The organism is Agriterribacter sp. (assembly GCF_035497235.1).
GTDB lineage: Bacteria > Bacteroidota > Bacteroidia > Chitinophagales > Chitinophagaceae > Agriterribacter.
On the sequence record NZ_DATJEB010000052.1, the window covers coordinates 115,344 to 206,399 of the forward strand.

General features: G+C 42.8%; 61 protein-coding genes (1 of these 61 cut by a window edge). 14 read left to right on the forward strand and 47 right to left on the reverse strand.

All coding sequences use genetic code 11. The features are described from left to right. Window positions 1–92, reverse strand: partial view of a phosphoribosylformylglycinamidine synthase subunit PurL gene (gene purL / locus VL121_RS18710; protein WP_325408132.1) — the beginning only. 2,131 nt of this gene lie to the left of the window's left edge; the window shows 92 of its 2,223 coding nt (coding positions 1–92); the start codon lies at window positions 90–92; the stop codon falls past the left edge of the window. 377 nt (window positions 93–469) lie between these two features. Next, window positions 470–922: a DUF2269 family protein gene (locus VL121_RS18715; protein WP_325408133.1), complete on the reverse strand. Its 453-nt coding sequence runs from the start codon at window positions 920–922 to the stop codon at window positions 470–472. Between the two features lie 154 nt (window positions 923–1,076). Here VL121_RS18715 and VL121_RS18720 point away from each other — a divergent pair, with 154 nt between their 5' ends. The 7 genes from VL121_RS18720 (at window position 1,077) to VL121_RS18750 (ending at window position 8,703) form a co-directional block, all read left to right on the forward strand. Further along, window positions 1,077–2,069 (forward strand): hypothetical protein, encoded by a 993-nt coding sequence (locus VL121_RS18720; protein WP_325408134.1) that lies wholly within the window; start codon window positions 1,077–1,079, stop codon window positions 2,067–2,069. Between the two features lie 325 nt (window positions 2,070–2,394). Beyond that, window positions 2,395–2,646, forward strand: a complete 252-nt coding sequence (locus tag VL121_RS18725) for a hypothetical protein (RefSeq protein WP_325408135.1) — start codon at window positions 2,395–2,397, stop codon at window positions 2,644–2,646. Between the two features lie 710 nt (window positions 2,647–3,356). Next, the gene (locus tag VL121_RS18730; protein WP_325408136.1) at window positions 3,357–3,608 is read left to right on the forward strand and encodes a type II toxin-antitoxin system ParD family antitoxin; all 252 of its coding nucleotides are present in this window, start codon (window positions 3,357–3,359) and stop codon (window positions 3,606–3,608) included. After that, window positions 3,601–3,900 (forward strand): type II toxin-antitoxin system RelE/ParE family toxin, encoded by a 300-nt coding sequence (locus VL121_RS18735; RefSeq protein WP_325408137.1) that lies wholly within the window; start codon window positions 3,601–3,603, stop codon window positions 3,898–3,900. The genes VL121_RS18730 and VL121_RS18735 overlap by 8 nt, the downstream gene beginning before the upstream one ends. A 253-nt stretch (window positions 3,901–4,153) precedes the next feature. Next, window positions 4,154–4,765, forward strand: coding sequence for a hypothetical protein (locus VL121_RS18740; RefSeq protein ID WP_325408138.1), 612 nt, complete (start codon window positions 4,154–4,156; stop codon window positions 4,763–4,765). 363 nt (window positions 4,766–5,128) lie between these two features. Further along, on the forward strand, window positions 5,129–6,106 hold the full coding sequence (locus VL121_RS18745) for a diaminopimelate dehydrogenase (protein WP_325408139.1): 978 nt from the start codon (window positions 5,129–5,131) through the stop codon (window positions 6,104–6,106). Between the two features lie 134 nt (window positions 6,107–6,240). Beyond that, window positions 6,241–8,703 carry a TonB-dependent receptor gene (locus tag VL121_RS18750; protein WP_325408140.1) on the forward strand — a complete coding sequence of 821 codons (2,463 nt, stop codon included), beginning with the start codon at window positions 6,241–6,243 and terminating at the stop codon, window positions 8,701–8,703. Between the two features lie 9 nt (window positions 8,704–8,712). Here the strand turns inward: VL121_RS18750 and VL121_RS21805 are convergent, their stop codons facing one another. Then, window positions 8,713–11,013, reverse strand: a complete 2,301-nt coding sequence (locus VL121_RS21805; protein WP_325408141.1) for an NADP-dependent malic enzyme — start codon at window positions 11,011–11,013, stop codon at window positions 8,713–8,715. A gap of 161 nt (window positions 11,014–11,174) precedes the next feature. Between VL121_RS21805 and VL121_RS18760 the strand changes: the two genes are divergently transcribed. From VL121_RS18760 to VL121_RS18775, 4 genes are all read left to right on the forward strand, one after another. Beyond that, on the forward strand, window positions 11,175–11,531 hold the full coding sequence (locus tag VL121_RS18760) for an iron chaperone (RefSeq protein ID WP_325408142.1): 357 nt from the start codon (window positions 11,175–11,177) through the stop codon (window positions 11,529–11,531). A gap of 76 nt (window positions 11,532–11,607) precedes the next feature. Beyond that, entirely contained in the window at window positions 11,608–11,868 is a 261-nt protein-coding gene (locus tag VL121_RS18765; RefSeq protein ID WP_325408143.1) for a hypothetical protein, read from the forward strand. Window positions 11,869–11,968: 100 nt separating this feature from the next. Next, window positions 11,969–14,686: a hypothetical protein gene (locus VL121_RS18770; RefSeq protein ID WP_325408144.1), complete on the forward strand. Its 2,718-nt coding sequence runs from the start codon at window positions 11,969–11,971 to the stop codon at window positions 14,684–14,686. An 80-nt stretch (window positions 14,687–14,766) separates the two neighbouring features. Further along, window positions 14,767–17,136 (forward strand): right-handed parallel beta-helix repeat-containing protein, encoded by a 2,370-nt coding sequence (locus VL121_RS18775; RefSeq protein WP_325408145.1) that lies wholly within the window; start codon window positions 14,767–14,769, stop codon window positions 17,134–17,136. Window positions 17,137–17,251: 115 nt separating this feature from the next. Here the strand turns inward: VL121_RS18775 and VL121_RS18780 are convergent, their stop codons facing one another. From VL121_RS18780 to VL121_RS18840, 13 genes are all read right to left on the reverse strand, one after another. After that, window positions 17,252–18,922, reverse strand: coding sequence for a hypothetical protein (locus VL121_RS18780; protein WP_325408146.1), 1,671 nt, complete (start codon window positions 18,920–18,922; stop codon window positions 17,252–17,254). 48 nt (window positions 18,923–18,970) lie between these two features. Beyond that, the gene (locus VL121_RS18785; RefSeq protein WP_325408147.1) at window positions 18,971–19,720 is read right to left on the reverse strand and encodes a RagB/SusD family nutrient uptake outer membrane protein; all 750 of its coding nucleotides are present in this window, start codon (window positions 19,718–19,720) and stop codon (window positions 18,971–18,973) included. 74 nt (window positions 19,721–19,794) lie between these two features. Next, entirely contained in the window at window positions 19,795–22,134 is a 2,340-nt protein-coding gene (locus VL121_RS18790; protein WP_325408148.1) for a hypothetical protein, read from the reverse strand. Between the two features lie 75 nt (window positions 22,135–22,209). After that, window positions 22,210–23,040 (reverse strand): phytanoyl-CoA dioxygenase family protein, encoded by an 831-nt coding sequence (locus VL121_RS18795; RefSeq protein WP_325408149.1) that lies wholly within the window; start codon window positions 23,038–23,040, stop codon window positions 22,210–22,212. A 20-nt stretch (window positions 23,041–23,060) separates the two neighbouring features. After that, on the reverse strand, window positions 23,061–24,659 hold the full coding sequence (locus VL121_RS18800) for a RagB/SusD family nutrient uptake outer membrane protein (RefSeq protein WP_325408150.1): 1,599 nt from the start codon (window positions 24,657–24,659) through the stop codon (window positions 23,061–23,063). A gap of 33 nt (window positions 24,660–24,692) precedes the next feature. Continuing rightward, window positions 24,693–27,734: a SusC/RagA family TonB-linked outer membrane protein gene (locus tag VL121_RS18805; protein ID WP_325408151.1), complete on the reverse strand. Its 3,042-nt coding sequence runs from the start codon at window positions 27,732–27,734 to the stop codon at window positions 24,693–24,695. A 268-nt stretch (window positions 27,735–28,002) separates the two neighbouring features. Continuing rightward, the gene (locus VL121_RS18810; RefSeq protein ID WP_325408152.1) at window positions 28,003–29,643 is read right to left on the reverse strand and encodes a beta-N-acetylhexosaminidase family protein; all 1,641 of its coding nucleotides are present in this window, start codon (window positions 29,641–29,643) and stop codon (window positions 28,003–28,005) included. A 156-nt stretch (window positions 29,644–29,799) separates the two neighbouring features. After that, window positions 29,800–30,630, reverse strand: a complete 831-nt coding sequence (locus tag VL121_RS18815; RefSeq protein WP_325408153.1) for a class I fructose-bisphosphate aldolase — start codon at window positions 30,628–30,630, stop codon at window positions 29,800–29,802. A 69-nt stretch (window positions 30,631–30,699) separates the two neighbouring features. Then, window positions 30,700–32,145: an F-BAR domain-containing protein gene (locus VL121_RS18820; RefSeq protein WP_325408154.1), complete on the reverse strand. Its 1,446-nt coding sequence runs from the start codon at window positions 32,143–32,145 to the stop codon at window positions 30,700–30,702. Window positions 32,146–32,194: 49 nt separating this feature from the next. Then, window positions 32,195–33,583 (reverse strand): aspartate aminotransferase family protein, encoded by a 1,389-nt coding sequence (locus VL121_RS18825; protein ID WP_325408155.1) that lies wholly within the window; start codon window positions 33,581–33,583, stop codon window positions 32,195–32,197. 32 nt (window positions 33,584–33,615) lie between these two features. Continuing rightward, window positions 33,616–34,788, reverse strand: coding sequence for a carbohydrate kinase family protein (locus VL121_RS18830; protein WP_325408156.1), 1,173 nt, complete (start codon window positions 34,786–34,788; stop codon window positions 33,616–33,618). A 9-nt stretch (window positions 34,789–34,797) separates the two neighbouring features. Then, window positions 34,798–36,141 (reverse strand): hypothetical protein, encoded by a 1,344-nt coding sequence (locus tag VL121_RS18835; RefSeq protein ID WP_325408157.1) that lies wholly within the window; start codon window positions 36,139–36,141, stop codon window positions 34,798–34,800. Window positions 36,142–36,183: 42 nt separating this feature from the next. Next, on the reverse strand, window positions 36,184–37,569 hold the full coding sequence (locus tag VL121_RS18840; RefSeq protein WP_325408158.1) for a sugar porter family MFS transporter: 1,386 nt from the start codon (window positions 37,567–37,569) through the stop codon (window positions 36,184–36,186). Window positions 37,570–37,780: 211 nt separating this feature from the next. Here VL121_RS18840 and VL121_RS18845 point away from each other — a divergent pair, with 211 nt between their 5' ends. After that, window positions 37,781–38,656: an AraC family transcriptional regulator gene (locus VL121_RS18845; RefSeq protein ID WP_325408159.1), complete on the forward strand. Its 876-nt coding sequence runs from the start codon at window positions 37,781–37,783 to the stop codon at window positions 38,654–38,656. A gap of 63 nt (window positions 38,657–38,719) precedes the next feature. Here VL121_RS18845 and VL121_RS18850 read toward each other — a convergent pair whose 3' ends face one another. The 18 genes from VL121_RS18850 to VL121_RS18935 form a co-directional block, all read right to left on the reverse strand. Next, window positions 38,720–39,580, reverse strand: coding sequence for an AraC family transcriptional regulator (locus VL121_RS18850; RefSeq protein WP_325408160.1), 861 nt, complete (start codon window positions 39,578–39,580; stop codon window positions 38,720–38,722). 150 nt (window positions 39,581–39,730) lie between these two features. Then, window positions 39,731–40,684 carry a C-terminal binding protein gene (locus VL121_RS18855; protein WP_325408161.1) on the reverse strand — a complete coding sequence of 318 codons (954 nt, stop codon included), beginning with the start codon at window positions 40,682–40,684 and terminating at the stop codon, window positions 39,731–39,733. A gap of 64 nt (window positions 40,685–40,748) precedes the next feature. Then, window positions 40,749–41,792 carry an L-rhamnose/proton symporter RhaT gene (locus tag VL121_RS18860; protein WP_325408162.1) on the reverse strand — a complete coding sequence of 348 codons (1,044 nt, stop codon included), beginning with the start codon at window positions 41,790–41,792 and terminating at the stop codon, window positions 40,749–40,751. Window positions 41,793–41,831: 39 nt separating this feature from the next. Continuing rightward, window positions 41,832–42,632, reverse strand: a complete 801-nt coding sequence (locus VL121_RS18865; RefSeq protein WP_325408163.1) for an SDR family NAD(P)-dependent oxidoreductase — start codon at window positions 42,630–42,632, stop codon at window positions 41,832–41,834. A 79-nt stretch (window positions 42,633–42,711) separates the two neighbouring features. Further along, window positions 42,712–45,117 carry a thiamine pyrophosphate-dependent enzyme gene (locus VL121_RS18870; RefSeq protein WP_325408164.1) on the reverse strand — a complete coding sequence of 802 codons (2,406 nt, stop codon included), beginning with the start codon at window positions 45,115–45,117 and terminating at the stop codon, window positions 42,712–42,714. Between the two features lie 63 nt (window positions 45,118–45,180). Continuing rightward, complete coding sequence (locus tag VL121_RS18875) at window positions 45,181–45,978, reverse strand: MBL fold metallo-hydrolase (RefSeq protein WP_325408165.1); 798 nt, start codon at window positions 45,976–45,978, stop codon at window positions 45,181–45,183. A gap of 12 nt (window positions 45,979–45,990) precedes the next feature. Further along, window positions 45,991–47,121, reverse strand: coding sequence for a hypothetical protein (locus VL121_RS18880; protein ID WP_325408166.1), 1,131 nt, complete (start codon window positions 47,119–47,121; stop codon window positions 45,991–45,993). A gap of 23 nt (window positions 47,122–47,144) precedes the next feature. Next, the gene (locus tag VL121_RS18885; protein ID WP_325408167.1) at window positions 47,145–47,966 is read right to left on the reverse strand and encodes an SDR family NAD(P)-dependent oxidoreductase; all 822 of its coding nucleotides are present in this window, start codon (window positions 47,964–47,966) and stop codon (window positions 47,145–47,147) included. A 12-nt stretch (window positions 47,967–47,978) separates the two neighbouring features. Continuing rightward, a complete protein-coding gene (locus tag VL121_RS18890; RefSeq protein ID WP_325408168.1) occupies window positions 47,979–48,911 on the reverse strand; it encodes an aldose epimerase family protein in 933 nt (310 codons plus the stop codon). A 52-nt stretch (window positions 48,912–48,963) separates the two neighbouring features. After that, window positions 48,964–51,168: a glycoside hydrolase family 36 protein gene (locus VL121_RS18895; protein WP_325408169.1), complete on the reverse strand. Its 2,205-nt coding sequence runs from the start codon at window positions 51,166–51,168 to the stop codon at window positions 48,964–48,966. A 35-nt stretch (window positions 51,169–51,203) separates the two neighbouring features. Continuing rightward, window positions 51,204–53,297 (reverse strand): hypothetical protein, encoded by a 2,094-nt coding sequence (locus tag VL121_RS18900; RefSeq protein ID WP_325408170.1) that lies wholly within the window; start codon window positions 53,295–53,297, stop codon window positions 51,204–51,206. 82 nt (window positions 53,298–53,379) lie between these two features. Then, window positions 53,380–55,326: a beta-L-arabinofuranosidase domain-containing protein gene (locus tag VL121_RS18905; protein ID WP_325408171.1), complete on the reverse strand. Its 1,947-nt coding sequence runs from the start codon at window positions 55,324–55,326 to the stop codon at window positions 53,380–53,382. Between the two features lie 106 nt (window positions 55,327–55,432). Further along, window positions 55,433–56,848 (reverse strand): FAD-binding oxidoreductase, encoded by a 1,416-nt coding sequence (locus tag VL121_RS18910; protein ID WP_325408172.1) that lies wholly within the window; start codon window positions 56,846–56,848, stop codon window positions 55,433–55,435. 27 nt (window positions 56,849–56,875) lie between these two features. Next, complete coding sequence (locus VL121_RS18915) at window positions 56,876–59,911, reverse strand: glycoside hydrolase family 2 protein (protein WP_325408173.1); 3,036 nt, start codon at window positions 59,909–59,911, stop codon at window positions 56,876–56,878. A gap of 28 nt (window positions 59,912–59,939) precedes the next feature. After that, window positions 59,940–62,060, reverse strand: a complete 2,121-nt coding sequence (locus VL121_RS18920) for a hypothetical protein (protein WP_325408174.1) — start codon at window positions 62,058–62,060, stop codon at window positions 59,940–59,942. A 67-nt stretch (window positions 62,061–62,127) separates the two neighbouring features. Then, window positions 62,128–65,154, reverse strand: a complete 3,027-nt coding sequence (locus VL121_RS18925) for a glycoside hydrolase family 2 protein (RefSeq protein ID WP_325408175.1) — start codon at window positions 65,152–65,154, stop codon at window positions 62,128–62,130. A 141-nt stretch (window positions 65,155–65,295) separates the two neighbouring features. Further along, on the reverse strand, window positions 65,296–66,831 hold the full coding sequence (locus VL121_RS18930) for a RagB/SusD family nutrient uptake outer membrane protein (RefSeq protein WP_325408176.1): 1,536 nt from the start codon (window positions 66,829–66,831) through the stop codon (window positions 65,296–65,298). Window positions 66,832–66,844: 13 nt separating this feature from the next. Next, on the reverse strand, window positions 66,845–69,958 hold the full coding sequence (locus tag VL121_RS18935; RefSeq protein ID WP_325408177.1) for a SusC/RagA family TonB-linked outer membrane protein: 3,114 nt from the start codon (window positions 69,956–69,958) through the stop codon (window positions 66,845–66,847). A 435-nt stretch (window positions 69,959–70,393) separates the two neighbouring features. Between VL121_RS18935 and VL121_RS18940 the strand changes: the two genes are divergently transcribed. Together VL121_RS18940 and VL121_RS18945 are read left to right on the forward strand one after the other, a co-directional pair. Further along, window positions 70,394–71,161, forward strand: a complete 768-nt coding sequence (locus tag VL121_RS18940) for a helix-turn-helix domain-containing protein (protein ID WP_325408178.1) — start codon at window positions 70,394–70,396, stop codon at window positions 71,159–71,161. A 76-nt stretch (window positions 71,162–71,237) separates the two neighbouring features. Then, the gene (locus tag VL121_RS18945) at window positions 71,238–71,660 is read left to right on the forward strand and encodes a VOC family protein (RefSeq protein WP_325408179.1); all 423 of its coding nucleotides are present in this window, start codon (window positions 71,238–71,240) and stop codon (window positions 71,658–71,660) included. Between the two features lie 75 nt (window positions 71,661–71,735). Here VL121_RS18945 and VL121_RS18950 read toward each other — a convergent pair whose 3' ends face one another. The 13 genes from VL121_RS18950 to VL121_RS19010 all read right to left on the reverse strand — a co-directional run bounded on the left by VL121_RS18950 (window position 71,736) and on the right by VL121_RS19010 (window position 90,784). Next, complete coding sequence (locus VL121_RS18950; protein WP_325408180.1) at window positions 71,736–72,794, reverse strand: Gfo/Idh/MocA family protein; 1,059 nt, start codon at window positions 72,792–72,794, stop codon at window positions 71,736–71,738. Between the two features lie 15 nt (window positions 72,795–72,809). Then, entirely contained in the window at window positions 72,810–73,862 is a 1,053-nt protein-coding gene (locus VL121_RS18955; protein ID WP_325408181.1) for an L-rhamnose/proton symporter RhaT, read from the reverse strand. A gap of 58 nt (window positions 73,863–73,920) precedes the next feature. Then, window positions 73,921–74,766 carry an amidohydrolase family protein gene (locus tag VL121_RS18960; protein WP_325408182.1) on the reverse strand — a complete coding sequence of 282 codons (846 nt, stop codon included), beginning with the start codon at window positions 74,764–74,766 and terminating at the stop codon, window positions 73,921–73,923. 66 nt (window positions 74,767–74,832) lie between these two features. Beyond that, complete coding sequence (locus tag VL121_RS18965; RefSeq protein WP_325408183.1) at window positions 74,833–76,011, reverse strand: ABC transporter substrate-binding protein; 1,179 nt, start codon at window positions 76,009–76,011, stop codon at window positions 74,833–74,835. 3 nt (window positions 76,012–76,014) lie between these two features. Next, window positions 76,015–76,452, reverse strand: a complete 438-nt coding sequence (locus VL121_RS18970) for a MaoC family dehydratase (RefSeq protein WP_325408184.1) — start codon at window positions 76,450–76,452, stop codon at window positions 76,015–76,017. Window positions 76,453–76,561: 109 nt separating this feature from the next. Next, entirely contained in the window at window positions 76,562–78,247 is a 1,686-nt protein-coding gene (locus VL121_RS18975; protein WP_325408185.1) for an alpha-L-fucosidase, read from the reverse strand. 9 nt (window positions 78,248–78,256) lie between these two features. Continuing rightward, complete coding sequence (locus VL121_RS18980) at window positions 78,257–78,763, reverse strand: MaoC family dehydratase (RefSeq protein WP_325408186.1); 507 nt, start codon at window positions 78,761–78,763, stop codon at window positions 78,257–78,259. Window positions 78,764–78,781: 18 nt separating this feature from the next. Further along, complete coding sequence (locus VL121_RS18985; protein ID WP_325408187.1) at window positions 78,782–81,013, reverse strand: DUF5703 domain-containing protein; 2,232 nt, start codon at window positions 81,011–81,013, stop codon at window positions 78,782–78,784. A 198-nt stretch (window positions 81,014–81,211) separates the two neighbouring features. Then, window positions 81,212–82,357 carry a CaiB/BaiF CoA transferase family protein gene (locus tag VL121_RS18990; protein ID WP_325408188.1) on the reverse strand — a complete coding sequence of 382 codons (1,146 nt, stop codon included), beginning with the start codon at window positions 82,355–82,357 and terminating at the stop codon, window positions 81,212–81,214. Beyond that, window positions 82,354–83,496, reverse strand: coding sequence for a CaiB/BaiF CoA transferase family protein (locus VL121_RS18995; protein ID WP_325408189.1), 1,143 nt, complete (start codon window positions 83,494–83,496; stop codon window positions 82,354–82,356). Before VL121_RS18995 ends, VL121_RS18990 begins: the two co-directional genes overlap by 4 nt. A 52-nt stretch (window positions 83,497–83,548) precedes the next feature. After that, window positions 83,549–85,936: a glycosyl hydrolase family 95 catalytic domain-containing protein gene (locus VL121_RS19000; RefSeq protein ID WP_325408190.1), complete on the reverse strand. Its 2,388-nt coding sequence runs from the start codon at window positions 85,934–85,936 to the stop codon at window positions 83,549–83,551. A gap of 199 nt (window positions 85,937–86,135) precedes the next feature. Next, window positions 86,136–87,635: a RagB/SusD family nutrient uptake outer membrane protein gene (locus tag VL121_RS19005; protein WP_325408191.1), complete on the reverse strand. Its 1,500-nt coding sequence runs from the start codon at window positions 87,633–87,635 to the stop codon at window positions 86,136–86,138. A gap of 20 nt (window positions 87,636–87,655) precedes the next feature. Continuing rightward, entirely contained in the window at window positions 87,656–90,784 is a 3,129-nt protein-coding gene (locus VL121_RS19010) for a SusC/RagA family TonB-linked outer membrane protein (RefSeq protein ID WP_325408192.1), read from the reverse strand. Window positions 90,785–91,056 lie beyond the last annotated feature (272 nt).

Here is a 91,056-nt window from a genome sequence, read left to right on the forward strand (position 1 = left end):
AAGTTGGGAGTGCGGCCCAGTATCTTTTTGATCATCTCAAATTCTTCCGGTCGCAGCCCCAGTTTTTCGGCTGTTTCAACTGTTATTTCCATATATAGTTATATATCAAAGTAAAGGAAGCGGCGAAATTACGAAATGGCAGCGGGATTTATGACCGGGATTGCGGGATGTTGGTATAACCGGGATAAATGTGGAGAAGAAGGGAGTTTTTTGGGACGGGCTGGGGTGCTTATGGGCATTGGGCGAGGGTGTTTATCAAACCAGCGTTGAGAGAAGGCAAGTCGCGCCGGGGTCTTCATCAAAAGCCGGTGCGGGGAGCCATGAAGCCCTGGCGCTGCAAAAAGTTAAGCAAGAGGAGGTTCTGTAAGCAAAAATTTAATAATTCTTCAATTCACCGGGGTCTCACACTTCACACAATTGCTCAGGCTGTGAAGACCCCGCTGGGAAGAAACTGCACGTAAAATCCGCTTTAAAATGGCTTCAACACCATCAGCACAATAATGATCAGGAAGATCAGATTCTCGATCCGTTCAAAAAAGAACAACCTCCCGGCCAATACATCATATTCCTCCGGGATTTTATCGTCATTATGGCTTTTCAATAATATTTTAATGGGCTTCGATCTTGGTGATAAAATAACCGGTCCGAATGCCAGTGCAATGATGAAGAGCACCAAACTGGTGACATACCATCCCATTTGAAATAAATACGGACGAATTGCGCCCATCGTTACACCCGAAAGGAGCAGCAGTGTTCCGCCAACCATCACGAAATGGTGTAACCGGTTCCGGATGAGGTAAGCATGTTTTAACTCTGCCATTGTTTTTGCCTTTGTCACAATATAAATCATAACAAAGCCCGGCCCCATACCCAAAATGGCAGAAAAAACATGGATCAACAAAAGAAAATTATAAAACGTCATGATCTAAACTTACAGCTTTGCAATATTACCCGGCTTTACAAACATATCCTAATGATGGCAAGGCCTGTAATACAGTAAATATTTTTTTGCTAATTTATTACAGATTTAGATCAACAAACGGTATGAAGGGAGATAATGTGATACTTTTGCCATTATGCCATTCCGGTTTTACAATCCTTTCGAAAATTTACATCTTAACGACAGCACCTGCTTTCTTACAGGCGTGGATATTATACACCCAGACGAAAATATTACCGTTTTCCCTGCCTGGATACTTGACCGCTTTCTGCTGAGAGATCAAAAATTTAAAATGATAGATCAGGTAACTTCTGTTTTGTACGGAGATCTGAAGTTGCCATGTTCCGCCAAAGTAGCCAAGGCTTTCAACGACCTGGAATTTAAAATCCAGGAAGCTTTTAATAACGGCTATGATGGGGTACAGTCCATATCGTCTGAAAACCTGTTTTTATGGATGGGTAAAATAGTATATGGTGTTTTGTATCATGATTTGCTTCTTGAAAAGACAAGACTGCAAAAGCAGGATAAAGTATTCCGGCTTTCATCCCGTTTAAAAGAACGGTTTGGTTTGTTTCACCTGATGCTCCAGTCCCTGGTATCGCCTGTTACATTTAAAGCGCTAAAGCCCTGGAGTATTTCTATTGTGAAATTGAAGTATTCAAAGGATATTTTTAATTACCGTGATGATCCTGTCAAATTGATCTTCTCTCTTGGCATGAATGGATTTGGACTTACAGCCTGTCTTCAGGATAGCGGATTAGTAAAGCAAACCCAACAGGATATGCTGGATAAGATAAACGGCGCGGTTTTGCATCCTATTCAATTTGAGGAATTAAATGCAAGGTTCTTTTATTCCAGTTATCTTTTGCATTACCAAACAAAATATAATATTGAAACCCATGATACAGGCGTTTCCATTGAAGCACTACCGGCAACGGCCGATGCCGGTAAAACCCTGTTTGGTGAATGGGATGATAATATGTTCGCGCAGGTTTTGGCAGGTCACTGGGAACCCTGGGGCCTTACAAAAAAAGATATTATTACATTTCCCAATGATCCTATCAGCTTCCTGGAAAATAATTATACGCATACGTTCATAGCCCCGGGTTCAATCAATCTGCCGTACTAAAAAGAGGGTATATTATGCCGAACGAAGTCTCTCACCCGCGCTGGTCGTAGCAAAAGTAATATGCATTGGCTGACCAGTAAAAAGACTGCACAACTTATTTCATATAGCGGGAGGTCTGGCTATTCACAAAGCAGCGCTGTCAAACATAGACCAGTGCTGGGTAATGGCTAAACAGTTGTTTTGTAAAGTGAACAATGTTTTTAGGTGTATAGTAGTTCTTCTTCCTCAAAAAAATAATATTATTAAATTTAGAGTAGATCATTAAATCATTCTTGATGAAAAAAATAGCTTTGCTGATTTTTTTATTTGCAGTAATGCTGTGCTCATGTATTTGAAAAAAAAGCCACAAACAACTGAAAATGGTTTGCCGTTATTCAACTATCTTTTTAACGAAGCATATGACATTACTAATCCTATGGACACAGTAATTGAAGGAAAGAAATTTAAATATGGATATATAAAGAAAAGTTACAAAGATCGGGTGCCGATAAGAACTGAAAGAATAACTTTCGAATATGTGATTACCGGAGAGATAAAAAAAAGTAAATATTATCAATCATTTGATTCAAGTCTGTAGCCCCATATGTAATCAGAATATTCAACGTTTATTGTCGCAATATGATTTGCTTCAAGTTTTCGGTATTGTATCAATGATATTTTCCGGCCATGGTTCGTGTCTCACGAATCACTACCAGCAACGACAAACAAAAAACCAAAGAGTTTCGTAAATTGAGTGAGTTATAAATTACCTAGAAGAACGCCGGAAGTCCTATAATCCGTATTGGCAGCGGCGGGCGTAATGAAACGGGATTTTAAGGCGTTTTACTTTTTCTTTTTCAGTGCAGCAGCACGGATCCGGATCTGAAATTCCGGTTCGTGAGACACGAACCGGGGTGGAAGATTCCCCCAAGCAGGCGCAAGCGTCTCGCTTGTGCTTCGACAAAATCTCATAGATTCACTCCTACATCGGAATGACAAGCAGAAGTAACTATGATGAACTGTAGTACTAATGCCGGGCATTACACCACTGCCTGTCATGCCGACCTAAGGAGGCATCTGCCTGACCACTTCTTTGGCACCATCTGTGCGAAGCCTCCCCAAACTTCGTACATCGTATATTCTTCCGGCTATTCACAAAGCAAAGCAATGTTACTAAACCTGTACCAGCACGGATAGTAAATAATGGAATTAAAACCATATCATAATAAACAACCGGCATTTTCAGGAATTTCTCCCATTATTTTAAAAGTTACCAAAATTTGGTAACTTTACAGGAAAATAAAAGCTATGGGACGAAACACTTCTGTATCATTGGGAGATTACTTTGAAGATTTTGTTGACACCAGGATTTCAGAAGGACGTTACAAAAATGCAAGTGAAGTAATACGTGCAGGGTTACGCCTTTTGGAAGAAGAAGAAAACAGGGTAACCGCATTGAAAAACGCGATCCGGGAAGGAATTGCCAGTGGAATCGCAAAAAAATTCAATTCAAAAAAACATTTAGAAACTTTAAAAGCCAATAAACGAAATAATGGCTAAATATTTTCTAAGTAATAAAGCTGTTGAAGACCTCACGAAAATTTGGGATTACACCTATGAAATATGGTCAGAAAGTCAGGCAGACAAATACTATGAATTTCTGATTGAGACCTGTAAAGACATTTCTAAAAATCCAACTATTGGAAAATACTATCCAGAAATAGCAAATGAAATCTTGGGATTCCGGGCTGGTAACCACATTATATTTTACCTTAATACAAAACCAAAAGAAATTGAAATTTTAAGGATTCACCACGGAAGAATGGACCTGAAAAACAAAATTGATGAATAAAAATACTCACCGTGGTTCGTGTTTACGAGCCACTACTCATTCTTCACCCCCACTCGCGCTGGTCTATAGCAAAAGCAATGCGCATTGGCTAACCAGTGGCGCTACTTAAAGTTCTATCACAAAATAATCCGGTTATAGGTTATCCGGACCGGTGAGACAGGAGCCCGGGCATAAACCAAGCAGAATTTTCTATCCAATTATTTGAAGTTATACACTTGTAACCTAATATTGCGTTTAACCTAAAACCCCTTTTATGAAAAAAGCCATTTTCTTTATAGCGCTTATTATCTATGTACACAGTGCGTCTTCGCAAAGCTTTCTGCATGGCGCCGGAATAGGTTTTTTAGTTTCCGATCCTTCGTCTCCTTATGTAAAAACAAAAGTATTTGCCACGCTTCATTATTATCCCCAGGTAGCCTTTGTAGAAACTGAAGCCTTCTCCGTTTCAGCCGGCGTTCCCCTAACCGTTGGATTAACCGGAACATACAATGCCAGCTTTTCAAGCAGAGGCGACTCTTATGAAGAAAATACATTGTTAGGACTGATTCAGATTCCTTTAATGGTAAATTTTAATGGGGGTGCAGGTTCTTCTAAACAAAATGAGCAAAGATTTGGTTATTTTATAGGCGGCGGCTTTGGCTACCACTCAACAGGAATAGACGAGTTACTTATGACAGACGCACTCGGCAATGAAATAGGCACAAAAAAATATTATGCAAAAGGATTTGGCCCGGCGGCTAATGCGGGCATTCGTTTTGCCGTAGGCTCCCATCAAAAAAATATTGAAGTACGTTTTTCTTACATGAAAGGACTTAAGGAATTCAAACCTTCCATGTTTGGCTTAAATGCCGCATTTAATTTCTAAAAGAACTTAATTTATATGTATCTCCCCCCGGGGAGGCCGTGTCAAAAGGTCCGGTGTAGAAGATATGCCACAAAGGCTCAAACCTGCCTGCCGGCAGAGACGCAAAGTCCATATCTGCAGGATTTGTTTTCTTCGTGTTTTCGTGCCTGCCCGTCCGGTTCAGGCGGGCCTTCGCGGCAAAATATTACTTTTAAAACAACCCCCTATTATACATTTCACAATCTACCTGTCCACAGGCAAAACAAAAAAATCTTTTGGTCTCCTTTTTTTATTGGGCTTAATTTGCGGTTTTGCAGGCAGCTATGGAAAATAGCTCTATAGCAAATAAACAAATACATAACAATAAAAGGGAGGATAAACAGCTTGAATACTATACTAAGCATTGGGATCGTTGGCTATGGCAACCTGGGAAAAGGTGTTGAAATGGCTATTAAGCAAAATCCGGACATGGAGCTGGTGGCTATTTTTACAAGAAGATTACCTGCTGCATTAAGCAGCACGTCAAAAATAGTGGCTATTGATCAGATAGAAGATTACAAGGGCAAAATTGACGTAATGATCCTTTGCGGGGGATCTTTAAAAGACCTGCCGGAGCAGGTGACAATGGTTTCAGCAATGTTTAATACCGTTGATAGCTTTGATACACATGCAAAAATACCGGCGTATTTTAAACAGGTTGATGAATCGGCAAGCGCTAATAAAACATTGAGCCTTATATCTACCGGCTGGGATCCGGGATTGTTTTCACTGGCAAGGCTGCTCGGGCAAAGTATTTTACCGCAAGGGGAAGATTATACTTTCTGGGGTAAGGGTTTGAGCCAGGGTCATTCCGATGCGGTAAGACGCGTTCCCGGTGTTAAAAACGGCGTTCAATATACTATACCTATAGAAACGGCAATGGAAAAAGTGCGCTCGGGTGAAAACCCCCAACTTTCCACATCCGAAAAACATCAGCGGGTTTGTTATGTTGTTGCACAGGAGGATGCCGATTTGTATAAAATAGAAAATACCATCAAAAAGATGCCTCATTATTTTGATGCGTATCAAACCACGGTTCATTTTATAACCGAAGCCGAACTTAAAGCCAACCATTCCAGTATGCCGCATGGAGGTATTGTATTCCGTTCCGGCATTACCGGAAACGGATCAAAACAAAGAATTGAATTTAGCCTGACCTTAGAAAGCAATCCCGAATTTACCGCCAGCGTTTTAGTGGCGTACGCAAGGGCGGTGGGAAAAATGGCAAAAGAAGGCCAAACAGGCGCCCGAACCGTGCTTGACATTCCTTTGGGATATTTGTCTTCAAAGTCGCCTGAAGCGCTTCGCGAATCTTTATTATAATTACACCTGATACCTAATACCTGATACCCACCCACAGGTAAGTGCCGGATGGGGTACACCAAAGATTTGATTAATTTTATGCTTTGCAACAACATGCTTAAACCTGCTTTATATTGACCAGCCATTTAACTGCCATGATTAAAAGAAGAACCATCGCTCCTTTTGTGCGGATACCCTCACCCTGTATTATACATAGCTTTTCCTTTTTTCTTTTCCTGTTGGCCTCCCCTGCCCTGCAGGCACAAAAAAAACAGGGCCTTACTATTACCGGCAATGTAAGAGAAGCGCAAAGCAATACAGCACTGGGCTATGCCACGGTGCAATTGCATAAGGTACACGACAGTTCTTCAGTTGCTGCAGTTACCACCGGTGAATCGGGAAACTTCACTATTGAGGCACCCGCCGGCACCTACTATGCCCTGGTTGAGTTCACCGGTTACAAACCCTTTAAAACCGCTGTCATCAGGCTTACAGCAGATAACGCACCTTTTGACCTTGGTGTTATTCAGCTAACCTCTGCTTCCAGAACATTAGAAGAAGTATTTATACAAGCCGAAAAAAGCACAATGGAAATGGCATTGGATAAAAAGATATTTAATGTGGGCAAAGACCTGGCTAATGCCGGGGGAACAGCAGCAGATATCTTAAGCAATATTCCTTCCGTGGCTGTAGATGTGGAAGGAAATGTAAGTTTAAGAGGAAGCAGCGGCGTACGGATATTAATTGATGGTAAACCTTCGGGCTTAGTTAGCATAAAAGGGGGAAGTGGATTGCAGCAACTGCAGGGAAGCATGATAGAAAAAGTAGAGATCATTACCAACCCATCGGCCCGTTATGAAGCCGAAGGCATGAGCGGTATTATTAATATTGTATTAAAGAAGGAACGCAAGGAAGGCTTCAACGGTTCTTTTGACGTAGTGGCAGGCTACCCTGAGAATTTTGGTTTAGCAGCAAACGTCAATTACCGGCATAAAGATTTTAATTTTTTCGTTAATTACTCCGCCTCCTACCGCAATACACCGGGAAAGAACGATTTGTACCAGGAACTGTACCGCAACGACAGCACGTTTATCTCCACCAAAAATATGGAGCACCATTTAAAAGGCATGTACAATAATGCAAGGGGAGGACTGGATTATTTCTTTGATGATAAAAATATACTCACTGCCGCCTATACCTACAGAATTAGTAAGGGCAAACGCTACTCCGATATTTTTTACCATGATTACGAATCAACTATACAAAACCTTACCGGCATCACGCACCGCACACAGGACGAAACGGAAACCGAACCCAATTCGGAATACGCGCTCAGTTATAAAAGAACCTTCGCCCGCCAGGGACAGGAATTAACCGCCGATGTACGCTACTTGGATAACTGGGAAAACTCTGATCAATATTTCGGTCAGCAAAGCTTTAAACCCGATGGCAGCCACACCGATATACCTTTTATATTGCAGCGCTCCGTAAATGATGAAACCGAAAAACAGTACCTTACCCAAATTGATTATATACATCCTTTTGGCGAAAAAGGAAAGTTAGAGGCCGGGCTGCGCAGCAGCTTCCGCAATATGACCAATAATTACACCGTAACCGAAGAAGACGCTAACGGCAACTGGTTTGAATTACCGGGCCTGACCAATAATTTTTTATATAAAGAAAACATCAATGCCCTGTATGCTATATTAGGCAATAAGGTTAAAAAATTCTCTTATCAACTGGGGGTTCGCGGCGAACTCACGCATGTAACCACTACCCTCAAACAAACCCATGAAGTAAATCCGCGCAAATACCTGAATTTTTTTCCCAGCGCGCATATCACCTATGATTTGCCCCAGGGACATGCCATACAGCTAAGCTATAGCCGGAGGGTACGCCGTCCGCAATACAACGATCTCAGTCCGTTTATGACCTATAGCGACAACCGCAATTACTGGAGCGGCAATCCCGATCTTGATCCTGAATTTACGCATGCCTTTGAAATAGGACATATCAAATACTTAGATAAAGCATCCATCAGTTCATCATTGTATTACAGGAATACGAAAGGCAAAATATTGTATGTAAAAAGAGTAGATGAGCAGGGTAATTCGGTTACGCTTCCCCAAAACCTGGCAACAGAAAATTCGTTTGGCGCGGAGTTTACCGGTTCCTATTCAGCTTTTACCTGGTGGAAAACAGACGCCAGCTTTAATTTCTTCCGTGCTATTACCGATGGCAGCAACCTCGATGATGAATTTAAAAGCGATACGTATAGCTGGCTCGTGCGTTTACTGTCGAGGGTTACGGTGTGGAAGAATACGGACATACAGGTTCGCGGCAATTATGAAGCACCGCAACAAACGCCGCAGGGCAGGCGCAAATCTATGGCCACAATGGATTTAGCAGTTAGTAAAGATATTCTTAAAGATAAAGCTACCCTTACGCTGAATGTTTTAGATGTTTTTAATTCGCGCCGCTACCGCTCCATTACCGAAGGCGCCAATTTTTATACGGAGAACATGTCGCAGGGAAGATTGCGGCAAACCAACCTCTCCTTTAATTACCGCCTGCGACAGGCAAAGAAAAAGGTAAAGGAAACGCTGGAGCAGGAATAAATGCATTTTTTAAATACCTGAACCCGGCTTTCTTTCGGGGCATTTTTGCTGGGCATCCACTACTGCAATCAGCACCATATTTACGATGCTTCGTACAGAGCTGCCCAATTGCAACACATGTACCGGCTTGGCCAAACCCAGCAGTACCGGGCCTATGGTATCAAAACCACCCAGTTCCTGCAACAGGTTATAGGCAATATTGCCCGCACTTAAGTTGGGAAATATCAATATGTTCACATCTGCATCTACCAGTTCGCTGAAAGGATAATTTTCCTTAAGGATATCTTTATCAAAAGCAAGAATACCCTGCATTTCCCCGTCAGCAATAAGGTCGGGACTTCTTTGCTTCAACAACTCCCTGGCTTTACGAACCAGTATGGCCTCCGCGGTATTGCTGCTGCCAAAGTTGGAATAGCTAAGCAGCGCCACACGGGGTATAATACCAAAATTTCTTACTTCTTTAGCTACCATCAGCGTAATATCCGCCAACTCTTCCGAAGTGGGATTAAAATTAACGGTAGTGTCGGCAAGAAACAAAGGCCCTTTTTTGGTAACAATAATATACATGCCCGCAATTTTCTTCACGCCCTTTTCTGTTCCTACTATTTCCAGGGCAGGTCTTACCGTTTCGGGATAATTGCGGGTAAGTCCGCCAATTACCGCATCGGCATCTCCTGTATTCACCATCATACAGGCAAAGCGGATCCTGTCTTTCATGATCTTGGACGCTTCATAACGGTTGATGCCGCGGCGTTGTCTTTTTTTGAAATACAGCGCAGCATATTCGTGCCGTGTTCTGTCCCATTCTTCGCTCCGCGGATCAATAACCTGCAGACCTTCCAGGTCAATGCCATTTTCACGGGCAATCTTCGCTATCTTCTTTTCCTCACCTAACAGGATAGGATACGCGATGTTTTCATCCAGCACAATTTGCGCGGCTTTCAAAATCTTCACATTATCCGCTTCCGCAAAAACCACGCGCCGCGGATCTTTCCTGGCCTTGCTTCCTATTACCCTGAACAACTGGTTGTCATTACCCAAACGTCCGTCTAATTCAATTTTATACTTTTCCCAGTCTTCAATTGCATGTTTGGCAACGCCGCTTTCCATAGCTGCTTTGGCTACCGCGGGCGAAACCGTGGAGATAAGCCGCGGATCAAGGGGTTTGGGTATAATATAATGCGGACCGAATACCATGTTTTTTTCACCATAGGCAAGCGTTACAATATCGGGTACCGGCGTTCGGGCTAAATGGGCCAATGCCTTTACCGCCGCCATTTTCATTGCTTCATTGATTTGTGTGGCTCTTACATCCAGCGCCCCGCGAAAAATATAAGGAAAGCCGAGTACATTGTTTACCTGGTTAGGATAATCGCTGCGCCCCGTGGCGATTATAATATCCTTACGGGAAGCCGTAGCCGCTTCCCAGGTAATTTCCGGATCGGGGTTAGCCAGTGCAAATACCACCGGCTTTTTGGCCATGCTTCTGATCATTTCGGGCGTAACGGTATTAGCGGCGCTCAAACCAATAAATACATCAGCGCCCTGCATCGCCTCTGCTAAGGTGAGTTCTTTTTTACGGGTAGTAGCAAAACGTTGTTTCACTTCATCGAGCCCGGCCCTGCCATTGTACAATACACCCTCTTTATCGAACAGGATAAAATGGCTGCTTTTAGCGCCCAGCGCTTCATACAACTGCACACAGGCCATGGCGGCAGCCCCTGCCCCGTTAACCACAAAACGCACCTTGTCTATTTTTTTACCCTGTAATTCAAGCGCATTGATCAACGCGGCAGAGCTAATAATCGCCGTGCCATGCTGGTCGTCATGCATTACCGGGATATGCATGCTTTCCTTTAATGCTTTTTCAATATAAAAACACTCCGGGGCTTTTATGTCTTCAAGGTTAATGCCCCCAAAAGTGGGCTCAAGCGATTGTACGATCTGCACAAACTTTTCCGGGTCTTTTTCATTGATCTCAATGTCAAATACATCAATGTCGGCAAACACTTTAAAGAGTACCCCTTTCCCCTCCATTACCGGCTTACCCGCTTCGGGGCCAATATCACCCAGTCCTAATACCGCTGTACCATTGCTGATCACCCCTACCAGGTTACCTTTGGCCGTGTATTTATACACAGCTTCCACATCCCGCTGAATTTCCCTGCAGGGCTCCGCTACGCCCGGCGAATAGGCCAGCGAAAGGTCCCGCTGCGTTTTGGCTTCCTTGGTAGGCACTACTTCAATTTTTCCCGGTCTCCCTTTCGAATGGTATTCCAGCGCCTGTTGTTTTCTCAGCTCTTTTGACATATGAATAGAATTGCAACACAAGGTAAGTAAAACATGATGAGCCAGGCCCCGGTTTCAGCGGTGCAGGCATTGCCGTAAGGGAACAAAGATCGCCGCTAACTCCCGCTAAACTTTTGTAACTTGGTATACAAACCATTTTTACAACAGAAACACTTCCAAGAATGAAAACCGGCTTTACCAGTGTTGACGAATACATTCATTCGTTTCCGCAAGATGTACAGGTAATCTTAAACAAAGTACGCGCTACTATAAAGAAGAACGCGCCGGAAGCGGTTGAAGGCATCAGCTACCAAATGCCTGCCTATAAAATGAACGGAAAACCGCTGGTATATTTTGCGGGCTATACAACCCATATCGGCTTTTATGCCACCCCGGCAGGGCATGAGCAATTTAGAGCTGAGCTGGCAAAATACAAACAAGGTAAAGGCTCGGTGCAATTTCCACTCAGCGGACCCATCCCTTATAGCTTAATTGCCCAAATAGTACAATTCAGGGTGAAAGAAAAAAGCAGAAGCTGATAATTTGAAATTTAATATTTGAGATGAAGTGCAGGGTGCGTGGCTTATCCGCTTAAAAAAATATTATTTTGCAGCTATGGAAACCATTTTCGATTATGATCCTTCGCCTGAAGAGCTTTCGGGTATGCAGATGACATATAAAACATTGGATACACATAAATATATGGAAGACCTCGAACAGCGGGCCACGCTTTTTGATACCTCCATTGATTATGAAAGGATTTCAGATTTGCAGGAACTTGCCAGGATAAGACGCAACGATGCAGCCTTCAGCAAATTTACCCGTATGCTTGAGCAGGATATGGGAGATATTCACGACAGGCTGTTCAACGAATGACAGGATACGCTGTTTGACACACGGAATGCAGCATTTGCTGCAACATAGAAAATGATGATCATTCGCTTTTGTTTCTCGTTCTTTTTTATATCTTCCCGGCATGAAAGCTGTGAAAAGCACTGTTCAGTCCGGTATAAAAGCAGCCCTGTTTTTTTTCGCTTTATCTTTCATTGCAAATACAACCTATGCCCAACCTGCTGACTTTGTCAGCAAACTGTCTGCACCCGACACCATAGCAGGTAAATTTCCCCGTGAAAAAATATTTATTCATTACGACAAGCCTTATTATAGGCCCAATGACACCATCTGGCTAAAAGGGTATGCATTATATGCAGCCGGGCACAAACCCGCCGACAATACCGGTATTGCTTATATTGAGATCCTTAACGAAGAAACCGAAGTGCTCAAAAGAATCAGCGCTCCGGTATTCTTCGGATTGTTCAGCAGTTGTATTGCTTTGCCACAGGATGATTTTAAGCAAGGCGCTTACATTTTAAGAGCCTATACCAACTGGATGCGCAACTTTGGCGACTCCCTGTTTTTTGAAAGCCGGTTTAAAGTAATTGATACCCGATCGGAACAATGGAAAGCAGATATCAGGAAAATTGATTTCAGCAACAATCAGTTTGTTTTATATACCGTATTAAAAGGTGGGAACGCAGAGCCGCTTGCCTATACCACTGTGACGGTGAGACTTCGTTCGGGCCTTAGAAATTATTTAAAGCTTAGAACCGCTACAGATGCTGACGGTAACATTTATATTGATACAACGCTTAAAGCCATCAGCACAGACAGGAATATTGTCCTGGAAATTGCATCAAAAAATAATTTACAGCTAAGCATTCCCGTTAGAAATTCAGGCACCCCGCAAATTGATCTCCAGTTTATGCCGGAAGGAGGCAGCCTGGTAGCGGGCATAAAGCAAAATACCGGCTTTAAAGCTATCAGCATTTTCGGAAAAGGTGTAGATGTAAGCGGGGTTATTAAAGACAGCAGACGCAATACGGTAGCACAATTCGCGTCTGTTCATAAAGGAATGGGAATAGTGCGCTTTACGCCCAAAACCGGGGAAACATATATTGCAGAACTTAGCAACGGGTTGGTGTATGATATGCCCGAAGTAAAAGCATCAGGCACAGGTCTCCGGGTTATCAATAAAAAAGACACCGACAGTATTACTGTTAAGATCATTGCCGCGCAAAGCCCGGCGCCTGCTGTTTATTACCTGGCCGGCCGTTCAGGAGGCATTACTTATGCCGGCGCAAAAATTAACCTCACAAAAAAAGAAGCCGAAGTAAAGCTGGCGAAAGCCATGTTTCCCCAGGGAATTACAAAGTTTACTTTGTACAACAGCAACATGAATCCGCTAAACGAACGCATCACCTTTGTATGGCACGATGAAACCATCAGGCTATATGCAGCACCGCACAAAACCCAATACCAGCAAAAAGACAGCGTTTCATTAAAAATAAAGTCACAGAACACCAATGCAACGCCCGTTACAGGTAGTTTCTCCATAGCTGTAATTGATACAGCCCAGGTAAAATTTACTGCCGACTGTGAAAATATTCTCAGTTATATGCTGCTGAGCGCTGATTTGAAGGGAAACATAGAAGACCCCTGGTTTTACATCAAAAACCCATACAGCGAAGCCACTGAAGCGCTGATGCTGACACAAGGCTGGGTAAATTACAACTGGAAGATACCGCAGCCTGCCTTTGAGAAGGAACAGGAATTTAGCATTACCGGAAAAGTTACCAATGCTTTCAATAAGCCACTCGCTCATGTAAATGTAACCCTGTTTGGTAAAGTGGGTAGCGATGGCTCTTTTTTTATGGATACCATAACCAATAATACCGGCGTTTTTGCATTTAAAAAATTCCCCTACTTCCTAAAAGACAGTACAGGAATGGTGCTAAGGGCGCTGAATAAAAAAAATAAGGCTTTCAATGTAGGCATAACAGTCAATTTAAAAACCTACCCGCTTTACACCAACGAAATATCCAGGTACTGGCAGGATAACCTGTTATTTGATACCGCATCAAGAAAATACATATCAAACCAGCAGTTGCTATGGCAACAAATGAAAAAAGACGGCAATTTTCTCGAAGAAGTAGTGATACATGCAAAACGCAAAATACAGGGCTCAAAAAATCTCAATGAAGATGGGGGTGCCGACCAGGTAATTACAGAAAAAATTTTAGATGCAACACCTAAAGAAGATCTGCTTCATGTTTTAAGCAGGCAAATACCGGGATTTCCCGTGATACGCGGCGCACCGTTCGCCATTGGTAAAAGCAAGGTAGAAATAGTAATTGACGGAACGCATTTGGGTTGGTTTGAAATGGATCCTATTGATATTTTACAGTATTATTCCGCAGAGGATGTGAAAGGAATAGAGGTAATGAAAAGTGTAAAGTACAATTTAGCATACCAGTCTAAGTTTTATGAACCCATGAAAATCAACTTTATGGATCCCCCGGTTTTTATTGAAATAACTACTAAAACCGGCGAGGGTCCTTTTATGAAAAAAACACCGGGTATTTATTTATATAAACCGCTTGTACCGGTTATTGCAAAACAATTTTACAGTCCTAAGTATACTTCAACCAACGAGGAAAATGTTTTTCCTGACCTGCGCTCAACGATCTATTGGAATCCCGATATCATCACGGATGAAAAAGGAGAGGCCGAAGTTTCTTTTTACACATCGGAAAGTAAAAACAGTTATTTGATTATCCTGCAGGGAACGGATTTAACCGGAAGATTTGGCGTGTTATACGAATACCTGAACATAGAAAATTTTGATGCCCGTTAACTGCACAGCCCTACTTGTCTTATCTTGCGCCCTACAGGGTATTTCATTAATTTAACTTATAATCACAAACCCGGTTCTATATGAAGCAACTCAACAGGAATTCCTTTTTGTGTTTATGTTTTTTGCTCCTGGCTTTACCTGCGCTAACGCAGGTAAAAATTTATGTAGCTCCCAATGGTAACGACAATAATCCCGGTACATTTACCCGTCCTTTCAAAACGCCGGAACGCGCTATTGATCATTCGCGCAACAATAACAATAAAAATAAAGCGGTATCGGTTGAACTGCGGCGGGGCGTTTACTACTTAGATAAAACCATTGTAATTAACGCCGCCGGATTTTCGCCTGCTTCGCTGCAAATAAAAGCGTATGCCAACGAAACGGTTACCATTAGCGCGGGCAAACGCCTGAGCCTTCAATGGAAACCGTATAAGAACGGAATATATGTAGCCACCGTTCCTCCAGGTGTTGCTTTTGAAAGATTGTACATCAATCAAAAACTACAACCCCTGGCACGTTACCCCAATTATGATTCCGCTGTAAGAACATTTCATGGAACAGCTCCCGATGCCATAGCCCCCGAAAGGGTAAAACGCTGGAAAAACCCGGAAGGCGGGTATGTACATGCGCTGCACGCGTATGAGTGGGGAGGGTTTCATTATCGTATAACCGGTGTTGATGCCGGAGGGAATGTGCAATTAGAAGGCGGGTGGCAGAATAACCGTCCGAATGAAATGCACAAAGCATACCGTTTTGTTGAAAACATTTTTGAAGAATTAGATGCACCCGGGGAATGGTGGTTAGATAAAGCAAAACACCTGCTCTATTATTATCCGTCAAAAGGAGTAAACCTGAACAATGCACTTATTGAAGTTTCACAACTTAAAAACAGTATTGAATTAAGCGGAAGCATGAGCAACCCTTTACGAAATGTGCAGTTACTCAACCTGAACTTTGCACATAATGAAAGGACGTTTATGGATACCAAAGAACCGCTGCTGCGCAGCGATTGGACGATATACAGGGGCGGCGCTGTTTTATTAGATGGAACTGAAAACTGCAAAATAGCGGATTGTGTTTTTGAAGGCGTTGGAGGTAACGCTGTTATGTTCAGCAATTACAATAAAAAAGATACGGTAACGGGGTGTCACATCTATAATACCGGCGCTAATGCCGTATGCTTTATAGGAGATACCAAAGCGGTGCGCTCCCCGTCATTCCGGTACGAAAACTTTATTCCTTATGACCAGTTGGACAAAATGCCGGGGCCATTAACCCGCAACTTCCCGCAGGAATGTATAGTTACCGATAATCTTCTGCACGACCTGGGCGATATTGAAAAGCAGGCAACAGGTGTGCAGATAGAAGTGGCTGCATCCATTACTGTTAGTTATAACAGCATTTACCATACTTCAAGGGCAGGAATAAATATTGGCGATGGTTGTTTTGGCGGGCATATACTGGAGTTCAACGATGTATTTAATACCGTGAGAGAAACCGGGGATCATGGTTCCTTTAATTCCTGGGGCCGCGACCGCTTCTGGGCGCCCAACCGGAATTATATGGACAGCCTGGTGACAATACATCCGGAACTGATTTTGCTGGATGCGCAAAAACAAACCATTATCCGCAACAACCGTTTCCGCTGTGATCATGGCTGGGATATTGACCTGGATGATGGTTCATCGAACTATCATATTTACAATAATCTTTGTTTAAACGGCGGACTTAAGCTGCGGGAAGGTTTTTACCGGGTAGTGGAGAATAATATCATGATCAATAACTCCTTTCATCCGCATGTATGGTTTAAGAACAGCGGCGATGTATTTGAAAGAAATATTGTGATGAAAAAATACGCCCCTATACAGGTGGACGACTGGGGGAAAAGTAGTGACTACAATTTATTTCCCGATAGCACCGCGTTGCATGATGCGCAAAGCAGGGGAACGGACATACACAGCCTGGCAGGAGATCCGTTATTTACTGACCCCTCAAAGGGCGATTATACAGTTGCGGCTAATTCCCCGGCACTTAAAACAGGGTTCAGGAATTTTCCGATGAATGCATTCGGCGTAAAAAAACCTTCTCTTAAAAAAATAGCCTTACAGCCACAGCTACCTGTATTGATTACAGATGCAGGATTAGAAGATAAATCGGTTGCGGTGTCATTCCTCGGAGGCAGTATAAAATCTGTTGATGGTTTGGGAGACCGCTCGGCCTATGGCCTTCCGGATGAAACAGGCGTTATTATCCTGTTGGCTGGGCATAACAGTCTTTTATCGTTATCGGGGTTACTAAACAAAGATGTTATTCGCACCGCCGGCAACAAAACCATTACAGATATAAAGCAACTGATGGATGCCTATCAGTTACTGAACTGGACAGGTCAAATACCGGTTACGGTTATGCGTAATCAGCAATTAGTACACATAATACTTAAAACCAGGTAATACTATTTCAGTCGCTGGCTGGTAAGACACCAGCCAGGGCGGGTTTGCCGTGGACGGTGCCTGCCTAAAGTCTTTACTGCCCACAGGAAGCCAGGACATGCGACAATAAAGCACACTATTGAATTACCGGCGGCCGTATGGGCATTGAATGTGCATTTTGCGCATGGTAAATTTCTGTGAGTTCATTAAACGCTGACTTCAATACTTCACCTTCCAGCTTTCCACCACGTTCAAACATTTCACGATCAATTAAGGCTCTCAGGTACAATATGCGCCAACGCCATGACTTCAGCGTTTGTGCGGTTAATTTGCGTTCTGCCTGTTGCACAAGATTAAAAGCTTCAACAGCATTGGCCTTAATTTGTTTACGGCTGTGATTGGCTTCAAGGATTTCAATTGCCCGGCTTACATCATTCACTACATCCGGCGAGTATTCATAGGCAATGTACTCTTTCACAATATCCGATGTCTGCCGGTCTCCATCCCAATAGAGCTGCGCGCAAATTATTTTATTCAGGTCTTCGTAAATCCCTTCTGAATAAGGAAAGCCGCCGGATACTTTATGCTCCGTTTGGTTCCACAAACGCTGTAACCGGTTAGTTAATGGGTTGGTGCCATAGCCGCCCCAGGGACCCTGTCCCCACATGCTGATCTCCGGAAAATTTAAAAGCGGTAAGTTCCCCGGAACGCCTTTATCTAACGGATACCTGGGAAAATCTTCGTGGGAGTCGGCCATAACATAGTGAAGCCAGTTATTCCCTTTGCTCAAAAACTTTGTCAGCCCTTCCCACTCTCCTGCAGGCGGTGTATCATACATCCAGGTAGACAACACGATGTTGATACCAGGAAATTTTTGTGCAGTAATACCGGCAAGCGCTTTACATAATTTTGGATAGCCGCGGGCGCCCCATGGCCAGCATTGATCACAACCGCATCCTCCCTCGTCATAAGGCCAGAAAACCATAAGGTCTAAACCAATATCTTTAAACTGATCTAATAAATAGGCCCAGTTTTCCTTTAGTAATTTGTCTGCCTGCACATTTGACGGGTTCAGGTTTACACCAAAATGACCTCTCCGGCCCAGTTCATCAGGCACAGGAGTGTTCAAAAATTCATTTTTTGTAAATTTAAACCCCTGGTTAGGCACCTGTAATAATCCCACTTTCATTCCACACGCTTTTGCAATACCCATTATTTGCCTGAACCGCGTAAGCGTTTTTTGCGCATCAATATCATTGAATGCAGTAAACTGCCAGTTAGCGAAATGAATAACCAGGCTGTTAATTCCCCATAACGCCAATTCTTCTACATATTTCTGAACGTCTTCGATGGGCGCTGCTTCATAAAAATTATTAAAATGGGTGGCAAGATACATGCCTCTGACTTTACCTTTTGGTGTAGAAGTGCCGCGCCAGCTTCCGGGTGTAAAACCGTTGCTGCCATAGCGGGAGGTTCTTAAAAACCTTCCTGCGCCATACAGCAGGGCTGGTCCATCGGCCCCTGCTATCTGAATATGACTTTTTCCTTTATCTGATATCCTGTAAGATTCGGGAAGGTCTGCAGCTTCTTTAATTAGCTCTATTGTAAGTTGCGCACTGCCGTCTTTTACTATTTTAACATCAGCCCTGCGGGTAATCTGTGTTTCCAGGATTCTTTTCGTGTTTTCAATTACTGTACCAGCTCCTTTAGGCACGATAATTCTGACTGTTTGCACCTGGCTAAATCCATACAATGATATGCAAAGTAAAAAAAGCGCTTGCAGGATTTTTAAAGAAAGTTCTTTCATATCGTTACTTTAAAATATGCTTATTAATACAAGTTCAATAAAAGTACGCTACTTCCAACCCGGATTCTGATCGAGATCAGGATTCAAGGTGATTTCCTGCAGGGGTAAAGGATATAGGTACAACTTATCATTCCATTTTCTTTCGAATCCGGCGTAAAGTACCCTGTATGCTGATGTGCCGGGGTCTCTTGCGCCAAGATAGGTTTTTTTATTCTCCAACAATTTACCGGCTTTCCATCTTACTAAATCATCAAAACGGGTTGCTTCTGTACAACATTCTATCCTGCGCTCTCTTCTTATTTCATTGATTAATGGTGATACCGGCACTTCCCAATTGGGCCAGTTCGGATCAGCAAATCCAATAGTTTCAGTCATAGCCGGCATACCAGCCCTGCTCCGTAATAAATTGATTGATTTATCCAGTACATCCTGGTCGCATTCACCCAACTCCGCTTTTGCCTCGGCATAGCTAACCAAAATAAGCCCGTACCGGTAAATGAAATGATCAATAACACCCTGGCCTTCCTGCCGGTCTCTTTCATAAGGAGAATATCCTTTTATAATATAATAACTGGTAGGACAAAAAAGAAAATCAAACTCCGGCAAAGGTTTGTAATTGACATATCCGTCATCGTATATACGATAAGGACGATCACTGTTATAGACAGTCTGACGCATTCTCGGATCCCTGTTTATAAACTCATCACCAAAATCTGTATCGCCCTGGTACAAAGGACTTATACCAATGGGAAGTCCATCTGCACATAAATAAGTTTCAACAAAATCTTTTGAACTCATGCTGCACACAAAAATAGCCCCTATAGAAATAGGGGCTCTACCAAAACTAACTGCTTATGAGAAACTTTTCTGTGTTACTGAGGTTTATATTGTTCCGGCCATTTCAACCGTACCCAGTTCTTTGTAATGTTGGTCAGCGCCTCCGGTAATGGCCCGTTAAAGCCCTGAACTATTCCCCGCCAGCTCCCATTTTCCTTAAACAATACCAGGTCTGTACGGTTGGGTAACTCAAAGGAAAGATGCCGGGTCTTAAAAGATTTCAGTCCGCCACCGGCCAACGCCTCTACTTCTCCTTTTTTGTCTAATCGTACTGCTGCAACGCCTACCGCGTCAAAATAAACGGCATGACCATTTGCCTGAAATGACTGATTAATGGAATCTCCCATCAGGTTATGCTCACCGGAAATAACAATAAGCGTTCCATCAATTAACCGGAGCTGCCCGCTTGCCTTTGGCATTACAGATGAAGGGAAACCGGCAACGGTGTGTACATCGCCTTTGGTTTGAGGAAGAATATTTTTAGCCTGCAATGCTGCTATTGCAGATGTAACCGCGGAAAGCGTATCTACCTTTTTAACAGCATTACCCATTGCCGCTATACCATCAAATGGTTGTCCGTTATAATTGACCGTCCATTCCCCCACCCTGTATACACTGGTTTTACCTGCAACAGCCGCTTTATTAAAAAATGCTGCAACTGTTTCCTGATCATATTCCGGATGATAATAAATTACGGCCTCATATTGTTGCTGACCATATTGAATCTTACCGTCAGCATTTATTCTCAGCGACCCGTTTACGATTTCGCTGCTGGGAATTAAATCCGTATAATATCCTTCTTTCCACAAACCGTTGGCAATAGGAAGTCCTACATCTGCAAAAGATGCGCCGTCGTTCCAGTTAAGCGCTGCCGGATGACCGAATACTACCGCTACAGGACAATCGGGCGATGCTGCAGAAATGTAATTTAACAATTTCACCCTGCTTTCTGCAATCATCAGACTGTCTTCCAACAAAGAGGTGGTAAGCTTATCAATCGGATGCGGCCACAATGGATGATAGTTCAAACGGCCCCCTGCCAAAGCAGCCCTCCAGATATCTTTATGATATACATTCACATCCTTGTCGTAATACATATTGAACCATAACGGGCTCCACATTTTTTTTGCAAGCGATGTTCTTATGCTAAAGGGAGTAGCTTCATCTGTTTGCGCAACATCTCTTTTGGAAACCCACCAGCTTAAGCCGTTTTTAAAAATCTCCCTGTTATCCGGGAACGGGAACCAGGTAGGGTGTGTGCCTGACATGGCGTTGTTACCGAATATTTCTTTTATAGCATGATAATAATCCGTTTCTATTTCACCATTTCGCTTCCAGTACATTTCCATATAATGATTTACGGCGGCTATCCTATCTGCTTTCGCACCTGTTTCACCATAAGTCATCAGCAACATATCTCTCAGTAAATCTCTGCCGTTCCGCTGTTGTTCATACGCCTTCGCCATAAAAGAGGAGTACCACAGATCATTGGTTTTAGGGGTAAACCTGCCCGGGAAGCCCCATTCATCCTTACAGGCGCCTGCCAGCGAAGCATCGGCATATTGCTGCAGTATTTCGCGCTGATAAGATAATATATGAGGGGCAAATACATCCGGCGTATATAAAGTAACCGCAACCAGCGCACAGGCAGTCTTCCCTCTGTCTGCTTCATCAAAATCAACAGTAATATGTACACTGTCTTTTGTTGCGTTAGAAGTAGCGGCTGCCGTTATATCTTTTACCGTTCCGGAATGAATTAAACCGCCTTCTTTGCTATAACTGTATACCCGCAGTACTTTTGTAGCCACAGGCTCATAGGGGTTTCTGCCATACGTGTAATGGTCATCAAATCCCTGTGCTTTAACGCCAAGAGCAGCCGTATTGGCTTTATTCAGGGGAAATTCTCTTAACAGGATGATTTGCTGCAGTTCATCGGGATATTTTTCCTTAAAGCTATCCCGCGCCAGGCGGATATCTAAATCCATCACCAAACCTATTCCTTTACTGCGCGCATACAATGATGCGGCTTTTATCTGGTCATGCACTTTCGGATCTGTTAAATCGCCGGGGTAGCGCAAACTGGTGGAGAGCAATTCAAAAGGAGAATATTTTTCATGCAGGTCTATAAATCTTTTATACCCCTCCCCTTCAAATTCTTCCTGAAACCAAAACCAGCATCCAATAGAAGGCCATGAAGTTTTGATAATATTGCTGTCCTGGTTCGGCAATTCTATCCGCGTTGATCTTACTATTGCATTGGGATCAGCAGCACTATTGCTATTTTGACATCCAACCAAAACAGTAAGCAGCATTGCTATTACAACTACGCAGGCGTTCATACAAACGATCCTGTTGTTTTTTTGTTTATTATCCATTGCTAAAATTGTTATACAGATCCAGCCTTCGGTTTAATACGTTATAACTAATTCATTTGTTCCATTCCCGGTCCATCAGATATCTGCTTTATGCACATGCTCCTTTCCTACAAAATCAGCATTGCCGGCAATAGCCTCCCCGTCCCACTCCAGGAGCGCTTCATCCGGTACCATTTCTATTGGAGTGATGTGAGATAATGAAGCTTCGTTATAGGCTTTATTATCGGCACGGTTATAGCATGAAATCAAAGACCACCGGGCGGTATCAGACAGGTTAGCCGCTGAGCGATGAAGGATATTGCTATGAAAAAAGAGCACATCACCTGCCTTCAATTCTACATACACCAACTCCATCGTTTTTAATGCCAGGTCAACATAATGTTGAGCAGCACCCACCTGCTCACCTGAAAAGCCGTGCTCTACACGCCCCATTTTATGCGAGCCTTTTATTACCTGCAGGCATCCGTTTTGCCTATTGGCATCAGTAATGGCAATCATCACCGATATCATCTGGTCCGGAAATAAAAATTCGTTCTTATACCAATAGCCATAGTCCTGGTGCCATTCCCAGGCTCCACCCACTTTTGGCTCTTTCTGCATCAGCTTACTATGAAAGTGGCAAACAGGTGCTTCTCCATCTAATAGTTTATCAACCGATTCTATTATTCTCCTGCTTTTGGTGAGTAATCCATAGGCGTCATTACCAGGTGTATACCACGATGTAAGCCGTGTTTTTCTTCCGGAACTGTCATTCAGATCAAGCGCGTTTTTTTTGATAATAGCATCATTCAGTGCAATACCAGACAGCTTTATGGTTTCTTCGTTTGTAAGACCTCCTCTAACAATAAGATACCCGTCTTTATTAAACGCATTGATTTGTTGCTCATTTAATTTAAAGTAACTCATAATATACGGTTTATCGCTTATCAAAAATTCGGCCCTGCAATATCCCACCATAGCCTGGTACCTCCGTGATCGGGACCGCCCAGCAACGTTACCCCTTTGGCTACTTCGGCGGCATTGGTTACATATTCTGACCCGGGATAATTCATCCTGCGAATCTGAATAGCAGTGGAAATCTCACCTCCGCTGTTGTTTACAGCAACCGGGAAAAGCCTGGGGTATCCTGTTCTCCGGAAAGTTGACCAGGCGCAGGTTCCATCCGGAAAATCAGATATCCATTTTTGAATAATAATGCGTTCGAGTTTCTGCTCATTTGTAGCCGCTTCATCCCATTTTACAGAAAGATCAGATATGGCAGGCGCATTTTGAGCAGGGAGCAAAGGATCGGTGTAATTTGCCGGTTTGCGAATATCATTATTAATATAACCAGGTGCATCTCCACCTACACCCCATTGTGTTAAGGAAGTACTAATACCTTCTTCATACAATTCTTTTACGGAAGTTCCTCCCATATTCCAGCCACGTAACGCGCCTTCAGCACGAAGGAAATATACTTCCGCCGCTGTCATTAATTCCGTAGGTGTTGCCTGAACAAAACTCCCTGCAGCAACGTTTGAAAATTTGAGCATATCGCCTCTTGCCTGTATGTTACTTCCTGTTCTTATCCCCACATATTCACCGGGTACTATTGTTGAAGGATCATAGTACTTACTTAACCTGGGATCGCTATAACCATTCATGCAGGAAATGAGCGCGGCATTTCCTCTTATATCTCCCCAAATCTGGGAGGCAATATACAGCGCATTGCTCCCGCCTTTTACAAAGGCATTGTGTTCATTAGAGGTGAATACGCCTCCATTTAACGGATCAACCGCCTTTTCAGCCTGCGTTTTGGCAACTTCCGGCGCTACTTTTACGATCTGCATTGCTAACCGGAGCCTTAAGGAATTGGCAAACCTCAGCCACCGCGAATAATCGCCTGCATAAATATTATCAAACTTACTGAATGGCTTTGCGCCCGGAAACTTCACTATATAGTCCTGTAATGCCTTTGACGCTACATCAAGCTCACTAAAGAAGGCATTGTAAATTTCCTGCTGACTATCATAGGGAACCGTAGTGCCACCCTGTCCAAATTTAGTATAAGGCACAGGTCCGTAAATATCCGTTACTTTATGCATCCCGTATACTTTAAGGATAAGCGCCACCGCCCAGAAATCGGGAGCAGAAGCTTCCGCACCCCGCCGTTTTATTTCATTTACGGGCGACATCACTGCATTGTAGCCTACACCAAACATTCCGTACCCGGCCCATGCTTCCAGCATAGAATAATTGGTATTGTTGGCTCCGGGATTGGGAAACATGAAGTAACCGGCAAAAGTACCACCCGTTAAAAACTCCCCTATATCCATGGGGATCATATTATTTACGGTAAAGGCATTTTGTATGCTTGGGAAAAATGCGCCTATATTATTAAAATCAACTTTTAGCTGTTCATCCGAAATACTGTTGGTGTCGGTATTGAATGATTCAAAATCTTTTGTGCATGCATTCATCATCAACAATAAAGCTACCAGGGCACAAGCTTTACTATTAATGAAACTATATCTGTAATTTTTCATTATGCTTAATTTAAGTATGAATTGGTTAAACAGTTAAAATGTAACATTCAGGTTAAAGCCAAAACTGCGCGTGGCGGGAAGGCTTAATATTTCTACGCCTGAATATCCGTTACCGTTTGAAAAAATAATATCAGGATCAAATGGTGCTTTCTTATACAGGTATACCAGGTTCCTGCCTACCAATGAGAATTTCACAGTTTTGAAAAAACCGTCTTTCAGCACTGTGGAAGGAATAGCGTATCCCAATGAAATTTCACGCACCCTTGCATTGGTAGCATCATACATGTATTCTCCTGTTGCATGCTGGATACCGCCTACAGTTTGATACCATTTCCGGGCATCCACAGAAGTTACGGAAGTTTCTGTTCCTTCGGTAACACCATTCACTTTTACACCTCCGTTCAACCGGGCTTCGCCACTTGCTTTAGATATTCCCAGCCCGTCAAACACCTGCTCCGAAAGAGACATTACTTTTCCGCCAAAACTTCCATCTACCAAGAAGCTTAAAAGGAAATTCCTGTACCTGAAATTGTTGTTAAAGCCTAACTTAAATTTAGGATTAGAATTGCCCACAAATGCCGGGCTTCCGGATTGTATTACGGGCTTACCGTCTGCATCAATAACAACTCTTCCTTTTTCATCTCTCTTAACTACCTGGCCAAACAGGTCGCCATAAGAACCACCCACTTTAAGAATAGAATAATAATTGTTGATATCGCTGGTAAGTACAAACTGCTCCACCTCCGTGGCTAAACGCTTTATAACATTTTTATTGGTTGAAAAATTTACCGCACTGTTCCACCTCAGCAATGTTCCGGGCAATGATGTATAACCAAGGGTAACTTCAACACCTGAATTTTGAATATCGCCACCATTAATGTAACGCAGGCTATACCCTGTACCCGGGGGAACAGCAATGGAAAAGAACTGGTTAATCGTGTTTGTTTTGTAATACGTAAAATCAACGCTAAACTGATTCCGGAACAATTGCATCTCCGCTCCTACTTCCAGCGACTTTGTTTTTTCGGGTTTTAAATCAGTAAATGGTGTTTTGTTATTGAAATTTACATTACCCCTGCCATCCAGGTAATTCTGCGGGTTAGTAACATATAATGGAACGGTATTTCCCACCACAGCATAAGAGCCTCTCAATTTCGCGTAGGAAATTACTTCAGGTAGCTTCAACGCTTCCTGCAACAGAACGCTTAAACCTGCCGATGGATAGAAGTACGATCCGTTCGGGGTAAAACTTAAATTGGATGACCAGTCATTCCTTCCTGTCACATCAAGCGACAACCAATTGTTGTAGGTAATATTGGCGCTTCCGAAAACTGCCTGCAATTGTTGCCGTCCATCAGAAAGAGAACTTGCATAGCCGCCATTTAACGGATTCATATTTTGAATGGTAAAAACATTCGGTATATAAAGCAGGGTAGATCCGGCAGACTCTCCATTGGTACGGGTATCTGTGATACTGGAACCTACCAGCACATTTAAACTTATTTTATCAAAAGATTTTGACGCATTTAAAATTGCATCTCCATAATATTCAGTAAGCGTTCTGTTTAAAAGGTTATACCCGCCATTCGGCCCACCGTAAGCTACAGCCGTTCCCACGTAATACTTCCGGGTGTTTACATCGTTGGTCTTGTCCATATTTCCGCGGAGCTGCAGATTCAGCCAGTCCGTAATATCATATTTTGCCACCAGGTTTACCATTGTCCTGTTGCGCTTATTATCGAACAGGTTCCTGTTCGCTACCCAGTAGGGGTTTTGGTTTGACGCCGTAATAAATGGCCAGTTTTGAGTGCCTACATTTCTAACAGAATCAAATATTTCAAAATTTTTATAAGGCTCCATACTTAATCCCCTGGGAAAGCTATATAGTCCATACAATTGCGTTGCCTGAAATCCGCTCATGGGTGGATTGTGCATGTGCTGGCTTATAATATTTAAATTGGCATCAATGCTTAATTTATCTTTTAAGAATTTTGCCGTTTCTCTTATGGAGAGATTGTGCCTGGTAAGCTTATTATCTTCCAGGATACCATTGCCCTTTGTATGTGAATAAGAAAGATAGGTACGCATATTTTCATTGCCGGAGGAAAGCGCAATGGAATTTATCCATGTTTTACCCGTCTTAAAAAATCCGGAAATATTATCGGGCGCATTTGTTATCGCTTCACCCCAGCTTTCTTCCGATCCCGGGGCAGTTTGACCGAATGAGCTTTGAAACTCCGGTAGGTAGGCAGCCCTGTCCATACTGAAACTTGAAGAAAAATCAATAGTGGAAATACCACTCTTGCCCTTTTTTGTTGTTATTAATATAACACCGTTGGCAGCCCTGCTTCCATATAATGCTGCAGCCGATGCACCTTTCAGCACATTAATACTTTCAATATCATTAGGGTTTAAGTTCGATATACCATCGCCACCATCAAAACTCGAAAAAGACTGGTTGATGCTCTCGCTGGCAAAGTTGCTCATAGGTACACCATTGATTACGTACAATGGCTGATTATTTCCCTGGGCAGATTTATTACCCCGGATTAATACTTTAGCAGAACCTCCTACTCCTGATGCATTCCTATAGATGCTTACCCCCGATACTTTTCCGGAGATTGTATTGATAAAGTTCGTTTCCGCAACCTTTGTAAGTTCTGATCCGGTTACTTTTTGTGTAGCATAGGTTACCTGGCTCGACTTTCGCTCCACGCCCAGCGCTGTAACTACTACCTCGCTTAATACCCCCTGTGCCTCGAGCAATTGCACATCTAAACTTGTGGCATTGTTCACCGAAATTTCCTGTGGTTCAAACCCACTATAGGAGAAAATTAAAATGCTATTGCTGTAACAGGAAATAGCAAATTCGCCACTATTATTGGTTAAAACAGTGGTACTGCTCCCTTTGATATTTACACTTGCACCGGGGAGCACTTCGCCTTTGATATTCGTTACTTTTCCGCTCACAGTAAGTTGTTGCTGCGCAAATGCTGTTATACAGAAACTCAAAATAACTCCAAGCACCAGCAAAGGCTTGCGAAAAAACCTGGATGGCAAATAATCGTTTAACATTTAATTTGATTTAAGCTGATTAAAAAATTAACAGAGTTGATAAACTTATCGGGGATCTATTTTTTAACTAACATTTTTCAATGTTGTTTACGAATTAAAATTAGTTAATACCACATTGGAAAGAAACAACTGCATTTTCAAATAACGACACTCAATTTGCATGATCTGTGGTTATATTTTTTATGGTGGTTGTTTATAAAGAACAAAGGAAGATCACCGGTTACATTATTTGCATTTAACCGGAATAATATCATCAATACATTATGGCTTATTTATTGCCTGCTGCCGGAAGCGGAGGTTTAACTACAGGGTCTGTTTGCTCGGTACAATGATATAACTTCAACAACTCATAAAATCCTTCATAACATTTTTCATTAGGAGCCCCTCCATTGGCTTTAAGTTCAGCATCAAGCATTGTTCTGATAAAAAGGATACGCCACCGCCATGAAGATTTTGCCCAGGCAGACATTGTTTCATTTGATTTTTTTACTATTTCATAAGCATCTTCAGCTCCGGGATCAGGCTGGGGCTTTACATTCTTTGAAGGAAACCAGTCTAATTGCAGTTTTACACCTTCCAGCTTCCCCGGCCACCAGCGCATATGATGGTTTTGCTCCAATGTATGTATTACTTTTAATATGCTGTCCGTATGTGCTATCCCCAACTCGTACCGTGTATATTCTTTTAATATATCATCAACATCCGCCTTATCATTCCAATACAACTGCGCATATACTGCCTTGTTCATATCTTCAAAAATACCTTCGGAATAGGGAAATCCGCCTGATGAAAAACTACGCACTTTGCTCCACTGCTCCGCTAATTTTTCAGGCGTTGGATTAGCACCAAAACCGCCCCATGGAAACATACCATCCATGCTTATTTCCGGAAATCCTATGGACGGAATGTTTCCGGGAACTTTTGTAAAAAAGCCCCCATAGGTATTATTTATTTTTTCAGCCATTATCGTGTTTACCCAACTACCTGCTGCTGGCATTTGCTGCATAACGTTTTTCCATTCTGTGCTGTCCAGCATCCATGTAGATAATATTACCTTAGTATGGGGTAATATTTTTGAAGCCAGTTGGGCAACTGCTTCGGAAGCTTTAATAAAACCATTGCTGCCCCAGGGCTGGCAATCTGAAGTAGCACAACCACCCGGATCATATGGCCATATGGTGATGTATGCAGGATTAAAGGGTTTGCACCAATCAAAGAATTCTTCTCTAACTTTTAAAATATATTCCAGCCCACCGGGTTTGCGGGGACAAATATCTTCCGGATAAACAGCTCCCCTTTCCCTGCCTGGTAAAGCTCTTAAATGCTGTGGGCTTTCCACATAAGCCTCATTAGCAACCAGGGTAAAAGAAACATCCATGCCTATATTTTTGGCTGCCTGTAAAATATGCGCTATTCTTTCCCTGAAACGTACAGCTACAGGATCATCATAAGATTTGAAGTGGTGCATATCATACCAAATCTTAATGTTATTATATCCCCACAAACCCAGATCCTCTACATACTTTTGAAGTTCTGTAATGGGCGCTGTTTGATAATAATTATAAAAATGAGTAGCCCAGTAAATGCCTCTCAGTTCTTTATCAGGAACGCTCTTTCCCCGCCAGGTACCTATGGTAAGACTTTCATCGGTATAACTGGCAGTTCTTAAAAATTTGCCTATACCATACAATAAACCGCTTTCATCATTTCCTGTAATTATTATACTTCCGTTTTCCCCATCCGCAATAGTAAAACCTTCTTTACCAATATCATTGTTTATGGCTAAAACCACTGTAATGTCAGCCGCATTACTTTTGGATACCCGCTCAATTCCCCTGTCTTCTAATCTTTCCACAAATACCTGCTCAATCTTATTCACTACCGGTGAGGAAGATTCAACTGATTGCACATATATATGCTTTACGGGCTTATTAAGCGTGCGGCTTTTTGTGTTTGTGCAAGACAGTGCTGTTAGCATGCTGATCAAAAAACAGCATATCAACCACTGGTTTTTGTAAAAAGATGTCATGTCTGTCATTTTTTGCATTACAAATAATCCCTGCGCTTATTTAATTTTAGCAAGGGTGTCTTCCAGGGTGGCTTCACCATGTACAATATCCATGAGCAAACGCGTAATATGTGCAGGATGCTTATGCTGGATAATATTTCTGCCATATACAATACCTGAAGCGCCCTGCTGCATTAATATGGCTGTTCTTTTTATAATTTCTTCATCAGAGGTTTTGCCACCACCTCTTACCAACACAGGGATATCTCCCGCCACTGCTATCACCTGGTGATACGCTTCCACGTTAGTGCACGGATCAGCTTTAATAATATCAGCGCCCAGTTCTACCGCCTGCCGCACCAGCGGAATAATTTTTTTAATATCTCCATCCACCATATACCCGCCTTTATCACTATTGGGCCGGAACACCAGCGGCTCAATCATCAGCGGCACCTGGTAATGTTCTGCTTCCAGCTTAAGACGAATGATATTATCAATGCACTGGCCGGTTACTTCCGGCGCCCCGGGAATAGAAAAGAGATTGATGCACATACATGCGGCATCCAGCCGAACAGCCTGCAGGGCAGCCTGTTCTATCATTTTACTAAATGAACCCGTAGTAAGGGAGGCGCCGTATACATTGGCCACATCGGTTCTTAGTACCAACGCGGGTTTTTGTTTTCCCGGAATTTGCTGCAGATACTTTGCCTGTCCCGCGGTGAGTTGTATGGCATCCGGCGATGCCTGCACTACCATTTCAATGGCCGACCGGATATTTTCAATTCCTTCCAGGAACTGGTATTCATTAAAAAAACCATGATCCACCGCCACATCAAAACATTTTTTTGATGCGGGGTTAAACAACCTGTTGAGCCTGTAACTTTTCATTATTGTATATGCTTGAAATGATTTTAACGGGATAAAAAACAATCCCTGTTATGAATATTTCATGTGTATTTATTCCCACATCCTGTTAATCATGCGCACTGTTTCCTCTACCAATACTTTACCTCCGGCAGGGCCTATATTATTAGCCATAGCACTATAGCCACCGCCATCCAGCGCCCTTTGCGTGGGCAGGTATCCACCAGAATCGCCGGAAAACTGCACGATAAATGTTTGCTTTGCCTTACTTCTTGCGGTAATGGCAAATCCATAATCCACAAAAAGTTCAAAGGGGTTGGTTGCCACTGCTACATCATGTATCCGCAACACATGCAATTCATAGGCATAGGTTGCAGGTCTGTTCCCGTCTTCGTACTGCTGCACTACTATCTCCATGGGCCGCAACCAGCCGTAATCGGAGGTCTTGCTATCCCATGGTCCGTAAGGCTGTGTTTGCTCATTTTCTTTCATCTCCTGTAAAAAACGGTTCCATGCCGTATGCGGAGATGCAGGATCAGCAGGCTCTTTGGCTTTAATGGTGTTTACCATCTTAAGTGACCGGGCATATTCCTCCTCACTGATCATGCGCGTAGGTATCAGAATATTTTTCACTTCATGCCGGAATACAATATCCGTAGACATATTATCCAGCGCAGCAGCATACGCGTTGCCTATTACCTGGTCAATTCTTTTTCCTATTGCTATAATACCAGGCACATCCCACATATCCGGTTCGCCGGCCCTGTAGCGCGTAGTTAAATCGCGCGGAGCAATATCGCCTGCCGCACCACATTGCGGTAAGATGAAAACATTTTTTCCAAATCTTATTGCCACCTGATTTCGTACCTCGCTCCAGAAATCTGAAGACACATAGTACTTTGATTCTGTAACCTGCGCCGGGCACGAAACATTAATGAAAATACCGGTTAATTGTTTATCCATATCCCAGGTAAACAACAAATCAATTCCGGGATCGGTTGGCCCTTCTATCCCTAAAAAATCTTCCCGGTCTGTTCGTCCATACATCTCTGCAGTGCCATCAGTATACATTACACGGCGGTTATGGCCAATTACAGCATAGCCGAATGCTGTACTAACGGCAGCAGGCTTTTTATTCAGCCAGGCAGTTATTGCTGCTTTGCAAATACCATCCAGCAACAATTGGCCAAATGTGCCTGCCACTTCAGGGTAAGGTGCAGAATGGGTATGCGTGGCATTTAAAAAAAGTTTGCGTACATCAAAATCCGGAAGTTCGTCTTTAACACGTTCCCTTACGGCATCCTGCACTTCCTTTAAAGCGTAAATAACGTCCATGGATACCGTAATAGCCTGCTCCGCATTGCCTGCCGTATCTTTTTTTTCAATAGCGCAGGCCGTAACCGTTAATGCGCTTTGCACATACAACGATATTCTTTCATAATACTGACCGTACAGGGACACCGGGCCGGAAGGGGTTATATCTTCCGTTGCCCAACCTATGCGTAATTTCGCATCCGCCACGTTATTTTGTGTGTTCATACAAAATGTTTAATTACTTATCCGGGGAAATATGGAATTTTTTTTTCCCTTACCTGTATCCAAATTCTTTTTCTGTTTCAGTAATGGCATCTTCAATAATATCCATTCCCATTGCCGCGTATTTTTCATCCATTATTAATGGCGGCGACATCCGCAGAATATGGCCTGCAGGTATCCATGCCAGTCCTTTCCTGAATGCTTTCTGATAAACCGCTACTCCTGCTTCCGGAAAAGGTTCCTTTGTTTTTTTATCTTTTACCAGTTCTATTCCCAATAAAAAGCCTTTTCCTTTTACATCGCCAATAATGGGATGATCCGATTTCATTTGCTCCATTCGCTTCATAAAAAATGCGCCTACAGTACGCACATTTTCTAAGATGCTTTCTTCTTCAATAACTTCTATTGAAGCCAGAGCCGCCGCGCAGGCCATTGGATTTCCGCCATAGCTGGAAGAGGCAGAAATTTTTTCAAGCGCTTCCCCGTTCTCTTCGCTCACCACCATTGCGGTAACAGGAAAACCATTGCCAAATGATTTTCCGAAAGTGACAATATCCGGAATAACCCCCCAATGATTTAAAGTGAGCCATTCCCCTGTACGCCCCATCCCCGCCAGTACTTCGTCATCATACAGGAGTATATGGTGTTTTTCGCATAAAGTTTTCAGCTTAGGGAAAAAATCATCCGGTGGAAAAATACTTCCAGCCCAGCCCTGTGCCGGTTCCAGCACAAAAGCCGCTACGTTACCTACTGTTCCTTCCTTTATAAAGTTTTCATAAAAGCGTATATAGGCATCGGTATCAATAGTGCCGTCTGCCTTTTCCCACAACGGACGATATGGGTCGGGACGGGGCACCATATAAAATCCCGGGGCTCTGGTAGGGCCGTAACTAAATGTTTCGCTCCGGTACATTTGTGCACAGCTTACCGCGCTCATGCTTTTGCCATGAAAATCCCGATAGGCAGAAATAAATTCATGCTTACCGGAAATGGCACGCGCCGCCCGGATAGCCGCCTCAACGGCTGTTGTACCGTCTGAATACAACTGAACCGCGTTTAATTTGCCCGGTAAAATGGATGCCATTTTTTCCATCAGCTTTTCTTTTACAGGCGTAGTAAAATCATGGGCGTTCATTAATTTTTTTGCCCAGTAAGCAATGGCTTCAGATATTTTGGGATGGCAATGACCCAATGAAGTAACATAAATACCGGAGGAAAAGTCAAGATACCTGTTGCCATCCACATCTGTTAATGTTATACCCGAACCTTCTTCAAAACATACCGGGAACAGCTTCACCTGTGAGCTGAGTCCCTTCATGTATTTTGCGGTATTGGCATGCATCTGTTTTGAACGCGGCCCCGGGGTTTCTGTAATCAAATGCGGAATGCCTGCCGCTGCTGCCCGCCACCAATCTTTACCTGTAGTTTGTACATTATTCATGTGCGTTTACATTTTTTTAAGTAAAACAATATTCAACTATTATCCCCTGTTTCAGCACTGGTAACCAAATCGCAAACGTTCCATACCGCATTGGGCTCATCGTTCATTTCCGCTATCATGGTTTCCCAGTCGTTCAGCTCCGCATAAATGTCATTGCAATACAAATTGTTTCTGCCTGCTATTGCCGCAAATTTCATGGCAGTATCAGGGGCCTCGCCATCCAATATTGCCGCCAGGAAAGCGCCTGCAGAAGTATCGCCTGCACCGGAAGCATTCTTCACTTTTTCTTCCTCCACATGATAAGCGTTGCACCAGAGCTGGCGGTTATTCCATTGCTGCTCCTGCAGGTGTACTGTTTTTTTATTATTGAGCGTATTTACTTCATGCGTCCATAAATACAATCCGCGGTGAGCCGCTTTTATTAAAACGATATTTGCCCCGTATGCTACCAGGGTTTCACCCAGCTCTTTTATCAAATCCAGGGGAACTTTATCAATCATATCACCCGCATCATCTGAAGCTTCCAGCCGGGCATATTCATATGGAAAAACCATTTTTAATGCCTCTTCCAGGCTGGGAACAAATACGTCTGTATACGGCAGGGTTTGCCTGAGTACTTCCGCCCAGTTTACGTTTCCCGATTCACTCTCCGCATCCGGCAGGCTAAAATCAAGTGAGGTTACCACATTCATGGCATCTACTTTGCGAAACAGCGCGGTTAACTGCTTCCCTTTTTGCCGGTAAAATTTTTGTAACAGTGGCGGATACCCGAAATGAAACAGCCTGCTATCCGCAATGGCATCATAATTAATATGCTGCACATCAAAAAGCTCGCTGCATCCCGGTGATTCCAGGAATATGCGGTCCACGCCCGGCGGGGCTATCACCAATCCAAAAGCCGTTCCTTTTTCGGTTATGGTACGGATCCCTTCGGAAAGCTTATACTTATCGAGCGATTCCCTGGCAATTTTACCAATAAAATCGGTACCTATGAGACCATTCAAAAAGACCTTTTTTGAGAATTTTTTCATAGCCATGCCTGTATTGGCTACCACACCGCCCAGTGTTGATTCCAGTCCGTCTATTTCAACCAGCTTGCCGGGTTTCAATACATCGTATACATCCGTTACTGAAATATTTTTTTTAAACGCCGGAATAAGGTCAACACAAACATATCCCGCTATTACTGCATCGTATTTTTTCATAGCAGTGTTTTATATCACATTTATATTTTTCAAATAGCAGAAATCTTTTAACAACTGCAAATGGTCGCCATAGGCTATTATATAGTGCTGCCCTGAAATATTTTCTGCAAATGCTTCTACCGGCGTATCCAGTGTTAGCTCAAAACTGGGTAATTGTGGCGCCGGCTGCTCCCAGCCCGCTTCTTCCCATGCTCCTGGCTTAGCTGTTCCGGTAACCACGTGCAGGGTATACCGGTCGCCCGTATTTGACAATCTTGCCAGGGTAACCCTTCCTGCCTTTACCTGAGAAACGTTCAGCAAACCGCCGCTAATGCCGCCGAAAGCAGATTGTGTTACCTTCACGCGTCCTTCTACCACCTCCGCAGGCACATAATCCGGCACGCCCATTAAAACGCTGTTTTCGAAAAATTCATAAAATTCAAAATAGGCTCCGCATTGGCCGGTTAAATGTTTAACGATGATTTGGGTAACCGCTCCCATCACATCATTTTCGGGTATGGTACACAAACCGGCTTCATCAGATAAAAGCATAAATATAAGCGCGGGAGGAAAGTGTAATATTTTCTTCATGCCGTCCACATCCTTTAGTGAAACAGCATCAAAACGGTGGTTCTTCGCTATTTTTGAAATAGCGAGGTAATATTGTATGCCCTTGCGCAGAAAGCTATCGTCAGCAGGTTTTTCAAAATCCCATGCTGCTTTTATTTTCGTGAGAAGGGGTTCAATAGCCGCATCCTCAACTTTTTCACTTTCCTGCAGCATTTCAAGCATCTCAAAAAATTCTACTTCAATCCCAAAATCTCTTTTAAGCGATATTCCTTCATAAATGGTATTATAAAGTTTCATATCCCGGAACCCCATCATGCCTACTTTGGTATGCGCTACTGATCTTTCAGCAGCAGCGGCAGCTACAAAACTCCATATTTTAGGTAGTGGCGATGGTTTGCCAATGATGTTATATACATACTTAAACCTGTAACCCAGGTCGGCAAACACTTTTCTCAGCGCTGTAGTGCCTGCCTGCGCCGCGGCAGTAACGATGCGCCCGTTTTCGATATCGCCTGCAAGCCCCCATAATATCATGGGTTTATGTTTATACCGGCTTGTTATTGCAATTACAGCATGGGAGGGAATCCATCCTGCCAGGCAAATAATGAGCACATCAAAATTACCGCGGTCTAAATCTTCCAGCGCCCTGGCTACATCCCTGCCGGCTTCATCATCTGTAACGGGTGCTGTGGTTACCAGTTCAATGCCAAGCGATGCTATTTCCGCGGCGGCTATGCTGCATTTCGCTTTAATTAATTCAGGCGGAGAATTAATTTCTCCAAATCCTACAAAACCTGCTTTCATTCCAATTCTGTTTAAGTATATAAAAATAAATCCTGTTCAATCTTACTGATTGATACGATGATCCTTCTCCTTTCCTTTCCAGAAAGCCGTTATGCTTTCCAAACCAATTCCCTTGGTTTCCGGTACGGCCTTCCACGAAAAAATGGCACAGGCGGCACAGATGATTGCAAAAATGATATATACCCCGGCAGCATTATTAAACTGCCCGGTGAACCAGTGCGTTAATACAGGGAAAAACTGTGCGGTTACGAATGATGACGCATACAGGAAGAAACATACCACTGCCAGGGCTTTACCTCTTACGCGATTGGGAAATATTTCCGCCACAATAATCCAGCTTAAAGGAGCCAGTCCTAATGTAAAGGCACCTGTTCCCATAAGCATGGGTATTAAGGTATATATGGGCGGCCATTGCTGAAATAAGTTAAGCGCCATTATTAAATGCGCAAGTGACATTAAGCATACGCTGCTAATTAAGAGGGTCCGCCTGCTGTAGCGCTTTATTAAGCCAAATGCCGCGATGGTGCAAACAAAAATAAATACATATACGGGTATGGAACTCAGTATGGCGTGAGAACCTACTGTAACGCCGGCTTCCGCTAAAATGCTGGGCGCATACAGCAACATCATATTCACCCCATTGATCTGTGAGAATATCATAATAATTATTCCAATAAGAAGCGCCCGCCGTATGCCGGGCTTCAGCAGGTCTCCAAACTGCCCGGTTTCAGTACCCAGCGAGTGTTGTATGGTTGCCAGCTCGTTTTTTGCCGTTTCAGAACTATTGATTTTAGTGAGTATTTTGAGCGCTTCTGCCATCCGGTTATTGGCGGCAAGCCACCTGGGGCTTTCGGGTATGAGCAATAAACCAATCATTAAAAATATGACGGGTACTGCCTGCGAAGCAAACATCCACCGCCAGCCCCAGCCATCAAAAGAAAAAAAGTAGCTGGCAATAACTGCCAGGTTAATACCAATTACGTTAGAAAGCTGGTTAACATTTACCAGCACGCCGCGCTTATGCGGTGGCGATAGTTCCGCTATATAAATGGGCGATGACATCATAGCGAGTCCTATACCCACACCACCCATAAAGCGCCACAATCCAAAATCCCAGATGCCCGCCGCAAATGCGCAGCCTACAGTGGAAATCATAAAGAAAACGGCAGCTACCATCATGGTTTTCTTTCTGCCAATGCGGTCGGTAAACCATAAGCCAAACAAAGGCCCGGCAATAGCGCCCAGTATAGCGCTGCTTACAGCAAAACCTTTTAAAGCGGGGGTAAGCTGAAAATCGGCTTCCAGAAAGGGTAATGCGCCTGCAATAATAACCAGGTCAAACCCAAACAGGAACCCGCCTACAGAAGCTACAAGGGTAACGCCGAATATATACCGGTTTCTTTTTTTAGAACTGTTCTGTAATTCCATTTCAAATTGCCTTAGCGTTGTCTATTATACGCATTATAAAATAAGCACACACCAACTGTTCATTTTTCAAACCGAAATTATTATCATTAACCGGACTGGCATACTACTCTCTTATCCAGTTATAACACTATGTAGTCATTTCCAGTTATAACACTATTTTATCATAAAAAATTACTATTATGCAATTTTATTAACAATACAAACGCATTACATGCAGCCCAAGCTGGAGAAAATCCCCGCGCACTACGCATCTGCCATAGCGGCGAAACGGGAAATTACGCCCTACATGGACTATCCGTGGCATTATCACCCGGAATATGAAATTATATTTGTGGAGAAGAGCTATGGCATCCGTTTTATGGGAAACCATATTGGTAATTTCACTAACGGCGACCTGATGTTCATTGGATCCAATTTACCGCATGTATGGAAAAACGACCGCGACTTTTACGAGGATAATAAGGATCTGTTTGTAGACGTGTACGTGATCCATTTTAAGGAAGACGTTCTGGCCAATGGTTTTTTTGACCTGCCGGAATGCGCACATATCAAAAAATTGTTTGCCAAAGCACAACAGGGTGTTTTAATAAAAGGAAAAGACCATCGTAAAATTTCCGGACTGGTAAAAGATGTGGTAGCGGCATCCGGCATTGAGCGGCTGATATTGTTTTTAAAAACATTAGATGCCATAGCGCAAACGGAAGACGTTGAGCTGCTTTCCAGCAGTGGCTATATTACTTCTGTTAACACCTCCGATACAGAACGGATTAATGTGGTGATGAATTATATTATGCAGCATTATGCCAATGATATTAAAGTGGAAGAAATAGCCAGTCTTTCCAATCTTACCGTATCTTCTTTTTGCAGGTACTTTAAGTCCAGAACACAAAAAACATTTTCTGAGTTTTTAAACGAAGTGCGTATACTGAATGCCTGTAAACTGCTGGTTAAAAGCAATAAAACAATAACTGAAATTTGTTACGAAACAGGCTATAACAATATCTCTCATTTTAACCGGCAGTTTAAACTGATTACCGGATTAACGGCAAAAGCATATGCTCAAAAATACAAACAGCATTTATTGTGAAAGTTTTATGGGAATAAAGCTGATGGCAGTACCACCTTACGTTTGCAATTTATCCATTAGCATTTACTTCCCTGCATGCATCAGTTGATATCTTTTAGGAGTGAGCCGGGTAATACTTTTAAATTGCTGATTAAAATTTGACAGATTCCTGAATCCGCTCTCATAACATACCTGGGTAATGTTCATCTCTTCTTTCATTAACAGCTTACAGGCGTACCCTATTTTTAATTCAATAATAAATTGTGTAAAAGACTTGCGTGTTCTGCTTTTAAAATACCTGCTGAAGGCCGTTGGGCTCATGTTGGCAACTGCGGCTACCTTAATCAGGCTGATATCTTCCTGGAAATGATTCATAATATATTCATATACCTGGTTTAGCCGGTCTGAACCAGAATCATCTATCGAATTTGCGAAGCCTTCACTTGACAAATCAGAAAGGTCATCCGAAGCTGCAAGCAAATTAAGTATGGTAAGCAACAGTATAATTTTTCCGGCGTCTTCAGCATGTTCCATCTTCACCAGCAATAAAGCGATTTCATCTCTTGTCTTTCCTGTAATTCTGATCCCACGGTGAGAACGATCCATCAGGCGGCGTATCTTTTCCATTTCAGGTAATTCAAAAAATCCACTACCCAAAAAATGATCTAAAAAATGAAGTACCAGTACTTCTGATTTTTTAAAGGCATGTATTTCATCGTTGCGCCAGGTATGGGGAAGGTTTTTACCTATAAAAATGAGGTCGCCATCGGTAAACCTGTCTATATTATCACCCACCATCCTGCTCCCGCTGCTTTCCACGATAAGGGTAAGCTCGTATTCATTATGAAAATGCCAAACCCCCGGAAATCCATCGTAAAATATGGACCTGGTGACACTAAAGGATGCTTTTTGCGGCACATTAACCTTAATGAGCATTGGTTGCATAATAATGATTTTATAACTCCAATATATAGTTTTTAACAACGCTGCGCTATATTGTCATCATAATTTAACTACCTGCAGGCCAAAAGACTTTACTATTGCTTCATGCAGAAACCATATCGGAGTCACGCGGTTCTTCCTGTTCCCGAACGCTTATAGCACCCTGTTTTTAAGTGCTTCACCCCGCAACCCCCTGAGTACTTCCTCCGCGGCCATATGCTGTAATTGAGGAACGCTTCTTTCACTATACCAGGCAATATGTGAAGTAAGCAGGGCGTGTTCAGATTGCCATAAAGGATGCGATTCCGGCAATGGTTCAGTTTCAAAAACATCCAGTCCTGCTAAAATTTTCCGCTGTTCAAGCGCTGCTGTTAGCGCAGTTGTATCTATCAGCCCGCCTCTTGATGTATTAATAAGTATGGCGCCTTTTTTCATTTTATTAATAGTAGTTATATTAATTATATGCCGGGTTTCTTCATTGAGCGGAAGATGAAGGGAAATAATATCCGACTTTGTAATTAACTCTTCGAAAGTAAATGGTTGCACACCTTCATCAAGCATTTGCTGATCTGTTATATTAGGGTCGTATGCCCCAACCATAAATCCAAACGAGTAGCTACGTTTTAATACTTCACGGGCAATGCGTCCATACCCAATTGTTGCGAAAACCATATCGCGAAAAGCAGGCATTGGATGCGGAGGGATGATCTTCCATATACCTTGTTTCATGCGGCTGTTTGTTTCTGTTAACTGCCTCGCCAGGGCCAGGGCCAAAGAAATGGTATGATCAGCTACTTCGTGAATACAATAATCCGGCACATTACAAACAGGAATAGATTTCTGTCTTGCGGCTTCCAGATCTATATTATCCACGCCTATTCCATATCTCACAATCACCCTGCACTTCCTGAGATTGGCTATTACTTTGGCTGTAACAGGCGCCCACTGCACAAGAAGCGCATCTGCATCACCGGCATTCATTATAATCTCTTCTTCTGTGGTACTTTTTGCGGAGTGTACTTCATATCCTAATGCAGTTAGCATATCGCTTTCCTGCTGCAGATCAGCAAATCCATAATCTGTAATAAAAACTTTTCCTTTGCTCATAAATAGATTTAATAAAAACGTACTGTAACAGATATACTGTCCTGTTTTATGCCTGTTTTATTTTTTATATGGTATTACTGAAAGCAAGTATAATGACTGCTGCAAGTATGATGGCTATAGCCAGGTACATGGTGTTCCTGGGTTTGCCGTGCACACCCTCCCATTCACCGCCGATAAAGCCAACCAACTGGTTACCTATTACCTGCATAGATTGCTGAATAGCAAAGCCAACAGACGCTCCCAATGCACCCAGCAAAACCATACCTCTTCCCAGGAGTATAATGGAGCCAATAAACTGCAGCCCAATGATGGAGCCATATAAAAGCTCATCTTTCCGGCTAAACAGGCGTTTCCAGGAATTATTTTTTGCCATCAGGAATACCGCGTACAGAACATTCACTAAACCGCCTCCCAGTATGCACAATGCCCAAACCGTAAAATTGGCAGTTATGTCTCCTGCTCCCTGGCTCCTTGCCGCTTCAATTACCGGTCCCTGGCTGTATACAAAGGCAAGCGATAAGCCGCTGGAAAGAAAGCCAGCCAGTATTACTAATACTAAACCATTCCTAAAACTTCCTGATGCCTGTTTGTTTTTTTTCAATTCCGTTTTCTGATGTAAGACTTTTTCTCTGCCAAAACCTGCTGCACTTACTAAGGCTATACCTATAAGAATTACAATCAATCCAACCATAATTACAATGCCAGCCGTTGACCAAAGACCTGGTGCATTTCCGAATAATCCACTGCCCTTGAAAATCATAGGCATAATAACCCCTACAGACATGCCAGCAGCTGAAAGAATGGCGCCTGTTAGCGCCGCCCCTATACGTACCACACATACCAGGTAAAGTACATTGGCAATCCCCCAGCAAATGGACAGGAGATTGGAAATAAGCAGCGGCTTTAATCCTACGGTTTTAATTACTCCGCCTAAATCCGGGATTTTAACCACTACTACCAGCCAGGGATAAATGATTATGCCCGTTAACATAAAAACAAACAGGTATTGTTCAAAATGAAGCTCCTTTATTTTTTTCATTGGCCATGCCGCAGTGCCTGTACCCAACCCTGCCAATACAACCAACACTAATCCAATTAATATTTCCATAATTAACCTTTTTATTATCCAATGAATATTTGAGTGTATTTAAAAATCCCTGTTAAAACCGCAGGTCCAGCCTCCGTCTACTACCATATTATGTCCGTTGATATAGGAAGCTGAACCGGACGACAGGAATATAACGGCATCAGCAATTTCCGCTGTCTCGGCCGGACGTCCCTGTGGAATAAAAGAGATAAGCCGTTCTGCTTTTTCGTTAAAACTGCCTGCTTCGCTATAAAAAAGATGCCTGGTAGTTTCTGTTAAGGTTGAACCCGGCGAAACTGCATTTACCCTGATACCGAAAGGAGCCAGTTCGCAAGCCATAGCTTCTGTCATTTTCAAAATGGCAGCTTTGGCTGCTACAAAACCTACCTGCAACCTGAGGGCTACCACGCCGGCAACAGAAGCCACATTTACGATAGCGCCGCTTTTTTGTTCTATCATTACTTTAGCCGCGGCTTTACAACAATAGAATGTTCCATTAAGATCTACATTGATCATCTTTTGCCAGGTATCGTTTGAATACCGGTCAATAGTTACCCGGTCTTCTGTTGTTATTGCATTAATTCCAGCATTGTTTATCATGATATCAAGATGGCCAAAATGCTGCACCGTTTCCGCTATCAGTTGGTTAACCTGGTCCGGATTGCTTATATCGCAGGGAATAAATATTGCCCTGCTACCTAAAAGTGCAGCCATCCTTCTTCCTTCTTCCTGCCGGATATCCGTTATAACCACATAAGCTCCATCTTCATAAAATTTTTCGGCTATAGACTTTCCGATACCGCCGGCAGAGCCGGTGATTAAAGCCACCTTTTCCGTAAAATCATACTTAGCCTTACACATTTGTATTATTTTTATAGTTACGTAACATTTCCGTGCATATGTTATTCCCGGGATGCGCCGCCCGGCAAAATTTGAAAGTTTATTTATCTATAAAGCCTACAACTTCGCCAATAAGCACAGTAGCTCCTTCTTCCGCAACAATGCGGCTCAGGAAACCGTCTGCGGGCGATTCAAGTTCAATGACTGATTTCTCACTCTCAAAATCTAACAGCGATTCGCCTTTTTTAACCTGGTCGCCCACTTTTTTATACCACCGCGCAATCGCAACCTCAGTAATGGTAAGTCCGAGGTTTGGAATGGTTATTTCAATACTGTTGTTCCCGGCTTCAGGTACAACCGCTATTGTTTCAGGCCGGGAGTCATTTTGTTCTCCTGCCTCACTTTGATTACCGGAGCCTGAGAGTTTTTCATGCGCTATACCCGTCACCGGCAGATAGGTTGTTTTAACAGCTACCCCATTTATTATTGACTTAACGAGGTCAATAATTTTTTCAGGTGTAATGGTTACAGCAGCTTCTAACGGGGGACTAAAAGGCTGGGGCACCGATAGTTTGTTCAAGCGACCCACCGGCGCTTTCAGTGTATAAAAACAATTTTCCATGACAATAGCAGCAATTTCCGCTCCTACTGAACAAGGTCCATAAGCTTCATCAACCACCAGTAAATGACCTGTTTTATTTACACTGGATATAATGCTTTCTGCATCAAAAGGAATAATGGTACGCAGATCAATAATTTCGCAGGAAATACCCTGGTTATTTAATTGCTTGGCTGCCTGGATACAGGAGTGAACCGGCTGGCCGAAACTAACAATCGTTATATCACTGCCTTCTTCCACCAACCTGGCTTTACCAAATGGAATATATTGTTCAGCAATTGAAACCGGTCCTTTTGAAGACAATAATGACTTGGGTTCGAGGAAGATAACGGGGTCGCCTGCCCGCAGCGCTGTTTTCATAAGTCCCCTGGCATCTGCAGGGGTAGAGGGAACAACCACTATTAAACCAGGAACGTTTGCCCATATGGAATGAAAGGTACCGCTATGCTGCGGGCCTGCCTGTTTGATTTGCCCGGCACCCGCCCGAATAATCATAGGTACGCTGAACTGGCCATTGCTCATGTATCGTAATTTGCTGGCCTGATTAATGATTTGGGTAGTGGCATCAAAAATAAAATCGGCAAACATCAGGTCAGCTATGGTGCGGCAACCGGTAGCAGAAGCGGCGGCAGCGGCGCCTGTAAAAGCTAATTCACAAATGGGCGTATCAATAAGCCGGTCTCCAAATTCGCTCCATAAATTCTTTGTTTGTCCAAATGTTCCGCCTCTTTCACCGATGCCTTCACCCATGTATATTATGTTTTTATCCCTGCGCATTTCTTCGGCAATGCCATCCCGCACAGCGGCCAGCCAGCTTTGCACAACCGTTTCTCCATTTTGATCAGATGTCTGCAATGCTACAGCGGGATTAACAGGATCCATCCAGCAATTTTCGCTAACCGTAGCAGCTTCGGGATATGCTGATGAACGGGCAAAATCAAGCGCTTCCTTTATTGTGTTATTTACGGATAAGTCTATTGCCGCTATCTCCTCATTTGATACAATGCCCGATGAGATGAGATCGTTTTCCAGTTTTTTTATCGGGCACCTGGTCATCCATTCCTCCAATTCTTCCCTGGTGCGATAGGTACCCACAATTACATCGCCTTCGTGATGTCCTACCGTACGATAAGTTACGGCTTCAATAAGCGTGGGACCCTCTCCCCTGCGGGCCCGTTCAATAGCTTCGGCAGCAACACGCTGAACCGCCAGTACATCATTACCATCCACACGAACGCCTGGTATTCCATAGGACGCCGCTTTGCTGGCAATATCAGCATTCAGATTGGCTTCGCCAACCGGCGTACAGGTGGCATAAAGATTATTCTCACAAAGAAAAACCACAGGTGTCTTTTTGATGGCCGCCAAACTCACCGATTCATGAAAAGATCCATGACAGATAGCTCCATCGCCAAAAAATGCAACAGCAACCCTATCGCTTTTTTGCACCTGCGCACTTATCCCCAGCCCTACCGCCAGCGGTATTCCTCCACCCACCAAACCATTGGTGCCAAATAAACCGGCGGCAGCGCTATAAATATGCATTGAACCGCCACGGCCGCCATTGGTACCGGTAGATTTTCCATACAATTCAGCTAACATATGTTTTAAACTTACCCCTTTCGCCAACCCATGACCGTGGCCGCGATGTGTGCTCGTAACCCAGTCGGTTTGCTTGAGGTTCACGCATACGCCCACAGCAACAGCTTCTTGTCCAACACACAAATGGATAAATCCCGGTATTTCCCCCTTCTTGTAGTTATCCTGAACGGCGAGTTCAAATTTTCTGATCAGTAACATTTGTTCATACAGATGCAATAAAGATTTCTTATCATTTGAAAGTTCATATGGAAGGCTATTCGTTTCCTTTTCACTTAAAGTATTCATATCATTATTAGATTGTTAGATTATAATTTGCATTAAGAATGAAAAAGCGATTATAGTATTGGCTTAAACACCAGTACCTTGTATGGAATAAATAAAAAGTTCTCCGGGCGCCATCACTTTTGCCTTAACCCCACCAGGAAGCATGGACGACTCTTTCAAAAATGTTGCAGGATCGCCTTTACCTTCTTCACTAACATGTTCAAGGAACATCCAGAAATGGCAGGGGATCAGAATTTTCGGTTGCACCTCCGCTCCTAATCTGCAAGCTTCCGATGCAATCATATTTCCATAAGTCCCGTTGATCGGGGCAATCATGATATCTACTGTTGTTCCTAACGAGGACAGTATTTCCTTGGGCCTGTAAGCCGTATCTCCAACATGATATATTTTAATTCCATCCACTTCAATCAGATAACCTACAGCATCAGGCGCCAGTTCGCCATGATCTGCAAATATTGCCCTGATCTTTATCCCTTCCCATTCCCATTCCTGCTCTTCTTTTAAAATAGTGCAGCGATGCTTCGGAACATTTAATTCCAGTAATAATGATTCGCAATCAGGCGCCGCTACAAAAATCGTTTTTGGATGTTTAGCAATAACCGGTACGGTATCCGGGTCAAAGTGATCGGCATGATGATGGGTAATGAGGTACAGATCCGCATCCACTTCATCTGCGCTGATCACGGCAGGTATCATCCGCTTAAAATTAAACAGGCGTTCGCACGCATCTGATAAATACGGATCAATAAAGATTGTTTTACCAGCCGATGTTTTAATACAAAAGCCAGCCTGAGCAATATAAAATAGCGCTACCTGTCCGTCTTGTACGGCAGTTTCCTGGATCTTTTTCAGAAAGTTCATAGTCGTCATATTTTATTTGATGGTCCATGTTTTATTATCCTGCTCCACGAAAGAAATGATAGTGCTAACGCCCTGCCTCCGTGCGATGATATTAGAAAATATCGAATGGGTAAGATGGGCGTTGACAGCGATACTGTAATCGGCACAATCCAGCAGATGACCGTTTGACAATATCGCTCCATCTGCATCGCCATTATTGGTAATGCCAAAACGCGCCCGCTCTACCACAAAATTCGTGATGGTGATGTTCTTTAAAGTTTCCCTTTCGCCTACCAGCCTGATGCCGCCGCCATCTCCAGGTTCGATGGAGGTGACGTATACATTGCTTATGCTGGTGGCGCCGCCAAAGGCATAATCATTCGATTTCACGATAAGCCCGTTACTGAAATGCCCATGCGCCAGCATATTGTTTAACTGCCCACCCTGGGTTTTCAATACTACCCCATGTACGCCGAAGTAAGTGGAGATATTGGATATCTGCGGACAATACAGGTTCTCAAACAGCATGGCGTGAACCAGCGCTTTAGCATCTCTGCACAAGGCCGATACATTTTCTACTACAATGCCTTTCCTCGGTGGAGATAATACCTGCAATTCATGTATTTTATCTGGTGCAGAAAGCCCTCCTTTGAGATTATATTTCTGTGCAAAAAACAATCCTTCCGCAACATCGCCATTATTGCGCTCTTTACACCACAATGCCCCTACATCCACCCCAAGGTCTTTGATAACGATATGATCCAGCAGCGAACAATCAAGCGTTCCTTTTAGTACCGTTCCGCCAATTAATTTTTGCGGAACAGTAAACCTGAGCTTTCCCGTTTCCTTGTCGTATTCCGTATTCCAGTCTGGTTCCGGTTTGCCTGATCCCATTAAAACAATATGTGATTTCATACTACCATGTTTGGGAGAGTCGAATTCGCCGGGGCCGATCACAATGGTTCCGCCTCCGGCGGGAATAGCCGCTAAGGCCGCGGTAACCGTAAAGAATGGTTTGCCGCTGTTGCCAGGCCTGGCCGTTTGGTCATTGCCGCTTTTACTAACATAAGCGATGGCAGGAACAGGCTCATGAATATTTACACGAGCCGGAAGACCGGCACCAGGGACACTGCATAAAAAACTTAACAAAAGTATGACCAGCATAATTTATCGCTTTACCAATCCAGTTACAAACCTGCCACATAACCTTTTCCCAATCTCAGCCCGATATCATTAAACCCTTCGCTAAAAGACATCCAGGAAGTGGTGCCCCCATCTACCACGATCGTCTGACCGGCGATATAACGGGCATCATCAGACGCGAGAAATATTATCGTCTTTGCAATGTCCAGGGGCGTTCCCGGGAAACCGCAGGGTATCATTTTTCCTAACTCACTGAAATCATCGGTTCCAGCCGCTTTAAACTGGTTTTCTACGGGCACCGCCCCGGGAGCAACAGCATTAACACGAATGCCTTTCGGCGCCAGTTCTACTGCCAGCTCACGGGTGTGGGCAATGATGGCCCCTTTTGTTCCTGCATATACGGAATGCCCCTTACAAGCCCTGATGCCATGCACCGAGGAAAGATTTATGATAGCGCCGCCGCCGGCTGCCTGCATAACCGGCAAAACAGTTTGCATAATAAAAAACTGCGCTCTTACATTAACGTTATACACCGTATCGTACTGCTCCGGGGTAACCATTTCAAATTCCAGCGTCATGGAAATGCCTGCGTTATTAACCAATACATCTATTCCGCCCAGAAAATCAATGGCTTCATGCGCAAGACGAATGGCTTCCTCGGCGTTCTGCAGATCGGCCTGAATAGCCACAGCTTTTCCTCCTGCCGCCCGGATTTCGTTCACAGCAGATGCTGCACCCTCCCTGCTATGTGCATAATGCAAGGCTACCACAGCTCCCTGCCGGGCAAACTCCAATGCCGTTTCCCTGCCCAGCCCGGTACCTGAACCGGTTACTAATACTTTTTTTCCAATCATTTTTCCAGACATACGCTTTGTATTTTAAAGTGTTAAATCAACATACCACTGATATTCTCCCCCAGCGGCAACTTTACTTACTTGTCCATGGCGTTTGGCCAGGTCTGGCCGGTCGTAACAAACCGTGCAAGGTTCAATAAAAATATTATACAGATTATCCCAACCTTTTTCATTCATTAAAATTCCCAGGTACGGAACGGTATCTGCAGAAAAAGACACGGCAAGTTTTTTCTTGCTATCGGGATAATGTAACTCGCACCACCCATCCTTCAGCTTATTTTTAAAATAATACTTTTCAAATCCCCCACTGGTTGCCGGCCTGCTGATATCAGCCCGGTATACTTCACCAGAAATGTCCTTAAAGTGAGGCCAGTGCATGATCTCACCAAAGGCCCTGTCTGTATTTGTTAAAATGGAAATTGCCTCCTTACAGTCATCCGGAACGGCTACGCGCATACCTTCTTCCATGTTGAACATAAAGTGTCCTGCCCAAAGAAATTCAAAATCATGTGCACTGTTATTTACAAGGGTATATGCTATGCGCAATATATTTTCATCAACAAAGAATACCTGCTTCTTCAATTCGTATTGAAAACGAATTCCTTTTACGCTTAGTTCAAGGGTATTATCTTTTATGCGATGCTCCCAGGGCAGCGACCATACTTCGCCATGGTCGGCCATTTTAACACCTTTCCAGGGTTCAGTATCATAGGCACAGGCATCAATAGTGGGAAACATATCATCAAACCCGCTGCATTCTCCATCGGTATAACAACCATCAAAGGGCTGTTCACGATATACTTCACCGGGACGCTGCACCAGAAATTCATAACCGGTATCCTTACCAACTAATGAAACCATCTTCCCTCCGGGATCAGAGATGAATTCGGCCCTTATCCTGTTGTTTTCAACAACAATGCTTTTCTTGTTTTTGTATTTGGAAAATCGAATATTCATAGTCTTCTTTTCATTATGATCTTTCCTGTAAAAATTGCATTCATTAACCTGATCATAGTTTCCTGTAAATAAGACACAGGGAAGCCGGGCCTTCATTCAAAGTGAGTGTAATGCCCTTAGCCAAATCAATACCGCTCCGGGTAGTTTTTTCGCCTGTATCCTGATTCTTTACTTCATAACTGGCTTTTGCATCGAGCCCTTTTAGTTTTACAACAATATTATTATTGAGAGATTGGGGACGCCTGAAAGCCATTACTAACCCATCCCCTTTTTCAAACCTGTTCATCTGGTAAGCTAACCAAACATCATCGTTCAGCATATTAACGGTGTCAGTTAAAGGATAATAATCCGAATGGTAATAATAGGGTCTCAGCTCCTTAAATTCCTGTATCAACTTCTGCATATCCGACAACTTATATTTTTTGTTCTCGATATCCCAGTCGGTAACCATATTACTACTCATGGCAGAACGGAAATGATAAGAAGACATTTCAAAGCTTCCTGTGCCTGTTAAGGGCAGATAAAAGTTCAAACCATAGGTATGGCATTGCGAGCCAATAGGTTCTCCATATGTATAATCTGTTCTCCAGAATGGGGAACTGCGTGATGTTGTTTCCAGGTCAAGGCGTCTTCCCCCCGATGCACAATTGTCAATTATAAGATCCGGAAACCTGGCCAGCAGGCTATCCCAAAAAGCATAGAGTCCTTCAATATGCCTGATTTCGGCCATCCCTGCCCGGTTTTCTCCATCCATTTGTTTCCAAAAAGGAAGCGGATCGAAATTAAAGTCCTGGCGATAATATGATATCCCCTCTTTTTGAATCATATTGGAAATATGATTGGTTATCCATAAACGGGCATCCTTGTTGCCAAGGTTAAGCAGCAGGTTATTATTATTAGGTATTGCTGTTACCCAATCCGGATGTTCCTTATCTACTGATATAAAAGATTTATTTTTTGATACCCTTTCTGGCTCAAACCATAAAAGAAATTTTGAACCAACCTGGTGTGCTGCATCTGAAATGGGTTTCAAACCATTAGGAAAATTGTCTTTATTTGGCGTCCAGTTACCAACGTTGGGCCAGTAACCTTCGCATGGATACCAACCTGCATCCAGCCAAAATACTTCGGGAAGAATATTAAATTGCCGGTGGCGTTTAATTTCTGAAATCGAGTGGTTTTCTGTTGCACAAACATGTTCATTGCAGGGTACAGGGCCTTCCCTATCCAAAAAGGCAGCTAATGGGAGTTGCGGAATATCGCCGTTGATTTTGCGGGTATAGTGTGCTAAAATTAATTTTCTGAATTGATTATGACCAACCATACGGTCTTCTCCTTTCCAAAATAGCAGGCAAACTTTCGGGCTTCGTATTTCTTCCTTTGGGAGGAGATAAAGTGAAAAATTTTCCATACCGGCTTTCAATACAACGGCATGTTTACTTTTTTGCTGCACATTGGCATACCATTTTCCGGTCCATCCGATTGCCACCATGATACCCGTTTTATCCGGCGTTTCAATGTTGAAAAACGGGAAAGCTGTTGCATCTGATGATCGCCCGCCTTTTGGTGTCATATACACCCCTGAGCCAACTGCCAAACTACTCTTCAATGGCATAAAATCTTCACGTTTAGCATCGCTACCGAGCGCGTGGTACAGTGTTGAACCGCCTTCATTGACTGAGAAAAAGGTATGATCTGCTGCTGCCAGGCTGCTGATAACAGGGGTATTATTAACTGAAGAACCATTTGAAATACGAATCAACCACTCAACAGCGGGAAAATCATTAAAAGAAGTAACCTCACATTTTACAATAAGACTGCTCTTTACGTCTGAGTAGGTATATACCGTTTTTTCCACATTGGTATCGAAAGACTTCATTTTTTCAGTGCTAAAACGCCAGCTTTTAATAAAAGTATCAGAGGATTTCCCTCTATAAATAAAGGAAAAGGGAGGAACTTTCCCTTTTGCAAAGTTTTTTTCTATCCATTTGTGCACATCAATGCCCTTTGAAGATGGGCTGAGTAAAGGCTGACTATTTGCCGGGCTTACACACATCAATATTGCCCCAAAAATGGTTATGATGATACTGCGTACAATACCATGATTGGCTTTTCTGTTTATTGCAGTGCATTCCAAATTGTCGCATTGCTTTGCTTCATGTGGGCGGTGAAGACACCGCCCACGGCGGGCTGCCCCGGCTGGTGTTTCCACCAGCCGGCGACAATTTGGAATGCACCCGTTTATTGTTTTCATCATTTTATAATATTATTAGTCATTAAATAGTTTTTCTATTATTCGCACATTACCAATCTAATTTGCCAGGCATCTACATATGGGATAATAAATTTCTGATAAGGTCCGTCTGTTCCCGATGACGGGATAACCGTTTCTTTGCATTTCATATCAAAAACCCTGATTAATTTTTTATTTGTTCGTATCATCACTTCAATATCTCCTGCTTCATCAAATGAAGCATTTGTAATAGCCAAAGCAAGGTTTCCGCCCTCCAGGTCTCTATGCCAAAGGTTGGTTTTATGAAAAGATTTTATATAACTGGGAAGCGTATCTTTACTCAGCCATCTCATAACCGATTTAATTTGATTTGACTTTGAAAGGTTACTCATAAAACTCCAGGGATAATAGCCCGACACACAAATACGGCCTCCTTTTTCATTTTCAAATACACCCATTGTAATCCCTAAATCTTCGTCCGAGTAGTTTGTTAAATAAGAAAGAACCTCCGCTTTAGCATCGGTTTTTTCCAATGAATACGCCAGGCTTTTATAAAATGATTGCCGGTTATCCCGTTTGCTACCTGCAAATGAGCCATTCAAAAAATGATCACTGAATTGTTCAATACAATCAACTGCTTTGCTATTTTTAACGGTAAAGCCGGTTAAATGAGATAGCCCCATATTATTTAATAGCTGCAATACTTCAGCACTCATATAAACCGATCCGGATAATATTTCTTCTAACTGCTTTTTTGAATAGGTAAGTACATTGCTGCCATTCAGTAGGATTACCCGGGCACTATCTTCAGCATATGAGGCGGGAATTCCGATGTCGTACATTTCTGGTTCAATAGCCGGATTCCCTCCGGATAGCCAATTTCCACCATCCATATTTTCAGAACTGTAACTATCCTTATTCCACAGTGCTGAAACGCCTTGTACCTTTGCCCTGCCAAACTTATTTACCATTAAGTCAAAAAACGGTCTGGCATCCTGCAGCTTTTTCAATAACGGCTCATATTCCGTAAGGGGCTCATCATAAAAAGAAAGTACATTAAACGCAGCTCCCCTGCTGCCTGCCGCAATATGAGAAGCGGCTTCAAGTACAACAATGTTAGCAGCCTTCTTTAATCGCTGGTACGTGAAATTTTCAATTTCAGATTGAATATTTTCGACTTCATCCGGCAATTGGGAAACCTGTCTTCCAATATCATGAGACTTACCTGAAAGTTCACCAGTGACATTATCCTGGTAAAATCCCCCACCCGGCCGCCACATAACTGCTGTATTATTTGGACCAGATAGAATTTTAGCCCAATTGGAAAAATCATAGCCTTCGAAAAAACGGTCACCCGTCATAAAACCTAAGGATATATTGGGATTTACTTCATGTACTGTTTTTTCAATTAATTTAAAAAGCCGGGAAATAGTATTGCGATTATGCTGCAACCATTCATTCCTTACCTTTAATTTATCTTTTACCAGGCCCTCATTGAATGCTTTTAAAATACTTTCCCTGGTATATTGTATCCCACTTTCATCTTTAAAGATTTTTAAACAGTTATCACAAAAACAACCATAACCGATCTCCATGTGTCCCATCCTAACATCATCATCAATCCAAATATAATCGGGATCAGAGTCCGCGGTTATCTTATAGATTGCTGAAATGTATTCCTGCATTTTAGCATCATTCGGGCAAAAAGCCCCCTGACTTATATTCCCGTTAATACCAGTCATGTTTGTATAATCTCCTTTAAGCGAATGGGGAAGATCTTCATTGTGATGCCCGATAGTAGTTAAAATATTAACGCCTGTCCTGTATCCTCTTTTACGGGCCAGCGCCATTCTATCCTTAATCGTTTTTATGCGTGATTCAAAAACATCAAGGGGAAGAGGAGCATGTGTAACACTGGAAAAAAAGGTAATATCGTCTGTAACGCCCTTGTATTTATCAAACAAGTCAATAAGTTCGTTAAAACGTTTTTCCGGGAGCGACTGGTCTGGTCCGATCCGGAAGGAAATAAATGATTTTTCAACTTTTACAGAGGAGGGTGAATGGACCGGCTTTGCCGCATCCCGTGATTTATCGGGACCCTGATTGCAACTAAACAGAACGAAAATTGATACAAAAAACATTAATTTACTCATGATAATCCTATTAAACATTTAGTGTCACCTGTCAGATTTAATACTATTCCTGACAGAAATTAATTTTCTTACATTACAACTTTCAACGGGAATCACCCCGAAGTAATTCGTCCGGCACCGCCACACCCAAATCCGGCACACGGAAGTAAACTACTTTACCCTCAGGATCAGGGAATGTGGTAAGCTTTAGTTCCATGGGAGTTCCAATGGTTAATATCCTGTCGCCCATCTTCACAGCACAAGTTACTCTGCCCGAATCAACTGTCGTATCGTTCGGTAACAGTTTGAGCGAACCGGGATCAATGATGAAATTAGTCAGGTCCGCAGCGTCCTTCTTTTCCAAATTTTTGTTTTGGGTTGGATTCAGACAAAAGACCTGCGGTCCCCTCATTACCGCAACACGTCCTGCTTGCCGCCTGCGTCCCAACACAAGCCTGAATGGCATCGGCATATCGAGCGACACCTGATCGCCTGCGCTCCACTGCCGCTCCAGCAAAAGGAACTTACCCGGCACGATGGCGTCCTCCCAGGGCTTACCATTGACACTCACCGAAGCCTTATTGCACCAGGCCGGTATGCGCAGTTCCAGCGAGAACCTGACCGATTTGGAAGGATCTATCTTAATGACAACATTGCCGGAACCGGGATAATCCGTTTGTTGCTGTATCTTCAGTGACACGCCTTCGCCCAGCGAGATAGTTGTTTCAGCAGTTGTATAGAGATTGACCGCCACGCCCTTCGCCGACCGATAGAAAATAATCGTTGGTAACTCGGACATAATCCTACGGAAATTATTGGGGCAGCAATAAGTATCACGATGTTCATAAACACGGTCGCCTTCCAGCGGCATGAAATAACGAAGCTTTCTTCCATCGGGCGACTGGGCACCGAATAAAGCATTATAAATAATGCGTTCAATGACATCGCCATAACGGGAATCGCCTTCCATACGTAAGAATCTATCCAGCAAGCGGATCTGGTAGGCCGTTGCGCAGGTCTCTCCGAGGTACACCCGGCCGCCCTGGTCATCATTCCAACTCTCCCACAGCCCCGCCGCGCCAGTGATTACCATGCCATTATGGTCGGTCAGAAATTCAATCGCATGCCGGCTGGATTGCAACAGCCGCACATCGGGCCGGATATGAAACAGATCAAGCTGGGCCAGACACAGGTCAATATCCGTATACATATGAGTTTTACCTATGGTATTGAGATCAAGATCTATCTTCCATTGCGCCAGCCCCAACTGTTTTACACAGAAGTCCAGGTATTGCTTATCTTTTGTTTCGTGATAAAGACTCAGCATATTGCTTTCCAGGCCGAGGTGTCCCCAACTCTTCCAATCTGCCGGCTTCCCCGACCAACGTTCAAGGATGTAATCAGCCAATTTTTTAGCTGCATTCAACGAACGTTTTTCTCCGAAGAAATGGTAGTCGCTCGTGAGACCCATAATGATATAACCCATCTCGTGAATATCCCACAATTTCCACATGCGGGATTCCTTCACCATTGTACCGATGTATCCATCCGCCTGCTGAGTCTTAATAATTTCTTCAATCAAATATTTTTTCAGGGTCAATACCTTACTGCTCTTATCGTATGCTGCCAATCGCACCACTGCATTAATATTTTTACCCAGTCCAACATAGTCACCGTAGCCACCGAGCATCTTTCTCTCCCGGAAGGGCTGGATAAACTGATTGATATCCAGCACTAACAGGTTGTTGTTGATCGTTACATTAATGCGGCGTCCAATTTCCCCTCCTACTTTAACTGCCGTTAATTCGAGTGAGATGAGCGCCTCGGTATCAATTTCGCCGTTCCCAAATTTATAAGCAGGCATCCCGGAAATATGACTTCCTGTTGCCTTTTTCTCCGAAGCCAGTACTGATTCACCCAACAGGGTCAAACCACTGAAAGCGCCCATATTCTTGATGAAATTACGACGTTGAGCACGAAGGGTATTGTTCGGGCTACTGCCTTCCAGGTTCTCATCCCCCGTAAAATTATTCCTTGAATTTTCTTTCATTCTTTCTCAATTTTTAATTAAAAAAACTGCGATTGGAACCGTTTCCTAATATTACATTAAAGGAAGTCATAGCAACCACTTCTTCCCATATTACGCTGCAAACAAACTACAAGTCGAATATTTTTCCGGCATTTAAAATATTGTTGGGGTCAAAAATTTTTTTAATCCCCTTCATCAGGTTCATTTGCGTCTGATCAAAAACAATATCCAGGTATTCTTTTTGTACCAATCCAATTCCATGTTCCCCACTGATTGTTCCATTCAGACTCTTTACCAATCGAAATATTTCCCGGATACCTTCTTTTACCTGTCCATTCCATTGTTCTTGAGTCAGTTCATCTTTGATAATGCTAATATGCATATTTCCATCGCCTGCATGCCCAAAGCAAACGGTTTTAAATCCAAATTTTTCACCAATTTGTTTTACGCCTCTCAATAACAAGGGTAACTCGGCACGGGGCACTACGGTGTCTTCATCCCTGTAAATTGATCGGGATTTTATCGCTTCCCCAATGCTCATTCTAAGCCTCCAGAGCATTTCTTTTTGTTTAATATCCTCCGCAAATAAAATATCTCCACAATTGTAGGCAGCAATGATAGCGCTAATCTCTTCTATATCCTTCATGAGAACGTCCATATTATTCCCGTCTACTTCAATCAGCAAATACGCCTGTGTATTAGCATTGATATTAACAGATGAATTGCCAAAGTGTTTCAATGTCCAGTCCATCGCATCTCTTTCCATAAATTCAACAGCGCTGGGAACATAACCCGCCATAAAAATGGCACTTATTGAGGCACATGCTTCCTCAGCGGAATTAAATGGCGCCAATATCAATAAATCATATTTAGGGAGCGGAATTAACTTTAGTACTATTTTAGTAACGATGGCAAGTGTTCCTTCGCTGCCAACGATGAGTTGAGTCAGGTTATATCCTGTAGCGTTTTTTAACACATTGGCTCCTGTCCAGATGATGTCGCCATTTGGCAGCACGATCTCCAAATTAAGCACATAATCATCCACTACGCCATATTTTACGGCTTTAGGTCCACCGCTATTTTCTGCGATATTACCGCCGATAAAACAGGAACCTTTGCTTTGGGGATCAGGAGGATAAAAAAGGCCTTTTTCTTTTACAGCATCCTGCAAAACTTCTGTTATTACTCCCGGTTCAGTTATTACCTGCAGATTCCATTCATCAATAGTAAGAATGGCATTCATTCTCTCAGTAGACAAAACAACAGCACCCAAATGGGCTAAAGCACCACCATTCAAACCTGTTCCCCCGCCGCGGGGGGTTACCGGTATCAGGTCGCGGTTACACAATTTCATAATTGCGCTAATCTCATTGGTGGTTTTGGGCTTAAGTACTACATCCGGAAGAAAATGGATATCTTCTGTTTCATCGTGTGCATAAAGGTTCAATGATTCCTCATCAGTAAAGACAAATTGCTTTCCCAAAAGATTTTCAAAAAACACGATATGCTCAGGCGTTAATGCTCCATTTGAAACAGCGCTCATTATATTTAGAGATTTTAAGCTTGGTGATTATTTCTTGTATCCGATGTCTGCAAGCTGTTGATTAAAATTCAGCGGTATTCCTGCCAGCGGTTTAAAAATACCTTTGGAAGCGAACCTGAGCATATTACTGAATAGACGGTCGGCTGCAGGATCGGTGCCGAGATTGTTAGTAATATTCAGCGTATTTACGATAAATCGTCCCTCACCAAAATTCCATACGCCCACCTGCACACCCGAGCAATAATTATGACTGATTCTTGTAGCCCCGCAAACTGTTTCGTCAGGATAGGTCAGGGGAGCGCTCAGCTCTTGGAATGTATGAGCCGGTTTAGCCCTTCCATTATATTCCTGCGACAGCGCATTCAACGCTATGATATTCCTGAAATATTTATAATCCATCATTCCGCCAGACGGCATTCCCTCAAAAATGGGATGATTCTTAACCCAACGGTCGGCTCTGTAATAACCTGCAACATGATCCATTGGTTCTATAACTCCTTTATTTACGAGCGGAAGCCATCCTGTGGTGCTGTTACCCCTTTTTAATGTTGAAGGAGAAAGGAAGATCACTACGCTACCCCGCGCCATATGTTGCGCTATACGCAGCATGGTAACGCTGTCCTGCGCCTCTTTTCCTGCAACTACAATCACCTGTCTTTTATCAGATACGCCGTTATTAAACGGAATGGCTTTTACCTTATGCTTTTTCAGCCACGCAGAAACAATAGAATCCTGCCCGCAAAGCACTATCTCTTTTGGAAGTGTGGGCAATGCGTCATTAGCTGTAACATAAAACTCCGTTTTCCCTCCCAATGCCGTTCCTCCTTCGTTTAAGGTAGCAAGGAACTGATACTTGCCGGGCTTGCCCTTTATCAGTATTTCTTCTGTTAATATAAGCTGTGCAAATGGCTCCTGCTGCCCTTCTGCAATAACAACAAAGGTCTTCTTTTCAAATACAGGTTTCATATCTGGACCAATCACCTGAACGGTTGCCGGATATTTTCCTGCAGGAAGAACATCGAGGTTAGAGAAGGATGCGCTTACCTGGATTTTATTGCCGTTATAAATGCTTTGTGGTTCTGTTGACAAACACCAGCGAACAGGACTATTAGCCAGCAAAACGGAAGGAATCAATTCCGGTTTCAACCTGCGGAAATTGGTAGCTACACTTTCGCCCATACTATAATCTGCAACGCCATTAGTAGGTGTATATGCAACAACGGCCGGATTAGCGCGGATGGCCGCCTCACCGGTTTCCCGCAACCCGTTGGCTGTAGTATAGGCAGCCCTGATATAGTCTTCCGGTCTGGCCCAGCAATCCCCTAACCCGAATTTTTTCCAGTCTACCATGAATTTATCATACTGTCTTTTAAAATATAAGGCATCGTCCGATTCCTGCTTACCCCATTGCTGATAATCGCCAAGCTCTGAGGGCAGGTCAATAGGAAAACACAATCCGCTCTCGCTGACATATATCTTCTGCCCGGGAAGTTGTGGAATTTTACCCGACAGTTCATTGAGCGCTTTAGCGGTGTAGGGAATCATCACATAAGGATGCCAGTCTTTTAATTTATCTTCTCCCACATCCCAGGTAGCTGAACCAGGGCTGCTCATGCTTCCGATCTCTTTAATACCATCGAACCTTCCACTATTCAATACAATCAAACGCGTAGGATCAAGCGCCCTTAGCTTCGGCAGAATTTCCACAGCTTTGCGGAAAATAATACCATCATGATTCTCATTCAACGCGCCCCACATTACTATACTGGGATGATTCCTGTCGCGCCTGATCACCCCGCTGATAGAATTCTCGAACCGCATGAGCATCGAATCTTTAATACTGTCTGGTCTTTTATAGGAATACCCTCCGAACTCATTCATCTGCCAGGATCCGTAATGCTCCTGGTGAACAAGAATGCCCAGTTCATCATAAATATCAAATATGCGCGGGTTAGGACAGCCGAATGGTATTCGCACAAAATTTTGTCCCAGCGCCTTCATATTTACCACATCCCTGCGCAGCATGTCTTCATATAACGGAATAGTATAGCCTACAGGATAATGCGTGCTGAAATTACAGCCGATCAAAAATATTCTTTTGCCGTTCAGCCGGTAATAACCATTTTCAAACCGGAAATCGCGAAAGCCGAAACGGACAGATTTTTCTTCCACGCAGGCCAACGATTGCGCCGAAGCTGAAACACGATAAAGGAAAGGCTCATCAGGACTCCACAATTTATGCGCTGCCACCTGGATCTCCACTTCTATTTCATTAGTTCCCGGCTCCAGTCTTTGCGAAATACTTTTCAATACCAGCGAAACACCTGACCGGGCTTCTGCAATTTTAAAAGACATGGAAGATGACGCAACAGTTTTCGACAGCGTATTTAATACCGTTGTCCTGATTTTTACTTTACCCGTTTTCCAGTCGGGAAGAACAAACATTTCCATAACGCGTATAGCCGACACCGTAAGCAGTTCCACATCGCCTATAATTCCCCCGGAGTTGTAAACCGCATTGCTGGTATAAGGATGGTGTTTTAAACTTGAAGGCGTTTCTTTCAGGGCTATGTTATCAATAGCTTCATAGGTCGGATTCAATACCCTGACCACCAGTAAATTCTTTTCGTTGTATTTTATCGCATCGGTGATATCCACTTCAAAAGCGAATTCTCCTCCTTCATGAGCTCCGACTTTTTTACCATTTAACCAAACTTCCGCCATATAATCCACCGCATGAAATTTGATCAGGTATTTGCCCTCTCCGGGGTTTCTTTCCGGGGCGGCAAATTCACGCCAGTACCAGGCTACGCCATGATAATTGTGAAAAACATCCTGTATCACCCAGGGTACAGCGGTTGGTCGTGAGGCAGAAACAGGCGGCGTAATAAACCAGCCATTCTTAATGCCTGTATTGGCACTGTCGGTGGCCAGCCTCCATTCATTTCCGTTAAGGGAAATGGATTGCGTACAGATGCCGCTTGAGTCGACTGGCGCCAATTCATTTGAAAAAGACGAACAACTAATGAAGAGAAGCGTTATGGCAAACAGGTATTTGGTCATTTACTTATTTTTTATGTTGATGTCTGATCTATTCATTTACTACTAACCTTACCTGCCAGGCGTCAACGTAAGGGATGATGAATTTCTGATAGGGTCCATCGGCGCCTGAAGAGGTTATAACAGTTTCCTTACAATTCATGTCGTATACCCTGATCGTTGTGTTTTTTGTGCGTAGCATAAGACTTACATTTTTAGCGGCGTCAAAAGAGGAATTGCTGAAAGCCAGCGCTATTTTATTATCTTCCGGCTTACGGATCCAGAGATTCATTTTATGAAAGGATTCGATATATCCGGGAAGCTGCGCTTTGGACAACCACCGAAAAACAGATTTTATCTGTGTATTTTTAGCAAGATTTCCCATCGTTGTCCAGGGATAATAACCCGACACGCAGATACGCCCACCCAGGCTGTTTTCAAAAATACCCATGGCACATTCGCCCACAGTCTTTTCAGTATAGTCAATCAGTTCAGACAGTATCTGTGCTTTTTCATTTTTTTTCCTGAAAGTATAGGCGGGAACCATCCAAAAGGACTGCCGGTTATCTCTCAGCCTGCCGGCATACGCACCGTTAAGCGGATGGGTAGTCAGTTTTTCTATTCGATCCTTATTTTCTGAACTAATCACTTCAAACCCGGTAAGATCGCCATATCCCAGATCATTGAGTTGTTGTAATGCTTCTGCATCCAGGTAAACGCCCCCTGACAGCAGTTTTTTAATTTCTTCCTTCGAAAGGGAATAGATCATGTCCTTAGTCATAACAGTTACGGATGCATTCTCTTCTTTATAGCTAACGGGGATTCCGTTTTCATATATTTCGTAAGAATTCAGAGGCGTTCTACCCTTAAACCAGCTACCCTCAACAGGGTTGGCTGCAACCTCACTGTTCTTATTCCAATAGGACAATGCACCCACCACAGGTGTTCTTCCAAGATGCGTTGCCATCAGATCCAGGAAAGGACGGGCATGTTGTAAGGTTTCTGCCAGCGGCTCATATTCGTCTAATGGCTCATCATAAAAAGTAAGCACGTTATATGCTGCACCCGTGCAACCGGCAGCAATATAGGTAGCCGCTTCATATGCTACCATTGTTGCAGATTTCTTGAATCTTGGGTAGGGGAAGTTCTCAATCTCAGATTGAATGGAAATTACTTCTTTTGGCAATGAAGCGGCCTGCCTGCCAAGAGAATGCGCTTTGGCAATGAAGTTGCCCGGCGTTAAGTCATCATAAGCTCCTCCTCCCGGTCTCCACATAACCGGAATTTTATCTTTACCCGAAAGAATTTTTGACCAGTTCTCAAAATCATATCCCGCATAAAAAAGGTCGCTTGACATAAACCCAAGTGCTATTTTGGGATTAATTTCACGCACCGTTTTTTCTATCAGGGTGAATAAACTGGCGAGTGTATTTCTGTTGTGCTGCAACCAATTCTTCCGAACATTTATCTTTTTATCAATAGGTCCTTCATCTAAAGCTTTCTTCAAATTTTCACGGGTATATTTCGTTCCATATTCCTTTTCAAAAATGTTTAAACAGTTGTCGCAAAAACAAGCATGTGATATATAACCATAGGATCGCATCCGCACATCATCATCAATCCATATATAATCGGGTTGCGCTAACGCCGTAGCTTTATACACTTCTACGATATATTCTTTCCTGAACTTTTGATCATTGGGACAGTAGGATCCTTCATAAGTGAGCCCTTCAATGTCAGTCATATGCGTATAATTTCCATGCAAAGCGTACTCCAGGTTTTCATTGAGGTGGCCAACTGTATTCAGCACATTTATACCGGTTCGGTATCCTCTTTTCCTGGCAAGGGCCATCCTTTCTTTAAAGATCGCCACGCGATGTTTCAGCACATCCAGGGGGATAGGTGGATGCGTTGCGGAGGTAAAAAAAGTTATTTCGCCGGTAACGCCCCTGTATTTATCGAAATAATCAACAAGCTCCTTAAATCTCGTTTCAGAAAGAGACTGTCCTATGCCTATGCGGAATGAAACAAAAGCTTTTTCTATTTCTTCCGGAGATTTTTTTGTTTGGGCGTTAAGACTGGTTGAGCACAACAACATCAATAACGCCGCCAGGATAAAACAGAAATGACGGTATGTTAATTTTAAAATATTCTTTCCAAGATTGATTTTCATATAGCTCATTTATTCAGCCTTATAATATTGGACAAAGCCAATCTGCCGATTCCGTTTACACTTTATATTATTTATATCCGATAGCTTTCAACTTTTCAGCGAAATCAACGGGAAGTTTTTCTATTGTCTTTTTCTGATCCTGGCCGGCATAACGTAATAGATTACGCAGCAGGCGCTCTGCCACAGGATGCGTATCCAGATTTTCCCGGATCAGCAATGTGTTCAGTATGAAATTTCCGGCGCCGAATGGATAAACCGACAACATGAGTCCTGAAGCATAATCCTGGGAAGCTTTAATAGCGCCAGCAACCGCTTCTTTGGGAGGATCCTGCTCCATCCAAACTTTCTCTGGTAAGATTTCCCTGTAAAACTGATGATCCATCAGCCCTCCCGCAGGAAGGCCATCAAAAACAGGATGTTGCTTTGCCCATTCATCTTTCAGGTAAAGCCAGCTATATAGCGTGGATAAAGATCCTTTCCTGGCTAACGGTAGAAAATTTACGGCGTTTTTTTCTTTCTTAAATACTTCAGGAGAAAGAAAAATAACATTTGAACCCTGGGCAACATGTTGCATAAGCAGACTAAAAGCCGCTAATGTGTCTTCTCCTTTAGGGGGATGCGATCCAACCAGTATTATTTCCCGTGACCTTTGCTTTTTACCGGTGAATGGCCGCATTTTTATGTGATGTTTATTGAGCCATGCAGTCAATACTGTATCCACTCCCCATACGGTTACTTCCGTTTTTATGGCTGGCATTTCCTTTTCATCATCTACATAAAACTCAACCTCCCCGCATCTTGGGGCTCCTCCTTGCTGAAGCGTTGCCAGCAACCGATACTTCCCCGCCGGGCCATCAATAACCATCGCTTCGGAAAAAACAGGTATGGCTAATGGAAGCTCAGTTCCATCCTGCTCTGCAGGAATAGTAATGACCGTGGTCTTTTCGAGAATTCTTTTGTTGCCCGGGCCGATAACCTGGATCAATACAGGATATTCTCCAGGAGAAAGAACATCCTCATTAGCCAGTATCACTTCAAGTTTAGCTTCTTTGCCCCTGTATATATTTTTGGGCTCGGCAAATAAACACCATCGCAGCGGGGCCAGTCCTTCAAACATAGCGTCAACGGTTCCGGGCTTAAGTTCACGAAAAGTAGTAGTTAAACCTTCACCTGTCATTACATGATCATTCATGCCGGTAAGATTATATCCTGCTATTTTCGGATTCGAGCGGATAGCGGTTAATCCCAGGGTACGCTGACTCGCTACACGGCTGAGGCTTTCTGTAAAAAAATCTTCCGGCCGTGCATATAGCTGATCAAGTTTCCATTGATCCCAGTCTATAAGATATTTATCCAGTCTCTCTTTGTAATATTTTGCGTCTTCATTATCCTCTTTTCCAAAGCGTTCAAAATGCCTTGTAACCCGCCACAAATCAACGGCGCTGCCGATACCATATTCGGATAGAAAAACAGGCTTGGAATTTTGTCCAAGATTTCGGATAAACTCAGTCATCTGCGCGGTTTGAGGCACTTTAGGATAAACGTGCGCATCGCCTGCATTTTCCGCATACCCTCCCACCCGGGTCATTTTAAACCGACCTGCACCGGGAGCCTCACTGCCAAGCAAATGTTCCCAGTTTCGCGATCCGGGGTTAGCTATGGAACCAATATCGTATTGGCCATCCCACCTGCCGCTGCCCAATATAAACATCCTGCTGTTGTCCAGGGATATCAGATGGGGAAGAACCTCAACGGCATGGCTGAAAAGAGCGCCACTAAAAACTTCATTAAGCAAACCCCATATTACTATGCTGGGATGATTGCGGTCGCGGTAGATCATTCCCGACTGAGAATGATCAAAGCGACGAAAATTTTCAGAACTATCCATCCGGGCTGAGGAGCTGTACGATTCGTTATACACCATTAAACCTATTTCATCGCAAAGATCAAGCTGGTAAGGCAGGGCGCCTCCCCAAATGAAACGGATAGCGTTAAACCCCATCACCTTCATATCCAGTAAGTCCCTGCGTGCCTGATCGGGATCTAACGGCAACCGCTGACCGATCGGGAAGTTGTTACAGGAATGTGCGGAACGCAGAAAAATCCTCCTTCCGTTGAGCCTGAAACTTCCCTTTTCAAACGTAAAATCACGATAACCAAAACGCACTGAGCGTTCATCGGCAGTTTTATCTTTACCGTTCGTATTGCGTAGGCTAAGCCTGTACAGATACGGATCATTGATATCCCATAAGCGGCGATTCTCAATCTTTATTTCTGTTCTAATGATTGTGTCGCCGGGAGCAACATCACAATCAAATTCAACTGTTTTTAAACTTTCACCGCTGGTTGCGGGCGCTACAGTAAACGAAAGATGCTGCCGGTATTTTTTTGTTCCTGCGTTACGTAAAGTGGCCTCAATTTTCACCACATCACTTTTTGAATCTGCAGAAGCAAAAATGTCTGCCACCCGAACTGCAGGCGCAATGATTAGCGCTACCGAACCAGTAATACCCCCGCAATTATATTCTGAGCCGGAACGATAAGGAACCACTCTTGCCTGGTGAGGAACATGATCCAGCGTTAAACCATCTATAGACTCAGTGGTTGGATTTAATACCCGAACGCTGAGATGGTTTGTTTCATTTGATCTGACTGCATCCGTAACATCGATAACAAAAGGAACGTCTCCGCTTTCGTAGCGGCCAACAAAAACATTGTTTAGCCATACTTCGCCCATGTAATCAATAGACTGGAAACGTAAGAGTATACGGCCGGAGGGATTATTATTCCTGGGCGCTGAAAAGTTACGCCAATACCATACTACCCCGTGATAAGCCGGATACACATCCTGGAGTATCCAGGGAACCTTAATAGGCCTGGCTTCCACAACCGGCGCTTTCCACCAGCCTTTAGTTTTCCCAATGTTCTGTGGGTCTGTTGCCAGCAGCCATTGTCCATCAAGGGAAATAACCGATTCAGCAGGCGGCCCGCTATTATTTATAAGTGATAGCTGGGCGCATAAATTATTGACACATGCAGCCAGGATAAAAATGATGGCAATTAATAGTTTTTTTAATGGCAAGCGAATCTTCATACTGTCTTTTTATTGCCTGATAGAGAAATACAACACATAAAAAATAATTAAAAAATACGCTGGAACGTGCAGAACTCCTATTTCCTGTTCCAACGTATTGCAAAAACTATATTCCTGTTTGTATCATGAGCTATTCTAAAACTAATAACCAGGATTTTGTACAAGCTTATCGTTGATATCAATTTCACTTTGCGGAAATGGCAAAACATAATGCTTTTCGTCAAATACAAGTGGTACTCCACCAGGCGTTTTGAGGTGTGGTAATACGATATGTGCAGTATGCCAGCGTTTGAGGTCGAAATACCGTTGTCCTTCCAAAGCCAGCTCAATCCGCCTTTCATTACGTAAATAATCTCTGAGTAATTCCTTGGTATTATACTTTACTCTGTCAACGGCGGGCATATTTACACCATCCCTTCCCCTAATCATATCTAATACATCATATATACTTGCATCCGGCCCACTTGCTTCATTTTTTGCTTCAGCGTACATCAGCAAAACATCTGCATAACGAATATGTACATAGTCTTCATCATATTCAGCTTGCTTACTATAGCTAAATGGTGCTCTTGAAAGGTCAACATACTTCTGCATATTGATTCCTGTTAAACTTAACGCTCCCGCAGGCTCACCTGCAGGCCAAGTTACATTAGGCATTCTTATGGTATATTTAAGTCTTGGATCACGGTTTAACCAGGGCTGCGCAGCATCATAAAGAGGGGATTCATTTATTGATTTTCCGTCAGTACACTCATAAGCATCCACGAGATCCCAATAAGGGCTAATATGAGATCCCCATCCAAACTCCTGATCACCACCCCGGTTGGCGTTCGAACCATGGGCGGTGGCCTGTGACAGAGTTGGCGACATATAAACAGTGGAGAACATTATTTCCGGGTTGTTTGTCTGTCCCGAAGCCAGGAAAATCTTTTCATAATCCGTTGCCAGACTAAACTTTCCTTCATCAATAATTGCTTTTGCCAGAGCGGCTGCTTCGGGCCAGTTTTCTTCATATAGAAGCACCCTGGTTTTTAATGCCTGAGCGCTGCCTTTAACCGCATGACCGGAATAAGCTGTATTCGGGAGGTTGGCGATAGCGTAATCCAGGTCTTCCTTTACAAATGCCAATACATCTGATTTAGGACTTTTGGCAATCTTAGCTTCATCAGGCGAAGCCGGACTTTCTTTATATAAAATAACATCACCATAAAAATTGACCAAATCAAAATAGACCAGCGCCCGAAGAAATTTTACTTCTCCGCTATATTGATTTTTTTTAGCTGCATCAACACCTTTCACCTTATCAATATTAGCCAGGAAATAATTATAGGTGGCAATTGCGCTATAATAATTATTAAAAATGGTTGGAGATAATCCACCCGTAGTTGGGTTAAGATCGCCAACAACAATAGTAGTTATATTCCAATTATAAGAACCCCATTGAGAATATCCGCCATCTGCAAGACAGTCTAAATAGGGCCGGGCCCAACCCAAAGGTGAAAAAGGATACAGCGTAGCATATGAGCCGGTCAACGCCATTTGCACATCAGCATCCGTATTCCAGAATGTGCCGCTTGAAATAACATCCAAAGGATTCTTTTCAAGATCTTTTGCGCACGAAAAGAACGAAAACAAGGTTATTAAGCCCGTAAGTTTATAAAGATTAAAGCTTTTCATAAACACTGATAATTTAAAAGTTAACATTTAATCCAAAATTGATAATTCGGACTTGGGGAAATTGTGTTACGGTTGTTCCTTCGCGAACTTCAGGATCGCCATCTTTGAACTTAGTAAATGTTAAGAGATTACTACCTGAAACATACACCGCCATCTGTTTGATTTTTATGACCTTTAATAAATTTTCGGGTAAGGCGTACGACAGGTAAACATTTTTCAGGCGCAGGTAAGAGCTGCCTTTCAGCAAATAAGTAGAACTGTATCCATATACACCGGAATAGGCAAAATCGTGTATCGCCGGAACAGTTGTGCTATGATTCTCAGGCGTCCATGCGTCTCTGAATTCTGCTTTTGGCGGTACGCCTTCTCTGAACGGAAAAGTAAGCCAGTCTGAAAGAAATACATGCGATCCTCTGACACCCTGTAAGAACACCGACAAAGAAAATCTTTTGTATTCTACGTTCAGGTTGAATGAATAATTAAATTTTGGAAAAGGACTGTAACTAACACGGTCATCAACGTCAACAGTACCATCTCCATTTTGATCCTTAATTTTCAGATCTCCGGGTTTCGGATTATTATATATTTGTTTGGGCGCCTTGTCAATTTCATCCTGACTTTGGAAAATGCCTTCCCATTCATATATATAGAAAGAATTATAAGGCAAGCCTACTTCTCTAACGCCCAGGGTTGGCGTTACAATGGATACAAGTTCATTCCTGAATCCTGATACCTGAAAGTTAGCCTCGTACTGAAGTTCACCAATATTATTCCTGTGCCTGAGTTCCAATTCCATACCTGTATTCTTTAAAGCGCCATCATTGGTAATTGCGCCTGTTAATCCAATACTTGCGGGAACCGGAAGCGTAGTTAAAATATCAAATGTATTTTTCTTAAAATAATCGAAACTAAGCCCAAATAAACCGTTAGCGATATCTATATCAAGACCTAAATCAAGAATTTTGGTTTTTTCCCATTGGAGGTTTTTATCAGTCATTCGCGACAACCTCACCCCCTGATTAACGGAAGTTCCATACGAATAGTTGGCATATCCGAAAATATCCTGGTAAGGATAAAGCCCGATTTCCTGGTTACCCAGAAGGCCGTAAGAAGCCCGGATTTTCAGATTATTTATCCATTTCACATTGTCTTTAATAAATCCTTCTTCAGACATTCTCCAGCCTGCTGATATGGAAGGGAAAGCGCCCCAGCGATGATCTTTCTGAACACGGGATGTTCCATCGTAACGAAGATTGCCCTCCAACAAATACTTCCCCTTGTAGTTGTAGGCCAGGCGTGCAAAATAAGACTGAAGCGCCCAGGCATTTGCGGTGCCGGCAAGAGACTGACCATCCGGACTGCCTGCATTTAATTCCGCTAAACTTTGCGTTGGAAATTTCAACCTGCTACCAGACAACACCCTGTAATTATTTGATTGATTCTCATAACCAACCATCGCATTAATTTCATGGTCAACTATATTTTTATTGTATTTCAATGTTGAATAAATAGTGGGAGTGGTTGAAAAAGTGGTATAGTCCGACACACCAAGGCTGACAGGACTTCCAACTGACAAGTCAAGGGAGTAATCATCTGCTCCAGGAGCTTTCTGATAAAAATAAAATTCTCCGGGAGTAGCGTAAGTGTGTGTTTTTCTGAAGAAATAATCCATATTATAACCGCCCTTGGTTTCCCATTGCAATCCTTTCAAAATGTCTACAATAACATAGGCCTGCGCTTTAACAGAATATACGCTACCCTTTATATCACCATTGGTAAAAGCAATAGGAGCAAAAACGCTGAAGGGTTCGGTACTATAAGCTCTTCCTGAAGATTTTCTTCCATCAGGCAGAAAAGGCCGGGCAAGAGGAGAGCGCCCGTATATCGCCCTGTTCAGATCAATATCGCCCGCTCCCTGCGGTTCAATATTTTCCCTGTTTAAAAAGTTAACTATAGTACCAACTCTAACCCCTTTTAATACCTGATTATCGTAATTTATATTAACGGTATATCTTTTTGAATTAAATACCGGCAGAATAGCATCCTGATCCGTATAGTTTAATCCCAGCCTGAACCTGCTATTTTCAGTGGCTTTAGAAAAACTGAGGGAGTGATTGATAATCTTGGCAGTCTTAAAAATGTGTTCGGGCCAGTTGTAATTGGGGAACTGAGTCCTGTCTGTTGCATTTTTATAATCATTAATCTGATCCTCTGTGTAAAACGTTGTTAACCCTGACCTTAAGCGGGCTGCATTATACATCTCCATATATTCTGCTGAATTCCATACCAGATCGCGTACAGCAGTAGCATTTTGAAAACCCATATCCAGCTTGTATTCCAGCGAAGCCGCTCCCTTTTTCCCTTTTTTACTAGTAATGAGGATAACGCCGTTTGCCGCTCTTGCTCCATAAATAGAAGCTGATGCAGCATCTTTCAGCACAGTAACAGATTCAATATCATTGGGGGCTATAGTTGTTATAGAACCAATTATTCCGTCTATTAACACCAAGGGCGATGAGGACGCTCCAAAGGAGCCCATTCCCCTGATTCGGATCATGGGGTCGTCATTGCCCGGCCTCCCTGATGGCTGAATAACTTCTAAACCAGGCATTCTGCCCTGCAAAAGATTTGCGGAGTTAGGCACCGCACTGGCGCTAAGCGTTTTGGCGGAAACGGAAGAAACGGAACCAGTCAGGTTAACTTTCTTCTGCGCACCATACCCAACTACTACAACATCGGATAGCCCAATGGCATCTAATTCCAGCGTAATATTCAAATTACCATCAACAGATACCTCCTTACTTTTATATCCAACCAGCGTTATGATTAAAACCCGGTCAGCATCTGTTACTGACAGCGAAAAATTTCCTTTATTATCCGTTACAACTCCTCTTAGTGTTCCCTTTACAGCAACACTTACCCCCTCCAGGAGATTTCCTTCAACATCTTTTACCTGTCCTGAAATAATCTTATCTGCAGTGATACTATTTTTGAACAGATCATCATTCGCTATTGATTGAGGAGGAAAGAGTACAACAGTCAATAGCAGTACAAAGAGCGTAGAATATAATGATCTTCGATATAAAGGGAAAAAACCCTGTATATATACAAGCAATCTTTTTTTCATGTCTGGCAATTGTTTAAAAGTGATTTTTGGAAATGAAAGTAAAGGTGATTAAGCTTACCTGAGCTGAGTTCTGAATGCTTAGCCGGATGTAAAACGTGTCATAACAATTAAAGTTTTGGTGATTGTAAATTGAAGCAAACAACAATGCTTATATGATCCACTATGATTTATACTAATGCCTTATTGGTTGTAAAAATAGTACCAGGCCAATGATAAAACTCCCTATAATATATCCAAATTCTATGCTTTTATAACATGCCGGTAAAGCGTAATCGTTATTAGAGATATTATAGTGCTGAAATTTAGCTTAGCCATTACATTGAACTTTTGTACTTTTAAACGGGTATTGGCTGCGGCTGAGGTTTTTTAAATCTGCCCCAAAAGCCCATGCGAAGCATTAATTGTTATTGACATCCCAACATCATTTGATTAGAAATGAAGGTCAGGAATCTTATCCCAGGTGCAAAAATTGCTGATTATACAGAGCGGATACTGGTTATTGAACACAACCGGGTTACTACTGATTTTAATTTGCCACTATATGCCAATGGCGTTCCAACCCTGTTATTTGCTTCTCAGAAAGGAAAAATAAATAACAAAGCTGCAAATTATCTTACGCTTTTCGGGCAAACAGTTGTTCCTGAAACATTAACCTTAACTGAAAACTTTATCCTCATTGCCTATTTTTTAAAGCCTTATTCACTCTTGCCGCTTTTTGCTGTAAAGGCGCAGGAACTGACCGATAACCCTATTGATTTAAACCTGCTATTATCAGCTAAACCTATAGAACTCCGGGAACAATTACTTCATTCGGAGTCCATTCAGGAGATGATTGATTTATTGGATAATTTTATTTTACGTTTAATTACAAATGCAAAACTGGATTCCACAATAATAAAGTACGCCACTGCGAAAATCGCAGCCAGCCCATCCAAAGAAATTCTGCTTTCCGTACAAAAAGATTTGAGCATGTCTGAAAGAACTTTTCAACGAAATTTCGAAACGAAAATTGGAATAGCGCCGAATCAATACAGACGAATCTGTCAGTTCAATTCCGCATTTTTTCAATTACTCAAAGGAGATTACTGTAAATTATCAGACTTAGCTTTCCAAAATGGATATGCCGACCAAAGTCACTATATCAGAGCCTTTAAAGAATTTACTAATATTACACCCAAAGAATTTATCAATTACGGCTCCTAAGCCAGAGATTGTCGGAATTGTTCTATTTTAATAACTGGACAAAACTAATTTTGTGTGATCATTAAATGAAAACAAAATGGCAAAACAAATCTATCCCTGCTTATGGTTCGATGGACAGGCTAAAGCAGCAGCATCGTATTATTGTTCCATTTTTAAAGAATCAAAAATCCTTTCTGAAAACCCAATCGTTGTTCAATTTGAATTAAAGGGCGCTATATTTATGGCGCTAAATGGCGGACCGAAATACAAGTTTACGCCTGCCACCTCATTTGTAATTGAATGTGATACACAAAATGAAATTGATTATTATTGGGAAGAATTGGGAAAGGGCGGAAGATATGACCAATGCGGGTGGCTTGATGATAAGTTTGGCGTGTCCTGGCAAATTGTTCCATCCATTTTACATGAATTAATGGCTGATCCTGTTAAAGCGCCAGGCGTAATTGATGCATTTATGAAAATGTCTAAATTTGATATTGAAGCACTGAAAAACGCGTAAAGGCGATGGTATCTTAAAAACCTGTGCAGCAACTTTATTAAAAAGATCACAGCTTAAAAGGCGTGTTTTTTTTATTCAGCGCCTGCCTGAAGCATATGCCGCTTCCACGCAACGCATGGTGTATATACAATCCTCTACTGAATTGTCGGGCGTATAGCTGTGATCCTCTTTTGCTTTCATGATCTCCGCCATAGAACCTATAAACGCATGGGGAAACCATGAGCCATTGACAGGTAAGGTCTTCCATTCAGGAGAAGGGCTTTCATCTGATAAAACATATTCAAACCGGTCCGGAACACCTTCAGGATAGTTCATCAGTAAACCCAACTTTATTTTAATCGCACCCTTTGTTCCTTCAATTTTAATATAGGCATCCTGTTTTTGTAATCCAAACCTGTGTGCATGATTGGTTAAAATGTTCGCCCTTATCATATCTCCATAATCCATGATAATATTGGAACGAACGGAATGCAATGCATCCATTTTAGGATGCCCTGTTGTTTTGGCATATACGCCTGAAGGATTACCAAGAAGATTCCTGACGAGATCAATGTAGTGAATGCTGTGGTATAAAATTTCGACCCTCGGGGCGCTAAAAAGAAAATCCCACAATTGCCATGGCGTATACACATTCACGTAAACTTCCACATCACAAATATCGCCAAGCCATCCCCCGGCGATCATCTTTTTAGCCATAATTATATAGGGTGCGTACCGGAGTTGGAAATTTACACCTGCCGTTATTTTCTTTTGCGTGCATAGTTCAAGTATGCGCTGAGCCTGCTCCAGGTTCTCTCCCATCGGTTTCTGCAATAATACAAAAGCATGATCGGGTAATTGTTCAAGTACATCAGTAATGGCACTACCCGGCACTGCCACATCGTAAATAACTCCGGTTCCTGTTTTTGAAACAAGCCCATCCATGCTGTTGTAAACCACCGGTATTTGAAAGTGATGTGCAACTTGTATTGCTTTTTCATGATCAGAATCAAAAATGCCAGCCACCGAAAATTTTGCCAGCCGGTATGCAGGAAGATGTGCCGTTTGCACAATACCACCAGCCCCGATGATAACGATGGGCGATGTTACCGGAAGTTCGGGAATATGATAGGCTATATGGCTGAATGCATTCATAGCAGTGGTGGTGATTTAAGATGCTCCAAGATAATTTCCATAAGTTAAAACCAACACAGACACTATAAGCGTAAGAATGGCGGAAATCAAATAAAACCGTGTTAATTTACTGCTGTTCACCCACTCTTTTAATAATATGCCAATTAGGGTACTTATTAATACCAGCATGATCATGTGAATGGCCCAACTGGTAAACTGGTACGCGCCCATACGAACATGCCCTAAACCGTAAAAGAAAAATTGCGTATACCATAATACACCTGTTATAATAGCTAAGATATAGTTTAAGGGTAAGGCAGTTTTTCCTGCTGTTGATGCAGCAGGCAGGGAGACATATTCCCTGAATGTTTTTTGTTTTACATGAAGGTAAATACAATATATCATAGTGCTGAGAAAAGCACCTGTATTGGAAAACAGGTAAATCACATTTCCCTGGAAATGGCCTGCCCCATATTGAGCGGCCACATCGGCAATAGGTTGCCCCTGGTCTAAAGAAAAGCCATATACAGCGGAAAGCACGCCGGCCAAAAGGCAAAGGGGCAAACCAATGGCTAAGGAAAAAACGGTTTGGGTGTTACTGCGCTTTGCAAGATCTTTTTCTTTTGCGTATCCCGCCAGCCCGCATAATGCAATACCCATTGCGCCAATAGCAATACCGGATAATATCCATCCACCACCTGCGCCACTTAATATCGTTCCCAGTTCTCCGCGATACAGTGGCGGCAGCAAGGTTCCGAGTACACAGGAAATGCCAATGGAAATGGCATAGGTAAGCGAAAAGCCCACATACCGGATAGCTAACCCAAAAGCAGTTCCCCCTATGCCATATAACGCACCCAAAATAAACGATCGCCACATGGCATCACCGGGAGCTTCCGCCAGTACCAGCGCTAAGGCAGGAATAGTAATCCATGCCACTATAACGGGTAACAGCAGCCAGCAAACCGCAGCCTGCATCAGCCAGTAGGTTTGCCAGGACCACGATACGGTTTTCTTTTGCGGGGTATAACAAACCGATGCGGAAAAAGCGCCAATGCCATGCAAAAAAATACCAAAAAATAAATTCATGTGAGCGTCATTAAAAGAATTGTATTACCCGTAAAACGTGTAAGCGTATTGCAGAAGACTAAAGATTGTAAAATGCCCGTGCATTTTTATATAAAACACGGTCTGCATTATCCTTCGGCAGAAGGCTTGATAAAATATCCTGGTAAATCATCCAATGCATTTCATACGTGCCTGCCAGCAAACTCACCGGCCAGTCGCCTCCGCAAAAGCAACGTTGTGTTCCAAAAAACTCCAAAGTATATGCAATATATGGCTTAATATCATCTGCAGTCCAGCCGGTGAAATTTCCCGAAGCGGTTCCCAGCCCGGAAATTTTAGCATATACGTTACTGTTAGCGGCAATCGTTTTCATCAATTCTCCCCATTTGCCAAATTTTTTCTTTTCCGCAATGGGCGGCTGGTTCAAATGATCGAGTACCATTGTAAGGTCAGGAATCTTTTCTGAAACCTTTATAGCCGTTTCAAGATGATCATTATTTACACCTACCACGTCATACGGTATATTATGCATAGCCAGTATCTGCAGGCTTTCCAGCACTTCGCTTTGCAGCAACCATGCAGGGTCCGGCTCATTATGAATTAAATGCCTTACCCCCTTAAAATATTTTTCTTTCAAAAGCTTTTCATTCAGTATACCGAATGTTTTAACAGGATCCATCAAAGGCAACCAGCCCACCACGCCTGCAACCTGATCATGGTTTCGCGCCGTTTCCAGCATCAGTTCGGTATCCTCCATATGATTAGCTGCCTGCACCAGCACGCCCTGCGTAACCTTTGCGGCCGGGAACGATGGCAGTAATTCCTCTAACCGGTAGGTGCGGTTTAATATACTGGTATCCTCTTTCAACCAATCGTATGCTGCTCTTTTCAGATCCCAGATATGGATATGCGTGTCAATAATCATTGTTTATGTATTTACTGTTTAGCCCTTGAGCAGTTTACCGCATCATTTATAATTACCATAAAGCACTCAACCCCCTGCCTGCTCCTGTGGAGTTACGGGCTTTGTTTGCCTGTATATGTTGTTTATTTTCTCCAGCACCTGCCCGGGGTTTCCGCCATGTTTCAGATAATGCTGCAGAGGTAGTCCAGCCTCGTCCTGAAAATGCAGATACCCATTGTACCGGGGCCGTACATAGGCGCTTTCCAATGCCGGCAGGGTATTTATAAAATAATTATTGGTATTAAGGTTTACCTTTTCATCTTCCCACGCTTTTCTGTGCCCCGGCTGCCCGCCGTGTTCAACATACAGGGTTGACTGGATACCCGCCGATACTATCCATTCTGCAAACTGCAATGCCCGGGCTTTATGTTTACAAAATGCCGACACCGACAAACCTGTTCCCCCCAATGTACTACGTAAACGGCTACCCGCAGCTTCAAAACGAACGATATCCGTATATTCCAAAAGGTATTTGGCATATCCTTTCCTTGAATAATTGGAATACCCGTAAGCAAAAGGACAATACCAGTAATCATCTGTTGAAGACATCCGTTCTGCCACGGCAATAGGATTACAATCAAACATTTCGGGGTTTACCCGGCTCCATAGTGATTGCATGGCATCCAATACTTTTAGCCCTGTTTGCTTATCTGTTACTTCTTCTTCATTTAAAAAAGGTTCATGCCCAAAAGCAATGCATAACATATAAAAATTCATCAGCAGATCAATAGGAATAGCCGGCACCGCTACCCTGCCCATATCCGCCATGGCAATTACATCATCCCATGAACCAGGCACCGGAATGCCGTGCTGCAGCAATAAATCCTTCCGGTAACTGGCAACAGGTGTTGCCGCATCAATGGCCAAAGCCCACTGATGTCCTCCGTACTGATAACTTTGATGCGAATAGCCTGTTGAATATTTCAATTGATCCTGTAAATAAGTTCCGGATAGGTATTTGTCTAACGGAAGCACACATTGTGTTGCAGCAGCACATCCAACCCAGGGATGATCTATAATCAGCAGATCATACGATTCTACCAGTTTTTCTATAGGGAAATCGGCGAACTCCTGGAGCGTTCGTTTTTTCCAGGTAATATCAATTTCCGGATAAAGCTCATTAAACCTCTGCGAGGCGGCAACCAATGGCGTATATCCCCTGCTATGCCCCCATGTTATTCCTTTTAGTTCAATCTTTTCAGGCATCAGTTATTTTTTTTGAGCGAGCAATATATGTTCGCAAACCATTACCAGTTCATTGCGCTGGTTATACACTTCCACCAGTTCGGTAACTAAACCCTGTGCAGGATTTTTGTATTCTTTTTTCCCTTTCACAGTAACTTTTACTTTTATGGTATCGCCAATATGCACAGGCTTTATAAACCGGAGTCTTTCGTACCCGTAGGTAAACGCCACTTCATTGATTTGCGAAGCTGTCATTCCAACCGCTACACTGAATATGAGCGTACCATGGGCTATACGTTGTTTGAATGGCTGTGTTTTGCACCACTCCGCATCCATGTGGTGAGGAAAAAAGTCGCCGGTTTGCCCGGCGTGTAATACAATATCTGTTTCCGTAATGGTACGGCCGATAGTTTCCCTTACCATTTCTTCTGTGTAGTCTTCAAAATATATTTTGGTGAACATGCCCTTCAATTATGTTTATATGGTTTGAAGCAAAATACCTCGTATTGCCAAAACGGACTCCTTATATATCAGGTTCCAGGGCACAGCATCCATGCTCCGTAAAATGATGTTAGTGGACAGCCCTGAAGCTTATACTTCCTTTACTATCATTTTCACCTGTTGCGCTGAATGTTACTTTCAGCAAAATGCTTGTTTCGTTGGTAACCTGAGCTGTCCGGTTAATAAAAATGTTATTGTCTTTTATGGTTATAAATTCGGGGAGCGTTTTTTCTCCATCGTAAAATAGCTCAGCTTTATCTATCACAGTCACACGCTTCCCTTCTGTTTCCTTAAATAAAACCTCGTATTGTCCGGGTACGGGAATATATGAGGTAAGATTGAGGTTAATGCTTGCTTTTCCATTGCTAAACATTTCCGGCATCCATGAATTAAGATATTGCCAGTCTTTTGAAACAGCGTCCTCTTTATACTTCAACTCAGGCGTATTATCAATTTTATACAAAGAGAAAGAACGGATCAAGGGTTCTGCTACAGACTGCGTAATAGTAAGCCTCACTTTCGTAACAGCTATGTCCCCAAAATAATCTATCTTTTTTCTTCCAACAGATGATCCCGAGGATAGCCTTTTCCATTCACCCCCGGCATATCCTTCCACATCATAAGCCCTTATACGTTCGCCTTCCCTGTAATCTTCCATGATGACCACATGATTGATTACCGTAGGCTCGTCAAAGCTTATCGTTACTTCCTTTCCTTGTTTGTCGCTCACCATTTTTAAGGGCTGCCCAAACCTGCGCGCTATTTCTTTGCCGAAGGCTGCGTATTGTTTTACATCTCCCTCCGGTATCACTCCGGCTGTATCTGGCGTTGCATTTAACAGGAGCAGTGCGCCTCTTCCGGCAGACTTATAATATATCTCCATCAGGTCATCTACATTGCGACGCTTATTTTCATTTGCCTTCGACCAGAACCAGTTATGATTGTATAGCGGCACATCGCATTCTAATGGCGCCCAGGCATCTCCATCAGGTGTACCCTGTACTGCCGTTGCCACTCCGGATTTCAAATCTGTGCTGTATAAGGAATTCCATGCGGGATAGGGAGCAAAGCCAGCTTCATTACCCACCCAGCGAATGGTTGCCTGGGGGCTTTGAAAAATAACTGCTTCCCTGGCATTTTCGGCCAGGATATCTTCCACATCTATAACACAGGTGCCGTCAAACCATACCTCTTTAATTTTACCATAGCGGGTAAGCAGTTCCGTTAGTTGCTGTCGGTAAATTTTATTGTAAGCCTCCTGCTTTGTTGTGTCGTTCGTACGTCCGCCGCTTCCTAACCCCGCGCCCCATTTATCATCGCCGGGATACAGGTATAACCCAAGATTTAATCCAAATTTTTTGCAGGATGCGGCTATTTCAGCTACAAGGTCGCCGTTGCCCTCTTTCCATGCTATATTTTTTACATTATAATCCGTGGTTGCTGTTGGCCACCAGCAAAAGCCACCCACATGTTTGGCCACAAAAACAATTTGCTTGGCTCCCCACGATTGCGCGATCCTGCACCATTCATCCGTATTGATTTTTGAAGGATTTACTTTTTTAAGATCAGTGCTAAAATTATCATACTCCCTGCCCTGCCAGGTGGCCATACCAAAATGAATAAACATAATCCGTTCCTGCTCGTGCCAACTGTATTGCTGTGATGAAGGTTTGGCCAATTGAGCCTTCTCCCCGGGCGAAACACACGATAATCCCTGCAATACCATGAAAAGAACAAAAAAATAAATAATGCGCATACCGTTGTTTTATTTTTCGGAGAAGGCTTCGGGGTTGCGATATTTTACGGTTTGCAAATGTTCGCAATATAACACCAGTTCACCTTCGTTCTTAAATATTTCATAGCAGGCTCTGTACAACCCCATATCTTTATATTTCGGTTGCTTATCCAGGTCAGTTTTGATGGTATATATCGTATCGCCTATAAATACAGGTTTTATAAACCTTAGCTTATCGTACCCATAACTAAATGCATTTACACAATTGGTAGCCACCAAACCCAGTCCGGCACTAAATACAAATGCACCTGCCACAAGCCGCCGGCCAAATATACCCTCTTCCTTAGCAAAAATTTCATCTGCCACATAAGGATGCATATCAAGCATCAACGCATTAAACTGCATGCTTTCTCCTTCGCTTATGGTTCTCCGTATGGAACGAATACTTTTCCCGGCAACTATATCTTCGTAAAACCAGTTTTCCGCGTTCCATACCGGAATGTCTTTGTGTTTAGATACGTCTTTATTTGGATTCATACCCGTAGTATTATTTCATTAACGAAAACCAATAATTATATTCGTGTTACTTGATTCAGGATATTTCTTTACACTTATCATTTTCCCGTTCTTCCACTCTCCTTCCACCTGCTTATTACCCGGTACATGAAGCCTGAACTTAACATTCCACTCCGCAGGCCAGGCAGGAACCAGGTACACATCGTTATTTTCGGCCTGCATCAGCATAGTTTGTAAGGTATTCATATAATTTCCTGCATGGCATTGATCCGGCGTATAATCATAATTGGGGCCCCAGAATCCGGGAAAGCGAAACCGCTTGTCGTAGGCCAGTCCGTTAATCTTCATTATTTTGGCAGCGCTGTCTGTTAAGCCAAGCATGGCAGCCTGGATAGCCGTTTGCTGCCAGCCGGAATAAGCTCTTTGTTTTTCTTTGAAGGTATTGATGGCAACGTCCGTATCTTTTTTCCCCGCGCCATATACCCGGAATGGAAATACCGGGTACAGTTCAGGGTACTCCACATTTATTTTGTTTTTGTAGGACTGTACAGGTATGATGATTTTCTTACCATCCTTTACAGCGGTTGGTATGGCAGGAAGTTCGTTTTGCAATTTGCTGCATAATGCCAATGCATCCCTGTCTTTTGTAAGTTCCATCACCCTTGCGGTTACCACCATAAGTCCTGCAATATCCGGCGTTGGGTTTACAGCATTTACATAGGTTTCAAGCGATTGCGCCGGAGTAATTAAGAGTTTTCCAGATGCATCACGGTGATAATGCTGATCATAGAACAATAATACTTCTTTGATAAAAGGAATGGTTTGCGCATGCAGCATTTGCTCATCTCCTGTGTACCTGTAATAATCTAATAAATAGTTCGACATTTCAAGTCCTGTTATAATCAGGTCTTTTATATACGGATTGGTTGAAATTCCCGGCTGCAAATTCGTCCGGTCCCATCCTATATCGCCGCCTCTCCATGCTCCCCAGAAATGAGTGGTTTCCAGGAAACGGGCGCCATCATTTTTATGGAATTTTTTAGTCATTTTTTTAGCAACCGGCAACAGGTTCAAATAAAAATTAATGAACGGTTGTACCTGGTCAAAGTCGCCGGAGGCCAGCATAGGATAATACATTAATCTTGTATTCTGCCACCAGAAAGCGCCACCCCATAACCTTGCATCCGCAGATTTTCCCGATACCCTGCCAATCGCCTTATTATAAGTGTCCAGCACCAATGTAGACCCATTGAATTTTATGGGCAGGTTACCTCTTCCTCCCACCGCATTTACATACCGTTGTAATACATATCCCCTGTTTAAAAGAAAAAGTGTGTCGTTCAGTTTTTTATCTGCGGAATTAAAATAAATATAACTCCTGTTCCAGAAGCCGGACCACCATTTTTTATGAGCAGCCAGCGCGGCAGTTTCCGTAGCCTTATCCAGTCCGGTGGCAAGCTTCTCAAGTGTATTTATATATGCCTCCCTGGTATCTGTTTGTTGTACCAGTACGGTTGTTTTAATAATAAAATTTTTCTGCGGTTTAGCAGTGTATAAAACAGTATCGTTTAAAGCCTGTAAGCCTGCTCCTTTCACAAGCGCACCAAAAGTTCTGTTTTTTAATGGATTGGCTATCCCTTCATTTAAAAGACCATTCGCTTTCATTAATTCATTCCAGAATACTTCATTTTTATTTCTGTGAAACCAGATAATACCCTCACCGGAACTTTTTAAGGCATCGTCTGCTTCCATAAAAGGTTTGAAGGGCATTTCATTGTCGCCGTATTCAGCCAGGTATTCATCTTTATTCCAGTCGCGTGTTTCGGTGCGCCATATATTGTTCGTAACTTTTATTTTAACAGGAACAGCAGATGATCCTGAAATTATTATTTCGGGATGATTGGCATCCACCCGGAACCTGATGTCAGCAAGCTTATTCTTAATATGAAAAATACCTTCATTCAATAATAATTCTTCAGCGTAATTGGCTCCATCTGCAATAATATTCGGCTCAAACTGAATGGTTAGTTTTCCAACTTTCAGCAGGTTATCCATTGCATCGCGGCTATCTGTGGTACCCAGGTAAAACTGTATTTTCCCTTCCTTATCAGTCCATACCTGCGAAGATATCTCTCCATTTCCCAGGGGCATTGAACTCCAGGAATCTTCTCCCGGCTCAGCAAACCGGAGATTAAAATTTTTTACCTGTTGCGCCGAAACGTAAAATGCAATATGCATTAAAAAAGCAGTTAACAAGATGCTTCTAATCATTATTATCAATTTAAAAAAATTAATTCCTTATATATTTTAAACATTCTACTATTTTAAATATTCTACGCATTGTCACCGGCTGGTGAGACACCAACCGGGGCGGTGGAGGCGGCCGCCGTGCGCGGTGTCTTCACCGCCCACAGAAAGCAAAACAATGCGACAATTTGAAATGTATCCTTTAAAATCCCCTTATCTTTTTTATAACTCAAACTCTTTTCCTATAGCTAATGTATGTTCTCCCAATGCCGGCGCCCCTTTAGCCGATTTTAATATTTTTTCGTCTACACGAACCGGGCACCGGGTAGTTTTTATTTTTTTGTTCCCTGAAACCACCTGCTGTTCCATATCCAGCACATTGTAGCCTTCGCTTTTTAATAAGGTATCATAATCAAAAACATCCGAACACCATATATCCGCGGGTTCCAGTATATGCAACCATTCTTTTGTAGTCCGGGTAAGCAAATGATCTTTTAATATTGTTTTTATTTCATCTCTTTTATCAAACCATTCAGAGGGCTGATCATATTTGCATAACAAATCGCATTGTAAAAGCCGGCCCAATAAAGTAATGGATCCCATTGCCAGTGCTATATAGCCATCCGCCGTTTGGTATATGCCATAGGGAGCAGCAATGTACGCGTGACCGTTATTAACGGCGCTGCGTTCAGGTAATGCATAACCATCATTAAAGAAACAGGTGAGTACCTCAAACTGGAAATCTATTAAACTTTCCAGCATGCTTACCTGCACCAATGCTCCTTCCCCCGAATCAAACCGGCTAAACAGCGCCGCCAGAATGCCCTGTACCAGGTGTGTGCCAGCCAGTATATCGGCCGCAGCCACGCCCATAGGGGTAGGCGGGTCTGTTTGATTACCGTTTAAATAGGTAATGCCTGAAACAGACTGCAACAAAAGATCCTGTCCCGGAAGGTCTTTCCACTCTCCCTTTTCACCATAACCGCTGATTTGTGCGTATATTATTTGCGGATTCATCTGCTTCACGGTTTCATATCCTAATCCTACTCTTTCCATCACCCCGGGCCGGAAATTATGAATAAGAATATCTGCCTTCCTGATCAGTTTTTTTATTTTCTCCAGTTCCGTTTCTTCTTTAATATCTGCAGTAAAACTTTCTTTATTCCGGTTGATGGCGTGAAATATAGTGGATTCTACCCCGTCAATCTTTACGTCCGATACATATAGCGTGCGGCAGATATCCCCAATAACAGGACGTTCTATTTTAATCACTCTCGCCCCCATATCAGACAGCCGTAAACTGGCATAGGGCCCGGATAAAAACTGGCTGAAATCCAATACCAATATGTCTTCTAATAATTTAGTCATAGTTTTAACGATAAGGTAGCCTTGATGTTTTCTGTATGCTGCCCCACTGCCGGCGCCGGCTTAGCGGAAAGAAATAATTGTCCGTTTATACGCACAGGACAACGGGTAGTTGTAATTTCTTTGTCGTTCAATTGCACCTGCTGTTCCATTTGCAATACCTTATACCCATCCGTTTCTTTTAATTGCCGCCAGTTTAAAACAGGCATCACCCATAAGTCAAGCGGCTGCGTTTTTTTTAACCAGGAGGCTGTTGTGGCGGTAAGGAGATGAGCGCTGATGATAGCTTTTATCTCATCTCTTTTCTCAAAAGCCTCTTTCTCTTCAAATACATTCAACGCTGCACAGGCAATGGCTGCATTGAGTTTTTGAAGCGGCATCATGGCTATGGCAATATAGCCATCGCGTGTTTTATAAATACCATAGGGCGCACTGAGTAATGAATGCCCGTTGCTAACTGCAGAACGTTTATGCTGGCGCTTACTTTGGAAATAGGTAGTGAAAAATTCAAATTGAAAGTCAATTAATGCTTCCATGAGACTCAGTTGCAGGAATGCGCCCTTCCCCGTTCTCTTTTTGCGAATGAGTGCGCCCAATATAAACTGAACGGCCTGGTTGCCGCACAAATAATCAGCAATCCCCAGTCCGAAAGGCAGTGGGTTATCATCATAATTCCCGGTGGAATGAGTAAGTCCGGATAAGGATTGAATGAGCAAATCCTGCCCTGGTTTATTTTTCCATGGACCATCGTTCCCGTATCCGGAAATTTCTGTGTAAATAATACCCGGATTGATTTCCTTTACCGCTTCGTAATGCAACCCCTTTTTTTTCATAACGCCCGGCCTGAAATTATGGGTTATCACATCTGCCTGGCCGATCAGCCGTTTTATCCATTGCATATCCTGCGGATCATCAAGGTCTGCGGTAAAACTTTCTTTATTGCGGTTAATGGTATGAAACAGCAGGGAGCTTTCATCTGCCCATAAATTTTTGATCGCCAGTTTTCTTCCCGCTTCTCCCTTTTGCGGCCGTTCAATTTTTATTACCTGTGCCCCAAGGTCTGCCAGGCGAAGCCCTGCGCAGGGACCGGACAAATACTGGCTGAATTCCAATACAACAATGCCCTTTAACGGTAAATGCATAATCGTGTTTTAAATAGATTATACTTATCAATCATCACAGATCGAAATGTTCTCACGGTTTCAGTATAATGTTTTCTCCCGGTGATGTTTTGATCTCAATTATGTCTGATTCAATTTTTTTACTGCCATCCTGGTTATTCAGTGTTCCTTTTTTACCCCAGGGAGATGCGATCTTGAGTATACCGCCCTTTTCGCTGTGAATACTTACCTGCCTTATTTCTCCCCCTTTAAGTGTTGCACTTACAAGAAAAGCACCTACTGCACGTAAATTTTGGAACTGTGCATCTTCTGCTTTATCCCAGTTTGGGAAAAGTCTGATCGTTCCATTATAACTCTGCATCAAACATTCATTAATTACTACAGGTAATGCAAAGTTTTCGAACCATATGCCCATAGCTCCCATATAATCATATTTTGTATGGTCTTTATATCGGCCATGTACCTGCATTACTTTATCTGTTGCCGTGCCATTCGGCAATAAAGAATACTGCACCTGTCTTTTAAACCGTTCTACATCCAGCAAGCCAATACGGGCAGCCTGCAGGTTGATAAACACCAAATCGTTTCCCCCTTCGTTTTGCTGATTATAAAATGTATTTTTTAATAATTGCTTAGTAGCATCGTCTGAATGCAGTCCATGATCTTCTCCGGGAAATACCGTCATCAGCGGCGATGGCACATTGTAAACCACCTGGTCGTGCTCTTCGGGAACCGAAACTAATACTTCACCGTATTTTTTTGAAGTGGCGGTAGGATAATCCGGGAAGTTAGCGAGTATATCTTTTACATCATTTAGTACAACCTGATCAGTTGCTTCCGTTTTTAAAACGGTTACCATTTCTTCAAAAGCTTTGAATATGAATTTTGTGAGGGTTAAATCTACTGTACAATCATAATTATATTTAAAGCCGGGTCTTAGTGCATATAACTCCGGTGGTATAGTAGGGAAGATATGATACTTGTTGTCGTTCCACCTGCTACCTCCGCGGGCTTCGGGTCTTTTCATATATGCCACCAGAAATTCAACCGCTTCTTTTATAGGCGTATATGCCCTGGTTTTTAAAAAAGCCGTATCGGCAGAATACAAATAATGCCACCAGAGTCCCTGAACCGACCAGGGTGTTTCACAAATTTCCCAACCCCAATGCGGAACAGGATAAGGATTCATGGTCATGTCTACAGGATAGGCGGAATGCGGAAAATAGGCGCCGGGAAGTTTGTAATAGTCCCGGGCCCATATTCTGCTTACATCCATTAATGATTCGATGAGATTTACATAGGGAATATTTTTTTCGAGATGATTGCTTGAAAAAGTCATCCAGAATGGCTGCTGTGTATTGTAGTTCATGTGATAATCGCCATGCCATGCAGTACCAATTTTATTATAGCTCCAGTTGGCAAACAGCCCGGGCGTTGTTACACCATCTTTTGCGGCACAATTAAAAAAATACAGGTTTCTATACCATATTTCTTCGAGGAAATCATCACTCAAACGTACACCAGACTTTGCCCAGTACGTTTTCCATGATTCATCGGATGCTATCCTGGATTTACTGTATGATGCTGCATCCGGCTTTTGCGGATGCAGTTCTTTGGGTACATCTGTATTTAATCCTTCCGTTAAGGAAACGCTGGCTATAAAATCATTTCCTTCTTCCAGGGCAGCTTCCAGGTTTTGCATTTCTTCCTTGTTGCCATCCCAGTTTATCCTGCTTGTTTTTGTTAAAGGGAGATTACTCGTTGCCGTTAGCCTGAATGCCTTATCTTTCGGATGCCCTTTTTGCACATCGTATACATCCGGTTCCTGGTAGGGTAACACCTGCCTGAAGGAAAGCGTACCATCATTCAGGGACTCATCGCCGGCATATTTGGGGAATTCGGAAGGGGTGGAAGGATCAGGCATTACCTTCATTCTTTTAAAAATATTAGGTACTTTTTTCCCTTCATCATCCACCAGTTGCATCCACAATTTATCTTCCTGCATATCGGTAAACAATTGCAGTTTAATTTTCTTTTTATCCGCATCCAGTAAGTATACTTCACACATTCCGTTCGAAATATCAAGCGAATGCCCCAGTAATTCGGCATCTCTTCTGTCAAATCCTAATAATACAGAACCACAGGGAAAGGGCCGGGGATAGGGCTGCCGGTAATTTTCCTGGGCCATGGCGCTGTACTTTTTATACCAGGGATCGTCTGTAAGCACTTTTAAGGTATCTGATATTTTGCTCACTTTGCCGAATACATAATCAAAAGTGCCTATCTCCTTTTTATTTTTTTCGGCAATGCGTATATCCCACACATTATTATGACCGAAATAAAGCATTACTCCATCAGGCCTTGTAGTTACCACTACACCCATACCTCCGTTACCCAGTAAAGCGCCCTCAAAAAAATCTACTGCAGGCTTATCATAATGCAGCGTGTGTTTCTTTGCCATGTCATAAGACGATATTTCAGGGGTTGCCTTATTGCTGTTCTTACAGGCAGGTACGCATACAACAATTATGCATAGCCATAAAATAGAAGCTTTCATTTCATTATATATAAGTAAAGAAAAAAAGAGGCAGTGGTTTTTAGCAGTCTTTTGCTAAAAACCACTACCTCCATACGAAGACCTGTACAATTAAAATAAAGCCTTAATTATAGTTGGGATTTTGCACTAAATTTTCATTCACATCCATTTCGCTTTGTGGGAAAGGAAATAAATAATGTTTGGTTGCATCAAACACACGCTGATTTCCTCCCGGGTCTACAAGCGTTGGAATATAGGTCTCAGCCGTTTTCCAGCGTTTAATGTCCCAATATCTTTTGCCTTCCAATCCAAACTCTACTCTTCTTTCATGCCGTATGCGTTCTCTCATCTGGGACTGTGACAATCCTGTTGGTATAGGAGGCATATTTACGCCGGGCCTTGCTCTTACTTCATTAATAGCATCGTATATAGATTGATCCGGGCCACTGGCTTCATTTTTGGCTTCAGCATACATCAGCAATACTTCACTGTATCTCAATAAAATCCAGTCCTGTTCACTTTTTGTGCTATAATCAACAGGTAATGCATCCCAGTTTAAACCTTTTACAGGCTCAAACCCGGTACCGGACTGGGCATTATAATTGAAGCCCATTTCAACACCGGCCGAATTGGTTACTTTATCCTCAAAACCCTTAACGGTCATCAATAGCCGCGGATCTCTGTTCAGCCTCCAGTTAGCGGAATTGTACAATGGAGAAGCAGTAATCGGCAGTCCATCTGTGCATTCATAATCATCAACAAGCTCAGCACGCGGGTTAATTGTTCCATGCCATGCAAACTGAATATCGGGTCCTGTTGCTGAACGGTCCGGATTAAGATATCTTGCCGACATCAAAATTTCGGGATTTCCACTTTGACCTGTTGCCAGGAACAAGGTTCTGTAATTATTAAAAAGATCAAATTTCCCTTCCTGGATAACCAGGTTGGCTGCTTCAGCAGCAGGTCCCCATTGTTCATTGTGCAATAAAACTTTCGCTTTAAGTGCAAGCGCTGAGCCTCTTACGGCATGCCCATTGTAGGCTGTGTTGGGCAAGCTGCTGATGGCTGTTTCCAGATCAGCAAGTATCTGGGTAACCACTTCCGCTTTTGTACTTTGCTTTACTTTAGCCTCTGATATAGTAACCAATTTGGTATGGAGGGGAACACCACCGTAAAACTCGGAAAGCGTGAAATAGAACATGGCTCTTAAAAAGAGTACTTCTCCTTTGTACTGGGTCTTAATATTATCCGGAACAGGCGCCCTGTCAACATTTCCAAGGAAAAAATTACAGGCGCTGATACCCCGGTAACATTCATTATAAACACTTGAAACAACGCTTCCGGACGTGGGTTCAATAAGCCCCTGGCCTAAGGCAACCACACCGGAACCCTGGTTGCCACAAACATCACCCCCGAGCACATCCCAAAACATGGTATTGTGATCAAAGGTAGAAGAAAGGATCCTGGCATACACACCGGCGAGCGCCATATCTACTTCATTTTGATTGCTCCAGAAAGTAGAACTTGATAATTGATCCAAGGGATCCTTATCCAGAAATTTGGAACACGAAGTGAGGTAAATTCCTAAAATTCCTATTGTAAATATTTTTATGTACTTATTCATAACGTTTATCTGATTTTTAATTAAAGTGTGGCTTTAACTCCTACCGCATAGGTGGTTACCTGCGGATATACGCTAAACCGGCAACCCGTACATGACCTTTCAGGATCAGCCCCCGGATAATCGGTAACGGTGAGCAAATTGTCGCCCGAAACATATACACGTAAGCCTTTTAAACCAATTGACCTGGTAACATCATTGGTAAAGTTGTAACCAATAGCCAGGTTTTTCAATCGCATATAGGAAGCATCCAGCAGCCAGTAAGTATTGGGTGTGCCATTATTAGGTTTATACTGTTGTTCAAACATGGCCGGTGTTGTATTGGAAGGATTAGTAGGCGTCCACATATTCTTAACAAAGTCTAATGTTGGAGGTGATCCCTGTACGAACGGCGCATAACCCCATGCCATATATGCTCCACCTACATATAATTTGTTTCCCTGAACTCCCTGAAAAAACGCGGACAGGTCAAAATTTTTCCACGAAAGATTAATGCTTCCGCCATAATAGAATTTAGCATAGGCGCCATCAACCACCACGCGGTCTTTAGAATCAATTACACCATCATCATTGGCATCACGGTACCTAAGGTCTCCGGGTTTAGGATTGAACGGATGCTTGGGCGCTTTGTCAATTTCATCCTGGTTCTGGAAAATGCCATCCCATTCAATAAGATAATAAGCATTATACGCTTCCCCTTCCTTTACCATTGCATTTCCAGAAATTATTGGGCTAACAACATTGAGTACCTTATTTTTAAAAGTGGTAAAATTAAAGTTGACATTATAGGAAAGCTCACCTATTCTATTCCTGTGACCCAGTTCAAATTCCCAACCGGTATTTTTCATTTTACCATAATTGATAGTGGGAGAAGATAACCCTACGCTCGCAGGGACAGGAATCTGGTTTAATATATCATCCGTTACTTTATTAAACCAATCCGCAGTAAGCGATATTAACCCATTTTTCATACTAAAATCAACACCGAAATCAGTAACAGTAGTTGTTTCCCATTTAAGACTACGATCTCTTAAGGCGTTCAGTTGCACGCCGGGCGCTAATCCGTCAAATGGATAAGAAGTGGTAGACAACAGATCCTGGTATGGATATAACCCTATATTCTGATTCCCCAATTTCCCCCATGATGCTCTTACTTTAAGATTATCTAACCAATTAACAGAACGTAGAAAAGACTCTTCTGACATCCTCCATGCCGCAGATACGGAAGGGAATGTACCCCAGCGGGTTTCCGGCGCTATTCTTGAAGTGCCATCTTTGCGGGCATTGGCTTCAAACAGGTACTTACCTTTATAATCATACATCAAACGACCAAAAAGAGACTGAATAGCCCATTCATTGGCTGTACCGCCGGTAGTTTGCCCCAGGGCGGCGCCTGCATTCAGTTCCGATATCGTGCTTGTTGGGAAATTAATTTTAGCACCTCTTAGTTCCCTGTAATAGTTAGATTCCTGGTTGTATCCTGCCAGGACATTCAGGTTATGGTTACCAAAAGACTTCAGATAATTTAAAGTGGAATACAGTGTTGTTTCAAAATTCTGTGTCATTAAATCCTGAACCCCCAGATTTATAACCGCGTTATTATGCGCATAACTGCCATCATCAAAATAATAATTATCCACAGTATGTTCATGCCGCTTATTAAATTCGCTATTAAAGCCAATAGCGCCTTTCGTGTACCAGGTAAGGTTTTTAGCCAGTTTTACATCTGCATATATTTGCGGCCGCATGCTATACAGGTTGATTTTCCTGGATCCGCTGGCTGAAATTGCATCAGGGTTTCTCACCGTCCATTCACCAATAACATTGCTGTACCTGGCTACAAAACCTGTAGAGCCATCCGGCAAAGTAATGGTTGGCGTATAATTAGGCCCAGAGTAAGCGCTCATTACAAAATCATTGTCTCCAAAATTCTCCTGCACAATATCGCGTTTGCTGAGCTGGATATTACCTCCTATAGTTAACCAGTTTTTTACTTTGGTATCAACAGATAATAAGAGATTGTATTTTTTAAAATCATAAATGCTCATAATACCACCCTGATCCAGGTAACCCATGCTAAGATTAAACGTGGTTTTTTCATTTCCACCACTAATTCCTACGTGATGATTATGGGCTAGCGCGTTACGGAAAATATGATCTACCCAATCAAAATTCGGGTATTTGTCTGGGTCATTTCCATTTTTAAAAGCATCAATTGTTGCCTGATCGAAATAGGGGATTAAGCCGCTCCTTGTATTGGCTTCATTCCAATAGGTCATATAATCAGCAGAATTAGTAAGCAACTCGGGCAACCTCGTTGCTTTTTGCACCTGGAAATTTCCATGGTACTGGATGGTGAGTTCTCTGTACCTGCCTTTTTTTGTTGTAATAAGAATAACACCATTAGCGGCCCGCGCTCCGTAAATAGCCGCGGATGCCGCGTCTTTCAAAACAGAAACCGATTCAATATCATCAGGATTCAGGCTGGTCATATCACCCATTACACCATCAATCAATACCAATGGGTTGCTACCCGCTCCAATAAAGGTACCTACACCGCGTATGCGCAGTTCCGCGTTATCAGCGCCGGGTTTACCGGAGCCCTGTGTAACCTGCAGCCCGGAAACCTTTCCCTGCAACAGGTTCTGCACATTGGTGGCCGAACGTTTGGTAAGTTCAGCCCCGCCAATGCTTGCAACAGAGCCAGTCAGATTAACCTTTTTCTGCGTACCATAGCCCACTACTACTACCTGGTCCAGTTCAGAATATTCCTTATCCAGAGATATATTGTAATCCAGCGCCGCACCCACTGTTATTTCTTTTTCAGCATATCCTATCGCGCTTATTACAAGTACATCATTTACTCCGGCCTCAATAGTAAACTTGCCGGAAAGATCGGTTTGAGCACCGCCGGGTTTATCTTTAATCTTTACACTGGCTCCTGCAAGAGGCGCCCCGTCCTGGTCCCTTATGGTACCATTAATTTTGCTTTGGCGGATTTCCTCCGGGCTCATTTCGTTTGAAAAACCGCCCGCCCGTACGGAATTACTAAAAAGAAGCATTAAAAAGAGCGCTCCTGAATACATAGCTGCTCTTGCGAAGATGGAATGCATAGCATGTCCGCGTTTACAGTTGGTTCTGGTTACAAGCATACCGTTAAATTGTTTAATTTAAGATCAGAAATAATTATTATGATTGAACAAACCTAATTACAAAATATCCTTCTTTAGTTGCTAATCTTATTGAGTTAGTAAAGTATTTTACCATACCTTTAAAACCAATCATCAAAAAGATATTTATATTGCTTTATGTAAGCATTCTATTCGTATCCTTTTAAAAGCAGGCTATTTTTATAAAAACCTTATATAGCGGTTACTTACAAACAACATTCAATAACGTATTATCAACGATTGTTATGAAGCCT

Coding starts and splice junctions, on each gene's coding strand:
- VL121_RS18715 (WP_325408133.1), bottom strand. CDS start 922: ATGACGTTTTATAATTTTCTTTTGTTGATCCATGTTTTTTCTGCCATT.
- VL121_RS18720 (WP_325408134.1), top strand. CDS start 1,077: ATGCCATTCCGGTTTTACAATCCTTTCGAAAATTTACATCTTAACGAC.
- VL121_RS18725 (WP_325408135.1), top strand. CDS start 2,395: ATGTATTTGAAAAAAAAGCCACAAACAACTGAAAATGGTTTGCCGTTA.
- VL121_RS18730 (WP_325408136.1), top strand. CDS start 3,357: ATGGGACGAAACACTTCTGTATCATTGGGAGATTACTTTGAAGATTTT.
- VL121_RS18735 (WP_325408137.1), top strand. CDS start 3,601: ATGGCTAAATATTTTCTAAGTAATAAAGCTGTTGAAGACCTCACGAAA.
- VL121_RS18740 (WP_325408138.1), top strand. CDS start 4,154: ATGAAAAAAGCCATTTTCTTTATAGCGCTTATTATCTATGTACACAGT.
- VL121_RS18750 (WP_325408140.1), top strand. CDS start 6,241: ATGATTAAAAGAAGAACCATCGCTCCTTTTGTGCGGATACCCTCACCC.
- VL121_RS21805 (WP_325408141.1), bottom strand. CDS start 11,013: ATGTCAAAAGAGCTGAGAAAACAACAGGCGCTGGAATACCATTCGAAA.
- VL121_RS18760 (WP_325408142.1), top strand. CDS start 11,175: ATGAAAACCGGCTTTACCAGTGTTGACGAATACATTCATTCGTTTCCG.
- VL121_RS18765 (WP_325408143.1), top strand. CDS start 11,608: ATGGAAACCATTTTCGATTATGATCCTTCGCCTGAAGAGCTTTCGGGT.
- VL121_RS18770 (WP_325408144.1), top strand. CDS start 11,969: ATGAAAGCTGTGAAAAGCACTGTTCAGTCCGGTATAAAAGCAGCCCTG.
- VL121_RS18775 (WP_325408145.1), top strand. CDS start 14,767: ATGAAGCAACTCAACAGGAATTCCTTTTTGTGTTTATGTTTTTTGCTC.
- VL121_RS18780 (WP_325408146.1), bottom strand. CDS start 18,922: ATGAAAGAACTTTCTTTAAAAATCCTGCAAGCGCTTTTTTTACTTTGC.
- VL121_RS18785 (WP_325408147.1), bottom strand. CDS start 19,720: ATGAGTTCAAAAGATTTTGTTGAAACTTATTTATGTGCAGATGGACTT.
- VL121_RS18790 (WP_325408148.1), bottom strand. CDS start 22,134: ATGGATAATAAACAAAAAAACAACAGGATCGTTTGTATGAACGCCTGC.
- VL121_RS18795 (WP_325408149.1), bottom strand. CDS start 23,040: ATGAGTTACTTTAAATTAAATGAGCAACAAATCAATGCGTTTAATAAA.
- VL121_RS18800 (WP_325408150.1), bottom strand. CDS start 24,659: ATGAAAAATTACAGATATAGTTTCATTAATAGTAAAGCTTGTGCCCTG.
- VL121_RS18805 (WP_325408151.1), bottom strand. CDS start 27,734: ATGTTAAACGATTATTTGCCATCCAGGTTTTTTCGCAAGCCTTTGCTG.
- VL121_RS18815 (WP_325408153.1), bottom strand. CDS start 30,630: ATGAAAAGTTACAGGCTCAACAGGTTGTTTAACCCCGCATCAAAAAAA.
- VL121_RS18820 (WP_325408154.1), bottom strand. CDS start 32,145: ATGAACACACAAAATAACGTGGCGGATGCGAAATTACGCATAGGTTGG.
- VL121_RS18825 (WP_325408155.1), bottom strand. CDS start 33,583: ATGAATAATGTACAAACTACAGGTAAAGATTGGTGGCGGGCAGCAGCG.
- VL121_RS18830 (WP_325408156.1), bottom strand. CDS start 34,788: ATGAAAAAATACGATGCAGTAATAGCGGGATATGTTTGTGTTGACCTT.
- VL121_RS18835 (WP_325408157.1), bottom strand. CDS start 36,141: ATGAAAGCAGGTTTTGTAGGATTTGGAGAAATTAATTCTCCGCCTGAA.
- VL121_RS18840 (WP_325408158.1), bottom strand. CDS start 37,569: ATGGAATTACAGAACAGTTCTAAAAAAAGAAACCGGTATATATTCGGC.
- VL121_RS18845 (WP_325408159.1), top strand. CDS start 37,781: ATGCAGCCCAAGCTGGAGAAAATCCCCGCGCACTACGCATCTGCCATA.
- VL121_RS18850 (WP_325408160.1), bottom strand. CDS start 39,580: ATGCAACCAATGCTCATTAAGGTTAATGTGCCGCAAAAAGCATCCTTT.
- VL121_RS18855 (WP_325408161.1), bottom strand. CDS start 40,684: ATGAGCAAAGGAAAAGTTTTTATTACAGATTATGGATTTGCTGATCTG.
- VL121_RS18860 (WP_325408162.1), bottom strand. CDS start 41,792: ATGGAAATATTAATTGGATTAGTGTTGGTTGTATTGGCAGGGTTGGGT.
- VL121_RS18865 (WP_325408163.1), bottom strand. CDS start 42,632: ATGTGTAAGGCTAAGTATGATTTTACGGAAAAGGTGGCTTTAATCACC.
- VL121_RS18870 (WP_325408164.1), bottom strand. CDS start 45,117: ATGAATACTTTAAGTGAAAAGGAAACGAATAGCCTTCCATATGAACTT.
- VL121_RS18875 (WP_325408165.1), bottom strand. CDS start 45,978: ATGAACTTTCTGAAAAAGATCCAGGAAACTGCCGTACAAGACGGACAG.
- VL121_RS18880 (WP_325408166.1), bottom strand. CDS start 47,121: ATGCTGGTCATACTTTTGTTAAGTTTTTTATGCAGTGTCCCTGGTGCC.
- VL121_RS18885 (WP_325408167.1), bottom strand. CDS start 47,966: ATGTCTGGAAAAATGATTGGAAAAAAAGTATTAGTAACCGGTTCAGGT.
- VL121_RS18890 (WP_325408168.1), bottom strand. CDS start 48,911: ATGAATATTCGATTTTCCAAATACAAAAACAAGAAAAGCATTGTTGTT.
- VL121_RS18895 (WP_325408169.1), bottom strand. CDS start 51,168: ATGATGAAAACAATAAACGGGTGCATTCCAAATTGTCGCCGGCTGGTG.
- VL121_RS18900 (WP_325408170.1), bottom strand. CDS start 53,297: ATGAGTAAATTAATGTTTTTTGTATCAATTTTCGTTCTGTTTAGTTGC.
- VL121_RS18905 (WP_325408171.1), bottom strand. CDS start 55,326: ATGAAAGAAAATTCAAGGAATAATTTTACGGGGGATGAGAACCTGGAA.
- VL121_RS18910 (WP_325408172.1), bottom strand. CDS start 56,848: ATGAGCGCTGTTTCAAATGGAGCATTAACGCCTGAGCATATCGTGTTT.
- VL121_RS18915 (WP_325408173.1), bottom strand. CDS start 59,911: ATGACCAAATACCTGTTTGCCATAACGCTTCTCTTCATTAGTTGTTCG.
- VL121_RS18920 (WP_325408174.1), bottom strand. CDS start 62,060: ATGAAAATCAATCTTGGAAAGAATATTTTAAAATTAACATACCGTCAT.
- VL121_RS18925 (WP_325408175.1), bottom strand. CDS start 65,154: ATGAAGATTCGCTTGCCATTAAAAAAACTATTAATTGCCATCATTTTT.
- VL121_RS18930 (WP_325408176.1), bottom strand. CDS start 66,831: ATGAAAAGCTTTAATCTTTATAAACTTACGGGCTTAATAACCTTGTTT.
- VL121_RS18935 (WP_325408177.1), bottom strand. CDS start 69,958: ATGAAAAAAAGATTGCTTGTATATATACAGGGTTTTTTCCCTTTATAT.
- VL121_RS18940 (WP_325408178.1), top strand. CDS start 70,394: ATGAAGGTCAGGAATCTTATCCCAGGTGCAAAAATTGCTGATTATACA.
- VL121_RS18945 (WP_325408179.1), top strand. CDS start 71,238: ATGGCAAAACAAATCTATCCCTGCTTATGGTTCGATGGACAGGCTAAA.
- VL121_RS18950 (WP_325408180.1), bottom strand. CDS start 72,794: ATGAATGCATTCAGCCATATAGCCTATCATATTCCCGAACTTCCGGTA.
- VL121_RS18955 (WP_325408181.1), bottom strand. CDS start 73,862: ATGAATTTATTTTTTGGTATTTTTTTGCATGGCATTGGCGCTTTTTCC.
- VL121_RS18960 (WP_325408182.1), bottom strand. CDS start 74,766: ATGATTATTGACACGCATATCCATATCTGGGATCTGAAAAGAGCAGCA.
- VL121_RS18965 (WP_325408183.1), bottom strand. CDS start 76,011: ATGCCTGAAAAGATTGAACTAAAAGGAATAACATGGGGGCATAGCAGG.
- VL121_RS18970 (WP_325408184.1), bottom strand. CDS start 76,452: ATGTTCACCAAAATATATTTTGAAGACTACACAGAAGAAATGGTAAGG.
- VL121_RS18975 (WP_325408185.1), bottom strand. CDS start 78,247: ATGCGCATTATTTATTTTTTTGTTCTTTTCATGGTATTGCAGGGATTA.
- VL121_RS18980 (WP_325408186.1), bottom strand. CDS start 78,763: ATGAATCCAAATAAAGACGTATCTAAACACAAAGACATTCCGGTATGG.
- VL121_RS18985 (WP_325408187.1), bottom strand. CDS start 81,013: ATGATTAGAAGCATCTTGTTAACTGCTTTTTTAATGCATATTGCATTT.
- VL121_RS18990 (WP_325408188.1), bottom strand. CDS start 82,357: ATGACTAAATTATTAGAAGACATATTGGTATTGGATTTCAGCCAGTTT.
- VL121_RS18995 (WP_325408189.1), bottom strand. CDS start 83,496: ATGCATTTACCGTTAAAGGGCATTGTTGTATTGGAATTCAGCCAGTAT.
- VL121_RS19000 (WP_325408190.1), bottom strand. CDS start 85,936: ATGGCAAAGAAACACACGCTGCATTATGATAAGCCTGCAGTAGATTTT.
- VL121_RS19005 (WP_325408191.1), bottom strand. CDS start 87,635: ATGAATAAGTACATAAAAATATTTACAATAGGAATTTTAGGAATTTAC.
- VL121_RS19010 (WP_325408192.1), bottom strand. CDS start 90,784: ATGCTTGTAACCAGAACCAACTGTAAACGCGGACATGCTATGCATTCC.